This window comes from Mycobacterium sp. ACS4054 (assembly GCF_001667275.1).
In the GTDB taxonomy this organism is placed as follows: domain Bacteria; phylum Actinomycetota; class Actinomycetes; order Mycobacteriales; family Mycobacteriaceae; genus Mycobacterium.
Genome location: NZ_LZHV01000041.1, coordinates 346027 through 460072, shown reverse-complemented (window position 1 = coordinate 460072; position 114046 = coordinate 346027). Strand labels below are relative to the sequence as shown.

The window sequence follows — 114046 nt, the reverse complement described above, 5'->3', positions numbered from 1 at the left end:
GCGATCTCGCTGTTGCTGCGTCGCCCGCCGGGCCGCGAGGCCTACCCCGGTGACGTGTTCTACCTGCACTCGCGGCTGCTGGAGCGCTGCGCGAAGCTCTCCGACGAGCTCGGGGGTGGCTCGCTGACCGGCCTGCCGATCATCGAGACGAAGGCCAACGACATCTCGGCCTACATCCCCACCAACGTCATCTCGATCACCGACGGGCAGTGCTTCCTGGAGTCCGATTTGTTCAACCAGGGTGTGCGCCCGGCCATCAACGTCGGTGTGTCGGTGTCCCGCGTGGGTGGTGCGGCGCAGATCAAGGCCATGAAAGAGGTGGCCGGCTCGCTGCGTCTGGACCTCTCGCAGTACCGCGAATTGGAATCGTTCGCGGCGTTCGCATCGGACCTGGATGCGACGTCGAAGGCGCAGCTGGAGCGCGGCGAGCGGCTGGTCGAACTGCTCAAACAACCGCAGTACCAGCCCATGCCCGTTGAGGAGCAGGTGGTTTCGATCTTCCTGGGCACCGGCGGTCACCTGGACTCCGTGCCCGTCGAGGACGTCCGGCGCTTCGAAACCGAACTGCTGGACCACATGCGGGCCTCGGAGGAGAGCTTCCTGTCCGGCGTGCGCGACAGCGGCAAGCTCTCGGAAGAGGGTGAGAACCAGCTGACCGAGATCATCAAGAACTTCAAGAAGGGCTTCGCGGCCACCGGCGGCGGCTCGGTGGTGCCCGACGAGCACGTCGAGCCCCTGGATGAAGAAGACCTCGAAAAGGAGTCGGTGCAGGTCAAGAAGGAGAAGCCGAAGGACAAGAAGGAAACCAAGAGCGACTCCGGCAAGGACAAGAAGTAGCTAAGTATGGCTGCCACACTTCGCGAACTACGCGGCCGGATCCGCTCCGCAGGGTCGATCAAAAAGATCACCAAGGCCCAGGAGATGATCGCGACGTCGCGCATCGGCAAGGCGCAGGCCCGGCTGGAAGCCGCCCGGCCCTACGCCTTCCAGATCACCTCCATGCTCACCACGCTGTCTTCCGAGGCCGCGCTGGATCACCCGTTGCTGGTCGAACGGGAAGAACCCAGGCGGGCCGGTGTGCTGGTGGTGTCCTCCGATCGGGGCCTGTGCGGCGCCTACAACTCCAGCATCTTCCGTCGGGCAGAAGAGCTGTTCTCGCTGCTGAGGGAGGAAGGCAAGACGCCGGTCGTGTACACGGTCGGCCGAAAGGCGCAGAACTACTTCAAGTTCCGCAATTGGGACATCACCGAGTCGTGGACGGGCTTCTCCGAGCAACCCAAGTACGAGAACGCCGCGGAGATCGCCGAGACCCTGGTCGAGACGTTCATGAAGGGCGCCGGCGACGACGAGTCATCGGACGACCAGGGCGTCGACGAACTGCACATCGTCTACTCGGAGTTCAAGTCGATGATGTCGCAGGCCGCGGCGGCCCACCGCATCGCTCCGCTGGTCGTGGAGTACGTCGAGGACACCGACGAACTCCACACGCTGTACTCGTTCGAGCCGGACGCGACAACGCTTTTCGAGTCGCTCTTGCCGCGGTACGTGACCACCCGCGTCTACGCCGCACTGCTCGAATCGGCGGCATCGGAGCTCGCGTCGCGCCAACGAGCGATGAAGTCCGCGACGGACAACGCGGACGACCTGATCAAGGAGCTGACGCTGATGGCGAACCGCGAGCGGCAGGCCCAGATCACCCAAGAGATCAGCGAAATCGTCGGCGGCGCAAACGCGCTCGCCGACGCTCAGTAGCACACGAGGAAGAGAAGAAGAATATGGCTGCTACTTCTGGAACCGCAGAGAAGACCGACAAGTCCACCAAATCCGAGACCAGCGGCCGCGTGGTGCGGATCACCGGCCCGGTGGTTGACGTCGAGTTCCCGCGCGGGTCCGTACCGGAACTGTTCAACGCGCTCAACGCCGAGATCACGTTCGAGGAACTCAAGAAGACCCTCACGCTCGAGGTCGCACAGCACCTCGGCGACAACCTGGTCCGCACGATTTCGTTGCAGCCCACCGACGGTCTGGTGCGCGGGGTCGAGGTCACCGACTCCGGCAAGTCGATCTCGGTGCCGGTCGGCCAGGAAGTCAAGGGCCACGTCTTCAACGCGCTGGGCGACTGCCTGGACAAGCCCGGATACGGCGAGGACTTCGAGCACTGGTCCATCCACCGCAAGCCGCCGCCCTTCGAGGAACTCGAGCCCCGCACCGAGATGCTCGAGACCGGGCTGAAGGTGGTCGACCTGCTCACCCCGTACGTGCGAGGCGGCAAGATCGCGCTGTTCGGCGGTGCCGGCGTGGGCAAAACGGTGCTGATCCAGGAGATGATCAACCGTATCGCCCGAAACTTCGGTGGTACTTCGGTTTTCGCCGGCGTAGGGGAGCGCACCCGCGAGGGCAACGACCTGTGGGTCGAGCTCAAAGAGGCCGACGTGCTCAAGGACACCGCGCTGGTGTTCGGTCAGATGGACGAGCCGCCCGGCACCCGTATGCGGGTGGCGCTGTCGGCGCTGACGATGGCCGAGTGGTTCCGCGACGAGGCCGGCCAGGACGTGCTGCTGTTCATCGACAACATCTTCCGGTTCACGCAGGCCGGATCCGAGGTGTCCACGCTGCTCGGCCGCATGCCGTCCGCGGTGGGTTACCAGCCCACGCTGGCCGACGAGATGGGTGAGCTGCAGGAGCGCATCACCTCGACCCGCGGCCGTTCGATCACGTCCATGCAGGCGGTCTACGTGCCCGCCGATGACTACACCGACCCCGCGCCGGCGACGACGTTCGCCCACCTGGACGCGACCACCGAGCTGTCGCGTTCGGTGTTCTCCAAGGGCATCTTCCCGGCGGTGGACCCGCTGGCGTCGAGCTCGACCATCCTCGACCCGAGTGTCGTCGGTGACGAGCACTACCGCGTCGCGCAGGAAGTCATCCGAATCCTGCAGCGGTACAAGGACCTCCAGGACATCATCGCCATCCTTGGTATCGATGAGCTGTCCGAAGAGGACAAGCAGCTGGTGCAGCGCGCGCGGCGCATCGAGCGGTTCCTGTCGCAGAACATGATGGCGGCCGAGCAGTTCACCGGCCAACCGGGTTCCACGGTTCCGCTGAAGGAGACCATCGAGGCTTTCGACCGCCTGTCCAAGGGCGACTTCGACCACATCCCCGAGCAGGCCTTCTTCCTGATCGGCGGCCTCGACGACCTGGCCAAGAAAGCCGAAAGCTTCGGCGCCAAGTTGGATTCCTGAGGACTGAGCGCTGAGGCTCTGAAAGGCTCTGTGGCATGGCCGAATTGAACGTCGAGATAGTCGCCGTCGACCGGAAGATCTGGTCGGGTGAAGCAACGTTTTTGTTCACCCGCACCACCGTCGGCGAGATCGGCATCCTGCCCCGGCACATCCCGGTGGTCGCCCAGCTGGTCGACGACGCGATGGTGCGCGTCGAACGCGAAGGCGAAGACGACCTGCGGGTCGCCATCGAAGGCGGGTTCCTCTCGGTCACCGAGGAGACGGTGACCGTCCTGGCGGAGTCGGCCGCGTTCGAGTCCGAGATCGACGAAAGCGCCGCCAGGGAGGATTCGGAGTCCGACGATCCCCGCATCGCGGCGCGCGGACGCGGCAGATTGCGCGCCGTCGGCGCGATCGACTAGCCGGCCTCGGAGAAGGCCATGAGCGCGCCCATGATCGGCATGGTCGTGCTCGTCGTCGTCCTAGCGGGCGCGGTCGTCGCGCTCAGCTATCGACTCTGGAAGCTGCGCCAGGGCGGCACCGCGGGGATCATGCGAGACATCCCCGCGGTCGGCGGCCACGGCTGGCGGCACGGCGTGATCCGTTACCGCGGCGGTGAGGCCGCGTTTTACCGGCTCTCCAGCCTGCGGCTGTGGCCGGACCGTCGGCTCAGCCGCAGGGGGGTGGAGATCGTGGCCCGGCGTGCGCCGCGCGGCGACGAATTCGACATCATGACCGACGAGATCGTGGTGGTGGAGCTGCGCGACACGACGCAGGACCGCAGGACCGGCTACGAGATCGCCCTGGACAAGGGCGCATTGACGGCGTTCCTGTCCTGGCTGGAGTCCCGTCCCTCGCCGCGCGCGCGTCGTCGCAGCGTTTAGGTCTTGCGCCGCAAGTCAACTCGCGCCTGGCGCCCCGCCGCCCGGTTTCCAGAGCACGTCGCCCTCGGGATTGGCCGCGCGCGCCAGGATGAAAAGCAGGTCCGACAGGCGGTTCAAGTATTTTGCCGGCAGGACGTTGACCTGCTGGGGCGCCGCGTCGATGGCCGCCCACGCCGACCGTTCCGCTCGACGCGCGACCGTGCGGGCAACGTGCAGCAGCGCCGACAACGGCGAACCACCCGGCAGCACAAAGGAATTCAGCGCCGGCAGGTTCTCGTTATATTTGTCACACCAACCCTCGAGCCGGTCGATGTAGGGCTGGGTGACCCGCAGCGGGGGATGCTCGGGGTTTTCCACCACCGGGGTGGACAGGTCAGCACCGGCGTCGAACAGGTCGTTCTGGATCTGACGCAGCACGCCGGCGATTTCCTCGTCGGGCTGACCCAGGGCGACCGCCACGCCGATCGCCGAGTTCGCCTCGTCACAATCCGCGTAGGCGACCAGGCGCGGATCGTTCTTGGAGACCCGCGAGAAGTCGCTCAATCCCGTCGTGCCGTCGTCACCGGTCCGGGTATAGATGCGGGTCAGGTGTATCGCCATGAGCAGAACGGTACTGCGGCCCGCGACGAGCCGGCGCCTTGGCTCGGCTGACTGCTTGACTGACAACCCGAAACCGCTTCACTAGACTGACGCGGGTGGCTGAGCGATTCGTGGTGACCGGCGGCAACCGGTTGTCCGGCGAAGTCGCGGTGGGGGGCGCCAAGAACAGCGTGCTCAAGCTGATGGCCGCGGCGCTGCTGGCCGAAGGCACCAGCACCATCACCAACTGCCCCGACATCCTCGACGTGCCGTTGATGGCGGAAGTGCTGCGCGGGCTGGGCGCCACCGTCGAGCTCGACGGCGACGTCGCCCGCATCACCTCGCCGGACGAACCGAAGTACGACGCCGACTTCGCGGCGGTCCGGCAGTTCCGGGCTTCGGTGTGCGTGCTCGGGCCGCTGGTCGGCCGGTGCAAGCGCGCCAGGGTCGCGCTGCCGGGCGGTGACGCGATCGGGTCGCGCCCGCTGGACATGCATCAGGCGGGCCTGCGCCAGCTCGGCGCGCAATGCAACATCGAGCACGGCTGCGTCGTCGCCCAGGCCGACACGTTGCGCGGCGCCGAGATCCAACTGGAATTTCCGTCGGTGGGCGCCACCGAGAACATCCTGATGGCCGCCGTGCTGGCCGAGGGTGTCACCACCATCCACAACGCGGCGCGCGAACCCGATGTCGTCGACCTGTGCACCATGCTGAACCAGATGGGTGCGCGGGTCGAAGGCGCCGGATCGCCGACCATGACCATCACCGGCGTCCCGCGGCTACACCCGACCGAGCACCGGGTGATCGGGGACCGCATCGTCGCCGCCACCTGGGGCATCGCCGCCGCGATGACGCGGGGTGACATCTCGGTCACCGGCGTCGACCCCGCCCACCTGCAGGTGGTCCTGCACAAGCTGCACGACGCCGGCGCCACCGTCACCCAGACGGACAACAGCTTTCGGATCACCCAGTACGAGCGCCCGAAGGCGGTCAACGTCGCCACGCTGCCGTTTCCCGGATTCCCCACGGATTTGCAGCCGATGGCCATCGCGCTGGCGTCCATCGCCGACGGCACATCGATGATCACGGAGAACGTGTTCGAGGCGCGCTTTCGCTTTGTCGAAGAGATGATCCGGTTGGGCGCCGACGCCCGCACCGACGGCCACCACGCGGTCGTCCGCGGCCTGCCGCAATTGTCGAGCGCACCCGTGTGGTGTTCCGACATTCGGGCCGGCGCCGGCCTGGTGTTGGCGGGCCTGGTGGCCGACGGTGACACCGAGGTTCACGACGTCTTCCACATCGATCGCGGCTACCCGTTGTTCGTGGAGAACCTGTCGATTTTGGGAGCGGAGATCGAGCGGGTAGAGTAGCCAAAGTCAGTGCCCCACAGGGGCGGTCGCCACACCAGGCGGCCGACAACCCGGGCCCTTGACTCCCTCGCTGGATTGGTACTAGCCTGGCACGGCTGCTCCCGAGACGGTCTGCAGAAGACCAAAACTGGGAGTTGACTCCTCTGCCGGACCTGTATTAAGCTGGCAGGGTTGCCCCAAAACGGGCGAAACAAGTGTTGTTTGAGAACTCAATAGTGTGTTTGGTCTTTTTATTTGTTGTTGTTTTTTTGGCCATACCTAGCACTCCCCGTGTGTGGGTATGGCAATTTTTGATGCCAGTTAAATGGCGTCTTGTCAGGTATCTCTGATTTGAATTCACCTCGTTCTGCGAGGAGATTTTGTTTGGAGAGTTTGATCCTGGCTCAGGACGAACGCTGGCGGCGTGCTTAACACATGCAAGTCGAACGGAAAGGCCCCTTCGGGGGTACTCGAGTGGCGAACGGGTGAGTAACACGTGGGCAATCTGCCCTGCACTTCGGGATAAGCCTGGGAAACTGGGTCTAATACCGGATAGGACCACTTGGCGCATGCCTTGTGGTGGAAAGCTTTTGCGGTGTGGGATGGGCCCGCGGCCTATCAGCTTGTTGGTGGGGTGATGGCCTACCAAGGCGACGACGGGTAGCCGGCCTGAGAGGGTGTCCGGCCACACTGGGACTGAGATACGGCCCAGACTCCTACGGGAGGCAGCAGTGGGGAATATTGCACAATGGGCGCAAGCCTGATGCAGCGACGCCGCGTGGGGGATGACGGCCTTCGGGTTGTAAACCTCTTTCACCATCGACGAAGGTCCGGGTTTTCTCGGATTGACGGTAGGTGGAGAAGAAGCACCGGCCAACTACGTGCCAGCAGCCGCGGTAATACGTAGGGTGCGAGCGTTGTCCGGAATTACTGGGCGTAAAGAGCTCGTAGGTGGTTTGTCGCGTTGTTCGTGAAATCTCACGGCTTAACTGTGAGCGTGCGGGCGATACGGGCAGACTAGAGTACTGCAGGGGAGACTGGAATTCCTGGTGTAGCGGTGGAATGCGCAGATATCAGGAGGAACACCGGTGGCGAAGGCGGGTCTCTGGGCAGTAACTGACGCTGAGGAGCGAAAGCGTGGGGAGCGAACAGGATTAGATACCCTGGTAGTCCACGCCGTAAACGGTGGGTACTAGGTGTGGGTTTCCTTCCTTGGGATCCGTGCCGTAGCTAACGCATTAAGTACCCCGCCTGGGGAGTACGGCCGCAAGGCTAAAACTCAAAGGAATTGACGGGGGCCCGCACAAGCGGCGGAGCATGTGGATTAATTCGATGCAACGCGAAGAACCTTACCTGGGTTTGACATGCACAGGACGCGTCTAGAGATAGGCGTTCCCTTGTGGCCTGTGTGCAGGTGGTGCATGGCTGTCGTCAGCTCGTGTCGTGAGATGTTGGGTTAAGTCCCGCAACGAGCGCAACCCTTGTCTCATGTTGCCAGCGGGTAATGCCGGGGACTCGTGAGAGACTGCCGGGGTCAACTCGGAGGAAGGTGGGGATGACGTCAAGTCATCATGCCCCTTATGTCCAGGGCTTCACACATGCTACAATGGCCGGTACAAAGGGCTGCGATGCCGCAAGGTTAAGCGAATCCTTTTAAAGCCGGTCTCAGTTCGGATCGGGGTCTGCAACTCGACCCCGTGAAGTCGGAGTCGCTAGTAATCGCAGATCAGCAACGCTGCGGTGAATACGTTCCCGGGCCTTGTACACACCGCCCGTCACGTCATGAAAGTCGGTAACACCCGAAGCCAGTGGCCTAACCCTTGGGAGGGAGCTGTCGAAGGTGGGATCGGCGATTGGGACGAAGTCGTAACAAGGTAGCCGTACCGGAAGGTGCGGCTGGATCACCTCCTTTCTAAGGAGCACCACGAAAAGCACCCCAATTGGTGGGGTGCGAGCCGTGAGGGGTTCTCACCTGTAGTGGGCGAGAGCCGGGTGCACAACAGCAAATGATTGCCAGACACACTATTGGGCCCTGAGACAACACTCGGCCAGTCCGTGTGGTGTCCCTCCATCTTGGTGGTGGGGTGTGGTGTTTGAGTATTGGATAGTGGTTGCGAGCATCTAGACGGATGCGTTGCCGGCAACGGTGGTGCGTTCGTCGAAATGTGTAATTTCTTTTGAAAACTCTTGTGTGTAAGTAAGTGTCTAAGGGCGCATGGTGGATGCCTTGGCATCGAGAGCCGATGAAGGACGTGGGAGGCTGCGATATGCCTCGGGGAGCTGTCAACCGAGCATTGATCCGAGGATTTCCGAATGGGGAAACCCAGCACGAGTGATGTCGTGTTACCCGTATCTGAATATATAGGGTGCGGGAGGTAACGCGGGGAAGTGAAACATCTCAGTACCCGTAGGAGAAGAAAACAATTGTGATTCCGTCAGTAGTGGCGAGCGAACGCGGAACAGGCTAAACCGCATGCATGGATAACCGGGTAGGGGTTGTGTGTGCGGGGTTGTGGGATTGATACATCTCAGCTCTACCTGGCTGAGGGGTAGTCAGAAAGTGTCGTGGTTAGCGGAAGTGGCCTGGGACGGTCCGCCGCAGACGGTGAAAGCCCGGTACGCGAAAACCCGGCACCTACCTTGTATCAACACCCGAGTAGCAGCGGGCCCGTGGAATCTGCTGTGAATCTGCCGGGACCACCCGGTAAGCCTAAATACTTCTCGATGACCGATAGCGGATTAGTACCGTGAGGGAATGGTGAAAAGTACCCCGGGAGGGGAGTGAAAGAGTACCTGAAACCGTGTGCCTACAATCCGTCAGAGCCTCCTTGTGGGGTGATGGCGTGCCTTTTGAAGAATGAGCCTGCGAGTCAGGGACACGTCGCGAGGTTAACCCGTGCGGGGTAGCCGCAGCGAAAGCGAGTCTGAATAGGGCGCATCCCCTTTGGGGTGTAGTGGCGTGTTCTGGACCCGAAGCGGAGTGATCTACCCATGGCCAGGGTGAAGCGCGGGTAAGACCGCGTGGAGGCCCGAACCCACTTAGGTTGAAGACTGAGGGGATGAGCTGTGGGTAGGGGTGAAAGGCCAATCAAACTCCGTGATAGCTGGTTCTCCCCGAAATGCATTTAGGTGCAGCGTTACGTGTTTCACCACGGAGGTAGAGCTACTGGATGGCCGATGGGCCCTACTAGGTTACTGACGTCAGCCAAACTCCGAATGCCGTGGTGTATAGCGTGGCAGTGAGACGGCGGGGGATAAGCTCCGTACGTCGAGAGGGAAACAGCCCAGATCGCCGGCTAAGGCCCCTAAGCGTGTGCTAAGTGGAAAAGGATGTGCAGTCGCAGAGACAACCAGGAGGTTGGCTTAGAAGCAGCCACCCTTGAAAGAGTGCGTAATAGCTCACTGGTCAAGTGATTGTGCGCCGATAATGTAGCGGGGCTCAAGCACACCGCCGAAGCCGCGGCAACCGCAAGGTTGGGTAGGGGAGCGTCCCCCATGCAGCGAAGCTACCGGGTAACCGGTGGTGGAGTTTGGGGGAGTGAGAATGCAGGCATGAGTAGCGATAAGGCAAGTGAGAACCTTGCCCGCCGTAAGACCAAGGGTTCCTGGGCCAGGCCAGTCCGCCCAGGGTGAGTCGGGACCTAAGGCGAGGCCGACAGGCGTAGTCGATGGACAACGGGTTGATATTCCCGTACCCGTGTGTGGGCGTCCCTGACGAATCAGCGGTACTAACCACCCAAAACCGGATCGACCATTCCCCTTCGGGGGCATGGAGTTTCGGGGCTGCGTGGGACCTTCGCTGGTAGTAGTCAAGCAATGGGGTGACGCAGGAAGGTAGCCGTACCAGTCAGTGGTAATACTGGGGCAAGCCTGTAGGGAGAGCGATAGGCAAATCCGTCGCTCATTAATCCTGAGAGGTGATGCATAGCCGATTGAGGTGAATTCGGTGATCCTCTGCTGCCAAGAAAAGCCTCTAGCGAGCACACACACGGCCCGTACCCCAAACCAACACAGGTGGTCAGGTAGAGCATACCAAGGCGTACGAGATAACTATGGTTAAGGAACTCGGCAAAATGCCCCCGTAACTTCGGGAGAAGGGGGGCCGGAATACCGTGAACACCCTTGCGGTGGGAGCGGGATTCGGCCGCAGAAACCAGTGGGTAGCGACTGTTTACTAAAAACACAGGTCCGTGCGAAGTCGCAAGACGATGTATACGGACTGACGCCTGCCCGGTGCTGGAAGGTTAAGAGGACCCGTTAACCGTAAGGTGAAGCGGAGAATTTAAGCCCCAGTAAACGGCGGTGGTAACTATAACCATCCTAAGGTAGCGAAATTCCTTGTCGGGTAAGTTCCGACCTGCACGAATGGCGTAACGACTTCCCAACTGTCTCAACCATAGACTCGGCGAAATTGCACTACGAGTAAAGATGCTCGTTACGCGCGGCAGGACGAAAAGACCCCGGGACCTTCACTACAACTTGGTATTGGTGTTCGGTACGGTTTGTGTAGGATAGGTGGGAGACTTTGAAGCAGTTACGCCAGTAATTGTGGAGTCGTTGTTGAAATACCACTCTGATCGTATTGGACACCTAACGTCGAACCCTTATCGGGTTCACGGACAGTGCCTGGCGGGTAGTTTAACTGGGGCGGTTGCCTCCTAAAATGTAACGGAGGCGCCCAAAGGTTCCCTCAACCTGGACGGCAATCAGGTGTTGAGTGTAAGTGCACAAGGGAGCTTGACTGCGAGACTTACAAGTCAAGCAGGGACGAAAGTCGGGACTAGTGATCCGGCACCCCCGAGTGGAAGGGGTGTCGCTCAACGGATAAAAGGTACCCCGGGGATAACAGGCTGATCTTCCCCAAGAGTCCATATCGACGGGATGGTTTGGCACCTCGATGTCGGCTCGTCGCATCCTGGGGCTGGAGCAGGTCCCAAGGGTTGGGCTGTTCGCCCATTAAAGCGGCACGCGAGCTGGGTTTAGAACGTCGTGAGACAGTTCGGTCTCTATCCGCCGCGCGCGTCAGAAACTTGAGGAAACCTGTCCCTAGTACGAGAGGACCGGGACGGACGAACCTCTGGTATACCAGTTGTCCCACCAGGGGCACGGCTGGATAGCCACGTTCGGACAGGATAACCGCTGAAAGCATCTAAGCGGGAAACCTTCTCCAAGATCAGGTTTCTCACCCTTTTAGAGGGATAAGGCCCCCCGCAGACCACGGGATCGATAGGCCAGACCTGGAAGCTCAGCAATGAGTGCAGGGAACTGGCACTAACCGGCCGAAAACTTACCAACACACAATCGCAACCACTTTCCAGTTCCGCCGACATTTGTCGCGGACGCTTGAATGCCACACCCCCCACCGAAACAAATTTAAATAGAGTTACGGCGGCCACAGCGACAGGGAAACGCCCGGTCCCATTCCGAACCCGGAAGCTAAGCCTGTCAGCGCCGATGATACTGCCCATACGGGTGGAAAAGTAGGACACCGCCGAACATACACAAAAACACCCCCGGCAACGGGGGTGTTTTTGCATTCCCTGACGCCGGCGCATTCCTAGTCGAATAGCGTCAATGCGACGGAGGTGCGCTTCTTTTCCAATGCGAGCAGCTTTTGTTTGCGGTCGAGGCCCCCGCCATAACCGGTCAGGCTTCCGTTGGCCCCGATGACGCGGTGGCAGGGCACGACGATCGCGATGGGGTTGTGGCCGTTGGCCAATCCGACGGCGCGTGCCGAACCGGGCGCGCCGATCTGGGCCGCGATTTTTCCGTAGGACCGCGTCTCGCCGTACGGAATGGTCAGCAGGGCCGCCCACACGCGCCGCTGAAAGTCGGAGCCGCGCAGCTCGAACTCGAAATCGAATTCGGTAAGCTCGCCCGCGAAATAGGCGTCGAGTTGCTCGGCGGCCTCGCAGAATGCCGCGGGGTTGGGTGTCCAGCCGGACCGGCTCGGCTCGTACGTCTGGTCGACCATCCGAAGCATGGTCAACACCGAATCCTGGCCGGCCAGGGTCAGCGGTCCGATGGGGCTGTCAATCGTGCGGTACTCGATCATGCGACCTCCTGTGGTGGCCATTGGTTAACCGGGTGCTCGAGGGTGGTCCATAGGTATTGGGTGGCATAGGAGCGCCAGGGCCGCCACCCTCCGCTGCGCTCGACAAGCGAGCGTTCGTCGGAGGGCAGGCCCAGGTGTCCGGCGGCCAGGCGCACCCCTAAATCGCTGGCGGGGAACGCATCCGGGTCGCCGAGGCCGCGCATCGCTATCACCTCGGCGGTCCAGGGGCCTATCCCGGGAACCGCCAGCAGTTGCCTGCGCGCGGCCTCCCAGTCGCATCCGCTGTCCAGGACGATACTGCCGTCGGCGAGGCCGGCGATCAGCGCGCTGAGAGTCCGCTGCCGGGACTTGGGCACCGCCAAGTGGACGGGATCGATCTGGGCGAGCTGCGCCACCGACGGGAAGGTATGGGTCAACCCGCCACCGGGGTCGGCGACCGGCTGCCCGTAGGCCGCCACCAGGCGACCGGCGTGGGTGCTGGCCGCCTTGGTCGACACCTGTTGGCCCAGGACGGCGCGCACGGCGAGCTCGGCCTCGTCCACGGTGCGCGGAATGCGTTGTCCGGGCGCCTTTCTCACAGCCGGGTGCAGATGCGGGTCGGCGACCAGCGCGTCGTCCACCGCTTCGGGATCGGCATCGAGGTCCAGCAGCCGACGACAGCGCGCGATCACCGTCGTCAGGTCACGGAAGTCGTCGAGGACGAGCAGGCAGCGGACGTGATCGACGGCCGGTGTCAGGCTGACGACGGCGGTGCCGAACGGAAGGCGCAGGCTGCGCCGGTACGCGCCCTCGCGGACCTCTTCACACCCGGGCACGGTACCGGCGCCCAGATGGCCGAACACGCCCTCGTACGCGAACGGCGTGCGCACGGGCAACCGGAGGAAGACCGTCCCCGCGGCCGAGGAACTCGAGGATCCGGACCGGGCCGCCGCCCGCCGGCGCAGCTCCGTCGGGGTGTTCTCGAAGACCAGGCGCACGGTGTCGTTGAACTGCCGGATGCTGGAAAACCCTGCGGCGAAGGCGATGTCCCCGAACGGCAGGTCCGTGGTCTCGATGAGCAGGCGGGCCGTCTGCGCCCGTTGGGCGCGGGCCAGCGCGAGGGGACCGGCCCCGACCTCGGCCTGCAGCAGCCGCTCCAATTGGCGGGTGGTGTAGCCGAGGTGCGCCGACAGCCCGCCGACGCCTTCCCGGTCGACGGTGCCGTCGGCGATCAGGCGCATCGTGCGGGCGACGACGTCACCGCGCACGTTCCATTCCGGCGACCCGGGCGAGGCGTCGGGACGGCACCGCTTGCACGCCCGGAATCCCGCGCGCTGAGCGGCGGCGGCCGTCGGGTAGAACCGCACGTTGCGCGCGAACGGCGGCCGCACCGGGCAGCTGGGCCGGCAGTAGATGCGGGTGGTCAGCACCGCCGTGACGAACCAGCCGTCAAACCGAGCGTCCTTGGACTGGACGGCGCGGTAGCAGCGTTCGAAGTCGTCGTGCACGCTTTCCAGACTTACACCCACCGGGTGACAAAACTGGCGGAAAAGCGACATCGCAGTGAGACGTCGCCTCAGGGTCCGTCCTGCCGCACGGCCGCGGCGGCCGCAATGAAATCGCGGCCCGCACGGGACAGCGGGCGGCCCGAGTCCCAGATCATGCCCACATCGCGGTACGCGTCGGCGTCGGCCAGCGGCACCACGCTCAACCCCGGTGCGTAGTCGCTGCCGTCGATGGGCATCAGGCTGACGCCCAGTCCGGCGGCCACCAGGCCGGCCGTCGTTGTGAGGTTCGCCGCCTCCAGCACGATCCGGGGCTGAAAGTGTGCCGCGGCGCAAAGCTCGTCGAGCAGCCGTCGCATGCCGAAGCCGGGCTGCATGGCCACGACGGGCTCGTCGGCCAGTTCGCTCATGGACACCGCGGCGCTGCCCTCGAATCGGTGAGCGCGCGGCACTGCGACACCGAGCCGCTGTCGAAACAGGCTGCGCCAGGCCAGAGTTGGCCGGCGCGGCCGCGGTGAAACCACCCCGACATCGACACCTCCGGCCAGCACCAGGTCGCCGATCGATTCGGCGGCGCCCTCCTCGAGCGCGAAGGCCACGCGCGGTGAGGATTCCTTGAACCGCGCGATCAAGCGCGGTACCACCGTCGCCCCGAACGAGCCGAGGAAGCCCACCCGGATCTCGCTGACGGCCGGGTTCGCCAGATCGTCAATCGCCCGCCTGGCCGAGTCGAGTTCCAGCTGTGCCCGCCGGGCGTGCTCGTAGAAGATCCGGCCATAGGTGTTGAGCGACAGGCGCTTACCCCGCCGATCGAACAGTGCCACGCCCAGTCGCCGCTCCAGGCGCGCGAGCATTCGGGTCAGTGTCGGCTGGGCCACGCGAAGCTGTTCGGCGGCCGCCGTGACGTGTTCCAGCTCCGCGAGTGTGACGAACCACTCGTAGTCGTCGCCTGTCACGCGCACCACCTCGGCTTATGCCCAAAAAGCATATTAAACCAACGAATAATTCATTTCCGTGGATTACCGGCGGAGCGCAGGATGAACGGCATGTCCCGGTGCCTGTCGACCCCCGTCGCGCACCGCGCCGGCAGTCGTGGCTACCGGCGACTGACCGCGGCGCTCTGTGGCGCCGGGGTCGCCAGCTTCGCCGCGATGTACTGCACCCAGGCACTGCTACCGGCCCTGTCGGCGTCCTACCGGATCGGCCCGGCCACCGCGGCGCTCACGGTCTCGCTCACCACGGGGATGCTGGCCGTCTGCATCATTCCCGCCAGCGTCCTTTCCGAGCGCTACGGCCGCATCACGGTGATGCTGACCTCGGGGGTGGCGTCCAGCGTGATCGGGCTGTTGTTGCCGTTCAGCCCGAACCTCGGCGTCTTGCTCGTCGGCCGGGCGGTGCAGGGCGTCGCGCTCGCGGGGATACCGGCGGTCGCGATGGCGTTCCTGGCCGAGGAGGTGCACGCCTCGTCGCTCGGGTCGGCGATGGGACGCTACATCGCCGGCACGACGGTCGGCGGGCTGGCCGGGCGACTGGTTCCGTCGTTGGTCATCGAGATCAGCGATTGGCGGGTGGCGCTGCTGGTGTGCTCCCTGACGACGCTGGTCGGCACAGTGGTTTTCGCCGCCCTGGTGCCGCGATCTCAGTTCTTCAACCCGAGGGAGGCGAGCGTGCGGGCCGGCGTGCGCAACCTTGCCGCGCATCTGCGAAACCCGTTGCTGCTGAAGCTCTTCGCCGTGGGGTTCGTGCTGATGGGTGGGTTCGTGACCGTGTACAACTACCTCGGCTACCGGCTGACCGCCCGGCCATTCGGCCTGGCGCCGTCGGAAATCGGCCTGCTGTTCCTGCTGTACCTGGTCGGCACCTGGACATCGGTGGTGGCCGGGCGGCTCGCCGACAGTAGGGGACGCCCACTCGTGCTGGGCGTTGCCATGCCGGTTGCGGTGACCGGCCTGTTGCTCACCGTGCCGCACGCCCTGGTCGCCGTCATCGTGGGCGTCGGCGCCTTCACCGGTGGCTTCTTCGCCGCGCACACCGTGGCCAGCGGATGGGTGGGCGCGGTCGCGCAGCGCGACCGCGCGGAGGCGGCGGCGCTGTATCTGTTCAGCTACTACCTGGGCGGATCAGTGGCCGGCGCGTTCGGCGGCCTGGTGTACGGCGTCGGCGGCTGGCCGGCGACCGTCGGTTTCGTCGGGGCGCTGCTGGTGGCCGGCGCAGGACTGGTGGCGTTGTTGGTGCGGGAGAGCGGCCCCCGCACCAACAACCACGTCGTTGCGGCCTCTGTCACCGTGGAGTGATCCCGGCCGGTGCCCGTAGGCGATTACGGGCTGGGAGGGGTGCCCACGCAGACGCCGCCGGCGCAGGCGCCCGCGCCGCCGGGTCCGGCGGAAGCCCCGGCACCCGGCACGCCCGCGCTCGCCCCACCGGGCCCGGCGCCGGCGCCGGAACCACCCGGTCCGGCGGTCGTGGCGCCACCGGGTCCGGTTTCCGGACCGCCGCCGCCCGGTGCGGCAGGACTGGTTGCCGCCGGGGCCGTCGTCGTGACGCTGGCCGGGGTGGTGACGGAGGTGGTGACGGTCGAGGTCGAAGTCGTCGGGTTCTTGTTGTCTTTGCCCGAGCCGCAGCCCGCGGTCAGCGAACTCAAGGCAATCACCGCGGCAATTCCCGCGGCGACAGAAACACGGCGGGCGGTTCCGCTACCGGTCATGTCAACACCAATCTGTAAGGGGCGATGTCTTCAATTCCCTTACCCACTCGGCTCGAAAATCAATCAACCCGACCGGTCGGTGGGTGAGGCCAGTTGAGTGGGGCGCTCGTGCCCGCGAAGGGTCACCGTCTCGCCCAAAGACCAACGCGCGCGTTCGTTCTCGCTCGCGCCCTGCAGCGCGTCGGCGGTCGCGAGCAGCCGGCCGGGGTGCGACTTGGCGAGCTCGCACAGGCGGGCCGCCTCGTTGACCGGCCCGCCGATCACGGTGTATTCGAAGCGTTCCCTGGCGCCGACGTTGCCGGCGACGACCTGCCCAGCCGCGACGCCGATACCGGCCTCGCACTCCGACATTTCGTTGTCCAGCCGCTCGGCCATGGCTCGCGCGGCGGCCAGCGCCTCGTCTTCCGGACGCTCAAGATGATTGGGGGCCCCGAAGATGGCCAGCGTCGCGTCGCCCTCGAACTTGTTGACCAGCCCGCAGTGTCGGTCGACCTCTTCGACGACTATCCCGAAGAATCGGTTGAGCAATTGAACGGTCTCGGCGGGGGGTCGGCTGGTTACCAGCTGCGTGGACCCGACGATGTCGATGAATAGGACTGCCACATGGCGTTCTTCGCCGCCCAGCTTCGGCCGCTCGCGCTCCGCGGCCAGGGCGACCTCGCGTCCGACGTGCCGGCCGAACAGGTCACGGACGCGTTCCCGCTCACGCAGCCCGTCGACCATGGCGTTGAAACCCCGTTGCAGCTCACCGAGTTCGGTGCCGTCGAAAACGACGAGATCACCCCGCAGGTCGCCGCGCTCGACGCGCCTCAGCGCGGCGCGGACCACGCGCACGGGAGTTGCGGTGAGCCAGGCCAGAATCCACATCAAGAGGCAACCGAAGATCACCGTGGCCATCGAGACGATCAACACGCCGACCGCGAACTCGGTCTCGGTCAGGTTCCGCAGCAGGGCCTGGAAGCCCGCGAGAAAAGCGATGCCGAGCACGGGCAGTCCCGAACCGAGAAACCAGACCACCATCGTCCGGCCCATGATCCCGGCCGAGAAACGCCGTGGAGGTGGCCCCGCCTCCAGGGCCTGCGCCGCGACGGGACGCAGGGCGAACTCGGCGATCAGATAGCTGGCGGTGGCCACCAGGACGCCGCAGATGCTCACCGCCACCAGGAATCGCGGGATGAACAGCGTGTTGATCAGGCCGTAGAGCGTCGTGTAAACCACCGCCCCGACACCCCACAGGATGAGGTCGAAGCGGGCGATCCGCCACGGGGCCAGGAAGGTGTTGCGCTCGTCATCCGCGTTCGGCGAGCGCTCCTCGATCGCCCAGCGCAACGAGATCACGGTCCGGCGGGTGATCCAATACGTGCCCACCGCCAGGGCCAACGCGATGTAGGCCGGTGAGACCCCGAACGTGATCCAGGCCGGTGCGTCGTGGAAGATGCTCGGCTGCGGAACGGCGACGATCACCAACAGCAGCGCGACCACGATGCCGATCAGGTTGGCGCCCAGAACCAGCACGGTGAGGATGACCTGGATGCGGATGCGGCGACGGCGCTGACTCTCGGAGACCCGGCCCAGCAGCAGGGAGCCGTACGCCGGGGTCTCCGGTAGCCGGCCGCTCTGACGGGTGACCGTCTCGAGCACCCGCCCGATGCGTCTCGCCAAGCTCTGGGTGGCCGACATGGTGGCGTCAGCCTAATTTGTCGGCCACGCTCTAAGGTGAGTCGGGTGCGTCTAGTGATCGCCCAATGCACCGTGGACTACGTCGGCCGGCTCACCGCGCATCTTCCGTCCGCCCGGCGGCTGCTGCTGTTCAAGGCCGACGGATCGGTCAGCGTGCACGCCGACGACCGGGCCTACAAGCCGCTGAATTGGATGAGCCCGCCCTGCTGGCTGACCGAGGAGCCCGGCGACGACGCGCCCGTGTGGGTGGTGCAGAACAAGGCCGGCGAGCAGCTGCGCATCACCGTCGAGGACGTCGAGCACGACTCCAGCCACGACCTCGGGGTGGACCCCGGACTGGTCAAGGACGGGGTCGAGGCTCACCTGCAGGCGTTGCTCGCCGAGCACGTGCAGCTGCTCGGCGAGGGGTACACGCTGGTTCGTCGCGAGTACATGACCGCCATCGGGCCCGTCGACCTGCTCTGCCGCGACGAGCGAGGCGGCTCGGTCGCGGTGGAGATCAAGCGGCGCGGCGAGATCGACGGCGTCGAGCAGCTGACCCGTTACCTCGAGCTGCTCAACCGGGACAGCGTGCTCGCGCCGGTGAAGGGGGTGTTCGCCGCCCAGCAGATCAAGCCGCAGGCGCGCACCCTGGCCACCGACCGCGGGATCCGTTGCATCACACTGGATTACGACAAGATGCGGGGGATGGACAGCGACGAATACCGGCTGTTCTGAGCCCGGCGGCTAGGCTGGCGGCATGGCACGGCGCCGCACACCGCCCCGCCGGCACCGGCCGTCGTCGCCGCCCCCGGAGTTGCGCCGGGTGGAGATCGGGCCCGACGGCCACGAATACGAGGTCCGCCCCGTCGCGGCGGCCCGCGCGGTCAAGACCTACCGCTGTCCCGGATGTGATCACGAAATACGCTCGGGCACCGCACATCTGGTGGTGTGGCCGACCGATCCAACCATCGGGGGACCCGACGATCGGCGCCATTGGCACGCCCCGTGCTGGAGCCACCGCGCCACGCGGGGCCCGACCAGGAAGTGGTCGTGATCAGGCGGCCGGTTCGACCAGCTCGATGAGCACGCCGCCGGCGTCCTTGGGGTGGATGAAGTTGATCCGCGAGTTTGCCGTGCCACGACGCGGCGTCTCGTAGACGAGCCGGATGCCCTGCGAACGCAGGTGCTCGACCAGGCTGTCGAGGTCGGTCACCCGGACCGCCATCTGCTGGATGCCCGGCCCCCGCTTGTCGAGGAACTTGGCGATGGTCGAGGAGTCGTCGATCGGGGCCATCAGCTGGATCTGCGCGGTACCCGCCGCGGCGCCGCGCACGGCCAGCATGGCCTCGCGGATTCCCTGGTCGGAGTTCACTTCCTCGTGCACCAGGATCATGCCGAGGTGGTCGTGGTACCACGCGATTGCGGTGTCCAGGTCGGCGACTGCGATGCCGACGTGATCGATCGCCGTCACCAGCTCGGTGGCCAGGACCTGACGGGCGTCAACTTGATCGGTCGTCATCACATAAAGGTAACCTGGCGGCAAAGATTGCGCTTCTCCGGGAGGCCGAATCGGCCGTCCGCGGACCCTTGGGAGGTTGTTATGACGACGTCGGTGATCGTTGCTGGAGCGCGCACGCCGATCGGCAAGTTGATGGGTTCGCTGAAGGATTTCTCGGCGAGCGACTTGGGTGCGATCGCGATCGCCGGCGCGTTGGAGAAGGCCAACGTCCCCGCCTCGGCGGTCGAGTACGTGATCATGGGCCAGGTGTTGACCGCCGGGGCCGGCCAGATGCCCGCGCGCCAGGCGGCGGTAGCGGCCGGCATCGGCTGGGACGTTCCCGCGCTGACGATCAACAAGATGTGCCTGTCCGGTATCGACGCCATCGCGCTGGCTGACCAGCTGATCCGCGCCGGCGAATTCGACGTGGTGGTGGCCGGCGGCCAGGAGTCGATGACCAGGGCGCCACATTTGCTGATGGACAGCCGGGCGGGCTACAAGTACGGCGACGTCACGGTCCTGGACCACATGGCCTACGACGGCCTGCACGACGTCTTCACCGACCAGCCGATGGGCGCGCTGACCGAGCAGCGCAACGACCTCGACAAGTTCACCCGCGCCGAACAGGACGAGTTCGCTGCGCGGTCGCACCAGAAGGCCGCCGCGGCGTGGAAGGACGGCGTCTTCGCCGACGAGGTCGTTCCGGTCAACATCCCGCAGCGCAAGGGTGATCCGCTGCAGTTCACCGAGGACGAGGGGATTCGCGCCAACACCACCGCCGAGTCCCTGGCCGGCCTCAAACCGGCCTTCCGCAAGGACGGCACCATCACCGCCGGTTCGGCGTCGCAGATCTCCGACGGCGCGGCGGCCGTGGTGGTGATGAACAAGGCCAAGGCGGAGGAGCTGGGGCTGACCTGGCTGGTCGAGATCGGTGCGCACGGCGTCGTCGCCGGACCGGACTCCACGCTGCAGTCGCAGCCGGCCAACGCGATCAAGAAAGCGCTCAGCCGCGAGGGCATCACCGTCGACCAGCTCGACGTCGTCGAGATCAATGAGGCGTTCTCGGCGGTCGCGCTGGCCTCGACCCGCGAACTCGGTGTGGACCCCGAGCTCGTCAACGTCAACGGCGGCGCGATCGCCGTGGGCCACCCGATCGGCATGTCGGGCGCCCGGATCACCCTGCATGTGGCCCTGGAGCTGGCCCGCCGCGGCTCCGGCTACGGCGTCGCGGCGCTGTGCGGAGCGGGCGGCCAGGGCGACGCGCTGATCCTGCGGGCAAACTAAGCGGCATCCGGATCACGCTCATCGACGTTGCTGGCGTGACGCGTGCGGGAACTTTTGTGATCTTCGTCATACCCCCGCTCGCGGGGCCCTCCGGCCCGCCCGAGCGGCGCGCCACCGGGTGGAGGGGTCGGCGATTCGCATGACAAACTTGACGGCGTGACGCGTCCGCGACCCTCAATCGGCCCCGCGCTGGCCGGTGCCGTCGACTTGTCCGGTCTCAAGCAGCGGGCCCAGCAGCAACCGCCGGCCGGCGGGACCGGCGGCGCCGCACCGCCGGCCGCCGAGGGTGGCCCCGGCGTCTCGGCCATCACCGAGGCGAATTTCGAGAGCGACGTCCTGCTGCGGTCGGAGGAAGTGCCCGTCGTGGTGCTGCTGTGGTCGCCGCGCAGCGACGCGTGTGTCCAGCTGCTGGACACGCTGTCCGGCATGGCGGCGCAGGACAACGGCCAGTGGTCGCTGGCAACGGTCAACGTCGACGTGGCACCCAGGGTCGCCCAGATATTCGGCGTCGACGCCGTCCCGACCGTCGTGGCGTTGGCCGCCGGGCAGCCCATCTCGAGTTTCCAGGGCATGCAGCCGCCCGACCAATTGCGGGGCTGGCTGGATCAGATCCTATCGGCGACGGCCGGAAAGCTAAGGGGCCCAGCCGGTTCCGTGGGTGACGAGGTGGTGGACCCCGAGCTGGCGGCCGCGCGCGAACAGCTCGAGGCGGGCAACTTCGCGGGCGCCAGAGACGCCTACCAGGCGATTCTGGACGCCAACCCGGGCAGCGTCGAAGCGAAGGGCGCGATCCGGCAGATCGACTTCCTCATGCGCGCGACCGCCCATCCGCCCGACGCCCCCGCGGCGGCCGATGCGGCCCCGGGCGACATCGACGCGGCCTTGGCGGCCGCGGACGTGCAAATCCTCAATCAGGACGTGAGCGCGGCGTTCGAGCGCCTGATCACGTTGGTACGCAGCACATCCGGCGACGACCGCACGCGGGTGCGCACCCGGCTGATCGAGCTTTTCGAGCTCTTCGATCCGGCCGACCCCGAGGTCGTCGCCGGACGGCGCAACCTCGCCAACGCGCTCTACTGAGGGCCTACTCCGGTTCGAGCCACAGGGCCGAGTTGGGCGGCAACACCAGCACCGCGGACGCCGGCCGGCCGTGCCACGGGTCCTCGGTGGCGTCGACGCCGCCCATGTTGCCGATGCCCGAGCCGTTGTAGTCGGTGGCGTCGGTGTTGAGCACCTCGCGCCAGCGGCCCGCGGACGGCAGGCCGAGCCGGTAACCGCTGTGCTCGCTGCCGGCGAAGTTGAACACGCAAGCCATGACCGAGCCGTCGCTGCCATACCGCAAAAAGCTCAGCACGTTGTTGGCCGAGTCATTCGCGTCGATCCAGGAGTAGCCGTCGGGAATGGTGTCCTGGCTCCACAGCGCCGGGCGGATGCGGTAGATGGCGTTGATGTCGCGCACCATACGTAGCACACCGTTGGAGAAGCCCTGCTCGTCGAGTTGCCACCAGTCCAGGCCGCGTTCCTCGGACCATTCGGCGCGCTGGGCGAATTCCTGCCCCATGAACAGCAATTGCTTACCGGGATGCGCCCACTGGTAGGCCAGCAGGCTGCGCAGCCCGGCGGCCTTGACGTGATTGTTGCCCGGCATCCGCCCCCACAGCGTGCCCTTGCCGTGCACCACCTCGTCGTGGCTGATCGGCAGCACGTAGTTCTCGCTGAACGCGTAGAGCATCGAGAACGTCATCTCGTGGTGGTGGTAGTTGCGGTAGATCGGGTCGCGGCTGATGTAGTCGAGGGTGTCGTGCATCCAGCCCATGTTCCACTTCATCGAAAAACCCAGGCCGCCAAGGTTTGTCGGGCGTGTCACGCCCGGCCACGACGTCGACTCCTCGGCGATGGTGACGATGCCGGGGGCCGACTTGTGCACCGTGGCGTTCATCTCCTGTAGGAACTGCACGGCCTCCAGGTTTTCCCGGCCGCCGTAGATGTTGGGGGTCCAGCCGCCTTCCGGGCGCGAGTAGTCCAGGTACAGCATGGACGCCACCGCGTCCACGCGCAGGCCGTCGACGTGGTACTCCTCGAGCCAATACAGCGCGTTGGCCACCAGGAAGTTGCGCACCTCGTTGCGGCCGAAGTCGAATACGTAGGTGCCCCAATCCAATTGCTCGCCACGCTTGGGGTCGGAGTGCTCGTAGAGGGGGGTGCCGTCGAACCGGCCCAGCGCCCAGGCGTCTTTGGGGAAATGCGCCGGCACCCAGTCCACGATGACGCCGATGCCGGCGCGGTGCAGCGCGTCGACCAGCGCCCGGAACTCGTCGGGTGTGCCGAACCGCGACGTCGGCGCGAAGTACGACGTCACCTGGTAACCCCACGATCCGGCGAAGGGATGCTCGGCGACGGGAAGCAGCTCGACGTGGGTGAACCCGTGCTCCACAACGTAATTGGTCAGCTCCTCGGCCAGCTGCCGATAGTTCAGGCCGGGGCGCCACGATCCGAGGTGCACCTCGTAGGTGCTCATCGGCTCGAAGACCGGGTTGCGCTGGGCGCGCTGCTCCATCCAGTCGGCGTCCTGCCAGGTGTACTTGCTGCGCGTCACCCGCGAGGCGGTATGCGGCGGCACCTCGGTGGCGAAGGCCATCGGGTCGGCCCGATCGGTCACCACGCCGTCGGCGCCGTGCACGCGGAACTTGTACAGGCCGTCGGCGGGGAAGTCGGGCCAGAACAGCTCCCACACCCCGGAGGACCCCAGCGAGCGCATCGGGGCGTCGTTGCCCGTCCATCCGTTGAACTCACCGATCAGGCTGACGCCCTTGGCGTTCGGTGCCCACACCGCGAACGACACCCCGTTGACGACCCCGTCGGCCGTGGTGAACGAGCGGGGGTGCGCGCCAAGGACTTCCCAGAGTCGCTCATGACGGCCCTCGTTGAACAGGAAGAGGTCGACCTCGCCCAGGGTGGGCAGAAAGCGGTAGGCGTCGGCGACGACGTAGGGGTCGGAACCCTCGTATTTCACCTGCAGCCGATAGTCGATCAGGTTGGTGAACGGCAACGCCGTGGCGAACAGGCCGGATTCGATGTGCTGCAGCGGGAATTTGTCCTCGCCGACGAGCGCGACCACCTCGGCGGCGTGCGGGCGGAACGCGCGGATGACGGTGTGGTCGGCGTACTCGTGGGCGCCCAGGACGCCGTGCGGGTTGTGATGCGTGCCCGCCAGCAGGCGCGACAGGTCGGCCGGGTCCGGCGCCAGGTGCGTCTTGGCGAGTTGATCGGCTTGGCTCATGTCACAATCCCTCCGGTCCGTGTGGCGGCCTCCGGAGCAGCTTCATTCGCGACTCCTGTGGGATGAGCGGCATGTTGATCACATGCGCGACGGCCCGCGCAGGGTCGATGCGAACGTAGTTTGCTTGCCCCCATTGGAATTCTTGGCCGGTGATTTCATCGCGCACCCAAAATCGTTCGTAGGGCTCCATACCCAATGCCGCCATGTCCAAAAACAGGGTGGCTTCCTCGGCGCCATACGCGTTGAGCGTCACCACCACCAACACGCAGTCGCCCGTGGCCGGGTCGAACTTGCTGTAGGCCAGTAGCGCATCGTTGTCGACGCTGTGGAAATGGATGGTGCGTAGCTGCTGCAGCGCTGGGTGCAGCCGCCGAATCGAGTTGAGCAGCGTGATGAACGGCTCGAGCGAGCGACCCTCGGCCAGAGCGCCCGCGAAGTCACGCGGCCGCAGCTCGTACTTCTCCGAGTCCAGGTACTCCTCGCTGCCCTCACGCACCGCGCGGTGTTCGAACAGCTCGTAGCCCGAATACACGCCCCACGCCGGACCCATGGTCGCCGCCAGCACGGCGCGGATGGCGAACATTCCCGGGCCGTTGTGCTGCAGGATGGCGTGCAGGATGTCGGGGGTGTTCACGAACAGGTTCGGCCGCCGGAAATCCGCGGCGGCGGCGATGGCGTCGCCGAACTCGGTGAGTTCCTGCTTGGCCGTGCGCCAGGTGAAGTAGCTGTAGGACTGGGTGAAGCCGAGCTTGGCCAGCCCGTACTGCCGGGCCGGCGGGGTGAAGGCCTCGGAGAGGAACAGCACGTCGGGGTCGATGCCCTTGGCCTGGGCGATCAGCCACGCCCAGAAGTTCGGCGGCTTGGTGTGCGGGTTGTCCACCCGAAAGAACTTGACGCCGTGGTCCATCCAGTGCCGCACGACGCGCAGCACCTCGTCGTACAGGCCGGCCGGGTCGTTGTCGAAGTTGAGCGGGTAGATGTCCTGGTATTTCTTGGGCGGGTTTTCCGCGTAGGCGATGGTGCCGTCGGGCAATTCGGTGAACCACTCGCGATGCTCGCGCGCCCACGGATGGTCGGGCGCGCACTGCAACGCCAGATCCAGCGCCACCTCCATGCCCAGTTCGCCCGCCGCGGCCACGAACGCGTCGAAGTCCTCGATGGTGCCCAGCTCGGGATGGATGGCGTCGTGGCCGCCCTCGTCACTGCCAATTGCCCAGGGGGAGCCCACATCTGAAGGGGCGGCGGTCGGAGAGTTGTTGCGCCCCTTGCGGTGGATCTTGCCGATCGGGTGAATCGGCGGCAGGTACACGACGTCGAATCCCATTGCCGCGATGCGGGGAAGCTGGGCGGCCGCCGTGGCGAACGTGCCGTGCACGGGCTTGCCGTCCGCGTCCCACCCGCCGGTCGAGCGGGGGAACATCTCGTACCACGAGCCGAAGCGCGCCAGCGGCCGATCCACCCAGACCCCGTATTGATCGCCGCGCGTGACCAAATCGCGCAACGGATACTCGCCGAGGATGTCGTCGATCTCCGGCGCCAGGGCCAGCGCGGTGCGGGTGGTCGGGTCCCCGGGGCTTCGCAACGCCGTGGCGGCCGCCAGCAGCGGGTCGCGCCGCGCGCGCGGCACCGCGGTGGCGGCGCGCTCGAACAGCGCGGCCCCTACCAGTAGGTCGTTGGACAGTTCCGTCTCGCCCTGACCGGCTTCCAGTTTGGCGACCAGGCCGTGCCGCCAGGAGTCGATGGGGTCACCCCAGCCGTCGACCCTGAAGGTCCACAGGCCGACCCGGTCGGGCGTGAATTGCCCGTGGAAAACGTAGGGCTCGACGCCCAATGTCATCGGCAGCAGCAGCGGCTTGATCCGTTGCTGGTCCACGCCGCCGTCGACCTCGGATGCGACCTTGACGGGAGCCTGCACCGCCTTGAGTCGGCGCGTCTCGGTCACTTGCGGATAGCGCGGCCCGAGGTAGCGCACCACCAGCGTCGCCGCGACGGCCTCGTGGCCTTCCCGCCACACCGCCGCGCTGACCGGGACGGTCTCGCCGACCACCGCCTTGGCGGGATACGCGCCGCAGGAGACGACGGGTTGGACGTTATCGATCTCGACCCGACCAGGCACAACACTCCATTTCCGAATCGTCGTCGGCTGGTTCCGATTGTGTGCGGCCAAACCGCGGTGTACTCCGTCGCGGAATGCCTCTCGTCTGGCGAAACTTCCTGTCGTGGGGAACTTCCTCTGCGGGGAAGCGCCGTTGCGGCCCCAATAACTAACCGATACCCACCCTAGTGTCCGGTCACACCCTTGGCGCGAAAAGCGCTCTCCGCCGCCGTGCACCGAGCGAAATCCTCAGTAAGGTAAGGACGCGTGAAAGCCCTCCGCCGCTTTACCGTCCGAGCTCACCTTCCCGAGCGGCTGGCCGCGCTGGACCAGCTGTCGATCAACTTGCGATGGTCATGGGACAGGCCCACCCAGGACTTGTTCGCGACGGTGGACGCGGGGTTGTGGCAGCGGTGCGGCGCCGACCCGGTCGCGTTGCTGGGCGCGGTCAATCCGGCCCGCCTCGACGAGCTGGCGCTCGACGAGGCGTTCCTCGGCCGGCTCGACCAACTGGCCGCCGACCTGAACGATTACCTGAGCCGTCCGCTCTGGTATCAGCAGCAGCAGGCCGAAGGTCGGGCGATGCCGGCGGCCATCGCCTACTTCTCGATGGAGTTCGGCGTCGCCGAGGTGCTGCCCAATTACTCGGGCGGTTTGGGCATCCTCGCCGGGGACCACCTGAAGGCGGCGTCGGATTTGGGCGCGCCGCTGGTGGCGGTCGGCCTCTACTACCGGTCCGGGTATTTCCGCCAGTCGCTGACCGCGGACGGCTGGCAGAACGAGACCTACCCGTCGCTGGACCCCCAGGGGCTGCCGTTGCGGCTGCTCACCGATGCCGCCGGCGACCCCGTCCTGGTCGAACTGACGCTGCCCGACGCCGCCCAGCTGCACGCGCGGATCTGGGTGGCGCAGGTGGGACGGGTGCCGCTGCTGCTGCTCGATTCCGACGTCCCCGAGAACGAGCACGAGCTGCGCGGCATCACCGACCGGCTGTACGGCGGCGACCAAGAGCACCGGATGCGTCAGGAGCTGCTGGCCGGCATCGGCGGGGTGCGCGCGATCCGCGCGTTCACCGCCATCGAGGGCCTGCCCGCCCCCGAGGTGTTCCACATGAACGAGGGGCACGCCGGGTTCCTCGGAGCCGAACGCATCCGCGAGCTGATGACCGATGCGGGGCTCGACTTCGACACCGCGCTGGCCGTCGTGCGCTCCAGCACGGTCTTCACCACCCACACCCCGGTGCCCGCCGGCATCGACCGGTTTCCGATCGACATGGTGCGGCTCTACTTCGACGGGCATGTCGAGGAGGACGCCGGTAAGAAGACCGAGAAGGCCGGCGGGAAGAGCGCGCCCGTGTTGTTGCCGGGCGTGCCGACCGCCCGCGTTCTCGCGCTCGGCGCCGAGGACGATCCGACCAAATTCAACATGGCGCACATGGGTCTGCGGCTGGCGCAGCGGGCCAACGGCGTATCGCTGCTGCACGGCGAGGTGAGCCGGGCCATGTTCAGCGAGCTGTGGTCGGGCTTCGACGCCGACGAGGTGCCGATCGGGTCGATCACCAACGGAGTGCACGCGCGCACCTGGGCGGCTCCGCAATGGTTGCAGTTGGGGCACGAGCTGGCGGGCTCGGACTCGTTCGCCGACCCGGGTGTCTGGCTGCGCCTGAACCAGGTTGATTCGGGCCATCTTTGGTGGATCCGGTCCCAACTGCGCTCGCTGTTGGTCGAGGACGTGCGGCGGCGGCTGCGCAAATCGTGGCTGGAACGCGGCGCGTCCGACGCCGAATTGGGTTGGATCGCAAAGGCGTTCGACTCCGACGTGCTCACTATCGGCTTCGCGCGGCGGGTGCCCACGTACAAGCGGTTGACGCTGATGCTGCGCGACCCGGAGCGGCTCGAACGCCTGCTGGTCGACGAGCAGAGGCCGATTCAGCTGATCGTCGCGGGGAAGTCGCACCCGGCCGACGATGGCGGCAAGGCGTTGATCCAGCAGGTGGTGCGCTTCGCCGACCGGCCGGAGGTGCGTCATCGCATCGCGTTTCTGCCCGACTACGACATGTCAATGGCGCGGCTCCTGTACTGGGGTTGCGATGTCTGGTTGAACAACCCGCTACGGCCGCTGGAGGCGTGCGGCACGTCCGGCATGAAGAGCGCGCTCAACGGCGGGTTGAACCTGTCCATCCGCGACGGCTGGTGGGACGAGTGGTACGACGGCGAAAACGGTTGGGAGATACCGTCTGCCGACGGTGTGACGGACGAAACCCGTCGCGACGACCTGGAGGCCAGCGCCCTCTACGACCTCCTGGAACAGGCCGTGGCGCCCAAGTTCTACGAACGCGACGAACACGGGGTGCCGCCGCGCTGGATCGAGATGGTGCGGCACACCTTGCAGACGCTCGGGCCGAAGGTGCTGGCGTCGCGGATGGTGCTCGATTACGTGCAGCAGTACTACATGCCCGCGGCGCAGTCGCTGCGCAGGACCGTGGGGCCCGCCGAGGACGGCGAGGACGGCAATGAGTTCGGCGCGGCGCGCGAGGTGGCGGCCTACCGTCGGCGCGCGGAGGAGGCCTGGCCCAAGATCACCATCACCGACGTCGACAGCACCGGATTGCCGGACACCCCCGTGCTCGGCTCCAAGTTGACCCTGACGGCCACCGTCGCGCTGGACGGGCTGGCGCCCGACGAGGTCACGGTCCAGGGCCTGGTGGGTCGGGTGGACTCCAGCGACGCGCTGCTGGATCCGGTCACCGTCGAGATGTCGTACACCGGCACCGCCGAAGGGGGCAACCAGGTGTTCTCGACGACGCTGTCGTTACCGCTGGCGGGTGCGGTCGGGTACACGGTGCGCGTGCTGCCCCGTCACCCGATGCTGGCCTCCAGCGCCGAGTTGGGCCTGGTCACCCTGGCCCGCTGACCTTCGGCGGCCCCTCCGACGCGGCGCGCAGTCGCTCCAGCGCCGCGCGCACCTGCGCGGGGTCGGTGGTCTGCCAGAACGGCGGCAGCGAGGCGCACAGGTAGGCGCCGTAGCCGGCGGTGACCATCCGCGAGTCCAGCACCGCGACCACTCCGCGGTCGGTGACGCGACGCAACAGCCGGCCCGCGCCCTGGGCCAACAACAAGGCGGCGTGGCTGGCGGCGACGGCCATGAAACCGTTGCCGCCGCGCGCGGCGACCGCGCGCTGCCGGGCGCCCAGCAGCGGGTCGTCCGGCCGCGGAAACGGGATGCGATCGATGAGCACCAGGGACAGCGACGGCCCGGGAACGTCGACACCCTGCCACAGCGACAGCGTGCCGAACAGCGAGGTTTGGGGGTCGGCGCTGAACTGCTCGACCAGCGCGGAGGTGCTGTCGTCACCCTGACACAGCACCGGCGTCGACAGTCGCTGGCGCATGGCCTCGGCGGCGGCCCGCGCGGCGCGCATCGACGAGAACAGGCCCAGGGTCCGCCCGCCCGCCGCGGTGATGAGCTCGGCGATCTCGGTCAGCTGCTCGGCCGAGCCGGTGCCGTCCCGGCCCGGCGGCGGCAGGTGGGCCGCGACGTACAGGATGCCGGCCTTGGCGTGGTGGAACGGCGAACCGACGTCGACACCGCGCCAGCGCGCAGCCGGGGTGTCGGGAGCGGTCAGGCCCCACGCCGCGGCCATCGCGTCGAAGGTTCCGCCGATGGCCAGGGTCGCCGACGTCAGCACCGCGGTGGATCGGGAGAACACCCGCTCGCGCAGCAGGCCCGCGACCGACAGCGGCGCCACCCGCAGGACCGGGCGCATCGCGCCCCGGTTGTCCTCGTGATCCAGCCACACCACATCGGTGCGATCGGGGATCGCCGGGGCGAAGGAGGTGAGGACCCGCGAGGCGGTATCCGATATCTCGGCGAGCGCCGCGATCGCCTCGGCGCGTGCCGCGGCCGCTTTCGCGTCGCTGGTGGTGTCGATCGCCGAGCGCGCCGCGCCGGCGGCGTCGCGCAGCGCGGTCAGGTAGGTCGCCAGCTCGTCGTCGAGGCGGTCGATGCGGCCCGGGGTGGCGTCATGGATGGCCGCGGCGAAGTTGGCCGTCGCGACCTCCAAGCGTTGGGACAGTTCGGGATTGACCAACCGGGCGATCCGCCGCGCCGCGACGCCCAGGGCGGCCGGCGTCAATTCCGCGGTGGCCACCGACGTGACCCGGTCAACCAGCTCGTGGGCCTCGTCCACCACCAGCAGCGCGTGTTCGGGCAGCACGGCCGACTCGGAGACGGCGTCGATGGCAAGCAGCGCGTGGTTGGTCACCACGATGTCGGCCGCGCCGGCCCGGCCGCGCGCCCGTTCCGAGAAGCACTCGGTGCCGAACGGGCAGCGGGCCACGCCCAGGCATTCCCGCGCCGAAACGCTGACCTGCGACCAGGATCGATCCGGCACACCGGGTTTCAGGTCGTCGCGGTCGCCGGATTCAGTCGTCGACGCCCAGGCGGTGAGCCGTTGGACGTCGCGGCCCAGCGCGGTGGCCGCCATCGGATCGAAGAGTTCCTCCTGCGGCCGGTCGCCGGCGTCTTCCTCGGCCTCGGCGCCACCGTTGTGAATCTTGTTCAGGCACAGATAGTTTCGCCGGCCCTTGAGTAGTGCGAACTGCGGGCGGCGCGGCAGCGCGGCGGCGATCGAGTCGATCAGCCTGGGCAGGTCGCGATCGACGAGCTGGCGCTGCAGCGCGATGGTCGCCGTGGACACGACGACCGGCGAGTCGTCGTCGATGGCGCGAACGATCGCGGGCACCAGGTACGCCAGCGACTTTCCCGTGCCGGTGCCTGCCTGCACGACCAGGTGCTCACTGGTCGCGAACGCCCGCGCGACGGCGTTGGCCATCTCGAGTTGACCGCCGCGCTCACTGCCGCCCAGCCCGGCCACGGCGGCGGCCAGCAACTCGGGCACGGACACTTCGGACGTGGCTACCCTCTCTGGTGCTACCGGTGACCGGCGGGAATCTGCGTCGTCGGGATCGCGGGCTCGCCGTGCGACAGGTTCAGGCCCTCCCACGGCAGGCTGCGCAGTCCGGAAGCTACCAGCTCGCGCGCCTGCGCCACATTCGGTTTGGCGACGACGTCGCCCCCGCGGACCAGCGGGACGGTCAGCACCCGGGCCGGTTCGCCCGCGGCGGGCCGGCGGCCCGCCGGGTACACCACCTCCTCGGTGACGGTGCCCGACGGTCGCGTCAGGCGCAGCGCCTCCTTGCGGCCGCCGTGGGATTCCTTGCGGCTGCTGCGCTTTTGCACCGGTATCCCGTCCACTTCGACCAGTTTGTAGACCATGTTCGCGGTCGGCGCGCCCGAACCCGTCACGAGCGACGTGCCGACGCCGTAACTGTCCACCGGTTCGGCGCCCAGGGCCGCGATGGAGAACTCGTCGAGGTCACCGGAGACCACGATGCGGGTGCCGGTGGCGCCCAACCGGTCGAGCTGGTCGCGGACCTGGCGCGCGAGCACGCCCAGCTCACCGGAGTCGATCCGCACCGCGCCCAGCGACGTTCCGGCGGCGGCGACGGCGTTGGCCACGCCGGTCGTCACGTCGTAGGTGTCGACCAGCAACGTGGTGTCGACGCCCAGCGCGTCGACCTGGGCCCGGAACGCGGCCAGTTCGGTCTCTTCGGCCGTTTGGTCGCTCGCGTGCAGCATGGTGAACGCGTGCGCCGAGGTGCCCTGCGCGGGTATGCCGTAGCGGCGCTGGGCCTCGAGGTTGGAGGAGGCGGCGAAGCCGGCGATGTAGGCGGCACGCGCGGCGGCGACCGCGGCGTATTCGTGGGTTCGGCGCGATCCCATCTCGATCAACGGTCGGTCCCTGGCCGCACTGACCATCCGCGCCGCCGCGGAGGCCACCGCGGTGTCGTGATTGAAGATCGACAACGCGAGCGTCTCCAGCACGACGCATTCGGCGAAAGTGCCGGTCACCGACAGGACGGGGGAGCCGGGAAAGTACAGCTCGCCTTCGGCGTAACCGTCCATGTCACCGCCGAATCGGAAATCGCGTAAGTAGCGCAACGTATCTGGATCGAGGAACTGCGCCAGCACGTCGCACGCCTCCTCGTCGAACCCGAACTGCGGCAACGCCTCGAGCAACCGGCCGGTCCCGCAGACCACGCCGTAACGGCGGCCCTCGGGCAGTCGGCGGGCGAACAGTTCGAAGGTCGTCGGGCGATCGGCGGTGCCGTCTTGCAGCGCGGCCGCCAACATCGTCAACTCGTACTTGTCGGTAAGCAGCCCAGTTACGACCGCGTCGTTCATTCCATAACGGTATCGGCTGCCGTCGGGGGCTCGGAAACCTCACCTATCGCTCGGTATCGTGTAGACCATGGTTGTTATGTCAGCGCCCACTAAGCCGGGCACTACAGGACAACGCGAGTCCGCGCCGGTAGAGGTCACGGCGAGTCCGTGGGTCACCATCGTGTGGGATGACCCGGTCAACCTGATGACCTATGTGACGTACGTGTTCCAGAAGCTGTTCGGCTACAGCGAGCCGCACGCCACCAAGCTGATGCTGCAGGTGCACAACGAAGGCAAGGCGGTGGTGTCGGCCGGCAGCCGGGAGTCCATGGAAGTCGACGTGTCCAAGCTGCATGCCGCCGGATTGTGGGCGACCCTGCAGCAGGACCGGTGATCTTCGAGGGCTCCGGCGATTACCTGTGCGCAAGTGGAAGCGCGTCGAGACCGCGGACGGTCCCCGGTTCCGGTCCGCCCTGGCGTCTCACGAAGCCGCACTGCTGAAGAACCTGGCCACCGCTATGGTCGGGTTGCTCGATGAACGCGAATCCTCCTCGCCCGCAGACGAACTCGAGGAGATCACCGGCATACGGACCGGAAACAGCGACCCGCCGAAGGACCCGACCCTGCGCCGGCTGCTGCCCGATTTCTTCCATCCCGACCACGACGACCCGTCGGACCCCGAGGCCGCGAACGGCCTCAACGCCGTGCTGCGCAGCCTGCACGAGCCCGAGATCATCGAGGCCAAACGCGTTGCCGCACAACGCTTGTTGGAATCCATTCCGAACGACGGCGGCCGCTTCGAGCTGACCGAGGAGGACGCCAACGCGTGGATCGCGGCCGTCAACGACATCCGGCTGACGTTGGGCGTGATGCTCGAGGTCGGCCCGCAGGGGCCGGAGCGCCTGCCCGCCGACCACCCGCTGGCGGTGCACTTCGATGTCTATCAATGGCTGACCGTGTTGCAGGAGTACTTGGTCCTGGTGCTGATGGGCAGACCGGCCGGATGAACGCCATCACCGATGTCGGCGGCATCCGCGTCGGTCACCATCACCGACTCGACCCCGACGCGACTATGGGCGCCGGGTGGGCCTGCGGCGTCACCGTCGTGCTGACCCCGCCCGGGACCATCGGTGCCGTCGATTGCCGCGGCGGCGCCCCCGGCACCCGCGAGACCGACCTGCTCGACCCCGCCAACACCGTCCGGTACGTCGACGCGGTGCTGCTCGCCGGCGGCAGCGCCTACGGCCTGGCGGCAGCCGACGGGGTGATGCGCTGGCTGGAGGAACGCGAACGTGGCGTGGCGATGACCGGCGGGGTGGTGCCCATCGTGCCCGGCGCGGTGATCTTCGACCTGCCCGTGGGCGGCTGGGACTGTCGCCCGACGGCGGAGTTCGGGTACCGGGCCTGCGAAGCCGCCGAAGCGGCGGGCGCGCCGGACGTCGGGAGCGTCGGCGCTGGGGTGGGGGCGCGGGCCGGGGTGTTCAAGGGCGGCGTCGGGACCGCCTCGACGGCGTTGCCGTGCGGGGTGACCGTGGGCGCGCTGGTGGTGGTGAACTCCGCCGGTGACGTCGCCGACCGGGCCACCGGCCTGCCATGGATGGCGGACCTGGTGCAGGAGTTCGGGCTGCGACCGCCGCCGGCGGAGCAGATCGACGCCTTCGCGCAGTTGCCCACCGCGGCGGGCCCGCTGCAGAACCCGCTCAACACCGTGATCGCCGTGGTGGCCACCGACGCGGCGCTCAGCGCGGCCGCGTGCCGGCGCGTCGCCGTCGCCGCCCAGGACGGGCTGGCCCGCGCCGTCCGCCCGGCGCACACCCCGTTTGACGGCGACACGGTGTTCGCGTTGGCGACCGGGGCGGTGGAGGTCCCGCCGCCGCCCGATGCGCCCGCCTCGTTCTCGCCGGAGATGCGGCTGGCCGCGGAGGTGGGCGCCGCCGCGGCCGACTGCCTGGCGCGTGCGGTGCTGGTCGGCGTGCTCGCCGCGGAGTCGGTGGCGGGGATACCCACCTACCGCGACGTGCTGCCCGGGGCGTTTTCCCGATGATGAGTTCGCCGGCGCCGGTAACCTGCAGCTATGGCTAAGACCACCCCGACGGGACGATCGGGCCCATCCGGGGCGCGGGCGAAGCGGCCCCCGTGGATGGTGGGCGGGGCCACGATCCTCACCTTCGTCGCGCTGCTCTACCTCATCGAGCTGATCGACCAGCTGACCCGGCATTCGCTGGACGCGAACGGCATCAGGCCGCTCGAGGCCGACGGGCTGTGGGGGATCGTCTTCGCCCCGGTGTTGCACGCCAATTGGCAGCACCTGATCGCCAATACGATTCCGCTGCTGGTGCTGGGTTTTCTGATGACGCTGGCCGGGCTGAGCCGGTTCGTCTGGGCCACCGCGATCGTGTGGATCCTGGGCGGCTTCGGCACATGGCTGATCGGCGACGTCGGCAGCTCCTGCGGGCCCACCGATCACATCGGCGCCTCCGGCCTGATCTTCGGCTGGCTGGCCTTCTTGCTGGTGTTCGGGATCTTCGTCCGGCGGTTCACCGACATCGTGATCGGGCTGGTGGTGCTGTTCGCTTACGGCGGCGTGCTGCTGGGCGCCATGCCGGTGCTGGGCAGGTGCGGGGGCGTGTCGTGGCAGGGGCACCTGTGCGGCGCGATCGCCGGCGTCATCGCCGCCTACTGGTTGTCCGCGCCGGAACGCAAGGCGCGTGCGAAGAGAAAGGGCGGCGCCGCCACGCCGCGCCCCAGCGCATGAGCTCGCCGTTGGCGCCCGTCGGGATCTTCGACTCCGGCGTCGGGGGACTGACCGTCGCGCGGGCGATCATCGACCAACTCCCCGACGAGGACATCGTCTACGTCGGTGACACCGGCAACGGCCCGTACGGTCCGCTCACCATTCCGGAGGTGCGCGCGCACGCGCTGGCCATCGGCGACGACCTGGTCGGGCGCGGCGTCAAGGCGTTGGTGATCGCGTGCAACACGGCGTCGGCCGCCTGCCTGCGCGACGCCCGCGAGCGTTACGACGTACCCGTCGTCGAGGTGATCCTGCCGGCCGTGCGCCGCGCGGTCGCCACGACGCGCAACGGCCGGATCGGGGTCATCGGCACGCAGGCGACCATCAACTCGCACGCGTATCAGGACGCGTTCGCGGCGGCCCGCGATACCGAGATCACCGCCGTGGCCTGCCCGCGCTTCGTCGACTTCGTCGAGCGGGGCGTGACGAGCGGCCGTCAGGTGCTCGGGCTGGCCGAGGGATACCTCGAACCGCTGCAGCGCGCCCAGGTCGACACGCTGGTGCTCGGGTGCACGCACTACCCGCTGCTGTCGGGGCTGATCCAACTGGCGATGGGGGAGCACGTGACCCTCGTGTCGAGCGCCGAGGAAACCGCCAAGGAGGTGCTGCGGGTGCTCACCGAGCGCGACCTGCTGCGACCGCATGACGCGCCGCCCGCGACCCGGGTCTTCGAGGCGACTGGCGACCCCGACGCATTCACCCGATTGGCGGCCCGATTTCTGGGTCCCGCGGTCACCGGCGTGCAACCCGTTCACCACGTGCGGATCGACTAGCGCTGATGGTGCCGACCCGCTTCACCCGGCTTCGCCGCGCTTGCGATCGCCGCGCGCTGATGGTGCCGACCCGCTTCACCCGGCTTCGCCGCGCTTGCGATCGCCACGCGCCGATGGCGAGATTCTCATCACATGAATGCGGCGATGTTTTCGTCACGGTCCCATCGGGCATGGCACAGTAGTGTCCGTGCGAATAACCGTGCTCGGCTGCTCGGGCAGCGTGGTGGGGCCGGATTCGCCCGCGTCGGGATATCTGCTCCGGGCACCGGACACTCCGCCGATGGTCATCGACTTCGGCGGCGGTGTGCTCGGCGCGCTCCAGCGCTATGCCGATCCCGCCTCCGTGCACGTGCTGTTGTCACATCTGCATGCCGACCACTGTCTGGATCTTCCCGGTTTGTTCGTGTGGCGCCGGTACCACCCGTCGCGCCCGGACGGCAAGGCGTTGTTGTACGGCCCCGGCGACACCTGGTCCCGCCTGGGCGCGGCGTCGTCGCCCTACGGCGGTGAAATCGACGACTGCTCAGACATTTTCGACGTTCGGCATTGGGTCGACGGCGAGCCGGTCACGTTCGGGTCGCTCACCGTGACGCCGCGGGTGGTGGCCCACCCGACGGAGTCCTACGGCATGCGGATCACCGATGCCACCGGCGCCTCGTTCGTCTACAGCGGCGACACCGGCGTCTGCGACCAGCTCGTCGAGCTGGCCCGCGACGCCGACGTCTTCCTCTGCGAAGCCTCCTGGACCCACTCGCCGGACCGCCCGCCCGCCCTGCACCTGTCGGGTACCGAGGCCGGGAGGATCGCGACGCAGGCCGGCGTCCGCGAGCTGCTGCTGACGCACATCCCGCCGTGGACCTCGCGCGAGGACGTGATCACCGAGGCCAAGGCGGAGTTCGACGGACCCGTGCATGCGGTGGTGTGCGGCGAAACGTTCGATATCCGCCGCTCTGAAAGGGTCTGAGCGTCCCGCGTTAGGGTTGCGTCGTGACCAGACGAGAAGACGGCCGCCTTGACGACGAGCTTCGCCCGGTAGTCATCACCCGCGGTTTCACCGACCATCCGGCGGGATCGGTGCTGATCGAATTCGGCCACACCAAGGTCATGTGCACCGCCAGCGTCACCGAGGGGGTGCCGCGCTGGCGCAAGGGATCCGGTCTGGGTTGGCTGACCGCGGAGTACGCGATGCTGCCATCGGCCACCCACTCGCGCTCCGACCGCGAATCCGTGAAGGGGCGGTTGTCCGGGCGCACCCAGGAGATCAGCCGGCTGATCGGCCGGTCGCTGCGGGCCTGCATCGACCTTAGGGCGTTGGGGGAAAACACGATCGCCGTCGACTGCGACGTGTTGCAGGCGGACGGCGGCACCCGCACCGCCGCCATCACCGGCGCCTTCGTGGCGCTGTCCGACGCCGTGACCTACCTGGCCGCGGCGGGCAAGCTGTCCGACCCGCGGCCGTTGTCGTGCGCCATCGCGGCGGTCAGCGTCGGGGTGGTCGACGGCAGGATCCGGGTGGACCTGCCCTACGAGGAAGACGCGCGCGCCGAGGTCGACATGAACGTCGTCGCCACCGACACCGGGACCCTTGTCGAGGTTCAGGGCACCGGTGAGGGGGCGACGTTCCCGCGGTCGACGCTGGACAAGCTGCTCGACGTGGCGCTGGCCGCCTGCGACAAGTTGTTCGCCGCCCAGCGTGAGGCGCTGGCCCAGCCGTATCCGGGCGAGCTGCCCGAGGGGGCGCCGCCGCCGAAGGCGTTCGGCAGCTGACGCGCGTATTGGTCGCCAGCCGCAACCCCAAGAAGCTGGCCGAATTGCGCCGGGTGCTCGACGCCGCCGGCCTGACGGGGCTGACGTTGCTGTCCTTGCGGGACGTGCCCCCCTTCGACGAGGCGCCTGAAACGGGCGCGACCTTCGAGGACAACGCGCTGGCCAAGGCGCGGGACGCGTTCGCCGCGACCGGGCTTGCCGCGGTGGCCGACGATTCCGGTCTTCAGGTGGCCGCGTTGAACGGGATGCCCGGCGTGCTCTCGGCGCGCTGGTCGGGCAACCACGGCGACGACGCCGCCAACACCGCGCTGCTGCTGGCGCAGTTGCGCGACGTCCCCGACGAACGGCGCGGCGCCGCGTTCGTGTCCGCCTGCGCCCTGGCCGGGCCGACCGGCGAGGTCGTCGTCCGCGGCGAGTGGCCCGGCAGCATCGCGCGGGCACCGCGCGGCGACGGCGGCTTCGGTTATGACCCGGTCTTCGTCCCGGACGGGTCCGCGCGCACCGCCGCGGAACTCAGCCCCGAGGAGAAGGACGCGGTCTCCCATCGCGGGCGCGCCCTCGCGCTGTTGGTGCCGGCGCTGCGCGAGTTGGGTTAGGGCGAGTGTGAAGCCAGCCGCACGTTCGGCCCCGAGTTTGCAGCTAGCCTCACGCTCGAGCCTTAAAGCCCGAAGCGGGTCTTGACGTCCCGGGTCTGGAGTTGCTCGACGATGATGCCGACCAGCGGGATGGTCCCGGCGAGCAGCACACCGATCGTCTTGGCAATCGGCCACCGCACCTTGACCGCCAGATTGAACGCGGCCAACACGTAGATGAAGTAGACCCAGCCGTGCACCACCTCGATCCAGCGGATCTCGTGGTGCATGACGATGTGCGAGACGATCTCGTAGCACAGCGCGATCAGCCAGAGGCCCGTCGTCCACGCCATGATTCGGTAGGCGAGCAGGGCCGTGCGAATCTTCTCGACGGGGAATGCGGACGCCGGCGCTCCGGGCGGCTCGGGTGTGGTCATGCGGTGGTCCTGTTCTGTTTTTCGGTGTCGTGTTTGGCCAGCTCGGCCAGGTAGGCGTTGTACTCCGCGAGCGCCGGGTCGTCGGGCGGCTGCGGCGTCGGCTTGGGGCGCTCGGGAAGCAAACCGGCGGGTAGCTCGGTTTGAGCTTCCCGGCGGGGCTCGGGCGGCATCTCTTCGTAGCGGACGTATTTGCGGTACGCGTACACGCAGAACCACGCGAACAGCGGCCATTGCAACGCGTAGCCGAGGTTCTGGAACGTGCCCGAGACCGACTGGAACCTGGTCCACTGCCACCAGCCCAGCGCCAGGCATCCGCACGCCGCGACGATCACCAAGGCGATCAGCGCGGGCCTGCGACGGCGGGTGGTGGACACCCCATGAACGTACCGCTCACGACTTGGGGCCGACGAATTCGTCGAGGCGCGCCGCGGACGGGTCCGGTCGCGAACTGAGCGGTACGATCGGCACGCTGCGGGCGTGATGAAATTGGCAAACATGCCGGCTTTAGGTGCCGGTGCTCGTGAGAGCTTGAGGGTTCGAGTCCCTCCGCCCGCACCACCAGTTCCGCAATGACATTTTTGGCGAATCTCACGCGCGCGACCGCGGCTCTGCTTACGCTCCCATCGAAGAATTGGGCCGCGTCACCAAATCACGAACTTCATCCGAACACGGGCTTTGGCGACATGTTTCCGCCCAACGTGCATTGTGGCGGCATCGCCATAAGCACGTCGGTGTGGCATCACCGGACCAGTGGTCACCCTCAGGGAGACGACATATGACAACAGAAGTCAAGGTCGGCGATTCTCCGGACAGCGACAAACAGCCGCCTGAGCCCGCGGGGACCCGGATGCCAAGCCTTAGCCTCGACAACATATTGAAGTTGACCGCTCTCGCGGGTGCCGTCGTATACGGCGCCCTTTTCACGGGGTATCGAGCGTTCTACAGAGCGGTCGGTTTGAACCCGGAAGAAGTGGGGATAAACAACACTTTCATTCTGGTTCGTAGCGTTGGATTTTCGATTATCACCGCGCTGGTGGCGATAGCCTGGTTCGGCGCCACGAAAATGGTTCGCGAATTCAGGGCCAGGCACTCGGAGTCCAGGCTAGCCCGTTGGGCCACCTCCTACGGATGGAACATTGCGGCCGGATTCGTCTTCAGCTTTTTCGTCACATCCCTGGCATCGCCGGCGTGGTCTGGGAGCGTGATAATCGCCGTATGGGTATCGGTGTTCATCCTTTCCGTTGTTCTGGGATTCATCGCCCAGCGGTCGTCAGAAGATCAGCGCACGATCGTTGGAGCCATTCTCGCGGTCACGGTCGCGATCATGTTGCCCACGACTGCGATATACAACAAAGCCGTGCGTTCGGCCAACAGCATTCTTGCCGGGCATAAAGTCAAACCCCTGACGGTTTTCAACATCCCTATCCTCGATGTGTCGAGCGATGCTGTGCATGCGACCTGGATCTGTCCCGAAGCGCAGAAGCCGCCCTTATTCAAGGAGGCCAAGGATTCCACAATTACCGGAATGCTGATCGGCGAAAGCGGAACCAGTTACATCATTCGGGTTTGGAAACATCCCGTAACAGGACCTGGCATCGTGAGAATGCCGCAGAATTGTGCGATGGTGACCCGACTCGGCAACTAACCGGCCCCGCTTGAGGGCGTGTCAGCAGGTGCTACAGGCGCGCGATCGCAAGCCGGGGTCACACCACCAGTTCTCCTTCGCCAGGCGTTAAACCCTCGCTGCGGGGTACCTGCATCTGCACGGGACACAAGGAGACGCCATGGACACCAGAGACCAGCCGGGCGAGAAAGCCTTCAGCGCAAAAGACGTGGAGCGCGCCGAACACAGGGTCACGGAGGCTCGCGCACGCGCCGCGCACGCGGGGCTGGCGGCGGCCCGCAGCTTGGAGGAGTCGGCCCGTAAGCACGACCAAATGGCACGGATGCAGGACCGGACCGTCGAGCTCGGTGTTTCCCACGTGGGCGCCCACCGCGAGTCGGCGGTCAAGCATCGGGAAGCGGCGGTCGAGGACCGCAAGCTGGCCCAACTGAAGCGCGAGGAGTCCGAGGCCGAGTTGGCCCTCGGGGCCGAGGGCTAGGCGTCCAGGAAGCGGGCGCGAACGTGCGGCGGCGGCAACGGACACGTGTCGTACTTGCCGAAGACGCGATAGCGGATGCCGGCGAACTTGTCGTAGAGCCAGTCGCGCACCGGAGCCGGAATGATGCGGGCCGTTCCGAACAGCTTCCACGGCCCGCCGAGGTAATCCACCACGCGCAATGCGGCGGCGGATCGGACGGCTAGCCGTTCGCCGGGCTGGCCCGGCTCATCGACGAACACCACGGAGTCGACGCCGTCCATGGCCGGGTGCCGAGCGAAGACCGCGCGGGCGTAGTCGCTGTCCAGGGCCGCGAAGCGCAGGGTGCCAGCGCGGTCGAACCGAAGTACCGTGCGCACCGCCGCGTTGCACACGCCGCAGACGCCGTCGTAGAGCAACACCGGCGGAGCCGATTCACCGCTCACACCACCAGGCTACCGAGCCGGCTCCGACAACCCGGGTTTGACCTTTGGTAAGGCAACCCTTAGTTTGTGGCGGTAGCGTATTCGGCGAGGGGGTCCGCCCGCCCGTTCGCTGACGCCGCGGAGCTGAGCGCCGCGAGAAAGGACCGGTGATGGCACGCGGACTCTCCGGCGTGATGTTGCGAAGCTTCGGCGCCCGCGACCACACCGCAACCGTGATTGAAACCGTCCAGATCGCACCGCATTTCGTGCGGGTGCGGATGACGTCGCCGACTTTGTTCGAAGACGTGGACGCCGAACCCGCGGCGTGGCTGCGGTTCTGGTTCCCGGACCCGGACGGATCCAACACCGAATTCCAGCGCGCCTACACGATTTCCGAGGCCGACGTCCCCGAGGGGCGCTTCGCCGTCGACATCGTGCTGCACGAACCCGCGGGCCCGGCGTCGAAATGGGCGCGCACCGCGCAACCCGGCGCCAACATCGCCGTCATGGCGCTGATGGGCTCGTCGCGCTTCGACGCGCCCGACGAACAACCGGCCGGCTACCTGCTGATCGGGGACTCCGCGTCGATCCCGGGCATGAACGGCATCATCGGGGTCGTCCCCGACGACGTGCCGATCGAGATGTATCTCGAGCAACACGACGACCATGACGTCCTGATACCAATCACCCAGCACCCCCGGCTGCGCGTGCACTGGGTGGCCCGCCATGACGAGAAATCCCTTGCCGCGGCGATCGATAGCCGGGACTGGTCCAACTGGTACGCGTGGGCAACGCCCGAGGCCACCGTGCTCAAGCACGTGCGAACGCGGCTGCGCGACGAATTCGGCTTCCCCAAGTCCGAGGTACACGCCCAGGCCTATTGGAGCGCCGGACGGGCGATGGGCACCCGCCGCGGCGACGAGCCCGAACCCAATCATATTGCACCCGAACGCGTTTCATCACCGGCGGTGCCCGGCCCGGCGCCCGCCCCCGCGGCGCGCGGCAGCTGGCGAGCCCAGGGTGCCGGCCGATTGCTCGCGCCGCTGCGCTCGGCGCTGATCCTGTCCGGGGTCCTGCAGGCCGTCATAACGCTGGTGCAGCTCGCGCCGTTCGTGCTCCTGGTCGAGTTGGCCCGCCTGCTGGTTTCCGGGGCGCCGGCCCCACGACTTTGGGACGTCGGGATTGCGGCGGTCGCGCTGCTGGGAACCGGCACCGTGCTCGGGGCGGCGCTCACGCTGTGGCTGCACGTCGTCGACGCGCGGTTCGCCGCAGACCTGCGTTCCCGCTTGCTGCGCAAGCTATCTCGGCTGCCGCTGGGCTGGTTCACCGCGCGCGGGTCCGGTTCGATCAAGCAGTTGTTGCACGACGACACGCTGTCGCTGCACTATCTGGTCACCCACGCGATCCCCGACGCGGTCGCGGCGATCATCGCGCCGGTGGCCGTGCTGGCCTACCTGTTCGCCGTCGACTGGCGGGTGGCGCTCGTGTTGTTCCTGCCCGTCCTGGTGTACCTGGTGCTGACGTCTTCGCTCACCATCCAGTCCGGCCCGCGCATCCCGCAATCGCAGCGCTGGGCGGAAAAGATGAACGGCGAGGCCGGCGCCTACCTGGAGGGCCAACCGGTGATCCGCGTCTTCGGCGGCGCGGCCGCATCCAGCTTCCGGCGCCAACTGGACTCCTACATCGAATTCCTCGTCTCCTGGCAGCGGCCGCTGGCGGGCAAGAAGACGCTGATGGATTTGGTCACCCGGCCCTCGACCTTCCTGTGGCTGATCGTGCTCACCGGCACCCTGCTGACCGTGAGCGGCCGAATGGATCCGGTCAACCTTTTGCCATTCCTGTTGCTGGGCACCACTTTCGGGGCCCGGCTGCTGGGGATCGCCTACGGGGTGGGTGGCATCAGCGCCGGCATGCTGGCCGCGCGGCGCCTGCAGAACGCCCTCGACGAGCCCGAACTCGCCGTCTCGGGGAGCGACCAGTCCGGCGATCCGTCGGCGACCGTGGAGTTCGACGACGTCAGCTTCGGCTACCGCCCGGGCGTCCCGGTGATCCAGAACGTGTCGTTGGCGCTGCGGCCCGGCACCGTCACCGCCCTCGTCGGCCCGTCGGGCTCCGGGAAGTCGACACTGGCCGCCCTGCTGGCCCGGTTCCACGACGTCGAGCGGGGCTCGATACGCGTTGGGGGCCGCGACATCCGGTCGATGACCGCCGACGAGCTCTACGCGAACGTCGGGTTCGTCCTGCAGGAGACGCAACTGGTGCACGGCACCGTCGCCGACAACATCGCGCTGGCCGTGCCCGATGCCAGCGCTACCCAGATTCAGGAGGCGGCGCGCCAAGCGCAAATCCACGACCGCATCATGCGACTGCCGGACGGCTACGACACCGTGCTGGGCGCGGGGAGCGGCTTGTCCGGTGGGGAACGGCAACGGCTTACGATCGCCCGTGCGATCCTGGCGGACACGCCGGTGCTCATTCTCGACGAGGCCACCGCGTTCGCCGACCCGGAATCGGAATACCTTGTGCAGCAGGCGCTCAACCGGCTGACGCGGGATCGCACCGTGCTGGTGATCGCCCACCGATTGCACACCATCACCGGCGCCGACCAGATCGTCGTGCTCGACCACGGCCGGATCGCCGAACGCGGCACGCACGAGGAGTTGTTGGCCGCCGACGGCCGCTACCGACGGCTCTGGGAGGGCGGCCGACGAGACCCGGTCGCGGCCAGCCCGGCTCGGGAGGGGGCACGATGATCCGCACGTGGCTGGGCCTGGTGCCGGCGGATCGCCGCGCCAAGGTCAGCGCCTACACCGTGCTCGCGCTGCTCTCCGTGGTGGTCCGCGCGGCGGCCGCGGTGCTGCTGGTGCCATTGGTGGGGGCGCTGTTCGGCGACGCCCCGCACCGCGCGCTGGGGTGGCTGGGCTGGCTCACCGCCGCCACCGTGCTCGGATGGGTGATCGACACCGCGACGGCGCGCATCGGCTTCGACCTCGGGTTCGCCGTGCTCGATCACAGCCAGCACGACGTGGCGGACCGGTTGCCTTCGGTGCGGCTGGACTGGTTCACCGCCGAGCACACCGCGACGGCACGCCAGGCGATCGCCGCGACCGGTCCCGAACTGGTCGGCCTCGTCGTCAACCTGCTGACGCCGCTGACCTCCGCCGTCCTGCTGCCCGCCGCCATCGGGCTGGCGTTGCTTCCAATCTCGTGGCAGCTCGGCTTGGCCGCGCTAGGCGGGGTGCCGCTGCTGCTGGGTGCGTTGTGGGCGTCGGCGCGACTGGCGCGGGGCGCCGCCGCCGCGGCCGACGAAGCCAACAGCGCGCTCACCGAACGGATCATCGAATTCGCGCGCACCCAGCAGGCGTTGCGGGCCGCCCGGCGGGTCGAGCCGGCGCGCAGCCTGGTCGGCGACGCGCTGGCCGCGCAGCGCGGGGCGACCATGCGGTTGCTGTCCATGCAGGTTCCGGGCCAGCTGTTGTTCAGCCTGGCCAGCCAGCTGTCGCTCATCCTGCTGGCGGGGGCGACCGCGGCGCTGACCATCGACAAGACGGTCACCGTGCCCGAGGCCATCGCCTTGATCGTCGTCATCGTGCGCTACCTGGAGCCGTTCACCACGATCAGCGAGCTGGCGCCGGCCCTGGAGAGCACCCGCGCCACGCTCGGCCAAATCCGGTCGGTTCTCGCGGCGCCGGTGCTGAACGCCGGGTCCGCCGGGCTGCCCGCCGCGACGGCGCCAAGGATCGAATTCGACGACGTCACGTTCGGCTACGACGGCGCGACCGCCCCGGTGCTGGACGGGGTGAGTTTCACGTTGGCGCCGGGCAGCACGACGGCGATCGTCGGACCGTCCGGATCGGGCAAGAGCACCATCCTGGCGCTGATCGCCGGGCTGCACGAGCCGACCCGCGGCCGGGTCCTGATCGACGGTGTCGACGGGGCGACGCTGGACGCCGAATCGCGGCGGGCGGCCAGCAGCGTGGTGTTCCAGCACCCGTATCTGTTCCACGGGTCGATCCGGGACAACGTGTTCGCCGGGCACCCCGGCGCCGGCGAAGAGCAGTTCACGCGGGCCATGGCGCTGGCCCGCGTCGACGAACTCATCGGCCGGCTGCCCGACGGCGCCGACACGATCGTCGGCGAAGCGGGCTCCGCGCTGTCGGGCGGCGAACGCCAACGGGTCAGCATCGCCCGGGCGCTGCTCAAACCGGCGCCGACGCTGTTGGTCGACGAGGCCACCAGCGCCCTGGACACCGAAAACGAGGCGGCGGTGGTCGACGCGCTCACGCTCGACCCGCGGTCGCGCACCCAGGTGATCGTCGCGCACCGGTTGGCCAGCATCAGCCACGCCGACCGGGTCCTGTTCCTCGATGGCGGTCGAGTGGTCGAGGACGGAACGGTCGACGAATTGCTTGCGGCGGGTGGGCGTTTCGACGAGTTCTGGCGGCAGCAGCACGAGGCCGCCGAATGGCGGATCCTTTCCGACTAGGTCGCCGTATTGACCGCGGCGCTTGCGGTATGCCTTACAGTTTGTCAGTCAGGCAAGGCGGTCCGGGTACAGGAGGCGTGCTGTTCATGAGTGCTGTGGTGTCGATTCCGCGGTATCCGGGCGACGTCACCCCGCAGTGGTTGTCGAACGCGCTCAGTGGGGGCGGCGCACCCGTCGAGGTTGTCGACGTCGACGTGGTCGCGATCGGCACCGGGCAGACGGGCGCGACCTACCGGGTGACCGCCCGCTACGCGGGGAGCCCCGGTGACCTGCCCCAGACCTTCGTCATCAAATTGCCCGCCCAGGACGACACCGTCCGCGATCGGGTGGTCATCGGATATCGCAGCGAGTGCGCGTTCTACTCGTCCGTGGCCGACCGGGTGCAGGTGCCGACGCCGCGGTGCTACTACTCGGAGATCTCCGAGGATGCAATGGATTTCGCCTTGCTCCTCGCCGATCAAGCGCCCGCCGTGCAGGGCGACCAGCTCGCCGGTTGCGGGGAGCGGGAAGCGCGGCTCGCGGTCACCGCGCTGGCCGGCCTGCACGCGCCCAGCTGGTGTGATCCGTTCTGGCTCGATTTCCCGGGCATCGCGTTCGGCCGGCCCGACGAGGCGGGCGCCGGGGGCATGGGCGAGGTGGCGAAGATGAGCGCCGACATCATCCTCGACAAGCTGGGCGATCGGATGAGCGCCGAAGACCGCGATACCTTCAGCGCGGCAATGGGATTGGTCACCCCGTGGCTGATGACCGAGTATGACCGGTTCGCCCTGCTGCACGGTGACTACCGCCTGGACAACCTGCTGTTCGACCCGGACCGAACCCGGGTCAGCGTGGTCGACTGGCAGACGCTCGGGGTGGGTCTGCCGGCCAGGGACCTCGCCTACTTCACCGCCACCAGCCTCGATTCGGCACTGCGCGCGAGCATCGAAGGGGGTCTGGTCACCGACTACCATCGCGCCTTGACGACGTCCGGGGTCGCCGACTATGACCGCGAAACGTGTTGGCGCGATTACTGTCTCGGAGTGTTGCAGGCACCCCTGATCTCGGCGCTGGGGTTCGCGTTCGCCGCCGCGACCGACCGTGGTGACGACATGGTGCTGACCATGCTCACCCGCGGCTGCCAAGCGATCCGTGACCTCGGGACGCTGGACCTGATCGGCTGAGACCTCTACAGGTCGCCGGTGAAGTCCGCGCTCAGCCAGCGGTCGGGGCGGATGGTGTACATCACCTCCTCCACCCCCTCCATGCTGCGGATGAACGCCCGCCCGCCCTCCTCGCCGAGGTAGCGGATGGCGATCGCCTCCTGCACGTCGTGGGGAGCCGGATTGGTGGTCTCGACGATCGAGCCCTCGACCACCACGTATTGGTACGGCGGCTCCTCGCGCTGGACGACGAGCGTCACCGCCCCGGCCCGCTCGATGAGCCGCGTCTTGCGACTCGACGCCCCGGTCATGATTCGGATGTCCCCACCCGGCGTGTAGTCGTACCAGATCGGGACGCTGGCCGGCGGCCGGCCGTCGGCCGCGACGGACAACACGGCGACGTGCTTGCCGGCCAGAAACTCCTGACGTTCGCTCTCGGTGAAGGCTTTCATGTCGCCTGCAATCGCCGCTCGCGGGAATCTATTCCCAAGCCGGTCAGTACTGCGTGGAGCCCTGATCGACCGGGATCCGCGCGGCGGTGATCTTGCGGGACTCGTCGCTGGCCAGCCAGCACACCGTGTCGGCGATCTCCTCCGGCTCGGCGACCCAGTCGGGCAGGAACGGCGTGAGCACGCTGGACAGCTGCGGGTTGGTCTCCATGGCCTTGCCCACCGCCGCGACCATGTCGCCCGTGCCCATCGGCGTGTTCACCGGCCCGGGATGAACGCTGTTGACCCGGATCGAATGCTTGCCCAGCTCGGCGGCGAAAGCGCGCGCCATCCCGGTGACGGCGTGCTTGCTGGCGGTGTAGTGCACCATGAACGGCTGCATCTTCATCCCGGCCGCGGAACTGATCAGGATGATCGAGCCGCCGCGGCCCCCTTCGATGATCTTGTCCGCACCGGCCATCACTGTGTTCCACGTGCCGGTCACGTTGATGTCCATCACGTCGCGGAAGTCCTGCGGCGTGATGTCGTTCCAGGCCTGCGGGGCGGCGACGCCGGCATTGGCGACGATGATGTCCAACCGCCCGAGCGCGTCGACACCGTCGTCGACGGCCTGGCGAAGCGCCTCGAAGTCGCGGGTGTCCACGACCGAGGCGACGATCCGGCGGCCCGTTTCCTCAACCAGCCGAACGGTCTCGGCCAGGTCGTCGGGGGTCGCCGGGTCGTACGGGACACAGGACGGAAGCTTGCCGGCGATGTCGACGGCGATGATGTCGGCGCCCTCCCGCGCCAGCCGAACCGCGTGCGCCCGGCCCTGGCCGCGGGCCGCCCCGGTGATGAATGCCACTCGGCCTGCGAGCTTGCCGCCCATAGTTGCTCCTTATCGCTGCGCCGCTTTGACGAGGTTGGACCCGATGATCAGGCGCTGAATCTCGCTCGTGCCCTCATACAGTCGTAGCAGCCGCACGTCGCGGTAGATGCGCTCGACCGGGACCCCGCGGATGTAACCGCTGCCGCCGTGGATCTGCACCGCGAGATCTGCCACGTTGCCGGCCATTTCGGTGCAGAACAGCTTGGCCGCGGACGGCGCGACCCGGCGGTCCTCGCCGGTCACCCACTGCCGCGCGGCGTCGCGCACCAGCGCCCGGCCGGCCAGCACGCCGGTCTGCTGGTCGGCGAGCATCGCCTGAACCAACTGGAAGCTTCCGATCGGCGTCCCGCCCTGCGTCGCGGTGGCCGCGTAGCCGATCGATTCGTCGAGCGCGCGTTGGGCGGCGCCGACGGCGATGGCGGCGATGTGCACCCGCCCGCGTGCCAGCGACGTCATCGCCGCTCGATACCCGATGTCCTCGCTACCGCCGACCAGCGCGCCGCCACCGACCCGGACGTCGTCGAAACTGACGTCGGCGGTCCACGCGCCCTCCTGGCCCATCTTGGCGTCTTTGGCGCCGACTTCGACGCCGTCGGCGTGGGCGGGAACCAGGAACACGGCAATCCCGGGGCCCTGGTCGTCGGCCGGCCGGGTGCGCGCGAACACCACGAACAGGTCGGCGACGGGCGCGTTGGTGATGAACCGCTTCTGCCCGGAGATCACCCAATCGTCCCCGTCGCGAACGGCTTTGGTGCGCAGGCCGGCCGGGTTGGAGCCGGCGCCGGGCTCGGTCAGCGCGAACGAGGCGACGACGTCGCCGGTCGCGATCGCCTCCAGCCAGCGGGACTTCTGTTCGTCGGTGCCGAAGCCGACCAGCACCTGTCCGGCGATGCCGTTGTTGGTGCCGAACATCGACCGCAGCGCCAGCGAGGTGTAGCCGAGCTCCATCGCCAGCTCGACGTCCTGCATGAGGTTGAGGCCGAGGCCGCCCCACTCCTGGGGAATCGCGTAACCGAACAGCCCCATCTTCTTCGCCTCGTCGCGGAGGTCGTCCGGAACGCGATCCCCGTCGAGGATCTCCTGCTCGCGGGGAACGACGGCGCTTCGGACGAATTGCCGTGTCTGGGCAAGGATCTCGCGAAAGTCATCGTCGCTGACTTCCGCGGATTCGGCGGTGGCCATTGGCTGCACGCTCCTCTCCTGGTCGGGGAGACCCCGGTTCAGGGCAGGATCCTATATCAAATATGATATTTGCCTTGCGGGTGTCCGGCGGTGGCTACGACAGTGAAGGATGTGTGACCCACGTGGGGTTGTTGGCAGGTCAGACGGCGGTAATCACGGGCGGAGCGCAAGGGCTGGGGCTGGCCATCGCGGAGCGCTTCGTCGCCGAGGGCGCGCGGGTTGTGCTCGGCGACGTCAATCTCGAAGCGACGCAAGCGGTGGCCAAACAGCTCGGCGGTGATGACGTCGCCGTCGCGGTCCAATGCGATGTCACGCAGGCATCCGATGTCGAAAAACTGATCCAAACCGCGGTCGAGCGTTTCGGCGGGCTGGACATCATGGTCAACAATGCGGGCATCACCCGGGACGCGACGATGCGCAAGATGACCGAGGAGCAGTTCGATCAGGTCATCGCCGTGCATTTGAAGGGAACCTGGAACGGCACCCGATTGGCGGCCGCGGTCATGCGGGAAAACAAGCGGGGCGCGATCATCAACATGTCGTCGGTGTCGGGCAAGGTCGGCATGGTCGGGCAGACCAACTACTCGGCGGCCAAGGCCGGCATCGTCGGCATGACCAAGGCGGCCGCCAAGGAACTGGCCTACTTGGGCGTCCGGGTGAACGCGATCGCCCCCGGCTTGATCCGCTCGGCGATGACCGAGGCTATGCCGCAACGTATTTGGGATTCGAAGGTCGCCGAGGTGCCGATGGGCCGGGCCGGTGAGCCCAGCGAAGTCGCCAGCGTGGCGCTGTTCCTGGCCTCCGACCTGTCGTCCTACATGACCGGCACCGTCATGGAGATCACCGGCGGCCGACACCTATGAGCGCGCTCCGCGAAGCCGTCATCTGCGAACCGGTCCGGACGCCGATCGGCCGTTACGGCGGCATGTTCTCCTCGCTGACGGCCGTCGACCTGGGCGTTACCGCCCTGCAGGGGTTGCTCGAGCGGACCGGACTGGCGCCCGACGCGGTGCAGGACGTGATCCTCGGTCACTGCTATCCCAACAGCGATGCCCCGGCGATCGGGCGCGTCGTTGCGCTGGATGCCGGCCTGCCGGTGACGGTGCCCGGCATGCAAGTCGACCGGCGTTGCGGGTCGGGCCTGCAGGCGGTGATCCAGGCGTGGCTGCAGGTGGGCAGCGGCGATCAGGATCTGGTGGTCGCCGGCGGCTGCGAGAGCATGAGCAACGTCGCCTTCTATTCCACCGACATGCGTTGGGGCGGCGCGCGAAGCGGCGTCCAGGTGCACGACGGGCTGGCCCGGGGACGCACCACCGCCGGTGGCCGGCACCACCCGGTCCCCGGCGGCATGCTGGAGACGGCGGAGAATCTGCGCCGCCAGTACGGCATTGCGCGGCTGGAGCAGGACGAACTCGCCGTGCGGTCGCACCAGCGGGCCGTGGCCGCGCAGAAGGACGGGGTTCTCGCCGAGGAGATCATCCCGGTCACCGTCCGCACGCGCCACGGCGAGGAACTGATCGACACCGACGAACACCCGCGCGCCGACACCTCGGTCGAGTCGCTGGGCAAGCTCAAACCCGTTCTGCTCAGCGAGGATTCGGCAGCCACCGTCACCGCCGGCAACGCCAGCGGCCAAAACGACGCGGCGTCGGTGTGCGTGGTGACCACGCCCGAGAAGGCCGCCGAATACGGTCTGACCCCGCTGGTCCGCCTGGTGTCATGGGGGCTGGCGGGGGTGGCGCCCCACGTCATGGGCATCGGGCCGGTACCGGCGACCGAGGCGGCGCTGCGCAAGGCCGGCCTGCGGCTGTCCGACATCGACCTGATCGAACTCAACGAAGCCTTTGCCGCGCAAGCGCTTGCGGTGATGCGGGAGTGGAATTTCGGCGCGGCCGACCACGAGCGGACGAACGTGCACGGATCCGGCATCTCGTTGGGCCATCCCGTCGGCGCGACGGGTGGGCGGATGCTGGCCTCACTGGCCCGCGAGCTCAACCGCCGCGAGGCGCGCTACGGGCTGGAGACCATGTGCATCGGCGGCGGCCAGGGCCTGGCCGCGGTGTTCGAGCGGGTGACGTGACCGGTCCCCTGAGCGGGCTCACCGTCGTCGAGGTGTCCAGCTTCGTCGCCGCCCCGCTGTGTGGCATGACGTTGAGTCAGCTTGGCGCGGAGGTGATCCGGATCGATCCGATCGGCGGCGCCTCCGACGTCCAGCGGTGGCCGCTGGCGGCCGACGGCACATCCATCTACTGGACCGGGCTGAACAAGGGCAAGCGTTCGGCCACCATCGATTTGCGCTCCCCCGACGGGCAGGAACTGGTCGTGCGGCTCATCGTCGAGGGCGACGGCGTGGTGGTGACCAACGCCGCCGGCCTGTCCTGGCTCAGCCACGAGGCGTTGGCCGACAAGCGTTCCGACGTCATCCACGTGCAGCTGCTCGGGCGTGGCGACGGTTCCACCGGGGTGGATTACACGGTCAACGCCGGGATCGGATTCCCGCTCGTCACCGGTCCCGCCGGGCACGCCGGCCCGATCAACCACGTGTTGCCGGCCTGGGACGTGTGCTGCGGCCTGTACGCCGCCCTGGCCGTCGTCACCGCCGTCCGCCGCCGAGACGAATCCGGTGCCGGTGCGCGGATCAGCCTGGCGCTCGAGGACGTCGCGTTGGCCACCGCCGGAAACCTGGGGCTGTTGACTGAGCCGCAGATCACCGGCACGCAACGCGAGCGCCTGGGCAACGCCATCTATGGCCAGTACGGGCAGGACTTCGTCGCCGGTGACGGCGCCCGGTTCATGGTTGTCACCTTGACCCGCAGGCACTTTCGCGACCTGGTCGACGTGACCGGCACCGGTGTCGCGGTGGCGGCGCTCGCCGACGCGCTGGGTGTCGACTTCGGTTCGGAGGGCGACCGCTACAGATACCGCGACGTGCTGTCCGGGCTGTTCGCCACCTGGTTCGCCGACCACTCGGCCGACGAGGTCACCGCCGCGCTCTCGGGCACGACGGTGCTGTTCGAGCGGTACCGCACCTTCGCCGAAGTCGCGGCGGGCCCGAAGGTGACCGACAACCCGCTGTTTTCCCCACTGCGGCAGCAAGGCCTGGGTGAGTACCTGGCCCCCGGGCTGCCGGTCGCGTTCGACGGCGCGCATCCCGCCGGCGCGCCCGCGCCCGCGTTGGGGCAGGACACGGCCGAGGTTCTCGAGCAGCGGTTGGGATTGACCACCGCCGACATCGAACGCCTGGCGAAGGCGAAGACCATCGCTTGCTGAGCAAGCCCGGACCGAAAGACAACGCATGACCAAGCTCGCCCAGACGCTCGGGCTGACCGAATTCCAAACCGAAATCATCGCCACGGTACGGCAATTCGTCGAGAAGGAGGTGATCCCCAACGCCGCGGAGCTCGAACGCGGCGACACCTATCCGCAGGACATTGTCGACCGGATGCGCGACATGGGCCTGTTCGGCCTGATGATTCCGCAGGAGTACGGCGGGCTGGGCGAGTCGCTGCTCACCTATGCGCTGTGTGTGGAAGAGCTCGCGCGCGGCTGGATGAGCGTGTCCGGCGTGCTCAACACCCACTTCATCGTGGCCTACATGCTGCGCCAGCACGGCACCGAAGCGCAGAAGCAGCGGTTCCTGCCGCGGATGGCGACCGGCGAAGCGCGGGGCGCTTTTTCGATGTCGGAGCCGGAACTCGGGTCCGACGTCGCCGCGATCCGGACCCGGGCGGTGCGGGGCCCGGACGGCGACTACACCATCAACGGCCAGAAGATGTGGCTGACCAACGGCGGAAGCTCCACGCTCATCGCGGTGCTGGTGCGCACCGACGAGGGCGCCGACAAGCCGCACCGAAACCTGACCGCCTTCCTCGTCGAGAAGCCAACGGGATTCGGTGAAGTCGCGCCGGGCTTGGTCATCCCCGGCAAGATCGACAAGCTGGGCTACAAGGGCATCGACACCACCGAGCTGATCTTCGACGGCTACCGGGCCGGCGCCGACGACGTTTTGGGTGGCACCCCGGGGCAGGGCTTCTTCCAGATGATGGACGGCATCGAGGTCGGCCGGGTCAACGTGTCGGCGCGGGCGTGCGGTGTCGGCATCCGCGCCTTCGAGCTCGCGGTCCGCTATGCGCAACAACGGCACACCTTCGGCAAGCCCATTGCCGAGCACCAGGCCATCGCCTTCCAGCTCGCCGAGATGGCCACCAAAGTCGAAGCCGCACACCTGATGATGGTGAACGCGGCGCGGCTGAAGGACTCGGGGGAGCGCAACGACGTCGCCGCCGGGATGGCCAAGTACCTGTGCAGCGAGTATTGCACCGAGGTCACCCAGCAGAGCTTCCGGATCCACGGCGGCTACGGCTATTCCAAGGAATACGAGATCGAGCGCCTGATGCGCGACGCGCCGTTCCTCCTGATCGGCGAGGGAACCAGCGAAATCCAGAAGTCGATCATCAGCAAGCGCCTCCTCGCCGAGTACCAGGTGTAGCGATGAGCGTTCCGGATTTCGCCGCGCGACCACAACTTTCCGACGACGTCGCGCGCCTCATCCGCCGTCGGATCTTCGACGGCACCTACCTCGCGGGGTCCTACGTCCGGCTGGACCAGTTGGCCGCCGAGTTGGGAATCAGCGTCACGCCGGTGCGGGAAGCGCTGTTCGCCCTGCGGGCGGAAGGCCTGATCGCCCAGCAACCCCGGCGGGGTTTCATGGTGTTGCCGGTGACCGGCCGCGACGTCACCGACGTCGCCAACGTGCAGGCCCATGTCGGTGGCGAACTCGCGGCGCGGGCCGCGATCAACATCACCGACGATCAACTGCGCGAGCTCAAACAGATCCAGGCGGAACTCGAAGACGCCTACGCCGGCGACGACGAGGAGCGGACGGTGCGCCTAAACCACCAATTCCACCGCGCCATCAACGTCGCCGCGGACTCGCCGAAACTCGCCCAGCTGATGCTGCAAATCACCCGCTACGCACCGGAATCGGTGTTCCCGGCCATCGAGGGCTGGCCGGAGCAGTCGATGCGGGACCACCGTCGCATCCTGTCCGCACTGAAGAAGCGCGACGAGGGGCTCGCGCGCGCGGCCATGTCGCAGCATCTCGCCGCGGGCGCCGTGCCGTTGATCGATCATCTCACCGCGCGAGGCGTGGTCGTCGACGGTGACTGATGGTTGTTCCCCAGCGCGCCTCGGCATAGGCTGCGTGACAGGGGGCAACAACATAAAGCGAGGGAAAGTGCCCCGAACGGTTACCGCATCGGCCCTGTTCGTTTCGGTGATGACGGCCGTCGCCCTGGCACCGCCGGCGCTGGCCGACCCGCTCGACCCGATCCCCGGCAACGGTGTCTTCATCGTGGGCCCGGACATCGCTCCGGGCCTCTACCACACCGGCGGTTCCGGGTCGGCCTTCGGTGTCTGGATCAACGACGTGCCGACCCAGGGCTCGATGTGCTCCTGGTTCACCTATAGCACGCCCGACGCGAACAAGGACCATGTGCTGCAGACGAATACGTCGATCGGCCCGATGTACGCGAACATCAACACCTCGGTCAAGGCCTTCGAGTCACAGAACTGCCAGCCCTGGACCCGGGTGCCCTAGGGCTGGTCGGCGCCGGTCAGGGGCGCTGGTCGCGAAAAGCGTTGCGGTAGCTCTGCGGCGCCACTCCAACCAGTCGGCGGAACTGCTCGCGAAAATTCGTGGCCGACGCGAATCCGACCAGCCGCGAGATGGTTTCGACACCGGCGGAGCTCGTCTCCAGCAACTCCTCTGCGTGCCGGATCCGAATGCCGTTCAGCCACTGCATCGGTGTTTGGCCCGTCTCGCTCTTGAACCGCCGATTCAGGGTTCGTTCGCTGGTGGCGGCCTGACGGGCGATTTCACCGAGGGTCAACGGGAGATGCGCGTTGCTTTCCAGCCAGACCAGCAAGCCGTCGAGTTCGGTGAGCGACTTTCCGCGATTGCGGATGACGAATTGGGCTTGATCACCGGTGCGGTGCAGGGGCGTGACCGCTAGCCGGGCGGCGTCGGCGGCCACCGCCGAGCCGTAATCGCGCGCGACCATGTACAGGCACAAGTCGAGACCCGCGGAAGCCCCGGCCGAGGTGAGTACCTGGCCCTCGTCCACGTACAGCGCGGCGGCATCGAGCCGGACGTTGGGATAGCGGGCCGAGAACGAGTCGGCGGCGGCCCAGTGGGTGGTCGCGCGTTTGCCGTCCAGGATGCCCGCCGCGGCGACGGTAAAGGTGCCGCTGCAGATGGAGGCGATGCGGACTCCCTTGCGGTGCGCCGACTTCAGAGCCGCCACGACGTCCTCGCGCACACCCACCGCGACGTCGTTGCGTCCGGGCACCACGATGGTGTCCGCACCGTCGAGTCCTTCCAGGCCGTGATCGGTGGCGACCCGGATCGGTCCGGCCGGCACGACGGGGTCGCAGCCACACACGCGCACGCGATACCCGGGCGCGCCGGTGGCGAGGGCGACCCGTCCGAAAACCTCGATCGCAATGGCGAGGTCGAACGCGATGACGTCCGGCTCGGCCAGAATCGCGACGGAATGCATGGCTTGGCAATATACCGGTGCATAGTGGCAATCCAGCCACTGGTGCGGCCGGCGCAAGCCGGTGACCATGACGGGATGCATGCGCAAGTCGTGTTGTACGACGGATTTGACCCGCTCGACGTGATCGCCCCGTTCGAAGTGCTGGCGGCGGGCAGCGAGTGCGTGGGCGGTGACCTGACGGTGACGCTGGTGTCGGCGGAGGGTCCGCGCAGCGTCACCAGTGGCACACGTGGTTTGGCGCTGACCGCCACCGCCGCACTCGATCCGTCCGTGCCCGGCTGCGTGATGGTGCCGGGCGCCAGTGGTCCGATAGCCGGCGACCCGGACGACGGCGTCGAGACCATCCCGGTGCTGTTGGCCCGGGCGGCGCAGACGGAGCTGACACCGTTGTTGCGGAAGGCCTTTGACAATCCGGAGATCACGGTGGCCGGGGTTTGTGGCGGATCGGTGGTGATGGCCATGTCGGGCCTGATCGAGGGGCGCCACGCGGTGACCCACCACTTGGGGCTGGAGCTGTTAGAGGCGGCCGGCGTGCATGCGGTGGCCGCCCGGGTGGTTGACGACGGGGACGTGGTCACCGCCGGCGGGGTGACCTCGGGGCTGGATCTGGCGCTGTACCTGCTGGATCGGTGGTACGGGCCACGGGTCGCACACGCCGTCGAGAAGCTATTCGAGTACGAGCGTCGGGGCACCGTGTGGCGCCCGGCGGGACGAGAACCGATGGAGGCATAGGTTGGGCATCGAGGGTGTGTGGGACGTGACGATCAAGACGCCGATCGGCACGCTCGCGGTGCGGTACGTGTTCACCGAACTGGGTGACGGGCTGGCCGGTACGGCCACCTACAAGAACGAATCAGTTCCGTTGCGGGACTTGACGTCCAGCGCGGCCGCGGGAGGTACCCGGCTGACCTGGCGGCAATCAGTGACCAAGCCCATGCGGCTCAATCTGGACTTCGACGTCGTGGTCGACGGGGAGTCCATGAGTGGACATTCGCGCGCCGGTCGGCTGCCGCGCTCGCCGGTCTCCGGCGTCCGGCACTGACGGTCGCCGACGGTCAACCCGCCGACGTCAGCATCTCGCGCAGCCGGCCGGTGTCGACCTTGCCGGTCCCGCCGCGCGGGACGTGGTCGTCCGACCCCAACAGCAGCCACACCGTCGGTACTTTAAACGTACTCAGCAGCTTTCGCGTGCACCGGCTCAGCTCATCGATGGACATCGCGCCGTCGCACACCACGGCCGCGCCCACCCGTTGGCCAGCCGGCCCGGGGACGTTGGTGACGAAGGCGCCGCGAACGCCGTCGATGGTGCGCAGCGCGCGTTCGACCTCGCCGGGATATACGGTGGCGCCGCTGACCTTGAACATGTCGTCGCAGCGTCCGTGGTAGAACAGGAACCCCTGCTCGTCCAGGCGGCCCAGGTCGCCGGTGGGGTAAAACCCGTCGGCGGTGAACAACTCTTCTCGGCTGCGACCACAGATGCCGCGCAGCGTGTGCGGGCCCCGGATCTGGATCACGCCGACGGTGCCTGCCGCGGCAGGCTCGCCGGTGCCGACGTCGACGATGCGAACTTCCATGCCGCCGAACGGTTTTCCGCAACTGCCCCACGCCGCCGGGGGCAGGTCGGTGTCGGCGGGGTAGCCGCAGTATGGGCCGAACGCCTCGGTCATGCCGAACAGCACGGCCCGGGCGCCGGGTTGCGCACGCCGCTCCGGCGGCAGCAGGGCCTGCAGGCTGCCCGCGCCCAGCGCCGACAGGTCGGCGCCGACCGCGGCGGCGTGCCGCGCCAGGGTCTCGGCCTGGTCGGGCCAGCCGCGAAACAGGTTCACCCGCTCGGCCTCCAGCAGCCGCAGCGTGGTCTCCGGCCGCGGTATCTCCTCGGTCACCAGGGTGGCGCCGGCCAGCAGCGCCGACAGGATTCCGCCGCCGAAGCCGCCGACCCAGAAGAACGGCATCGGCAGATACAGCCGGGTGTCGGCGGTGATGCAGCGCGCGGCCAGGCCCGAGTTCACGGCGCCCAGCGCGCTGCCGTGCGAATGCATGACCCCCTTGGGCGCCCCGCTGCTGCCGGAGGTGAACATGATGGCCAAAAGGTCGGCGGCCGCGACCGTCTGCGTCATGGCGTCGACGAGTACACGGGCCCGGTCGCCGGCGGTGGCGGCGGCGAGTCGGTCGGCCGTCCAGACTTGGCGCAGGGCGGGCAGCCGGGTGCGCGGTGGGAGGTCGTCGAGGTAACGATGCCCGCGGAATTCCTCGACGCTGATCAGGATTTGCACCGCCGCGGCACGCAGCTGCGCGGTCAGTTCGGTCGCCGTCAACAGCGTGCTCAGCGGAACCAGCACGCCTCCGATGCGGGTCACCGCGAGTGCCACCTCGACCCAGCGGGTGCCGTTGGGCATGATCAGCCCGACCCGGGTGCCCTTGCCGACGCCGGCCTCGACGAAGACCGCGGCGAGATGCCTTGTGGTCGCGTCGAGTTGGCGGTAGCTGGTGCGCGACCCCGGGTCGATCACCATCGGCTTGTCGCCGTAAAGCTCGGCGCGAGAACGCACCAGCTCGTCGATGGTTGTCGAGTCAGGCATCGAGGAGCTTCCTCAGCTCTGCCCGGTCGACCTTGCCGCTGGAGAGCAGCGGCAGCTGCGAGCGCGACACGGCGAGCAACATGCGGGGAATCTTGTATGCCGACAGTTCCGTCTTCAGCCGGTCGCGCAGGGCGTCCTCGTCGAAGGCGGCGCCGTCGGCGACCACCACGGCCGCCGCGACCAATTGTCCCCGTTTGGCGTCGGGCACGCCGGTGACGTGGGCGGCCAGCCCGCCGGTGACCTTGGTGATGGCCCGTTCGACCTCTTCCGCCGAGACGTTGGCACCCGCGGTCTTGATCATCGTGCCGAGGCGGCCGACGTAGTAGAAGAATCCCTCTGCGTCGTACCGCACCAAATCGCCGGTGCGGAACCAGCCGTCGGCGTCGAAGCATTCCTCGCGACTGCGCTTGTAATAACCCTGCATCACATACGGCCCGCGGATGCACAGTTCACCGACCCCCGAGGGATCCGGGTCCAGGATCATGGTCTCGAATCCGGGCGCGGGCTTGCCGAAGGATCCGCGGCGGCTTTCCGGCTGGTCGGACTCGTCGTCGCTGATCAGCACGACGCTGCCGGCTTCGGTCATGCCGAGCATGTTGTGCCGCAGTTCCGGGTCCGCCGGTCGAACGTCGGGCGCCATGATCGGGTACAGGTTGCCGCGGTGCATCGACGACAGGTCGCGCCGGGAAAAGCTCGGGTGATCCGCCAGGTGAGCGATCCCGGCGGCGAAACCGTTGGTGATGGTGGGTCTTTCGGCCTCCAGCAGGTCGAGCGTCGCGCCGGGATCGTCGGCATTCGAGCACACCAGCGTCGACCCGGCGACCAACGTCGCGAGCAGCCCGAACGCGAATCCGCCGATCCAGAAGAAGGGCGAATTGCAGAACAGCTTGTCGTCGGCGGTCAATCCGCGGATCTCGTTGAGGTTCCGCTGATGCGCAAGCAGCGCGGCGTGCGTGTGCACCACCCCCTTGGGGGCGCTGGTGGAGCCCGACGTGTACACGATGGCCAACGGATCGCAGCCGTCGACGTCGTCCTCCATGGCCGCCAACAGGGCGGGATCGACGGTCCGCGCGCGCAGGCATGCCCGTTCGATATCGACCATGATGTGGCGCAGCTGCGGCGCGGCCATGACGAAGAGCCGGTCGTCGGCGACCAGCTCGGCATCCGGCAGCGCCTCGGCCAGCCGCCGCACGTAATCGTGGGAGCGAAAGGACTTGGCGGCCAATAGGATTTCGGTGTCGCTGTGAACCAGCTGTTCGCGTAGTTCGCGAGCTGTGACGAACGTGGAGAACGGGACCACCACGGCTCCGATCCGCGCCGCCGCCAGCATCGCGACGACGAAGCCCACGCCATTGGGATAGAGCAGGCCCACGTGGGTGCCCTTGCCCGCGCCGACCGCGATCAGTCCGCGGGCCAGCTCCGCCGATCGCTCCTCGGCTTCCCGGTAACCGATCCGGCCGCCGTCGCAGACGAGCAGCGGGCGGTCTCCGCGCGAGCGGGCCTGGTGCGCCAGTAGCTCGGCGACGGTCGGAGCGTCACCGCGCATGGTCGGTGTGGGCGGCGGGCGCGCTGAAGAAGCGCTGGACCGCGCCCAGATCGGGTTTGCCCGACGGGGTCCGCGGGATGGCGTCGACGATCGCGATTTCGGTGGGAATCTCGTAGCGCGCCAGCTTGTTTCGGAGGTGATCCGCCAGCGCTTCGGGTTCGACGGACGCGGGTTCGCGCAATTCCACCATGGCGACCGGCGTCGCACCCAGGCGCTGATCGGGGCGTCCGATCACCGCCGCGCCGGCGACGCCGGGGTGGCTCTCCAGGGCGGTGCGCACGTCGTCGGGCATCACCTTGAACCCCCCGCGGATGATCGCCTGATCGGCCCGCCCGACGATCCAGACGAAGCCGTCCGCGTCGATGTGGGCCATGTCCGTGGTTCGCATCCACGCCGCCGACGGGCCAAGCTGGCCCGGCTTGACTTCGAGCAGGCCGACCTGGTCGGCGCCGAGCGGCGTGCCGTCGTCCCCGACCACCCTGAGCTGCGCGCCGGGGTTGGCGCGGCCGACGCTGCCGCGCTTGGCGGCCCAATGCCGTTCGTAGTCGGGCAGGGTCCAGCCCGCCACGCCGCCGCCGAACTCCGTTGCGGCGTAAGAGGTCAGGACCGGGATGCCGTACTTGGCGGTGAAGGCGTCGGCGTCGTCGGCCGTCAGGGGGGCCGTGCCGCAGGTGACGGCCCGGATGCTCGCAAGGTCGGCCCTCGGCACGTCGGAGTGCAGCACCGTACGCAGGGCCGCGGGTACCAGCGATACGGTGCGCGGCCGGTGCCTGCGGACAGCCTCGGTCCAGGCGTCGAGTTCGAACCGCTCGAGGAGTGCGAACGGCCTGGCCTCGACGACGCACTGCAGCACGCGGAACACGCCGCCGATGTGCACCAGCGGGGAGTTGACGATCGCCACACCCCGCCGTAGCTCCGTGGGCGCCACGGCGCTGTCGGGGTCGGCGCCCAACACGCTGCGCGCCAGCATGTCGTAGCCGAGGTCGATGCGTTTGGGCGGGCCCGTCGTACCACTGGTCAGCATCCGGACCGCGACGCCGGCCCGAGCGATGGGAACTCCGCCATGGCGCACGGGGCCGCCCTCCAGGCAAGCCGAGATCGCCAGCATCCGGGTCCCCGGCGGGACGTGCGCGGCCAGGTCGTCGGCCTCGCCGATGATCAACGGCAACTCCAGCGCGGCGACGTCGGCGCGCGTGCGCTCGTCCCCGCGCAAGGGGTTGATGGTGACCACCGTTCCGCCGCCCAGCAGCACCCCGAGGAAGGCCGCCACGTGGCCGGGCCGGTTGCGCAGCAGCATCCCGACTTCCGGGCCCGGGCCGGCCTGCGAGGCGGTGCGCCGCGCCGCATCGCCCACCTGCCGCCACGAGTGCCATTGGCCCGCAAACTCAATCGCGTGCGCGTCCGGTTGCAGATCCAGCACGTGGGCGATGCGCTGACTGAGCGGGTGACGCACCATCAGCGGATCTTCGGTTCGCCCGCACCGGCCTTGCCCCGCTGGGCGGCGAGTTCGGCCGTACCGAGCGGATTGCCCAGCCGGGTGTAGATCAGGCCCTGCTCCATGGCCGCGCGATAAGGCTTGTCGAGCGACTCCCAGATCGCCTTCACCGTGCCCTGGGTCGCGGTCGGTGGCTTGGCGGCGATGGTCGCGGCGATCTCGTGCGCGCGGTCCCAGAGCCGGTCGGCGGCGACCACCTCCGATACCAATCCGATTCGCAACGCGGTGTCGGAGCTGACCCGTTCGTCGTTGCCCATCAGCGCGATGCGCAAGGTCTCGCCCAGGCCGATGCGCCGCATCAGGCCGATCGGCTCCAGCGCGCAGACCAGGCCGGCCGACACGTGCGAGTCGAAAAAAGTCGCGTCCTCCGAGCAGATGACGACGTCGGATTCGTTGATGAAGTAGAAGGCGCCCGCGGTGCAGATGCCCTGGACGGCGCACACGACCGGCTTCCACATCTTTTGCCACTTCGGGCTGAGGGCCTCGCCGGGATCCTCGTGGTTCCAGATGTTTTCGGGCTGCCCGTACGGTGTTTTGATGTCGAGCCCGGCGCTGAACGCGCGGTCACCGGACGCCCGCAGCACCACGGCGTTCACCGACTCGTCGAGCTTGACCGTGCGCCAGGCGTGGGCCATCTCCTCACACATGGTGCGGTTGAACGCGTTCAACTGGTTGGGCCGGTTCAGCGTGATGGTCGCGACCCGGTCGGTCGCGTCGATTTCGAGCAGGATCGTCTCGAACGTCATCGACACTGCCAATCCGGCGCCCGCTTCTCGACGAAGGCCTTGGGGCCCTCGAGCGCGTCCTCGGTCCGCAGCACGCGCTCGCGGAACGCTTCGGCGAGCATCTCGGCTTCGTGCAGCGGCAGATCGAGGCCCTTGAGGATCGCCAGCCGGGTTCCGCGCACGGCCAGCGGCGCATTGGAGTTGACGATCCCGGCGAGTTCGTGGGCGCGTTCGAGAAGCCGTTCGTGCTCGACGATTTCGCTGACCAATCCCAACTCGAAGGCCCGCTGGACACCCATCCGCTCGTGCTTGCCCAGTAACGCCATCCGCAAGGCGACCGAACGGGGGAGCACCCGGGCCAGCCGCACCAGCTCGCGCCCGGCCACCAGGCCGATGCTGACGTGGGGATCGAAGAACGTCGCTCGGTCGGACGCGATGACGATGTCCGACGTGGTGACCCAGTCGAGGCCCGCACCGCAGCACAACCCGTTGACGGCGGTCAGCACCGGTTTGGCCATCTGGCGGAATGGCGGTGTGCCCTCCTGGGGGGCCTCCCACTGTTCGTACGTCGACAGGTACGGCCGCTCGTAGACGACCTTGCCGTCGCCGGGAATGGCCTTGACGTCGGCCCCGGTGCAAAAGGCGCGTCCGGTGCCGGTGACGACGAGGACCCATACCTTGTCGTCGTTTTCGGCCTCGTCGTAGGCGGCCCGTAGTTCGGTGATCATGTGCGGGCTGAGCGCGTTGAGGGCATCCGGACGGTTCAGCGTGATGGTGGCGGTATGCCCGTCGACCTCGTAATTGATGGTGTCGAACGAGTCAGTAGGCATCCTGCTCCCTCATCGGCCGTGAAACTTCGGTGGTCGCCGCTCCCGAAAGGCCGCCAGGCCCTCCTTGAAATCGGCTGTCCGGCAGGATAGTTCGAGGTTGAACAGCTCCTGGGTCATGGATTGGGTCAGGGTCGCGTGCTGACCGAAGCCGAGCGCCTGCTTGGCCAGCCCGATCGCGGTCGTCGGCCCCGCGGCCAGCCGTTCCAGCAACTTTTCGGCGGTGTCATCGAGTTCGGCGGGGCTGACCGCTTCGTGGATCAATCCCCAATCGGCCGCGTCAACCCCGCTGACCTGCTCGCCCAGCAGCAGCATGCGCCTGGCCCGCGCCAGGCCCACCAGCCGGGGCAGCAGCCAGGTGGCGCCCGAATCGGGGCTGAATCCGCGGTCCACGAAGGGTTCCCAGAACACGGCGTCGGCGGCGGCGACGGTGAAGTCGGCGGCCAGCGCGAGATTGCAGCCCAACCCCGCCGCCCAGCCCCGCACGCTGCAAAGCACCGGTAGCTGGATGCTCGTGACGAGCTCGATGACGCGGTGAGCTTGGTGGGGGATGCGCCGCACCAGATCCCCGGTGCGCGGGCGCTGCCGGTCGTTGCCGGCGACCCAGTCCACCCCGGCGCAGAAGTCCTCGCCGCCCCGGATGTGAACGACGCGCAGCGCATCGTCGGCGGCGGCATCGGTCAGTGCCGCTACCAAGGCTTCGATCATGTTCTGGTTCAACGAGTTACGCCGGGAGGGGCGATCGAGTGTCACCCGCAACACCGCGCCCTCCCGGCGCAGTGTCACCGAGCCGTCGGCACCGGCCGCCTCGGCCTCCTGACTCACCGTCGAATCCGGCCTTTCTGCCGATACGGTTACCCATACAGTAGGCAATACGATTGATACGCTGTATAAGTTAGCAGGGTACGCTGCCGCCGGAAATAGCCGGGCCGGAACCCGAGCGAAAAGAGAGAAGCATGGCCTTGCAGGAGGGGCGAGCCGACGGGCAGGCCGCGCCCGAATCGACCAGCGCAGGCGACGCCCGATTCGGCGAGCAGCCCCTTGCCCAGACCGTGGCCGCCGCCGGCGCCATGCGGCGCCTGACCGCACTGCTGCTTTCGCTCGAACACCCGCATCCGACGGTGGATGCCATGGTGGCGAAGTTCGCCGAGTGGGAGCGCGAGCTGAGCGTCGCGGCGCCGGCCGACAACGCGCCGCGCATCGGTGACGTCCCCGACGATCCCCGACGTGTCTACCTCAACCACGCGACCGACATCGGCGCCTACAACCCCTGTTTTCCCCGGTATCGGTTCGACCACCTCGACGCCGAAAAAGCGGCCGGGCGAGTGAATTTCCCGCTGGCCTACGAGGGCCCCCCGGGATTGGTGCACGGCGGCTTCCTGGGTGTCTTCTTCGATTGCGCGATCCAACACCACAATTGCGTCACGGGTCTTTCGGGCAAGACGCGGTCGCTGGTCGTGACATTCCGCCGGCCGACGCCGGTGTTGACCGAGCTGCGGTTCGACATCGCCCGCTCGCAGATCGAACGCGGCATCGCCTCGACGGCACGGCTGCTGCTGGACGACGAAGTGCTCTGCACCGGCGAGGTGAACACGCTGGCTTCACCGCCGGAAAAGCTGACCGGATTTCGATTCGGCAGGCGGCGAAAGGAGTCCGACACATGACCGCCCCGGACGATCGCGTGCTGTTCGAAGTCGACCGCGATCGCCGGATCGCGACGATCACGCTGAACAATCCGGCGCAGCGCAACTCCTACGACGCCGCGATGCGCGAGGCGCTGGCCCGCTGCCTGGACCGGGTGGCCGAGGACGATGACCTGACGGTGGTGTTGTTGCGCGGCGCCGGTGGTGTCTTCTCCACCGGGGCCGACATGAACAACGCTTATGGCTGGTACGGCGAGCGGGGAGAAAAGGGCGAGGACGCGGCGGCAAAGCGCCGGCCCAGCCAGCGCCGACGACTCACGGTGGACCGCAAGTCATTTGGCTTCTACCACAACTTCATGGGCTTCCCCAAGGTCACGGTGGGCGAGATCGCCGGCTACGCGCTCGGCGGCGGCTTCGAGATGGCGCTGATGACCGACATCTCCGTGATCGCGCGCGATACGAAGATCGGGATGCCGGCGACCCGCTTCCTCGGCCCCGCGCTCGGCAGCCTGCACATGTTCTTCCACCGGCTGGGACCGGTGCTGGCGCGGCGCCTGCTGCTGACCGGCGACATCATCGAGGCGGGTGAGCTCGAACACCTCGGAATCTTCACCGACACCTGCGATTCCGCCGCCGTACCCGCGCGGGCGCGGTACTGGGCCGAGAAGGCGGCGAAGATGCCCGCCGACGGGGTGGTCATCGCCAAGGAGGCCTTCCGGCTCGTCGAACAGAGTCAGGCTTACCAGGGTGAGGAAGTCGCCAGCTATCTGTTTCACGCCTTCGGCACCAACCTGCAATTCGGGCCGGGCGAGTTCAACTTCGTCAAAACCCGCGCACAGCACGGAACCAAGGAGGCGTTCCGGCTTCGAGATGAGCACTTCGACGTGCCGGAACCCGAAGCGTGATAAGCGGATTGGCCGGCTAGCGCGCCGGGGCCTTAGTGCCCGCCCGCGACCCGGGTGACTTGGCGGCCTTGCGCTGCCGGGACGGCGCCGCCTTGCCGGCTTTCGCCCCCTTGCCCTCCTCGATCAGGCGGCTGGCGTGGTCGAGGATGCAGCCCAGGCCGTATTCGAAGTTGGTCTCATCGGGAGCGCCGATCCGATGACCGATCCGGCTCACCTGGGCCAGCAGCGGGGTCTTCTCGGGATCGATGGCAACCGCATCCTCGATCGCGCGCGCGCCATCGTCGGTGGATTGGTTCTTCTCGTACAACCGCTGCAGCACCACCGACCCGCGCACGTGCACCGAAACCGCCGAATACGTGTCGAAGGCGTCCTCCGGCGACAACCCGGCCTCGACCAGGTTGGCGATCGCCTTCTCCATCTCCTCGGCACCCAGCCGCGCGGCCTTCGGGCTGAGCGCGGCGCGAATCAGAATCAGGTCGCACAGAATTGGGTTGCCCATGAACGTCTTACGCATCAGGCGCGCGTGGTTGCGCAACGTCTCGCGCCAGTCACTGGCTTCGACGTAGGGGGTCGCGAACACATACTTGCTCAACGCGCGATCGGTCATCGCGTTGAGCAGGTCGTCCTTCTTGCGGAAGTACCAGTAGATGCTGGTGACGCCGACGCCCAGATGTTTGCCCAGCAGCGGCATGCTCAAGTTGTCAATCGACACTTGTTCCGCGAGTTCGAATGCGCCACTGATGATGTCATCGGGATTGATGGATCCGCGTTCGCGTCGTTGACGCTTATCGGCGGTAGCTTGCTTTGCCACTACGGGCACCTCCATCACGATGTATCCTGGGCATGCGGTCGGCGAGCCCTGCCGACTCACCTGCGCATACGTAGGCGTATCGCCGCTCGACGATGACCGTCAACCGGCCTTCCGTGCGTTTTTCCATCTGCTACTGTAATACCTATCGTAGGCTTTTTGGTAACGAAGGCTGGACGGGCGAAGATGACCGGGCACAAGCCATTGAACGAGTCACCCGATAAGCCACGGGAATTGCCATGGATTTAGGCCTGGCGGATGCCGCAACGGCGGTCGTCGGCGGCAGCCGCGGGATGGGTTTGGCGGCCGCCCGTTGCCTCGCCGACGAGGGCGCCAGGGTCGCGGTCATCGGCCGTAGTCGTGACGCGCTCGACTCGGCGGTGGCCGATCTGCAGGCGCGCGGAAGCGCCGATGCGCTCGGGCTCGTCGCCGACATCGCCGACGCCGGCCAGGTCGACGCGGCGTTCGCCGAGCTCGACCGCCGCTGGGGCGGCGAACTCAACGTGCTCGTCAACACGGTAGGCCCGGGCGCGGCCGGCACATTCGACGATCTGACCGACGAGCAATGGCGCGAGGCCGTCGAAGACGGCGTGCTCGGGATGGTGCGCTGCGTCCGCGCGGCACTTCCGTTGCTGCGCAAGGCGCCATGGGCGCGGATAGTCAACTTCTCGGCGCACTCGACCCAGCGGCAGAGCGTCATGCTGCCCGCGTACACGGCGGCCAAATCGATGCTGACGAGCGTCTCGAAGAACCTCTCGCTGTTGTTGGCCAAGGACGAGATTCTGGTCAACGTGGTGTCGCCCGGCAGCATCGCTTCGGAGTCACTCGTCGGCTGGGCGAAGTCGGTGGGCGTGGACGGCGACGACCCCTACGCGCTGATGGACGCCATTGCCAAGCACTTTGGCCATCCCGCCCACCTGCCCCGGGCCGGCCTGCCGGAGGAGATCGGGCCGGTGGTCGCCTTCCTCGCGTCGCGGCGCAACTCCTACATGACCGGGGCCAACATCAACGTCGACGGTGGTTCGGACTTCACCTGAGGGTCCGGACCGGAGAAATTTCGGCTGAGGAGAAGGAGTCGACTGTGGCGACGGCACGTGAGGCGCGCGCTTGGGCGCGCGGGGCATTGCGGGGAATCGGTGACTCGCTCTACACCCCGTTCTGCGGCCAGGACGGCGACGACATCGACTGGGAGGCCTACCGGACGCTGGTTCGCTATTGCGTCGGCGACCTCGGGCACCCGATGCTGTGGTGCACCAGCGGCCTCGCCGAATTCTGGGCGTTGACCATGGATGAGCGAAAACGCTTGCTGGAGGTCGCAATCGAGGAGGGCCGGGCCGTCAACCCCGACCTCGTCGTGCAGGCGTGCACGGCGGCGATCACAGCGAAGGACTGCCTGGACCTGACGCTGCACGCCCAGGAGGCGGGCGCCGACATCGCCTACATCCAAACGCCGATGATGGAGGCGCACGGCGGGGAGGGCGTGCTGCGGTTCTTCAAATACATCGCCGCCCGCACCGACATCGCCCTGGGCATGTTCAACTCGCCGTCGTCCGGCTACGTGCTGACCGCCGCGGAAAGCGCGCGGATCTACGACGAGGTGCCCGCGGTGTGCGCCACCAAGGAGGGCGCCTTCCGGCCGGCGAGTAGCCGGCTGCTGCACCAACTGGCCCCCGGCTTGGTGCTCTGGGAGTGCGACAAGACGGTGTATCGCGCGGGATGGCTGCGCGACGGGATCGTCTGCCCGGCGCAGCTGGGCACGGCGGGCTATCTGTTCGAGACGCCGCAGCGGCGATTGTTCTCCCACTATTGGGATTTGGTGCAAAACGACAAGCTGCTCGAGGCCATGGACTTCGGCCGCGAGTCGGGACTGGACCAGTTCGATCTCGACATCGGGTCCTGGTGGACCTGCTATCCCGGGCGGCCGGATTACTTCACCCACTGGGGCGGCGCCTTCAAGTACGCCGCCTCGCTGCTGGGCCTGCCGATCGGTTCGTATCCGCATTCGCGGCCCCCGCAGGCGGAATTGCCGCCGGAAGCCAAGTCGCAGATCGAGCAGGCCTACCGCCGCCTGGGACTCATCGGCGCGTAGGGCCGCCAAACCGATTGGTCCACAGGGAAATAACGAGAAGCCCGGCCACCTTCGGTGACCGGGCTTCTCGTCAACCGTTACTGTTCGGCCTTCTCGCGCGCCTCGGCGGCCTTGGCCTTGGCGCGGGCCTTCTCCGCCGCGGCTTCCTTCTTCGCCGCGCTGCGCTGCGCGTCGGCCTTGTCCTGCTGGGCCTGACCCTCGTTGACCAGGTCGTTGCGGCCGATGATGGTGCCGACGATCTCCTTGGCCTTACCGAACACGGCCTCGACGATGCCCTGGATGGCCTCGATCGGACCACTCTTGGCGTCAACCATTGCGTTCCCCTCCGTATTTATTGGGTATCCCCGTTTGCTTTCCCGATTGCCCGCCGTGGGCAAACGTGGATGGGACGTGGCGCTCGCCACACCCGCCGGCGCGAACCGATCCGGGGTGTCGGTGGCGGCGGTCGGACTCGCGGTTCAGTGACGCGAAAGCCGCAGTTCGGCCGGGGTTCTCACGCGCGTAGCGGCGGTTGTGGAAAACGGTACCGATAGGTATACAGTATGCGTACAAAATATCGCGCAATCCGGTACGCGATCGTGAGGAGGTATCGGGGGAGATGTCCGGCAGCGACGGCGCTTCCGAAGGCGCAGTGCTCTACGAGGCCACCGGCAGCGGCGTCGCGATCCTGACCTTCAACCGTCCGGACCGGCTCAACGCCTGGGGCCCGGACATCGCAGCCGGGTTCTACTCCGCCATCGACCGCGCCGAACGCGACCCGGCCATCCGAGCGATCGTGCTCACCGGCCGGGGCAAGGGATTTTGTGCGGGCGCGTATCTGGGCACGCCGAGCTCCGCGCCGACCTACGGGGACACGATGGAACGGGCGAGTCAGACCAACCTGGCCGAACTGGTCGGGGAGCGCCCGCCGCATTTCGTGACCACGCTGCGCAAGCCCGTCATAGCGGCGATCAACGGCGCCTGCGTCGGCATCGGATTGACCCAGGCGCTGATGTGTGACGTCCGGTTCGCGGCCGCCGGTGCGAAGTTCGCCGCCGTGTTCGCCCGGCGCGGGCTGATCGCGGAGTTCGGCATCTCTTGGATACTGCCGCGCCTCACCACCTGGGGTGTCGCCCTGGATCTGCTGTTGAGTGGGCGCACCTTCCTCGCCGAGGAGGCGGCCGAGCTCGGCCTCGTCAAAGAAGTGGTGGCGTCCGAGGACCTGATGAAGCGCGCGCTGGACTACGCGGAGGACATCGCCCGCAATTGCTCGCCGGCTTCCATGGCAGTGATCAAGCGGCAGGTGTACGGCGACGCCACCCGCGATGTCGTCGATGCGACGTCGCGCGCCGAGGTGTTACTGCACGAGGCGATGCCGCGGCCAGACGTCATCGAAGGCATCACCAGCTTCCTCGAGAAGCGGCCCCCGCAATTTCCCTCGCTCAACTCGACCGACGCTTAGTGTCGCGTTAAGGCCGGAAAGGATGATCATGGCCACCTTGGGTTATCAAGCGATTGACGTCGACAACCATTACTACGAGCCGCTGGACGCCTTCACCCGCCATCTCGACAAGGCGTTCAAGAGCCGCGGCGTCCAGATGGTCACTCAGGGCAAACGCACTCTGGCCGTGATCGGCGGTCGCGTCAACCACTTCGTGCCGAACCCCACCTTCGATCCGATTATCGTGCCGGGTTGCCTGGATCTGCTGTTCCGCGGGGAGATCCCCGAAGGTGTGGACCCGGCGTCGCTGATGAAGGTCGAGCGGCTCGCCGAGCACCCGGAGTATCAGAATCGCGACGCGCGGATCGCGGTGATGGACACCCAGGACATCGAAAGTGTGTTCATGCTGCCGACTTTCGCGTGCGGGGTCGAGGAGGCGCTCAAGCACGACATCGAGGCGACGATGGCGTCGGTGCACGCGTTCAACCTGTGGCTCGACGAAGACTGGGGCTTCGACCGGCAGGATCACCGCATCATTGCCGCGCCGATCATCTCGCTGGCCGATCCGGAGAAGGCGCTCGTAGAGGTGGAGTTCGTGTTGGGGCGCGGCGCCAAGCTGGTGCTGGTGCGCCCGGCGCCGGTGCCCGGCTTGGTCAAGCCGCGCTCGCTGGGGCATCCCAGCCATGACCCGGTGTGGGCCCGGCTGGCCGAGGCGGGAGTGCCGGTCGGATTCCACCTCAGCGACAGCGGCTATCTGCACATCGCGGCGGCGTGGGGTGGCAAGGCAACGTTCGAGGGCTTCGGCGCGAAGGATCCACTGGACAACGTGCTCCTCGATGACCGTGCCATCCACGACACGATGGCCTCGATGATCGTGCACGGCGTGTTCACCCGCCATCCAAAGCTCAAGGCGGTCAGCATCGAGAACGGCTCGTACTTCGTCCACCGGCTGATCAAGCGATTGAAGAAGGCGGCCAACACCCAGCCCCGTGACTTCCCCGAGGATCCGGTGGAGCAGCTGCGCAACAACGTGTGGATCGCGCCCTACTATGAGGACGATCTGACCGAGCTGGCCGACGTCATCGGCATCGACAAGATCCTGTTCGGTTCCGACTGGCCGCACGGCGAGGGCCTCGAAACTCCGGTCTCCTTCGCCGAGGAGCTCACCGGCTTCAGCGAAGCCGATGTCCGTAAAGTTATGCGCGACAACGCCCTTGACCTGCTCGGCGTTCCGGTCGCCTCGGCCGTCTAGCCGCCCACTATGAGCGAATGGACCGTGGGCGCCGTTCTCGACGCCATCGCCGACGTCGTGCCCGACCGCCTGATGACCGTGTGTGGCGACCGCAAGAGCACGTTCGCCGAATCCGCGCGGCGCACCAACCGATTGGCGAACTATCTGGGCGGCAAGGGTTTCGGTGTCTACGCGGCGCGTGAGGGCCTAGAGCGCTGGGAGTGTGGCCAGGACCGCATCGCGCTGCTGATGTACAACGACCTCTACCCGGACATGCTGATCGGGTGCCTCAAGGCCCGCACCGTCCCGGTGAACGTCAACCACCACTACTCGCCGCGGGAAATCCGCGACCTGCTCGACTACGTCAAGCCCCGCGGCATCATCTATCACCGCTCGCTCGGCGCCCGGTTCGCCGACGTGTTGCCGCCGGCCGGCACCGAATTGCTGATCTCCATCGACGACGGCAGCGGGGTTCCCCAGCTGCCGAGGGCGATTCCGCTCGACGACGCCCTGGCGGGCGCCAGCCCCGAGCGCGGGGACGAGGGGTCCCCGGACGACCTGATCATGATGTGCACCGGCGGAACGACGGGCCGTCCGAAGGGCGTGCTGTGGCGTCAGAGCGACATGTACGTGTCGTCGATGGTGGGCGCCGACCATGCCAGCGTCACCGAGATCCACGACAAGGTCGCCGGTGGCGGACAACCGTGGTTCGCGGTGTCTCCGCTCATGCACGCCGCCGGCATGTGGACCGCCTTCGCCGCGCTGTGCGCCGGCCTGCCCGTGGTGCTCTACGACGACCGCAACAAGCTGGACGTGCGGTCGGTGTGGGAGACCGCCGAGCGCGAGAAGGTGGGCATGATGACGATGGTGGGCGACGCGTACGCCGGGCCACTGATCGCCGAGCTGCGCGCGCGCAACTACGACCTGTCCGCGCTGCAGGCGATCGGCACCGGGGGAGCCGCGACCAACGCGAGACACAAACGCGCACTGATGGAATGCCTGCCCCACATCACCATCATCGAGGGCTACGGGTCGTCCGAGAGCGGCAACATGGCGTTCGGGCACAGCCGCGAGGGGACCGCCAGCGAAACGTTTCAGCCCAGGGAGGGGGCCACCGTGGTGTCGGCCGACCGCACCCGGTTCCTGCGTCCCGGTGAGCGGGAGATCGGCTGGGCCGCCCGGACCGGCCGCATTCCGCTCGGTTACTTCGGCGACGCGGAGGCCACCCAGCGGACGTTCCCGCAAATCGAGGGTCAGCGGGTGGTGATACCGGGCGACCGGGCATCGCTCGAACCCGACGGCACCATCCGCCTGTTCGGCCGCGACTCGCTGGTCGTGAACACCGGTGGGGAAAAGGTTTTCGTCGAAGAGGTCGAGGAAGTGCTGCGCGCGCAGCCGGGCGTAGTCGACGCCCTGGTCGTCGGGCGTCCGAGCGAGCGGTGGGGGCAAGAAGTAGTCGCCCTCGTCGCGGCGCACCCGGATGCGCGCCTGCGCCCAGACGCCCTGCACGACGCGTGCACGGCGCAACTGGCGCATTTCAAGGCGCCCAAGGCCGTCATCTTCGTCGAGCAGATCGAACGCCTCGGCAACGGCAAGCCCAACTACCGGTGGGCCAGAGAGCAAGCCACCCAACACATGCCGGTGACCGCGCTGGTTCCGTCCGACCCCGAAGGAAGTCATGAACACCAAAGCGATTGACTGCCTGGTGAACGTCCACTTCGGGGAGGCCGAATCCCAGCCGACGTGGATGCTCAAGGTCAGGGACGACTATTTCAAGGGCCCCGAATCGATGTTCGCACCGGTCGACCTCTCCGAATTGCTCGCCGAGATGGACGAACAGGGTGTGCGCAAGGCGATCCTGATGGACTCGCTCGCGAACCCGTCCACGACCGCGCGCAAGTTCGTCGAAGCGAGGCCCGACCGGTTCGCGCTGGCCATGGGTGGGGTGAACCTGCTGCGCCCGGTGCGGTCACTGCGCGAGCTGACGGCCGTCGCGGGGGAGCTGCCCGTCGCGTATGCCGTAGTGGGGCCGAGCTTTTGGGGTGACGGCCAGTACCCGCCCAGCGACGCGGTCTACTACCCGCTCTACGCCAAGTGCGCCGAGCTCGATCTCCCGCTGTGCATCAACACGGGCATCCCGGGACCGCCCATACCCGGCGAGGTCCAGCACCCCATGCACCTCGACCGGGTATGCGTGCGCTTTCCCGAACTGCGGCTGTGCATGATCCACGGCGCCGACCCGTGGTGGGACGTCGCTATCCGATTGCTGCTCAAGTACGCCAACCTGCGGCTCATGACCTCGGCGTGGTCGCCCAAGCGGCTGCCGGAGAGCCTGCTGCACTACATGCGCACGCGCGGTCCGAACAAGGTGATCTACGCGTCGGACTGGCCGGTGTTGCCCATGCGGCGGGTCATACCGGAAGCCCGTGCGCTGGATCTACCCGCCGAGGTGCTCGACAACTACCTTTACAACAACGCGCAGGACTTCTTCTTCGGGAAGGACGAGTAACGATGGACCGCTTCGAACTACGCAGACTGGACTACAGTCTGTCCCCCGACCATGTGGCCCTGCAGGATGCGTACAAGCAGTTCTTCAAGACCCACTGTTCGATCGAAACCGTCCGCGCCGCAGAGCCATCGGGTTTCGATAAGAACCTGTGGGAGAGGCTGTGCGGGATGGGCGCGACCACGATGGCGCTGCCCGAGGCGTGCGGCGGGGACGGCGCCACCCTGGTCGACCTCACCCTGGTGGCCGAGGAACTCGGCCGGTCGTTGGCGCCGGTGCCGTGGATCGACCACGTCTGCGCCGCACGGCTGCTGGGGCGTCTGGGCGCCGATATCGCCGGGGTCGCCGAGGGAGACCGGCTGGTCGCGCTCGACCCGCGCATCGATGCCGGCCGCGGCCCGCGGCTGATTCCCTCCGGGTCGATCGCGGATGAGATCATCGTCCGCGATGGCGACGAAGTCGTGTGCCTGACCTTCGCCACCCGCCCGGCGAAGGTCGACAACATCGGCCGCCTGCCGATGGCCTGGGTGGACCCGGCCGCGGCGGATACGCGTGAGACCCTCGCCGACGGGCCCGAGGCGACGGCGACTTACCAACTGGCGCTGGACGAATGGCGGCTGTTGACCGCGGCGGCGCTGGTCGGGCTGGTGGAGGAGACCATGACCATCGCCGCCGAGTTCGCCAAGACCCGGTACACGCTGGGCGTGCCCATCTCGACGCTGCAGGCGATCTCGCATCCGCTGGCGAACATGGCCATCACCGTCCAGGGCGGGCGCAACCTGGCCCGGCGCGCCGCCTGGTTCCTGGACAACGAGCCCGGCGAGCGACCCGAATTGGCGCCATCCGCATTCGTTTTCATGGCCGAGGAGGCCGCCAGGGCGGCGACCATGGCCGTGCACATCCAAGGCGGACTTGGGGTCTCGTCCGAAGCCGCCGCGACGGCGTACCTCGTGCGCGCCCGGGGATGGCCACTTGCGGGCGGCGATCCGGGCACCGCGGCCCGGCGCGTCGCCGAGATCGTGACCGCCCGCGAGGCCCAGCCGGCCTAGGAAGGAGCGCATCATGGATTTCTCCCGCGTCGAGCTCTCCGACGAGGACAAGGCATTCCGCGACGAGGCGCGCAGCTTTCTGGCCACGCACATGACCGAAGAGGTCAGGCGTCGGGACCGGGAGACGGGCGATAATTTCGACGAGGGCCTGCACCTGAAGCTCGGCGCCGCAGGGTATTTGGCCGCCGAGTGGAAGCCGGAATCCGATGGCGGCTTCAGCCGCGTGCGGCGCCGCGTCTGGGAATTGGAGAAGCGGCGGGTGCACGTGCCGTGGGTGACGTGGGGCACCACCGCGATGGTGGCCCGTTCGGTGGACAAGTTCGGGTCGCCGCAACTGCGCGAGGAGGTGCTGCCGAAGGTCTTCAGCGGCGAGGTGCGGTTGTGCCTCGGCTACACCGAGCCCGAAGGCGGCTCCGATGTGGCCACCTGTAAGACGCGCGCGGTACGCGACGGGGACGAGTGGATCATCAACGGCTCCAAGATGTTCACCACCGGCGCCCACAACTGCCAATACGTTTTCCTGATCACCAACACCGCCCCCGACGCGCCGAAGCACAAGAGCCTGACCATGTTCCTGGTCCCGCTGGATTCGCCCGGCATCGAGATCCAGGGCATCCGCACGGTGGACGGCGACCGGACCAACATCGTCTATTACAGCGACGTCCGGGTGGACGACAAGTACCGGCTGGGCGAGGTTAACGGCGGCTGGACGGTGCTGCGCGAACCGCTCAACGTCGAGCACGGCGCCGTCGCCGCCGCGCCGGACGGGCTGCAGGACACGTCAATCATGATGCACCAGGCGGGATTTCTGTCTCAGGCGGTGGACCGGGCCGCGGCGGCCGTGACACGGTCCGACGGGGACGGGCGCCGGCTCATCGACGACAGGTCCGTCGCGTATCGGCTGGGTCGCTGCGTCGCGCGGCTGGAGACGGCGCTGGCCACCCCGAGCATCTTCGGTCGGGTCGCCATCGCGCAGACGATGCGCGACATCTCCCCGGAACTCATGGACATCCTCGGGGCGGCGTCCATGCTGTCGTTCGGTACGGAAGGCGCCGCCGACGACGGCAGCGCCGAATACGCGTACCGGTTCGCCCCGCTGGTGGGCATCTATGGCGGCACGCTGGAGGTGTTCCGCAACATGATCGCCCAGTACATGCTCGGTCTGGGCAAGCCCAATTACTCGCCGCCGGTCAAGCAGGTATCGTGATAGCGCTCGGCGAGGCGCTCAGGTCGTCAGGATGCTCGCCGCGGCGGTGCCCGGCGCGCCGTAAAGCTGAGCGAACCCGACGCGCGGCCCGCCCGGCACCTGGCGATCGCCGGCCTGGCCGCGGAGCTGCAGCACCAGTTCATGGATTTGGCGCAGCCCCGACGCCCCGATCGGCTCGCCGTTCGCGATGAGCCCGCCGTCGGTGTTGATCGGCATCGATCCGCCGATCTCGGTGGCACCTTCGGCCAGTAGCTTTTCCTGCTCCCCGTCGGCGCAGAACCCGCACTCGGCCATGTGGATGATCTCCGCGCCGGCGTCGGTGTCCTGCAGCTGGATGACGTCGACGTCCTCCGGTGCCACGCCGGCCATCTCGAACGCTGCGCTTGACGCGTAGACGGTCGGTGAGACGTCCTCGTCGACCGGGGCGAAGGTGGTGTTGACCTCGTAGGCGCCGTAGCGACGGGTGCGCACCTGAACCGCCCGCAAGAAGATCGGCGTGCCGGTGTAGCGGTGGGCGATGTCCGCGCGGCACATCACGACGGCGGCGGCGCCCTCGTCGGGCGCGCAGAACATGTACTGGGTGAGCGGGTAGTTCAGCATCGCCGAGCTGAGGATGTCCTCTTCGGAGATCGGCTTGCGGCGAAAGGCGCATGCGTTCAACGCCCCGTTGCGGAAGTTCTTGGCGGCCACCCGCGCCAGCGTCCGCTGCGAGACGCCGTGCTCGTGCAGGTAGCGGTTGGCCTTCATGCCGAAGAACTTGGTGGTCAGGTACTGCCCGTTCTCGGCGTACCAGCGCGGCATCCCCACCAGGGCCGGGTCCTCGGTGAACGCGCCGCGCGGGTGCTTGTCCATGCCGATGGCGATGCCGATGTCGTAGTCGCCCAACCGGATGCCGTCCGCGCACGCCTTGGCGGCGCTGGCCGCCGTCGCGCACGCGTTGAACACGTTGGTGAAGGGGATGCCCGACAAGCCCACCATGGCGACGATCGCGTCCGGGTTGGCCACCGTCCAGCTTCCCCCCGTGGCGGCTTGAATGTCCTTCCACTCGATGCCGGCGTCGGCGACCGCGAGTTGGATTGCGTCCGCGGCCATTTCCATGGCGGTCTTGCCCTCGAAGCGGCCGAACGGGTGCAGCCCCACACCGATGATGGCCACGTCATTCGTCACGCAATGGCTCCCGATTCCTTCAGCTCTTCGATGCGGTCCCAATCCATGCCCAGTTCCATCAACACGATCTCGGTGTGCTCGGAGGCCTGTGGCGCCCGTGTGGTCACCAGCGGCTCGTGATTGAACTGCACGGGTCCGCGCACGACGCGGAAAGGCTTTCCGCCGCTGGCCAGTTCGACCTCGCTGACCATGTCGTTGGCAAGGGCCTGCTCGTCGTTGGCCAGGTCGAGCAGGCTCTGGAATGGCGCCCACTGACCCTTCATCGTCTTCAAATGCGTCCGCCAGTAGTCGAAGGGCTTGGCGGCGAAGGCCTTCGCGATCAGCTCGGCGGCCGCCGCGGCGTTCTGTATCAGCGGGAGCACCTCGGAGAAGCGCGGATCGTCCGCGGCCTCGGGGATGCCGAGGTGGGAGAAGGTGTCGCGGATCAAGCCGGTCGGGCTGATGATGCACAAGTTGATCGTGCCGCCGTCGGAGGTCAGGTAGTTGCCCATGAAGGGGTTCACCGACATCGCGGCCGCGGAGCCCGGCATGAACGTGCGCATCACTTCACCGGTCTCCATGCCTTGCGTCATGCTCGCGCCCGCCGCCCACCAGGCGGTGCTCAACAACGACACGTCGAGCTCGAGGGCCTCGCCGGTGCGCTCGCGATGCAGCAATGCGGCCGAGATGCCGCCGGCGATGAACATGCCGCCGATGGAGTCGCCGAACGCGGGAATGCCTTGTCCCAGTGCGCCGCCCAGCTCCTCGGGCGTCAACGCGTAGCCGATGCCGCTGCGCGTCCAGAACGCCGTCCCGTCATAACCGCCCACGTCTCGTTCGGCGCCCTTGTCGCCGTACGCCGAGCCGCGGGCGTAGACGATGTTGGGGTTCACCGCGCGGATGTGTTCCACGTCGAACTTGTGCTTTTGGCGTTGCGCCGGCATGTAGTTGGTGAGAAACACATCGGAGGTCTTCGCCAGTTCGTAGATCACTTCCTGGCCGCCCGGCGTGGAGACGTCGATCCCGACGCTGCGCTTGCCCCGGTTGGGATGCTCCATCAGCGGATGGCGCTCCGGGTCGACCTGGATGCCGCCCATGTTGAGGAAGCCCCGCTGGGTGTCGCCGCGCAGCGGGTGTTCGACCTTGATGACGTCCGCGCCCCAATCGGCCAGGATGGCGCCCGCGGCCGGGACGAAGGTGAATTGCGCAAGTTCGAGGACCCGGAAGCCCGACATCACTTTGACCATTTTCGGACCCTACTTCGCGTCGAACGTCACGGGAAGCGCTGTCGGGGAACGGAACGGCTGACCGTGGATGTGTGGATCGTCGTCGGTGAGCAGCGCGACGTTGGTCACCCGATCCAGCAGGCACTCGACCGCCACGCGGGTTTCCAACCGCGCCAAGTGCAATCCCAGACAGGTGTGCTCGCCGGCGGCGAAGGAGATGTGTGGTAGGTGCTTGCGGAAGATGTCGAATTCTTCGGCGCGATCCCAGCGCCGCTCGTCGCGGTTCGCCGCCCCGATGCAGACCCCGACCACCGAGCGCGCCGGAATCTGAACGCCTTCCAGCTCCGTGTCCTCGGTGGCGAATCGCTGCACGGTGGTCAGCGGCGTCTCGAAGCGCAGCCCTTCCTCGATCGCCTGCGGCAAGAGCCCGCGGTCGGCCTGCACCGCGGCGAACTGGTCCGGATGAGTGAGCAGCAGGTATAGCAGGTTGCCCGAGGACCGGTAGGTGGTCTCCAACCCCGCGGGCAACAACAACCGCAGGAAGGAGTAAATGGCTTCGTCGCTGAGCTTTTCGCCGTCGATCTCCGCGGTGACCAGATCGCCGATGATGTCCTCGGTGGGAGCGGACTTGCGCTGTTCGATCTGCCCGACGAAGTAGTCCTTGAGCGCCGCCGACGCCTCGAAGGCGCGCTCATAGTCGACGTGGTAGCTGATCAATTGCACCGCGCGCTTGCGGAACTCCGGCAGGTCGTCGGCGGGCAGGCCCAAAAGTTGGGCGATGACGCGGGTGGGGAATTCGAAGGTGAAATTCCGGACCAGGTCGGCGTGGCCGCCGTCGATGAACTCGTCGATCAGCGCGTTGCAGATCGGCCGCACGATCGTGTCCTCCCAGCGGGCCAGCGCCTTGGACTTGAACGCCGCGGACACGAGGTTGCGGTGGTCGCGGTGCTTCTTTCCCTCCATCGCCAGGATGGTCGGCCCGATGAAGAGGCCGATCGTCTTGTCGTAGGGCGCCGAGCTGAACACCCGGCCGTCGCGGAACACCCTGTTCACCGCGTCGAACGAGACCGCGGAGTACTCGCGCTTGGGCATCAGCGCCTCGGGCGTCTTGGAGTAGTCCATCACCGTCCCCCGAAATACCCCGGCCTCGCGGCGCTTGCGGGCGAAGAAGGGGTACGGATCGCGCAGGCTGACGGTCTGGCCGTCGGCGTGAACGTCAGTCGTCACATCGAGGTCTCCAGATCTTGGGAACGGCAAGCCTTCGCGTAAGATCGTACTGTAATTCTTACAGTAGACAATATGGGCTGACCGTCGGAAGTCGCTCGCGTGGGTCGATCCGCCGGGCCGGAGTCCGCGAAGCCGCCTAGCCGTTCGCCGCCTGCTCGCGTGCCCAGCGGTAGTCGGCCTTGCCCGACGGGCTGCGCTCGATCGCCGGGCGGAACACGATCGCTTTGGGAAGTTTGTAGCGGGCCAACGATTGCGCGGCGTGCGCGATCAACTCGTCGGCGTCGGCCCGGGCGCCTGGCGTCACGGCGACGACGGCGACCACCTCTTGGCCCCACCGCTCGCTGGGGCGCCCCGCCACCAGCACGTCGGCCACGGACGGATGCGAGGCGATCGCGGTCTCGACCTCCTCGGCGAAGATCTTCTCGCCGCCCGAGTTGATCGTCACCGAATCGCGGCCGAGCAGTTCGACGCTGCCGTCGGCGCGGTGCCGCGCCCGATCTCCGGGAATCGCGTAGCGCACGCCGTCGATGACGGGAAATGTCTTGGCGGTCTTGGCCGCGTCGCCCTTGTAGCCGAGCGGCACGTAACCGCGCTGGGCCAGCCAGCCGATACCGTCGTGACCCGGATCCAGGATGGCGCCCAGGTCCTCGGCGGCCACGAAGGTGTCCGGCCCGGCGTTGAAGGTGCCCGTCGACACGGCCCCGGACGTCGACATGTGGTGCATCTGCGCGCCGGTCTCCGAGGAACCGACGCCGTCGACCACCACGGCGTTCGGCAGGACCTCGATCAACCGCTGCTTGACGAACGGGGTGAGCAGCGCGCCGCCGTTGGCCACCACGGCCAACGACGACACGTCCGCGATCCCCTTCTCGATCGCGGCAACCAGCGGGCGCGCCATCGCATCACCGACCACCGTCACCACGGTCACCCGCTCACGCTCGATGGTGCGGACGACCTCCTCTGCGTCCAGGTGATCGACCACAGCGGGGAAGACGACGGACTGCCCGGTGGTGATGGCCGTCATCACGCTCCACTGGGCCGCGCCGTGCATCAGCGGCGGCAGGATCATCAACTTGGTCCCGGGCCCGGCGACCACCCCGGCCGCGATCTCCTCGACCGAGCCGAAGGGCTCACCCGTCATCAGATTGCGCCCGCCGAAGGACGTCATGAAGATGTCGTGCTGGCGCCACAGCACGCCTTTGGGCATCCCGGTCGTGCCGCCCGTGTACAGGACGTACAGGTCGTCTGGGGAATGCTGCACCGGCGGTGGCTCCGGTGCGCAAGACGCGATGGCCGACTCGTAATCCACTGCACCGTAAAGCAATTCGTTGCCCGAGTCGTCGGCGATTTGGATCAGCACCCGCAGCTGGGGGAGATCGGGCAGGATCTCGGCCACCCGCGGCGCGAAGGCCGCGTGATAGACCAAGGCGGTCGCCCCGGCGTCGGCCAGCAGATAATGCAGCTCGCTCTTGACGTAGCGGAAATTCACGTTGAACGGGGCGACTCGGGCTCCGAACGCGCCGAGCAGCGCCTCGACGAATTCGTTCCCGTTGTACGCGTAGACGCCCAGCAGGTCCTGGCCGACCTCATGGCCGGCGAGCGCCGAGCGTTCGGTGCGGCACCCCAGCCCGCGGGAGTGCAGGTACGCGGCGAGGCGGTGTGAGCGTTCGATCACCTGTTGGTAGCTGTATCGCCGTGCGCCTTGAATCAGCAATTCCCGATCGGGTATTGCGGCCGCATCACCGGCATCGACGGCAGGAAGATCTTCATCTCCGCTACGCGGCCGGCCGCCGTCAGCGGCTCGTCGATCGGGGTGATGTTCCGGTAGTCGACGTGCAGGTACGCCGTTCGGGTGGGCGGCGTGCCGGCGGTGGAGACCACCATGCCGAGCAGCCAGTCGTAGAAGAGCGGGATCATGCCGCCGTGCACGGCGTTGTTCCCGCCCACGTGCGACCGGGTGAAATGCCCCGACATGGTGACGCCGCTCGGCCCGGACCCGGTGATGGTCCACGGCGGCATCAGGGGATGACCCAGGCCGGGTAGCTCGAGGACGCGGCCGGCCGGCGCCATGCCTTCGGGCACCTGATGGCCGTCGAGTAACGCACACGCGTTCTCGATGTGCCGGGCGGCGGCGGTCCACGCCGAACTGCCCGGGTTGCTGGCTACGGTCAGATCCTGCAGCCGGCGCAGCGCTGCGACGAATCGGCCCAGGCCGGGCGGCGCGTGGTCGGCGGGCCTGATGTCGGGGAATCCGCCGCGGACTCCGGGCTCGGTGTCGGTCATTTCCGGGCCCATGTTCGGAGCAACTCGTCGGTGGTGGTGATGGTCGCGAGCAGTGACAGGGTGTTGGCGATGATGGCCTCTCCGTATTCGGTGGGTATGCCGGCGACCGCATCGCGGGGCACGACGACGCGGTAGGCGGCGTTGACGGCGTCCATGACGACGTTGGGGATCGCGATGTTCAGGGACACGCCGACGACGACGATGGTGGACACCCCGAGGTTGCGCAGTACGGCGTCCAAGTCGGTGCCGCCCATCGGTCCGACGCCGTGCCAGCGGCTGAGCACCAGATCGCTTGGCTCCGGTCCCAATTCGGGCAGCAGGGTGGCCCCCGGGGTGCCGGGGGTGATGTCGACCTGCCCCTGGCCCATGGCGAAGATCCTCGCGTTGTGATTGGAACCGAGGCCGTCGGGCCGCCGCCGCACCAGGCAGTGCACGACGCGGACGCCGGCGGCGCGGGCCACGGGCAGCAGCCGCACGATGTTGGGCAGCGCGACCCGGCGCGCTTCCTCGGCCAGCATGGCCAGGCCGGCGTCGGGCCCGACGACCGCCCCCTGGCACTCCTGGGTGACGATCGCGGTGTGCTCGGGCGCCGCGATTTCGGCCAGTTCGCCTGTCATGCCGGCGCGCTCACCCCCGGCCCGACGTCATAGAACTGTGTCGCCCACTTACGCAGTGCCATATACCCTTTCGCGTCCACCTTGGAAAGCGCCGGATGCTCCACGTACTTCTGGTAGCGCCAGATTCGCAGGTCGTCGAAGACGGTGGACAGGAACTGCTTTTCGATCACTTCGCGCAGCTTGCCCTCCGGTACGTCGGAATCATCGCCGGGAACCCGCGGCCACCAGATCGAGTAGAACAGGTCCGAACACTCGTCGTCGACCGGTGTGCAGGTGAAGATCAGCCGGTGGTTCTGCGCCCCCTCGAAGACGCTGATCGCCCCGCCGAGGCCGAACAGGTGGCTGTGGAACCGCAACGCGAGGTCCTCGGGGTCGTCGCTGCGCGCGTCCGGCCAGCCGGCGACAAACTGCCATTCGTGGTCGACGATCTTGTAGTCCAGGACTCGCGGTGTCACCGTGGCGTGGTGCACGTATTCGAAATGGGCGCTGTCGGGGGCGTTTTCGGCCACGATCTGGGGATGCACCGGCTCGCGTTCCGCGCGCCGGGAGAATTCCGGGTACGCGCGGTAGTAGGCCGCCGGGTCGGTCTCGAATTGCGGGAATTTCAAGAAGATGTCGGGCATTTCCCACTGCGGCTCTTTGCCGTCCGGGTGATGCCAGATGAACACGCAGTCGTACTGTTCGCGCACCGGGTACACCCGCAGCCGCAGCGCACGGTTGGGGCGGTCGGGTTGGTAGGGGATGTACCGGTTGGTGCCGTCGGGGCCCCACCGCCAGCCGTGGAACGGGCATTCGACGCAGTCGCCCAGCACCTTGCCGCCGTGGCCGATGTGCGCGCCGAGGTGTTTGCAGTGCGCCTCCAGGACGTGCAGCTCACCGGATTCGGCGCGGTAGGCGACCAGGTCCTCGCCGAAGTAGTGCAGCGGGCGCACCTCGCCGACCGGGAATTCGGGCGACCACCCGACCATGAACCACCCGGTGACCTTCCAGGTGAAGGGCACTTCCACGCCGATGCCTCCGATTGCCTGATACTAAGTCCGTTACAGTATAGATTTCAGCAGTCCGGTCCGCGCACGGCAAGGAGCGAAATGACACAGGCGGCTGCCGTCACCCTCGACGTGGCGGTTTCCGCGGCGGGTGCCGACCCGAAGACGGCCCCACCGCTGGAGGGCGTCGACGACTTCGCGCCGATGGTCCTGGGTGGGGCGGCGGCATGTCGAAGGTAACGCAGGGCTTTGAACTCGCCAGGGACGCGACCCGTGAGCTCGGCATGTTGCTGCCCCGCACGGTGGCCGGGCTGAGCGCATCGACCGGCTGGGCGCCCGTGTCGCCACGCGGTGTGCGCCAGTTCGGCGAGGTCCTGCTGGATGAGCTTGTGCTGAGCGGCTTTTCACTGATTGGCGGGCAGCCGGCGGCGATGCGGCCGCTGGAGGGCTGCGCGGCCGCCGCAGAGGAGTTGTCCGCCCTGGGCATCGACCGCGCGCACGCGGACCCGCCGCCGTTGCGCCCGAGCTCGGTGCGGCGCCGCCGCATCGGAAATCTCGCGTACGAGCGGATGAAGTTCGAGCACGACCCGGGGTTGCCGACAACGCTGGCGGCCGAGGGCCTGAGCGGACCCGCGCGGGCGGTCGTGCACCTGTGCCGGCATACCGACGGCCCGAGGCCGTGGCTGATCTGGGTGCACGGCGCCGGCCAGGGCGGCACGGAAGACCTCTTGCTGAGCCGCATCGGCCGCATACATCACCAGCTCGGCTTCAACGTCGCCATGCCGGTGCAGCCCGGCCACGGCTGCCGGCGCGGCGAATGGCCGGCCTACCCCGACATGGACCCCCTGGGCAACGTCGCCGGGATGATGCGCGCGGTCTCGGAGATCCGGGCGGTGGTGCGCTGGGCGCAGCCGCAGGCGACCGCCGTTGTGGTGGCCGGGATTTCGATGGGAACCCCAATCGCCGCGCTGGTCTCACACCTGGAGCGGCAGATCGATGCCGTCGCGCTGTACACGCCGATCCTCGGCCTCAACGCGATGATCGCCCGGCACCTGGGCCGCTGGGGATCGTCGCGGGACGGGTTCCGGGAGCTGTTGGCGTCCCCGGAGGTGGCGAAGCTGACCTCGGTGATCGATCCGCTGCAGGTCGACCCGGCGCCGGCGCCGGACCGGCGGCTCATCGTCGGCGCCTGGCACGACCGGATGGCGATGCGCGAACCCGCGGTCGCGTTGCAGCAGCGCTGGGGCGGCGAGCTGTACTGGTATGACGGCAGCCACGTCGGACACATCTTCTCCCGGCGGGTGCAGCGGGTGACCGACCGATTCCTGCGCCGCGTGGCCGGCTGATGGCGGCCACGCGCACGGCCCGCGAGGTGGTGGAGCTCTACAACTTGGTCGCCTGGAACGAACGCGATCTGGCGCTCGCCGAGGAGCTGTTCGCCGACAACGTGATCCGGCACGAGGTGGGCGAGGCGCACACGCTCACCCGTGAGCAGGCGGTCGCCCGGATCAAGGACGTCTGGGCGATGTTCGACCAGCTGCGTTTCGACCTGAACGTCGTCGCGGCGGGCGATGACGGCGAGCACGTCGCGATCGTCTACGACTCGTCGATGACCACCAAGGACGGCGCCCAAACCAACGTCGGCAGCATCGAGGTGTTCCGCGTCGTCGACGGGCAAATCACCGAAGTCTGGAATTGCGGCTACCGGCAAGGAGTTTGGAGTTGAGCGAGCGCACCCTGGATGAATTGGGCTACTACCTGCTGGCGGGTGCGGGCGGGGAGGGGCCGGCGACGCTGGTCGACGAGGCCCGCCGCGGCGAGGAATTGGGCATAAGCACCGCGTTCATCTCCGAGCGTTGGAACGTCAAGGAAGCCTCATCCCTGGTCGGGGCGGCGTGTGCCGTGACGACCAGGATGCAGATCGCCACCGCGGCAACCAATCACAACACCCGCCACCCGTTGATCACCGGCTCGTGGGCCACCACCATGCACCGGCTCTCCGGCGGCCGTTTCACGCTGGGCATCGGCCGCGGCATCGCGGCGATCTACGGGGCGTTCGGCATTCCGGCGGTCACCACCGCGCAGATGGAGGACTGGGCCCAGGTGATGCGCCGCCTGTGGCACGGCGAGCTGATCTTCAACCACGAGGGGCCGATGGGCAAGTACCCGATCCTGTTCCTCGATCCGGACTTCAACGAGGACATTCGATTGGCGCTGGTGGCTTTCGGGCCGAACACGCTGGCGCTGGGCGGCCGGGTGTTCGACGACGTCATCTTGCACACTTACTTCACCCCGGAGACGCTGCAGCGCTGCGTCAAGACCGTCAAGTCCGCCGCCGAAAAGGCCGGCCGCGACCCGGACAGCGTGCGGGTCTGGTCCTGTTTCGCTACGGTCGGTGACCACCTTCCCGAGGAGCTGCGGCTGAAGAAGACGGTCGCGCGCCTCGCCACCTACCTGCAGGGCTACGGCGACCTGATGGTGCGCACCAACGACTGGGATCCCGCTGTGCTGCAACGCTTCCGGGAAGACCCCGTGGTGACGTCGATCGCCGGTGGGATCGACCACAAGGCCACCGCGGAGCAAATCGAGCACATCGCGACGTTGATCCCCGACGAGTGGCTCGAGCCGTCGGCCACCGGGTCGGCCGGCCAATGCGCGGAACGCGTCCGCAAGGAGTTCGACTACGGCGCCGACGCGGTGATCATGCACGGCGCCACGCCGGACGAACTGGAGCCGGTGATCGCGGCGTACCGGGCGGGGGAGTAACGCCGGTCAGGGCATGATGACGGTCCGGCTGACCGGCTCCGCGGCGGCCTGCCGGCTGGACAGTCCACGAAGCAGCGCACCCAGTAAGGCATCCCGGGTCTCCCGGGGATCGATGAGTTCGTCGAATCCCAGATGCTCGGCCGAGCGATAGGACGCCTGCAGCTCGGCGTCACGCAGCTTCGCGGTGATGTCCTCACCGGCATGCGTCGCCCGGCCCAGCGCCGCCGCGCTCATGGCGCCCATGGTCGCGCCCGGGTAGGCGAAGGTCGCGCTCTGGTGATCGAAACCCAACAGCGACATGACCATGGAGCCGAATCCGTAGGCCTTGCGCAAGGTGAGATGCAGCTTGACCGTGGTGGCCGCGGTCTGGGCGGCGAACATCCGCGCGCCCGCGCGCAGCACCCCGCTGCGTTCGGAGCGGCTGCCGGGCAGCATGCCCGGGTTGTCGGCAAGGAAGACGATGGGTAGGTGGAACGAGTCGGCCACCATGATGAAATGCGCCGCCTTGTCCGCGGCGTCGGCGTCGATCGAGCCGGCGATCACCTGGGGCTGATTGGCCACCACCGCGACCGGATGCCCGCCGAGATGCGCCAGCGCGCACATGATCGCCTTGCCGTACTGTGGCTGCACCTCGAACCAGTCGGGCCGGTCGAAGATCACGTCGAGGACGGCGCGCATGTCGTACACGCGGCGGTTGTCGCGCGAGACGATGTCGAGGAGTTCGGGCGTCGCGCGTGGCTCGCTGTCCTCGTCCGGCGGTAGCGGCGCAGGGTACGACCACGCGCTGCGCGGGAAATACGACAGGTACCGCCGGATGTCGGCGATCACCGCCTCGTCGTCGTCGGCGACGTTGTGGATCACCCCGCTCGGCAAGGCGGTGACGGGCCCGCCGAGGTCCTCCTTCGAGATCTCTTCTCCGGTGGACTCTTTGACGACCGGCGGTCCGGCGGTGAAGATCGCGCCCTGGGCGCTCATGATCCGGAAGTCGCAGACCGGGGCGACGAGCGCGCCATGCCCGGCAGACGGGCCGAGCACGGCGGCGACGGTTGGCACCCGGCCCGAGCACTGCGCCTGGGCGAGCAGATCGGTCGGGGTGCGGCCGTAGTGTCCGCCGCCGGGGCGGAAGCCGGCGCCTTCCAGCAGCATCACCAACGGAATCCTGTCGCGCAGTGCGAGTTCGGCGATGCGGTAGCGCTTGGAGTTGCCACCGGGCCCGATGCTGCCGGCCATCGTGGTGAAGTCCTCGGCGCCCAGCATCACCGGCGAGCCGTCGATCAAGCCGGAACCGACGACGATCCCGTCCGCGGCCACCTGGCCCCCGACCAGGGTGCCGATCTCGCGGAAGGTCCCCGGGTCGAGGAGGCGCTCGATGCGCGCGCGGGCGTCGAGCTTGCCCTTGCCGCGGTGCTTGTCGAGCCGCTCCGGCCCGCCCATGTCCCGTGCGTGCTGACGGCGCCGCCCGAGGTCGTCGAGCGTTTCTCCCCAGTCCTGGGTGTTCGGCATGCCTATGTCCTACCTCATGCAGGTTCCGTCGCGCGACTAGATACGTGTGGTCACATACTGGATTGCTTACTGTAAAGTTACCCGCATGGCCGACGCTGCCCGCCTCAAGGTCGACGGGGGCATCCCCAATCAGCTGGCACGCGTGACCGACGCGGCCGTCGCCCTGGAACGAGAGGGCTACGACGGCGGCTGGACCGCCGAAACCAGTCACGACCCGTTTCTGCCGCTGCTGCTGGCCGCCGAGCACACGTCGCGGCTCGAACTCGGTACCAACATCGCGGTGGCGTTCGCCCGCAATCCGATGATCGTCGCGAACATCGGTTGGGATCTGCAGGCCTACTCGAAGGGCCGGTTCATCCTCGGCCTGGGCACCCAGATCCAACCGCACATCGAGAAGCGGTTCAGCATGCCGTGGAGTCACCCCGCGCGCCGGATGCGCGAGTTCGTCGCCGCCCTCCACGCGATCTGGTCGGCGTGGCAGGACGGCGGCAAGCTGCGCTTCGAGGGCGACTTCTACACGCACAAGATCATGACGCCGATGTTCACGCCGGAGCCGCACCCGTATTCCGCGCCCAGGGTTTTCGTCGCGGCGGTGGGCGAAGCGATGACCGAGATGTGCGGGGAGGCCGCCGACGGTCACCTGGGGCATCCGATGGTTTCCAAGCGGTACCTCGACGAGGTCACCATGCCGGCGCTGCTGCGTGGCATGCAGCGAGCCGGCCGGCGCCGCAACGACTTCGAAGTTTCGAGCGAGGTGCTCGTCGCGACCGGAGAGAACGAGGACGAACTGGCCGCCGCCACCGCCGCCGTGCGCAAGCAGATCGCCTTCTACGGGTCGACGCCCGCGTACCGCAAGGTCTTGGAGTTGCACGGTTGGGGCGAGGCGCAGACCGAACTGCACCGGCTGTCGCTCGCGGGCGAGTGGGACACGATGGGCTCGCTGGTCGACGACGAGATGCTGGCGGCCTTCGCGGTGGTCGGCCCGGTGGAAGACGTCGGCGCCGCCCTCAAGAAACGTTGCCGCGGCGTGGTCGACCGGGTGCTGCCGATCTTCTACAACGCCTCCGCGTCGTGTATCAGGTCCGCAATGAAGGAGTTTCGCGAGTGAGCACAACCACGGTAGACGAGTCCGCCAAGCTGTTGGCCGACCCCTTGGCCTACACCGACGAGCGGCGACTACACGCGGCGCTGACTCACCTGCGCGCCAGCGCACCGGTGTCCTGGGTTGAGGTGCCCAACTACCGTCCGTTCTGGGCGATCACCAAGCACGCCGACATCATGGACATCGAGCGCGAGAACATGCTCTTCACCAACTGGCCACGGCCCGTCCTGACGACCGCCGAGGGCGACGAGATGCAGGCCGCCGCGGGCGTGCGCACCCTGATCCACCTCGACGATCCGCAGCATCGGGTGGTGCGTGCGATCGGCTCCGACTGGTTTCGCCCAAAGGCAATGCGGGCGTTGAAGGTTCGCGTCGACGAGCTGGCCAAGATCTACGTCGACAAGATGATGGCGGCGAGCCCGGAATGCGATTTCGTCCAGGAGGTGGCGGTCAACTACCCGCTCTTCGTGATCATGTCGCTGCTGGGACTGCCCGAGGCCGACTTTCCCAGGATGCTCAAGCTGACCCAGGAGTTGTTCGGCAGCGACGACTCCGAGTTCAAGCGGGGCACCACCAACGAGGACCAGCTGCCCGCGTTGTTCGACATGTTCCAGTACTTCAACGGGGTGACCGCCGCGCGCCGCGAGCACCCGACCGAGGACTTGGCGTCCGCCATCGCCAACGCCCGCGTCGACGGCGAGCCGCTGTCCGACATCGACACGGTGTCCTACTACCTCATCGTCGCCACGGCCGGCCACGACACCACCAGCGCCACCATCTCCGGTGGGCTGCAGGCGCTCATCGAGAACCCCGACCAGCTCGAGCGGCTGCGCGACAACCTCGACCTGATGCCGCTGGCCACCGAGGAGATGATCCGCTGGGTCACCCCGGTCAAGGAATTCATGCGTACCGCCACCGCGGACACCACCGTGCGCGGGGTGCCCATCGCGGCGGGTGATTCGGTGCTGCTGTCCTACGTCTCGGCCAACCGTGACGAGGATGTCTTCGTCGACCCGTTCCGATTCGACGTCGGGCGCGACCCCAACAAGCACTTGGCGTTCGGATACGGCGTGCACTTCTGCATGGGCGCGGCGTTGGCCCGCATGGAGGTCAACAGCTTCTTCACCGAGTTGCTGCCCAGGCTCAAATCCATTGAGCTGACCGGTGATCCGGAGTTGGTCGCTACCACGTTCGTCGGCGGCCTCAAGCATCTGCCGGTGCGCTACGCGCTGGCCTGAGCGGCCCGCTTAGCGCGTGATCGCTACACTCCCCCGGGAGGTCTCGCAATGACGCGCAGGACGATCGTCATCACGGGCGCCAGCGACGGCATCGGCGCGGCCGCGGCCCGTCGCCTCAGCCGCACCGGCGACCGGATCGTCGTGGTGGGCCGCTCCCACACCAAGACCGCCGCGGTGGCCGCCGAATTGGACGCCGACTACTTTGTCGTCGACTACGCCGACCTATCCCAGGTGCGGGCGCTGGCGGACAAATTGCGTTCGCAATACCCGCGCATCGACGTTTTGCTCAACAATGCGGGCAGGATGGCCAGCAAGATCGAGCTGACGCCCGACGGCTATGAACGCACCTATCAGGTCAACTACCTGGCGCCGTTCCTGTTGACCACCCAATTGCTGGATGTGCTGCTGGAGTCCCGCGCGACGATCGTCAACACGACCAGCTCGTCGCACAAGCTGATCTTCCGTGCCACCGTCGACGACCTGGAGAACACCGCCAGCCGGCGGCCCGCCGCGGCCTACGCGTTGTCGAAGCTCGCAATCGTGTTGTTCACCAAGGAGTTACACCGGCGCTACCATTCCGGCGGCCTTTCCGTCGCGTCGGTGCATCCCGGCAATGTCAACTCCAACATCGGCATTGCCTCGGGTTCGCGATTTCTGGTGTTCATGCAGCGGTACACCCCGGCGGTGCTGTTCATTTCGAGCCCGGACCAGGGCGCCGAGCAGTTGGTGCGGCTGGCGTCGGGCACGCCCGTTGTCCAGTGGACGCCCGGCGCGTACTACGCCAAGCGCAAGATCGCCAAGACCAGCCGCCTGGCGGACGACCCGCGATTGGCCGCCGAACTGTGGGGGCGCACCGCGTCAAGGCTGGGCTGACGCACCCGCCAGGGTGATCTTCGATACCCGCTAGTATCTAACCGATACTGAAGGGTATGCTGCTGCACATGTCGCCTGTCAAACCGCATCGCACCCGCCCCACCCGGGGCGAGGTCCGCGACCGAATCCTGGATGCGGCGTCGAAGGTGTTCGCGGCCGAGGGTTTCGCCGGCGCCACCATCGACGCGATCGGGCAGGCCGCGGGCTTCACCAAGGGCGCGGTCTATTCCAACTTCGAGTCGAAGGACGAGCTGTTCCTGGCCCTGCTTGACCGCGAGTTCGAGCTGCGCGGCGAGCAGATCGCGATAGCGCTGGACCGCAGCGACGGCGACACCGCCGCGGCCGCGGGCGAGGTGAGCCGGTCGGTGCTCGACTCGGTCCGCGACCATTCCGACTATTACGTGCTGCTGGTCGAGTACTGGCTGCGCGCCCAGCGCGACCCGCAGCTTCGGGAACGCCTGATCGAGCGCCGCCGCGCCGCGGCCGACCAGGCGCTGCACATCGTCGAATCGACCGACACCGTGCCGGGCGACCGGCGGCTGACCGACATCGCGCAGCTCGTCGTCACCCTCAACCTGGGCGTCGCGATGGAAGAGGTGCTGCGTCCGGGAACCATCAACCCCGATCTGCTCGCGCAACTGATCACCGCACTGCTGGAATCGATTCCGGGTTGAAGGCGATGAGGGAAAGCCACACCATGGATGCCAACGACGAGCCGGACGACATCGCACCGGTGATCACCGCCGCCGGACTGGGGGTCGACGGTGAGCACGGGCCGCTGTTCTCGGGGGTCGACCTCGCCCTGACGCCGGGGTTTCACGCCATTCAGATGCCCGGGGGTCCCGGTCAGACAACCCTGTTGTTGACGCTCGCGGGCCGATTCAAGGCGACTCACGGCTCGTTGACCGTGCTCGGCGAGACGACGCCGCGCGCGATCCGCCGCCTGTGCGCGATCGCGGCCTTCGACGACATCGACGAACTCGAAGAGTCGGTGACCGTGGCGACCGTACTCGCCGAGCAACGCCGGTGGCTGGCGCCGTGGTATTCGCTGGTGCCGCTGCAAGCAGGCCAGGCCGAGCTGACGGAGGTCTTCGGCGACATACCGACACCGTCCTCGGACACCTACATCGTCGAATTGTCCGACCTGGAACTGTTTTTGCTGCGCATCACGCTCGCGCTGCTGTCGAATCGCCCGATTCTGGTGGTCGGCGATCTCGAGCAGGTGCGCGACAACTCCCGGCGAGCGATCGCGGTGGATCGGCTGGGTGTGATCGCGAGAGAGCGCACCGTCGTCGTCGGAGTCACCAACCCGCTCGGCACCGACGCACCCGAGCACGAGCTTCACGATCGCCGCGTTTTGACCGGAGGAGATTGACGATGTTGGCTGGACTCGCATTCGGGTCGGAGATCAAGCGTTTCGGTCGCAGCCGGTTGACGCGCGTGGCGATCGTCGTGCTGATGTTGCTGCCGCTGGTGTACGGGGCGCTGTACCTGTGGGCGTTCTGGGATCCCTTCGGCCACACCAACAAAATGCCGGTGGCGCTGGTCAATTCCGACCGCGGCGCCGTCGTCTCCGGTGAGCAGTTCAACGCCGGCGACGAGATCGCCAAGAGCCTCACCGCGGACGGCGGGTTGGACTGGCACGTCGTGAACCTGGCCGAAGCGCGCAACGGAGTCGACCACGGCAAGTACTACTTCATGGTCGAGTTGCCCCCGGACTTCAGCGCGGCGATCGCGTCGCCGGTGACGGGGCAGCCGAAGAAGGCCAACCTGATCGCCGTCTACAACGACGCCAACAACTACATCTCCACCAGCATCGGCCGCACCGCCATCACTCAGGTGCTCAACGCGGTGTCCAGCCGGATCTCCGGCCAGGCCGTCAATCACATGCTGTCGGTGGTGGTTTCGTCGGGCGCGGGCATCAAGCAGGCCGCCGACGGCGCGGCCCGACTCGACGACGGCGCCGGGCAGCTGGCCGCCGGCCTCGACACGGCCCGGTCCGGCTCGGCGCGCCTCGCCGCCGGGGCCCAGGAATTGTCCGACGGAATCAACCAGGCCACCGACCCGCTGCTCACGGTGACCCGGGCCCTGTCACAGATCGGCGGCGACACGCAGCAATTGCAGCAGGGCGCGGCCGCGCTGCAGCAGGCCAACGACCAGATCGGCACCATCGCCACGGCGCAGGACGGCGCCGCGGATGCGTTGTCGCCGGTGATCGATCAGCTCGCCGCGCGCCAGGATCCGTTGGCGAACAACCTGCGCGGCATCCAGGATCAGCTGAGGGGACATCAGTTCACGCCGCAGATCCGCCAGCGTCTCACCGACGCGCAAAACGCCGCGATCGCGATGACCTCCGCCATGCGCACGCCCGGCAGCCCGCTGGGCTCGGCCCTCGACCAGGTCGGCAACAAGGGGCAGGAGCTGACGAACAAGCTCACCCAGCTCCGTGACGGCGCCCAGCAGCTGGCGGCCGGCAACGCCGAGTTGGCAAGCGGCATGGTCAAACTCGACGACGGGGCACACCAACTCAAGGCGGGATCGGCCGAGCTGGCCAGCAAGCTCGGCGAGGGGGCCAACCAGCTGCCCAACTGGACGACTCAGCAAAAGGACGCGGTCGCCGACACCATCGGCGGGCCGGTGCAGCTCGCAGCCTCGCACGAGAACGCCGCGCCCAACTTCGGCACCGGCATGGCCCCGTTCTTTCTGACGCTGGCGCTGTTCTTCGGCGCATTGGTGCTGTGGATGATTTTGCGGCCCTTGCAGAGTCGTGCGATCGCCGCGGAGGTACTGGAAATCCGGGTGGTGCTCGCCAGCTATTTGCCCGCGGCCGCGATCGCGTTGTTCCAGGCGATCATCCTCTACTGCGTGGTCCGGTTCGCCCTCGGCATGCACGCCGTGCATCCGGTCGCGATGCTGGGGTTCATGATCCTCATCTCCGCGGCGTTCGTGGCCGCCACACAGGCGATCAACGCGCTCGTCGGCCCGGCGGTGGGACGCGTGCTGATCATGGCCCTGCTGATGCTGCAGCTGGTCAGCGCCGGCGGCATGTACCCCGTGGAGACCACCTCGCGGCCCTTCCAGGTGCTGCACCGCTTCGACCCGATGACCTACGGCGTCAACGGGCTGCGCCAGCTCATCCTCGGCGGCATCGACGGCCGGCTCTGGCAGGCGATCACCGTGCTGGTTGCGATAACGGCTGTCGCGCTGGCAATCTCATCGCTGTCGGCACGACGAGATCGCCTGTGGAACCTCAGCAGGTTGATCCCGGCGATCAAGATGTAGGCAGACGTTCCGCGTCGACCATCGACGTTGCATGATGGTGGCCAACTGCGGCGATCGAGAGGAAGCCCATGTTAGGTGTGCATCATTCGGCGATTTGCACCTCCGATGTCGAACGCTCCCTTCGATTCTGGTGCGAAGGCCTGGGCCTGAGCCAGTTGATGGATTACGATTTCGTCGGCGATTGGCCAACACTGTTCGGCGCCGGGAGCGATCGGCTGCGATCGGTATTTCTCGGCGATCCGCAGGCATCGGGCAGCGGGTTTGTCGAACTGGTGGAGGTGGCGGGTGCCCTCGAGGCACTGCCGGATTCGACCGCGTTGCGGCACGGGTTCATGTTGCTCTCGCTGCAGCGTGAAGTCGACGAGACGCTCGCCGCTTTGGCCGCATTGGGTTTCACCGACGGCGTGCGGCGCATCGACGTCGTGGCGCCGGACGGAAGGACCGTCGCGATGGCGGCGATCGAAGCGCCGGACGGCGTACTCGTCGAGCTGATCGGGCGCGCGAAGTGAGCACCGCGTTGGTGACGGGCGGAGCGTCGGGCATCGGGGCCGAAGTGGCCGGCCGGTTGCGCGCCGCGGGGCACGGCGTCGTGGTGTGGGACCTGTCCAACGCCGACATCGCCTGCGACGTCAGCGATCCCGACGCGGTGTCGGCCGCGATGGACCAAACCGTCCGCGAGCACGGCGCGCCCATCCGGGTCGTCACGTGCGCGGGAGTCGGCGCCTCCGGGCTGCTGCTCGACCAGTCGCCCGCGGAATGGAATCGGGTGTTGGCCGTCAATCTGACCGGCACGTGGCTGACGATCCGGGCGGCGGCGCGCGCGATGATCGACGCGGGGGCGGGCGGCTCGATCGTCGCCGTCTCCAGCATCAGCGGCACCCTGGCCGACCGCGACATGGGAGCCTACTGCGTGTCCAAGGCGGGGGTGGACATGCTGGTGAAGGTCGCCGCCGCGGAGTGGGGCGCGCACGGCATCCGGGTCAACGCCGTCGGCCCGGGCGTCACGCGCACGCCCATGCTGGCCAAACCCGAGCAGCTGCCCGGCTGGGTGGAAGCCCTGTCCGAACGCACGGCCCTGGGCGGCCTGGGAGCCGCGACCGACGTGGCCGCGGCCATCGTCGGTGTCCTCGAATTGCCTTGGGTGACGGGTCAAGTCGTGCATGCCGACGGCGGGCTGGCGTTGCACAGCCCCATCGACGCGTACGGCCAGCTGCAGCGGGTGATGGGCCGAAAAGGCCTCAGCTGATCCCGTAATCGATGATGCCGCGGATGATCTTGCCGTTGCGCAGGTCGTCGTACGCGTCGTTGATCTCGTCGAGGCGATAGCGGCGGGTGATCATCTCGTCGAGCTGAAGCTGCCCGGTCTGATAGAGCCTGGCCAGCCGGGCGATGTCCGCCTTGGGATTGCACGAGCCGAATATCGTCCCGGCCAGCGTCTTGTTCATCAGGATGAAGTCCTGCAGATCGATCTTCACCGACCGGGTCAGCTGCGAGGTCATGCCGGTCAGCACGCACGTGCCGCCCTTGCGCGTCAGTTGCAGGGCGTCGCGGACGTCGGCGGGCGTGATCAGCGACGGCGAAACCACCACCGCGTCGGCCATGACCCCATACGTCAAGTCCCGCACCATCTCCTGCGCCTCGGCGATCGTGGCCGCGCTGTGGGTGGCGCCGAACTGCAACGCCGATTTCTGTTTGAAGTCCACCGGGTCGACGGCGACGATCTGCGCGGCGCCGCTGATCCGCGCGCCCTGGATCGCGCCCGTCCCGATCCCGCCGACGCCGACGACGGATCCGGTGTCACCGCCGCGCACGCCGGCGCGGTTGGCCGCCGAACCGTAACCGGTGGGAATGGCGCACGACAGCAGCGCGCTCGGCGCGAGCGGCAGGTGCGGCTCGATCTTCACCAGCGACCGGGTCGACACCACGGTGTGTTCGGCGAACGCCCCCACCTTGGCCAGATGGCCCAGGGGCCGGCCGTCGGCGGTGTGATGGCGGAAGGTGCCGTCGGTGGGCATCCCCGGGGTCAGCGTGAAAGCGCCGACGTCGCAGATGTATTCCATGCCCGACGCGCACCAGCGGCACTGTCCGCACACCGCGACGAACGACATCACCACGTGGTCACCGGGGGCGAAATCCGTTACGCCGTCGCCGACGTCGCGCACGATGCCGGAGCCCTCGTGGCCCCCGATCGTCGGGAACATGGTCGGCAGGCCGAGGGATCGCATCACCTCGTTGGGCGCCGACATGTCGCCGTTGAGGATGTGGTCGTCGGAGTGGCACAGCCCGGCCGCCGCCATCTCGACGAGGACTTCGCCGGCGCGGGGCGGGTCGAGTTCGAATTCCTCGACGGACCAGGGCCCGCCGACGTCGTGCAGAATCGCTCCCGTGGTTTTCAAGCGGATTCCCTATGCGGCCGGGGCGAACGTGACCGGAAGCTTGTTGGGGGAGCGGAAGGTCAGCCCCACGATCTTGGACTCCTGGCCGGTTCCGTCGTCGGCCACGAAGGCCAGATCCTTGACGCGGTCGAACAGGCTGTTCAGCATGACCCGGGTCTCGAGGCGGGCCAGATGCATGCCGAGGCACATGTGGATGCCGCCGGCGAACGCGATGTGCGCCTGGCGCGGCCGGTGGATGTCGAAGGCGTTGGCGTTGGTCCAGCGGCTCTCGTCGCGGTTGGCCGAGCCCATGCACATGTCGATCTGCGCGTCGGGTGGGATTGTCTTGCCGCCGATTTCGACCTCCTGGGTGGTGGTCCGCATGACCATCGTCAGCGGCGTTTCGAAGCGCAGCCCCTCCTCGATCGCCATCGGTATCAGCGAGCGGTCGTGATAGACCTGCGCCAGCTGCTCGGGATGGGTCAGCAGCAGGTACAGCAGGTTGCCCGACGATCGGTAGGTGGTTTCCAGTCCGGCGGGCAGCAGCAGCCGCAAAAACGCGATGATGGCCTCGTCGGAAAGCTTTTCGCCGTCGATCTCCGCGGCCACCAGGTCGCCGATGATGTCATCGGTGAGTTTGCGCCGGCGCTGCTCGACCTGCTCGAGGAAGTAGCCGTGCAACTCCGCCGCCGCGTTCAGCCCGGCGACGATGTCGGTCGGGATGGAGATGAGGTCCAGGGACAACCGCCGGAAGAAGTCGAGGTCCTCGGGCGGCAGGCCGAGCAGCGTGGAGATGATCCGGGTGGGGAACTCGAACGTCACCGCCTTGACCAGGTCGGCGTGCCCGTCGTTCTTGATCTCGTCGACCAGCCGGTCGCACACCGGTCCGATGACCGAGGGCTCCCAGCGTTCCAGCGCGGTGGCGCGGAATGCCTTGGCCACCAGGTTGCGGTGGTCGTGGTGTTCCCGGCCGCCCATCGCCAGGATGGTGTGGCCCATCACCAACCCGATGGTCTCGTCGTATTTGTGGGAGCTGAAGATGCGGTCGTCGCGGAACGCCTGGAACAACGGGTCGTAACCGAACAGCACCCACTCGTCCTTCGGCCGCATCTCTTCGGGCATCTGCGAGTGGTCCGCCAGCGCGCCGTGCCAAACCGGGTCCGTGCGCCGCATGTATTCGAAGAACGGATACGGGCTGGTTTCGCCGGTGAAGTCGAGGGTGACGGGCTGGTTGGCGGGGTCGGTGCTGAGCGTCATCAGCGCTCCTCCTGAACAGCCGCTGAGCGGATCGGTACGCGGGGAATATCGCTATCATAGTATAGATAGCAACTAAGCCCAACGGGCTTGTCGTGGTTACCGTAACGGGCACAGTATTGATGCTGCGTGGCGTCGGAGGCGGTGATGCAAATGCCGGAGCGGCGATTTGTGTGCGCACAGGACGAGCTGCCGCCTGGCGGAATGAAGCTCGTCGACGTCGGGAAGTTCGGCGTCGGCGTGTACAACGTACGGGGCGAGTTCTACGCGATCGTGAATTACTGCTCGCACGAGGGTGCCCCGCTGTGCCTCGGCCTGATCGGCGGCACCAACGAGTTCGACCCGGACGAACCCGGTGGACTGCGGCGCGTCCGCGATGGGCAGATCGTCCGATGCCCTTGGCACAACTGGGAATTCGACATCACCACCGGGCAAAACCTGGCCGATCCGACGCGGCGCATCCGTACCTACCGCGTCGACGTCACCGACGGGGAGGTGTACCTCACCGCATGATCATTGACGCAAACGTGCAACCGCACTTCCGCTCCAACGCCGAGATCCGGCGTTACCTGCCCGCCGCGCACCAGCTGCGGGCGATCCCCGACGTCGAACAACAGTGGTACTCCGCGCCGGGCGGCGACTATCGGCAGGACCTCTACGGCGAGCACTACCCGGGATCGGACCCCGAGACCGTCAGCCGGCACCTCTTCGACGACGCCGGTGTCGACTACGCCATCCTCAACCCGCTGACCCGCGGGAACATCGCCGACTACCTGCTGAACAGCCGGATCTGCGCGGCGGTCAACGACTGGCTGCTCGACCGCTGGCTCGAGCCCGACCCCGCCGATCGGTTCCGGGGCACCATCCGCGTCAATCCCGAGGACCCCAGGGGCGCCGTCGCGGAGATCGAGCGGCTGGCCGACCACCCGAAGCTGGTGCAGGTCGGCGTCCCGATGCAGTCACGCGAGCCGTACGGCAAACCGATGTTCGAGCCGATCTGGGAGGCCGCCGCCGCCCACGGGCTGCCGGTGGCGGTGCACATCAACGGCGGCAATGGCGTCGACTATCCGCCCACCTTCGCCGGGCACGCCCACACCTATCCGGGATACGCGGCGTTCATGCCGCTGAATTACTTCGTGCACCTGGCCACCCTGATCATCGAGGGCGTGTTCGGTAGGCACCCCGGCCTCAAATTCGTCTTCGCCGACGGCGGATACGACATCCTCACCCCGTTCATCTGGCGACTGGACACCTTCTGGGTGTCGATGCGCGATCAGACGCCCTGGGTGGACCGCTACCCGAGCGAATACCTGCCCGACCACGTCAGGTTCTGCTCGTCGGCGTTCGACGGGCCGACGGATGCCGGCGACGTGCGGGGCTGGATGGACTTCACCGACAAGGCCGACCTGCTGATGTACGGGTCGGCGTATCCCCATTGGTCCACCTCGCCCCCGGGAAGCGTCGCCGAGGGCCTCGATGCCACCCAGCGCGACAAGGTGTTGTGGCGAAACGCCAGCGAGCTGTACGGACTGAAGGAGCGTGTCCGATGACCACGATCGAACAAGTCGAGTCACCGACGGGCCAACACGACGAGATAGCGGTCAGCATCGTCGACACCGACGTGCACCCCTTGCCCGTCTCGACCGACGTGCTCAAGTCGTACGCGGCGCCCGAATGGGTGGACAAGATCTGGCCGACCGGCAACGCGGTCACCCCGGTGCCCCATTTCTACGACACACCGGATTCGTACAAGACGTCGTCGCTGCGGATGGACGCGTGGCCGCCCAACGGCGGGGTCGCGGGCAGCGACCCGGACTTCGCCGCCAAGCAATTGCTGATCGACGCCGGCGTCAGCATCGCGACGCTCGAGCCGATGTGCGACGCCCAACTGCCGCAAGCCGAACACGCGCTGAAGTCGGCCTACAACGATTGGCTTGCCGACGTGTGGCTCGACACCAACAACGCGCACGGCCGCTGGCGCGGATCGATCAGCGTCAGCGCGCAGACGCCCGAGCAGGCGGCGCGCGAAGTCGAGCGCTGGGCGGGGCATCCGTACATGGCGCAGGTCCTGATGACGCCGCAGACCCGCGGAATCCCTTTCGGCAACCCGCATTTCGACCCGCTCTATGAAGCCGCGTCGCGCAACGGTTTCCCGGTGGCCACGCACCTGATGGGGCAGACGCCGTTCGAGCTGATCCCGATTTACCCGGTCGGCAATCCGGCGCACTGGCACGACTTCTTCGCCGCCTGGCCGCTGCTTTACGTCTCGCACCTGATGAGCCTGGTGTTCGACGGCGCGTTCGACCGCCACCCCGACCTGCGGATCGTGTTCGTCGAGGGCGGCTTCACGTGGGCGATGCCGGTGATGTCGAGGATGGACCGGATCTGGGAGGCCCGCCGCGGCGACCTGCCGCACGTGCGGCGCCGCCCGTCGGACTACGTGCGCGAACACGTCCGGTTCACCACCCAGCCGCTGGAAGACACGGACACCGTGCAGTTTCGGCAATACCTGGAAATGATGGACCTGGGCGACAACCTGATGTTCTCGACGGACTACCCGCATTGGAGCTACGACTCGCCGGACTACGCGATCAACCGATTCCCGGCCGACCAGCGCGAGCGGATCATGCGCGGCAACGCGACCGCTCTCTACGGGCTACCGCCCACGGTCAAGGCGCTCCCCGGAGAACGCTGAGAGCGGAACCTCGTCATTCGCGGCACGCGATCGCAGGTCTACCTTGAAGAGGGCCCGCGCCGCGACCGGCCGAGCACGCATGACCAGCCCGGAAGATGAGAGGGTATGACACAAACGAATCTGACGCGGCCGCAGGGCCTTACCCGCATCGACCCGGTGCTCCGGGAGGCCGCCGCCGCACTGGGCATCGCCGAATTCCGCGCCGAGACCCTGCCCGCCGAACGGGAACACGCCAACCGGCTCGCCGCCGAGCGCGCCGCGGAGGTCGACACCGCCGGCGTCTCGGTCGAAACGCGCACCATCACCGGACCGGGCGGGCACCAGCTGAGTCTGCGCATCTACCGGGGTCCCGACGTTGACGGGGCCGCGTCGGGTTCGCCCCTGGTCTTGTACGCACACGGCGGTGGCTTCGTGACCGGGAACCTGGACACCGACCACGCGCGCTGCGTGGAGCTGGCCAGGGAAGCGGGTTGCCTGCTGGTCTCGGTCGACTACCGGCTCGCGCCGGAGCACCCGTGCCCGGCGGCCCTGGACGACGTCGAGGCCGGCTTCTACTACGCCATCCGCAATTGCGCCGAGCTGAACGTGGACGTGAACCGCATCGCGGTGATGGGCCGCGACGCGGGTGCGGCGCTGGTCGCGGGCCTGAGTCAGCGCATGTTCGACGACGAGGGCCCGCAGATCCTGGTGCAGATCCTGCACCAGCCGATGCTCGACTCCGACGCCACCCAATCGCGGCGCGAGTTCCAGCGCACCCCGGGCCTCAACGGGCCGGCGGTGAGCCGAGCGTGGGGTCATTACCTCGGGCACGCCAGCGCCAGCGGTCAACACGTCCCCGCGCACCGGGCGAACCTCGAGGGCCTGCCGCCCACCTTCATCAGCTGTGCGGAGATCGACCCGTGCCGCGACGAAGCCATCGACTACGCGAACAGGCTGTTGCACGCCTACGTGCACACCGAATTGCACGTCATCGCAGCGGCATTCAACGGGTTCGACTCGGTGGTCCCGGATTGGGTTGTTTCTCAGGAGAACCGGGCCCTGCACGCGCGTTCGCTGCGCCGCGTGTTCGCCATGTAGCGGCGCGCTCCGCTATCGACACAACTCCGGTATCTCTTACCGTAGTGCCCGTTGCTACCATCGAAAACGCCGGTGAACTCTCCCCGAGAGGCAGCATGACCACACTCGACTCTCCCGAAAAGACGCTGTTCACCTCCACGACCAAAGCCTTTCTGGAGAAGGAAGCGCCGCTGCGCCGGGTGCGGGAGTTGCACGCCGCCGGGGTGTCATTCGACCCGGCCTGGTGGCGGCGCGCCGCGGAGCTCGGCTGGACGGGCCTGTTGGTGCCCGAGGAGTTGGGTGGCGGCAGCGTCTCCGACAGCGGCTTGCTGGACCTGGCCATGGTCGCCGAGCAGCTCGGCAAGACGGTGGCGCCCGGGCCGTTGTATCCCGTCAGCGTGGTGCTGACCGCGCTCGTCGAATGCTCGGACCGCGAGCCGCACGCGGACACCATCGAGGCGCTGATGTCCGGCGAAGCGGTGGCGTCGTGGGCGGTCTCGGAGCCGGGCCAGGGCTGGGCGCCGCTGAATGCGTCGGTGACGGCCACCCCGACCGATTCGGGATACCGGATCGACGGCACCAAGGACCGGGTCGAGGCGGGCGCGCAGAGCGCGGTGCTGCTCGTGGTGGCGCGCTGCGGCGACGAGCTCCGGCAGTTCCTGGTTCCCACGGATGCGCCGGGCGTGACGATCGTGCCGCAGCAGTCGGTCGATTTGGTCAAGCAGTACGCCCGGGTCCGTTTCGACGGTGCGGTGGTGCAGCGATCGGCGGCCGTCGGCACCGCCGCCGAGACGCCCGCGCTGATCGAACGCCAGAGCCAAATCGCCCAGATCCTGCAGTGCGCCGAGGTGGTCGGCGTTCTGCAGACGGTGTTCGATCTGACCGTCCAGTGGGCCCTGGACCGGCACACATTCGGGCGGCCGCTGGCGTCCTATCAGGCCCTCAAGCACAAGTTCGCCGACATGAAGCTGTGGCTGGAGGCCTGCCGCGCCACCACGGCCGCGGCGGTCGCCGACGTCGCCGCCCACGCGCCCGGTGCCGGCCTGTCGGCCAGCGTCGCCAAGTCCTACGTGGGCGAGATGGCCGGCCAGATCGTGCAGGCCTGCGTGCAGATGCACGGGGGCATCGGCGTCACCTGGGAACACGACCTGCACCTCTACCTGCGCCGGGTTACGTTGTACCGCTCCATGTTCGGGACACCGGAGGAGCACAACCTGCGCGTGTACGAACACGAGAAGGCGGGTCGCTCGAACCGATGACCCCCACCGAATCCGTTGCCGACTTCGCGGCCCGGGCCAGGGCCTGGCTGGCCGACAACATGCCGCCCGTCGACCCCGAGTCACCACCGCCGGCCCCACGCGACGACGAACGATCCTGGGTGCGGGCCCGAGAACTCCAAAAGCGTTTGTACGAAGGCGGATTCGCCGGCATCTGCTTCCCCCGCGAGTACGGCGGTCTCGGGCTGGACTACGAGTATCAGAAGGCCTTCGACGCCGAATCGCTGACCTACGAGATGCCGCTGATCCTCAACACCCCCACTTTCACCATCTGCTGCGCCACCCTGCTCGACACCGGCAGCGAGGAGCAAAAGAAGCGCCACATCGCCGCGGCGCTGCGCGGTGACGAGGTGCTGGTGCAGTTGTTGTCCGAGCCCAGCGGCGGTTCCGACCTGGCCGGCGTCCTCACCCGAGCCGAACGTCAGGGCGACCGCTGGATACTCAACGGCGCCAAGACTTGGAGCACCAGCGCGTTCGCCGCCGACTACGGGCTGTGCCTGGCCCGCACCAATTGGGACGTGCCCAAGCACGAGGGCCTGACTATGTTCCTGGTTCCGATCGCCCACCCGGGAATCACGTTGCGCCGCATCACGATGCTGAGCGGTTCCACCGAGTTCTGCGAGGAGTTTCTCGACGGGGTGGACGTCGCCGACGACGCCGTCGTCGGGGAGGTCGACGGCGGTTGGGCGGTGGCGTCGCGGCAGCTGTATCACGAGCGCCGGGCGGTGGGGCAGGGATCCGAGTTCGCCAGCGGCAGCGGCAGCGAGGGCGGCAACACGATTCCCGTTGACTACGTGAGCCTTATCGAGAAGACGGGCCAGGCCGGTAACGAACGGGTGGAGCAGCTGGCCGGCCGCGCATTGGTGCAGCGCGCGGTGGCCGAGCAGCTGATCGGCCACGTGTACCGCAGCGTCCGAGACGGCGCGCTGCCGCCGGCCGGCGGCACACTCATCAGGCTGTTCCACGCCGAGACCGTGTTCGTGAATGTCGACACCGCCATGGCGATCGCCGGTAGCGCCGGCGTTGTCGGGGAACCCGGCGAGGGCCTGGAAACCGGGCTGCGCTACCTGTCCCGCCAGACCGTCGCGATGGGTGGCGGGACCACGGAGATGGCGCGCAACGTCATCGGTGAGCGGGTGCTGGGCTTCCCGCGGGAATTCGCGGCCGACCGCGGCGTGCCGTTCAAACAGGTGAAGCACGGCCTGCGGCCCGACCGCCCCTAGCCCTCCGTGACGAGGTTCTCCGTGAGGCCGCCGCCGGCGACCGGGATCTGGACCAGCGACAGCACATGATGCGCCGGGGTCCCCGGCGGGGCCACCAGCACATACTCGCTGCCCTGTCGTTGTGCCCGGTCGCCGGCGGCGGCCAGCGCGCTGACCCCGGCCGAGCCGAGTTGGGTCACGCCGCTGAGATCGATCGTCAACGGTGCGACGCCGGAACGGCTTTCGACCGCGATCTTTCGATCCAGGGTGGAGGCCGTGCCGGAATCGACGTCGCCGCTGACGACGATGCGGCCGGGTTCGGTGACCACGCAGGTAAATTCGAAGTTGATCGACCGCCGGCGATCAGCGTGACTGACCAGCGTGTCGGTGACGAAGTTGGCCGGCCGCGACAGGCGGTGCGTCAGGCTGGCGGTCGTCCCCCCAGGCCCATGACTGACGTGCGCACTGGACACCAGGGCTTCGGCCATGGCAAGGCCGCGTCCGCGGCCCTGCTCGCCTTCACGGTGATCCTTCCACTGCCCGTGGTCGATGACCGACGCATACAGCTTGCCGTCGCCGGACAGCGAAGCCTCGAGGACGATCCCGTCGGAAACCTCTGTGCCGTAACCGTGTTCGACCGCGTTCTCGACGAATTCCGAGACCGCGTGCACGATGTCGGAAATGTCGTCGGGGGAGGCGCCGACGTCGGAGAGCCATTGGCGCAGGCGGCCGCGGACCGCACGGGCAGCCTGAATCGTCGCGTCCACCGTCATCTGCAACGGTGGCGGCGCCGTCCGCCGTTGCGCGGCAAGCAGTGTGATGTCGTCGTTGTAGCCGGTCGGACGCAGCAGCAATTCCAAAGTCTCCGAACAGATTCGGTCGATGCGCCGCCGCGAGGAGTCGATCACGAAGCCGCCCTGGCCGCCCGCGATGTTGCCCGCCAATTCGGCGAATTCGGCGGTGCTGGCCATCAGCGGCCGGCCCGGGCGTTCGATCAAGCCGTCGGTGTAGAGCATGACGGAGTCACCGACATCCAATATTTCCGTGCGCACCGGAAAACCTGTGCCGCTGCCCAGCGGGCCGGCACCGGACGGCTCGAGATAGCGCGATTCGGCGTCCGCCTGAACGAGCAGCGGCGGTGGGTGTCCGGCGGTGCAGTATTGGAACTCGCCCGTGGTGAAGTCGAGCGATCCCACGCACATGGTGGCGGACCTCGAGCCCGGAACATGTTCGTGGAAGCGGTCGAGGGCCGCCAGCGCCTCGGCGACCGGATAGCCGGCCAAGATCTGCATCCGCAGCGCGGTGCGCAATTGCGACATCACCGCGGCCGCTTCGACGCCGTGGCCGACGACGTCGCCGACGACGAGAACCAGTCGATCCCCGAGGGGTATCGCATCGAACCAGTCGCCACCGGCCGCGGTGTCCTGCGCGGCGACCAGGTACTCGGCCGCGACGTCGGCGCCGGGAACGACGGGCACCGACGGTGCCAGCAACGCCTGCTGCATGACGGTCGCCGAATCGCGGACATTGCGGTACCGCTCGGACAACTCCTCCATGCGGGACTCGGCGGCCAGCCGCGCCCGCACCCGGTCGGTCACGTCGACGAAGGCGAGCTGCACGCCCTCGATCGAGCCGTCGTCGTCGCGCCGCGCGGTGACGATGAAGTCAAAGAAGTGTTCCTGTGCGGTCCCCGAGCCCTCGAAGTCGGCCTGCACCCGCCACTCGGTGCCCGACTGCGGCTCGCCGGTTTCGTACACCCGGTCGAACATCTGGAAGATCTGCTGGCTCTCCAGCTCGGGGTAGACCTCCCGCGCAAGCAGGCCGATGGTGTCGATCGGCGGACTGAGCGTCCGGTAGGCGGCGTTGACCGCGACGAAGCGGTGGTCGGGCCCGTCCAGGCCAACCAACAGCGCGGGGACATTCTCGAAGATGCGGCGGACGTCGTCGGCCGCACCCACGGTCTTGTCCCAGTTCCTCTCGGCGGCCATTGACCGTCCCTCCTACGGACCCTTCCTCGGACCGAGTCCCGCAAGCTGGTCAAAAATCGCTGAGCACTCGCCAGGCACAGACATCAAGCGTATCAACGGCGGACTCGTGCTCGGCGCATCAATTTCCCTCGCGTGGCGTGCGGCTACGCCGAGTTCAGCCTCGGCGCCGGCAATTAAACCAGGACCGTTTGTAATTACTCAGCGCGGGTATCACGCGGCCATGGTCAATGTCGTCCCCGGGCGGTTGATCTCGCTGTGGCGAACCGTCTGGTCCGCACCGGTGCTCACCCTAAATGGCTGGGTCGCCTTCAACCTGCCGCGCACGGTAACCGCGTTGGGCGCTTCGCTGCTGGTGGGTCTGCTGGCGGTGCACGCCTACGTCTTCGCCACGGAACCCGGGACGCCCGGGTACTTCGCCGTCTACGCGGCGCTGCTGGCGATCTGTTGCCTGACGGCCGTCGCCGCGATGGCGTTCACCCTCAAACCGCATGTGCCGCAGGCGGGCTGGTACCTCGGCAGCCTGACCTGCCTTGCCTTCCTTGCCATCTACCTGGTCAGCCGGTGGTTCCGCCTGCCGGGGCTGGAGGCGTTGACGGGCCGCTGGGACCTGGCGCCGGGGACGTTGGCGATGGTGTGCGCCGCCGGCTTCATCGCGGTGCACACGACGGTGCTGTCCGGCATCAACGTGGCCTACCCGCAACGCCAACAGTGATACGACTGAGGAGAGCCCAGGCATGACGACGCTCGACTACCCGGCGTGGCTGCGAGTGGACCATTGGCTCAACGTCCTGTTCGTCACGCTGATCATCCGCAGCGGCATCGAGATCCTCGCCACCCACCCCAAGTTGTACTGGCACGACGACAGCAAACCCGGCAGCGAATGGGCGCGCTTCACCCGCAAGGTCATGCCGCGCGACCGGCTGTACGACACCCTCGACGAGGAAGAGTCCTACAGCTCCCTGGTCGCGCTGCCCGGTCACAAGAAATTGGGGATGGGCCGCCACTGGCACTTCTTCACGGTGATCTGCTGGATTCTGCTCGGGTTGTCTTACTACGTGCTGCTTTTCGCGACCGGGCAGTGGCACCGTTACTGGCCGTATTCGTGGTCGATCTTTCCCGAGGCCGCCAACGACATCGTCACGTACCTCTCGTTCAACCTGCCGCCACTGCTGCCCGGTGAGCCCCTGGACGCCATTCAGAAACTGACCTACGCCGGCGTCGTCTTCGTCCTCGCGCCATTCCAGATCTTGACAGGCGCCGCGCAATCCCCGGCGATCGAGGCGCGCTTCCCGTGGTACGTGCGGATGTGGGGCGGTCGGCAATGGGCCAGAAGCCTGCATTTCCTGGGGTTGCTGGCCTTCGTCATCTTCATCTTGATTCATCTGTCGATGATCTTCTTCTGGGGCTGGGGTCAACTGACGGCGTCGATGATCTTCGGCTCGGTCCGCAACATCAATTGGGCGACGGCACTGTCTTTCGTGATCATCGGAGCGATCGTCGCCATCCACATCGCGGCCACCAAGTGGAGCCTTCGGCGCCCCGTTCAAGTCCGTCGCCTGCTCGGCGCCGTGGTCACCCGCGTCCGGCTGCTCCTGCTGCGCCCGCTGAACTCCCGGCAGGACTATCCGGTCCGCAAGTTGACCGAAGATCACCGGGTGAACGGAAAGCCGCCCGCCAGCACCGAATACAAGGTGATGGCGGTCCATAGCTTCGTCGACTGGCGGCTACCGGTCGGCGGACTCGTGGAAAACCCGGTGACACTGGACCTCGCCGCGCTGCGCGCGCTCGCCGAACGGCACACGCAGCGCACGATGCACAACTGCGTGCAGGGCTGGACCAGCATCGGCGAATGGAGCGGGATCCTGCTCGCCCAACTGGCCGACGTCGTGCGGCCGTTGCCGCAAGCCAAATACATCTGCTTCCTGAGCATGCAGGACACCGGCCGTGACGAACCCGCGGCAGAGACGCCGGGGGGCCAGTTCTACGAGGTGATGGACCTCGAACTCGCCTACAAGCCGCAGACGCTGCTGGCGTACGAGATGAACGGCCGGCCGCTACCCATCAAACATGGTGCGCCGCTGCGGTTGCGGGTGGAAACCCAGGTCGGCTTCAAGATGGTCAAATGGATAAACGGGATCGAGTTCATCAACGACTATTCCGGCATCGGCAAAGGGCTGGGCGGCTGGCGTGAGGACCATGTCCACTACGACAAGGACGTGGAGATTTGACATGACCGAGCACAACCCGGCCGTGCGCCCGGAGCTCATCGACCTGAATTCCGCTGCGCGGCACCGGGTGCTGGAAAACATCAGCGCCAAGGGCGGCCACTGCGAGCAGTGTGGCGGAACCGACTTCGACGTCGGCCACGCCCTGCACCTCGGGTTCCTGTTCCTCAACGAGGACAATGACGCGTACATGGTGGCCCTGACTTGCCGCAATCCGGAATGCCCGAAGCCGCGCACGGGGATCGTGTTGCCGCAGAACGACTTCCTCAGCTACGACGCGTCGGGAAACGCGACGGCATCCTGAATCCGCGGTGTCGCTTGGCCGTCGCGGCCTCTCCGGCGGACAGAGCCGGGCGCGGCAGCCCCAAGCTCTCGGCGAGATCGGAAACCCTGCGCAGGTCGGCGCACAGCGAGGAGAAGCGCCGCTGGTCGGCGTCGTCAAGCAGACCGAGGGAGCTGTAGTGCACCAGCCGGGGAAGCCGGCCCGCAAGTGCCGCACCCCAGCGGACGCTGAAGTCGTAGACCTCGCCCTCGCCGACCGAATCGTTTCGGCCCAAAGCTTCCAGGGCCTCGACTTGCTCGGCGAGGAACTCGACGTCGGCGTCGATAGCCACCGACGCCCGGCCTTCCGATGCCGTCTCCACCCGTCCTCCTTCTGGCCGCGGACCAAGTCGTCACCGGGGCGTATACCCCGCGACGGCGGTCTATACGCCGGGCCGTCCGGCACCGACGACCGATCAGGCCGAGACGGGTTTCTTCGAATCCGCAGAGACCTTCATCAGCTTCATCAGGTTGCCGCCCATGATCTTGGCGACGTCCGCCTCGTCGAAGTCGGTGAGCTCGTCGACGAAGGAGATCGGGTCCTTGAGGCCTTCGGGATGCGGCCAGTCGGATCCGAAGAGGACCCGGTCGGTGCCGACCATCTTGACGATCTCGGCGAACCGGTCCTCCCAGAACGGGGTGATGTAGACACAGCGCTTGAACGCCTCGATGGGGTCCTCGCTGAACGCCTGCGGCATCTTCTTGTAGACGCCCTTGAGTCCCTTGAACAGGTCCGGCACCCAGTCGGCGCCGTTCTCGATCGACAGGATCCGCAGCTCCGGGTTGCGGGACAGCGCGCCGTGGCACACCAGCGCACCCATCGCGTCGATGATCGGCCGGTGGCCCATCACCAGGCTGCGGAACGGGGTCGGCTTGAACGGCAGGAACTCGTCGCCGGGCTCCCACACGTTGGCGAATTCGGAATAGCCGCTGTCCGAGGCGTGCATCGAGACGGGAAGCTCGGCCTTGATGCAGGCCTGCCAGAACGGGTCGAACTCCTCGAGGCCGAACGACCGGCTGCCCTTGTAACCGGGCACCGGCGCCGGGCGCACCAGGACGGTGCGTGCGCCGCGCTCGAGAACCCATTCGAGTTCTTCGAGCGCCCGCTCGACGATCGGCAGGGTGATGACCGGGGTGGCGAAGATGCGGTCCTGGTAATTGAACGACCACTGCTCGTACATCCACTGGTTCAGCGCGTGGATGACGTCGTGGGTCATCTCCGGGTCGTCCTTCATGCGCTCCTCGACCAGGCTGGCCAGCGTCGGGAACATCAGGGCGTAGTCGATGCCCAGCTCGTCCATGACCTCGAGCCGCGCGCCGGGTTCGCGGAAGGCGGGGATGGCCTTCATCGGCTCCCCGAGGATCTCGCGGTAGCTCTTGCCCTGCGCGCCGTTGCGGAAGTAGTCCTCCTGCGCCCCGGGGCGCGCCACCACCTCGAACGTCGGGTTCGGGATGTACTCGCTGATGTGGCCGCGCACCACGATCTTGGTGCGGCCGCGGACCTCGACATAGTCGATGACGCGCTTGCGGTTCTCGGGCAGGAACTTGGTCAGCGCCTCCTGCGGCTCGTACATGTGGTTGTCCGCGTCGAATACGGGGAAGGAAAGTTCGCGGGACGGCATGGCGATCTCCTTGGGCGGAAGTTTCGAATTCTCGGTAAGTGGTAATGACGTTACCACTCATGTGACGCCGCGTGTAGCGCTGCCCGCCGGCCCGGTTGGTCACGCTGGCGTGACGCGCGGGACTAGGTGCCCGGCCAGTTGGGCAGCTCCGGCGTCTTCCCGTTGATCACGGCGAAGTTCACGGTCGCGGTCGCCAGCAGCTCGTCGTCGTCGCCGTAGATGTCCACCTGCATCACCATCGCCCGCCGCCCGGAGCGCAGCATCCGGGGCACCGCGAAGGCGGAGCCCTGCCGGATCGGGCGCAGGTAACGAACGAAGAGGTCCGCCGTCGTCATCGTGGTGCCCGGCGCCAGGTAGTCCAGGCCGAACTGCCCGGCGGCGACGTCGACGAGCGTCGCGACCAAGCCGCCCTGCAACGCGCCGGAGGTGTTGACGACGGCCGGGCTGACCGGCATCGTCATCGCGAATTCGCCCTCGCGGGTGCCCGGCCGCATGCCGATCTGGGCGAACAGCTCCGACAGCGACGGCGGGCTCGACTCCTCAGCGTCGCGGATGCCCAGGGCGCGACTGCAGAATTCGTAGAGGTGCCCGACGTCGACCGGGGCCCCGTTCAATTCCGCACCCAGCCAATGCAACCGCTGCGCGCCCATCACGGTCTGCATGACGATGGCGGCCGCCGCCGCGACGTCCAGCCCCGGGTTGAACACCCCCTCGGTGATGCCCTGCCCCACGATGTCGCGGATCAGTCGATGCAGCGGCGAGAGCACCCGCGCGTAATCGCGGGGGCGCGTCTCCGCCAAGTGCTGGTTGTAGAGGGTCAGCGCGCGGTTGAGGCTGTCTTGGGTGCTGGATTCCGGTTGCTGGCTGATGCGGTCGATCACCAGCTTGAGCGCGGCGGTGCTGGCCAGGCCCTCGGTCTCGGCGCGCCAGGTCTGGACCGAGTGCGCGATGGTCCGGTCGAACAGTGCCAGCAGCAGTTCGTCCTTGCTGCTGAAATGCTGGTAAAACGCGCGCAGCGAGGTTTTGGAGCGGGCCACGACCTCTTGCACCGTGAAGTCGGTGCGTCCGGTCTCGCCCAGGATCTCGACGGCCGTTCGGATGAAGCGGTCGCCCCGCGTCACTTCGACGTAGTCGCCAAGGTCGGCCATGAGCGCTTCGTCCCCTTCCTCGGCGCGGTGCTCGCGCTATGAGAATGAGGTTACCGCGCATGCCGGCCGGTGGCGCCTATGCCCGCGGGCAGAAAATTCCGAGGATCTGCTGGCAGTTGTCTTTGTTGATGAGGGCGGGCGGGGGCGGCGGCTTGGGCGGTGGGTTGTCGCCGTCCCAGATCATGTTGGAGACGTTGCCCATCCCGGGCCACAGGTAGTAATAGGTGTGGCACACGTTCATGTCCCAGCCCCGGAAGGGATCGGTGACGTGGTTGCCGGTGGCGGGCAGGGGTTGCCCGGGGCACCACTGGTGCGCCGGACCCCAGTCGGGGTTGTCGGCGTGGGCCGTGGTCGCGGTGAGCCCGGCGCCGGCGACGGCCAGGCCGCCCGACAGCAACGCGCCGGCAATGACGTTCCTCAGGGTGCGGATGGTGTCCACAACGTTCCTTTCGCTTGACTGGCGAAAGTCTCGCGCCCGCTTCCCGTTACCGATCCCAATTGTCAGGGCGCGACCGCGATGGATTTGGTTTCCAGGTAGCTGTCGATGCCCTCGGGGCCCAGTTCGCGTCCGTAACCGCTACCCTTCACGCCGCCGAAGGGGGCGAACGGATCCATGGTGTAGCCCTGGTTGACGCCGAGGGTGCCGCTGCGCACCCGCGCCGCGATCGACAAGGCGCGCTCCGTGTCGGCGGTCCACACCGATCCGGCCAGGCCGTACTCGGAGTCGTTGGCGATCGCGACCGCGTCGTCCTCGTCGCGATAGGGGATGACGGTGATCACCGGCCCGAAGATCTCCTCGCGGGCGATGCGCATCGTGTTTTCGGCGGAGGCGAACAGGGTGGGTTTGACGTACCAGCCCCGGTCCAGCCCGTCGGGCATCTCGGTCCCGCCGATGACGAGGCGGGCGCCCTCGTCCTGGCCGACCCGGATGTAATCGCAGACGCGTTCCTGTTGCCGGCGCGAGACCAGCGGCCCCAGCTGCGTGCCGGCATCGTTGGGATCGCCCACCCGCAGGGCGGTCATCTCGGCGGCGAGCGCGTCGACGTACTCGTCCTCCCGATGGCCGGGGACCAACACGCGGGTCAGGGCGTTGCAGATCTGGCCGCTGTTCGACAGGCTGGCCGACCGCACGCCTGTCGCGACCGCCTCGGGAGCGGCGTCGTCGAGGATGACGGCGGCCGACTTGCCGCCGAGTTCGAGACTGACCTTCGTGAGGTTGGGCGCGCAGGCGGCAGCCACGGCCCGGCCCGCCGCCGTCGATCCCGTGAACGACACCTTGTCCACGCCGGGGTGGGACACCAGGACCTGACCCACCGCACTGTCGCCGGGCAGCACGCTGACCACGCCAGGGGGCAGGTCGAGTTCTTCCAGCATCTCCGCCAAAAGCAAAGCGTCCAAGGGTGATTCGGGCGCGGGTTTGAGCACAACCGCGCAGCCGGCGAGCAGCGCGGGCACCAGTTTGGTGGTGATGAGGAATTGGGGCATGTTCCACGGCACGATCGCGGCGACGACGCCAACGGGTTGCTTGTGCACGTGCACGTCGGCGCCGAAGAAGCCCCGGCGGGTCTCCTTCCAGGCGTGCCGCTCGGCCAGGTCACAGAACGCTCGCATCATCATCGCGGGCAGGCCGACCTGCGCGCGCTGGGAGAAGGTGATGGGAGCGCCGATCTCGGCGGTGAGGACGCCGGCCATCTCGGCGCGGCGTTGATCGTAGATCTCGGTGAGGCGCCGGATCGCCGCGATCCGTTCGGCCGGCTCCGTCCGCCCCCAGGGCCCCTCGACCGCCGAGCGGGCGGCGGTGACCGCCGCGTCGACGTCGGCCGCCCCGGCGGCGGCCACCTCGGCGATGGGTTGCTCGGTGTGCGGGGAGATGACCTCGAATGCGTCGGCGTGCGCCCGCACCGGGCTGCCGGGAGCGATCCTCAACCCAAGGTCATGCTCCATCGAGGACTCCCGTCAGCAATATCAACTACTTGCGATTCCTCGGTCGAGCATATACCGTCGGCCCCGAGGAATCACTGAAACCGGTGGCGGCGCGGCTATTCGAAGCGAACCGGGCCCCCCGGAGATCGGATAGGAGCGATCATGGCTCGATTCCCCAAGCCGCCGGAGGGCAGCTGGACGCAGCATTACCCCGAGCTGGGAACCGGACCGGTCTCGTACGAGGATTCCATCAACCCGGAGATCCACGAGTTGGAGCGCGAAGCCATCTTCAAGCGTGCGTGGCTCAATGTTGGCCGGGTTGAGCAACTTTCGCGTACCGGAAGTTACTTCACCAAAGAGCTCAAAGCCGTCAACACCTCGATCATCGTGGTGCGCACCAAGTCCGGGGAGATCAAGGCGTATCACAACGTGTGTCGCCACCGCGGCAACAAGCTGGTGTGGAACGACATGCCGCTCGAGGAGACCAGCGGCGTGTGCCGCCAGTTCACCTGCAAGTACCACGCCTGGCGGTACGACCTCGACGGCAACCTGACGTTCGTGCAGCAGGAGGAGGAGTTCTTCGACCTCGACAAGAGTCGCTACGGGTTGGTGCCGGTGCACTGCGAGGTGTGGGAGGGCTTCGTCTTCGTCAACTTCGCCAAGAAGCCCGAACAGTCGTTGCGCGAATTCCTCGGGCCGATGGTCACCGGGCTGGAGGGCTATCCGTTCGACAAGATGACCTCGCGCTGGTACTACCGCTCGGAGGTCAAGGCGAACTGGAAGCTCTACATGGACGCGTTCCAGGAGTTCTATCACGCGCCCGTGCTG

Annotated in this window: 107 protein-coding genes, 1 tRNA gene and 3 rRNA genes (2 of these 111 running past the window's edge); 69 read left to right on the top strand and 42 right to left on the bottom strand. The window is 67.5% G+C overall.

Features of this window, described 5'->3' with window-relative positions; all coding sequences use genetic code 11:
- The 5 genes in view from atpA to A5730_RS10975 are tightly spaced (at most 35 nt apart) and all read left to right on the top strand, a layout consistent with a single transcriptional unit that may run on beyond the window.
- Positions 1 to 837 carry the 3' end of a F0F1 ATP synthase subunit alpha gene (gene atpA, locus A5730_RS10995; protein WP_067899452.1) on the top strand. The gene continues 846 nt to the left of window position 1, outside the view, so 837 of the gene's 1683 nt are visible here — the last part of the coding sequence; its start codon lies beyond the left edge, outside the window; the stop codon is at positions 835 to 837.
- Between the two features lie 6 nt (positions 838 to 843).
- Positions 844 to 1752: a F0F1 ATP synthase subunit gamma gene (locus tag A5730_RS10990; RefSeq protein WP_067899450.1), complete on the top strand. Its 909-nt coding sequence runs from the start codon at positions 844 to 846 to the stop codon at positions 1750 to 1752.
- A 23-nt stretch (positions 1753 to 1775) separates the two neighbouring features.
- Positions 1776 to 3242 (top strand): F0F1 ATP synthase subunit beta, encoded by a 1467-nt coding sequence (gene atpD / locus A5730_RS10985; protein ID WP_067899449.1) that lies wholly within the window; start codon positions 1776 to 1778, stop codon positions 3240 to 3242.
- A gap of 35 nt (positions 3243 to 3277) precedes the next feature.
- Complete coding sequence (locus A5730_RS10980) at positions 3278 to 3643, top strand: F0F1 ATP synthase subunit epsilon (RefSeq protein WP_067747732.1); 366 nt, start codon at positions 3278 to 3280, stop codon at positions 3641 to 3643.
- A gap of 18 nt (positions 3644 to 3661) precedes the next feature.
- Positions 3662 to 4105 carry a DUF2550 domain-containing protein gene (locus A5730_RS10975; protein ID WP_055405686.1) on the top strand — a complete coding sequence of 148 codons (444 nt, stop codon included), beginning with the start codon at positions 3662 to 3664 and terminating at the stop codon, positions 4103 to 4105.
- A gap of 15 nt (positions 4106 to 4120) precedes the next feature.
- Here A5730_RS10975 and A5730_RS10970 read toward each other — a convergent pair whose 3' ends face one another.
- Positions 4121 to 4705, bottom strand: a complete 585-nt coding sequence (locus tag A5730_RS10970) for a cob(I)yrinic acid a,c-diamide adenosyltransferase (protein ID WP_067899432.1) — start codon at positions 4703 to 4705, stop codon at positions 4121 to 4123.
- 95 nt (positions 4706 to 4800) lie between these two features.
- Between A5730_RS10970 and murA the strand changes: the two genes are divergently transcribed.
- The 4 genes from murA to rrf all read left to right on the top strand — a co-directional run bounded on the left by murA (position 4801) and on the right by rrf (position 11530).
- Complete coding sequence (gene murA, locus A5730_RS10965) at positions 4801 to 6054, top strand: UDP-N-acetylglucosamine 1-carboxyvinyltransferase (RefSeq protein ID WP_067899412.1); 1254 nt, start codon at positions 4801 to 4803, stop codon at positions 6052 to 6054.
- 360 nt (positions 6055 to 6414) lie between these two features.
- Positions 6415 to 7945, top strand: a 16S ribosomal RNA gene (locus A5730_RS10960).
- Between the two features lie 283 nt (positions 7946 to 8228).
- Positions 8229 to 11328 (top strand): 23S ribosomal RNA (locus tag A5730_RS10955).
- 89 nt (positions 11329 to 11417) lie between these two features.
- Positions 11418 to 11530, top strand: a 5S ribosomal RNA gene (rrf, locus tag A5730_RS10950).
- Together the 16S, 23S and 5S rRNA genes form the textbook arrangement of a ribosomal RNA operon.
- A gap of 60 nt (positions 11531 to 11590) precedes the next feature.
- On the opposite strand, the gene A5730_RS10945 is transcribed toward rrf, so the two are convergent.
- The 3 genes from A5730_RS10945 to A5730_RS10935 form a co-directional block, all read right to left on the bottom strand.
- Complete coding sequence (locus tag A5730_RS10945) at positions 11591 to 12088, bottom strand: methylated-DNA--[protein]-cysteine S-methyltransferase (RefSeq protein ID WP_067899409.1); 498 nt, start codon at positions 12086 to 12088, stop codon at positions 11591 to 11593.
- Positions 12085 to 13575, bottom strand: a complete 1491-nt coding sequence (locus A5730_RS10940) for a DNA-3-methyladenine glycosylase 2 family protein (RefSeq protein ID WP_067899404.1) — start codon at positions 13573 to 13575, stop codon at positions 12085 to 12087. Before A5730_RS10940 ends, A5730_RS10945 begins: the two co-directional genes overlap by 4 nt.
- Positions 13576 to 13643: 68 nt before the next feature.
- Positions 13644 to 14528, bottom strand: coding sequence for a LysR family transcriptional regulator (locus A5730_RS10935; protein WP_067899689.1), 885 nt, complete (start codon positions 14526 to 14528; stop codon positions 13644 to 13646).
- A gap of 90 nt (positions 14529 to 14618) precedes the next feature.
- Between A5730_RS10935 and A5730_RS10930 the strand changes: the two genes are divergently transcribed.
- Entirely contained in the window at positions 14619 to 15866 is a 1248-nt protein-coding gene (locus A5730_RS10930; RefSeq protein WP_067899687.1) for an MFS transporter, read from the top strand.
- Positions 15867 to 15889: 23 nt separating this feature from the next.
- On the opposite strand, the gene A5730_RS10925 is transcribed toward A5730_RS10930, so the two are convergent.
- Positions 15890 to 16213, bottom strand: a complete 324-nt coding sequence (locus A5730_RS10925; RefSeq protein ID WP_156745758.1) for a hypothetical protein — start codon at positions 16211 to 16213, stop codon at positions 15890 to 15892.
- A gap of 126 nt (positions 16214 to 16339) precedes the next feature.
- A complete protein-coding gene (locus tag A5730_RS10920) occupies positions 16340 to 17956 on the bottom strand; it encodes an adenylate/guanylate cyclase domain-containing protein (protein ID WP_067899401.1) in 1617 nt (538 codons plus the stop codon).
- A gap of 45 nt (positions 17957 to 18001) precedes the next feature.
- Between A5730_RS10920 and nucS the strand changes: the two genes are divergently transcribed.
- Together nucS and A5730_RS10910 are read left to right on the top strand one after the other, a co-directional pair.
- A complete protein-coding gene (gene nucS, locus A5730_RS10915; RefSeq protein ID WP_055404485.1) occupies positions 18002 to 18673 on the top strand; it encodes an endonuclease NucS in 672 nt (223 codons plus the stop codon).
- Positions 18674 to 18695: 22 nt separating this feature from the next.
- Positions 18696 to 18992 (top strand): hypothetical protein, encoded by a 297-nt coding sequence (locus A5730_RS10910; protein ID WP_067899398.1) that lies wholly within the window; start codon positions 18696 to 18698, stop codon positions 18990 to 18992.
- Here the strand turns inward: A5730_RS10910 and mce are convergent, their stop codons facing one another.
- Complete coding sequence (gene mce, locus A5730_RS10905; protein ID WP_082946792.1) at positions 18993 to 19460, bottom strand: methylmalonyl-CoA epimerase; 468 nt, start codon at positions 19458 to 19460, stop codon at positions 18993 to 18995.
- Positions 19461 to 19538: 78 nt separating this feature from the next.
- Between mce and A5730_RS10900 the strand changes: the two genes are divergently transcribed.
- Positions 19539 to 20720, top strand: coding sequence for an acetyl-CoA C-acetyltransferase (locus A5730_RS10900; protein WP_067899392.1), 1182 nt, complete (start codon positions 19539 to 19541; stop codon positions 20718 to 20720).
- A 156-nt stretch (positions 20721 to 20876) separates the two neighbouring features.
- Complete coding sequence (locus A5730_RS10895) at positions 20877 to 21800, top strand: tetratricopeptide repeat protein (RefSeq protein WP_067899388.1); 924 nt, start codon at positions 20877 to 20879, stop codon at positions 21798 to 21800.
- A 4-nt stretch (positions 21801 to 21804) separates the two neighbouring features.
- Here the strand turns inward: A5730_RS10895 and glgB are convergent, their stop codons facing one another.
- Both glgB and A5730_RS10885 read right to left on the bottom strand, forming a co-directional pair.
- Positions 21805 to 24000, bottom strand: a complete 2196-nt coding sequence (glgB, locus tag A5730_RS10890) for a 1,4-alpha-glucan branching protein GlgB (protein ID WP_067899385.1) — start codon at positions 23998 to 24000, stop codon at positions 21805 to 21807.
- A 1-nt stretch (position 24001) separates the two neighbouring features.
- Positions 24002 to 26116, bottom strand: coding sequence for an alpha-1,4-glucan--maltose-1-phosphate maltosyltransferase (locus A5730_RS10885; RefSeq protein WP_067899382.1), 2115 nt, complete (start codon positions 26114 to 26116; stop codon positions 24002 to 24004).
- 246 nt (positions 26117 to 26362) lie between these two features.
- Between A5730_RS10885 and glgP the strand changes: the two genes are divergently transcribed.
- On the top strand, positions 26363 to 29008 hold the full coding sequence (gene glgP, locus A5730_RS10880; protein ID WP_067899381.1) for an alpha-glucan family phosphorylase: 2646 nt from the start codon (positions 26363 to 26365) through the stop codon (positions 29006 to 29008).
- Here the strand turns inward: glgP and A5730_RS10875 are convergent.
- On the bottom strand, positions 28992 to 31001 hold the full coding sequence (locus A5730_RS10875) for an ATP-dependent DNA helicase (protein WP_156745757.1): 2010 nt from the start codon (positions 30999 to 31001) through the stop codon (positions 28992 to 28994). The two genes, glgP and A5730_RS10875, sit on opposite strands and share 17 nt — an antisense overlap.
- 26 nt (positions 31002 to 31027) lie before the next feature.
- A complete protein-coding gene (locus A5730_RS10870; protein WP_067899378.1) occupies positions 31028 to 32341 on the bottom strand; it encodes a nicotinate phosphoribosyltransferase in 1314 nt (437 codons plus the stop codon).
- Positions 32342 to 32408: 67 nt separating this feature from the next.
- Here A5730_RS10870 and clpS point away from each other — a divergent pair, with 67 nt between their 5' ends.
- The 8 genes from clpS to rdgB all read left to right on the top strand — a co-directional run bounded on the left by clpS (position 32409) and on the right by rdgB (position 38250).
- Positions 32409 to 32714 (top strand): ATP-dependent Clp protease adapter ClpS, encoded by a 306-nt coding sequence (clpS, locus tag A5730_RS10865; protein WP_055404466.1) that lies wholly within the window; start codon positions 32409 to 32411, stop codon positions 32712 to 32714.
- A gap of 25 nt (positions 32715 to 32739) precedes the next feature.
- Positions 32740 to 33327 (top strand): DUF2017 domain-containing protein, encoded by a 588-nt coding sequence (locus tag A5730_RS10860; protein ID WP_067899375.1) that lies wholly within the window; start codon positions 32740 to 32742, stop codon positions 33325 to 33327.
- Positions 33324 to 34364, top strand: coding sequence for a P1 family peptidase (locus A5730_RS10855; RefSeq protein ID WP_067899372.1), 1041 nt, complete (start codon positions 33324 to 33326; stop codon positions 34362 to 34364). The genes A5730_RS10860 and A5730_RS10855 overlap by 4 nt, the downstream gene beginning before the upstream one ends.
- 30 nt (positions 34365 to 34394) lie before the next feature.
- Positions 34395 to 35075: a rhomboid family intramembrane serine protease gene (locus tag A5730_RS10850; RefSeq protein ID WP_067899369.1), complete on the top strand. Its 681-nt coding sequence runs from the start codon at positions 34395 to 34397 to the stop codon at positions 35073 to 35075.
- Positions 35072 to 35887: a glutamate racemase gene (murI, locus tag A5730_RS10845; RefSeq protein WP_067899367.1), complete on the top strand. Its 816-nt coding sequence runs from the start codon at positions 35072 to 35074 to the stop codon at positions 35885 to 35887. Before A5730_RS10850 ends, murI begins: the two co-directional genes overlap by 4 nt.
- A gap of 181 nt (positions 35888 to 36068) precedes the next feature.
- The gene (locus A5730_RS10840; protein ID WP_067899365.1) at positions 36069 to 36851 is read left to right on the top strand and encodes a cyclic nucleotide-degrading phosphodiesterase; all 783 of its coding nucleotides are present in this window, start codon (positions 36069 to 36071) and stop codon (positions 36849 to 36851) included.
- 23 nt (positions 36852 to 36874) lie between these two features.
- A complete protein-coding gene (gene rph, locus A5730_RS10835) occupies positions 36875 to 37654 on the top strand; it encodes a ribonuclease PH (protein ID WP_067899362.1) in 780 nt (259 codons plus the stop codon).
- Entirely contained in the window at positions 37651 to 38250 is a 600-nt protein-coding gene (gene rdgB, locus A5730_RS10830) for an RdgB/HAM1 family non-canonical purine NTP pyrophosphatase (protein ID WP_067899358.1), read from the top strand. The genes rph and rdgB overlap by 4 nt, the downstream gene beginning before the upstream one ends.
- 62 nt (positions 38251 to 38312) lie before the next feature.
- Here the strand turns inward: rdgB and A5730_RS10825 are convergent, their stop codons facing one another.
- The gene (locus tag A5730_RS10825; protein WP_067899354.1) at positions 38313 to 38663 is read right to left on the bottom strand and encodes a DUF3817 domain-containing protein; all 351 of its coding nucleotides are present in this window, start codon (positions 38661 to 38663) and stop codon (positions 38313 to 38315) included.
- Complete coding sequence (locus A5730_RS10820; protein ID WP_067824011.1) at positions 38660 to 39037, bottom strand: hypothetical protein; 378 nt, start codon at positions 39035 to 39037, stop codon at positions 38660 to 38662. The genes A5730_RS10825 and A5730_RS10820 overlap by 4 nt, the downstream gene beginning before the upstream one ends.
- A gap of 97 nt (positions 39038 to 39134) precedes the next feature.
- On the opposite strand from A5730_RS10820, the gene A5730_RS10815 reads away from it, so the two are divergent.
- From A5730_RS10815 to A5730_RS10805, 3 genes are all read left to right on the top strand, one after another.
- Positions 39135 to 39221: transfer RNA gene (locus tag A5730_RS10815), tRNA-Leu, on the top strand.
- Between the two features lie 217 nt (positions 39222 to 39438).
- Positions 39439 to 40308 carry a hypothetical protein gene (locus A5730_RS10810; protein WP_067899353.1) on the top strand — a complete coding sequence of 290 codons (870 nt, stop codon included), beginning with the start codon at positions 39439 to 39441 and terminating at the stop codon, positions 40306 to 40308.
- 139 nt (positions 40309 to 40447) lie between these two features.
- On the top strand, positions 40448 to 40765 hold the full coding sequence (locus A5730_RS10805) for a hypothetical protein (RefSeq protein ID WP_067899351.1): 318 nt from the start codon (positions 40448 to 40450) through the stop codon (positions 40763 to 40765).
- On the opposite strand, the gene A5730_RS10800 is transcribed toward A5730_RS10805, so the two are convergent.
- Entirely contained in the window at positions 40762 to 41187 is a 426-nt protein-coding gene (locus tag A5730_RS10800; protein WP_067899348.1) for a thiol-disulfide oxidoreductase DCC family protein, read from the bottom strand. The two genes, A5730_RS10805 and A5730_RS10800, sit on opposite strands and share 4 nt — an antisense overlap.
- A gap of 149 nt (positions 41188 to 41336) precedes the next feature.
- Here A5730_RS10800 and A5730_RS10795 point away from each other — a divergent pair, with 149 nt between their 5' ends.
- The 3 genes from A5730_RS10795 to A5730_RS10785 all read left to right on the top strand — a co-directional run bounded on the left by A5730_RS10795 (position 41337) and on the right by A5730_RS10785 (position 46815).
- Complete coding sequence (locus A5730_RS10795) at positions 41337 to 43919, top strand: ABC transporter ATP-binding protein/permease (RefSeq protein WP_067899345.1); 2583 nt, start codon at positions 41337 to 41339, stop codon at positions 43917 to 43919.
- Positions 43916 to 45652, top strand: coding sequence for an ABC transporter ATP-binding protein (locus tag A5730_RS10790; protein WP_067899342.1), 1737 nt, complete (start codon positions 43916 to 43918; stop codon positions 45650 to 45652). The genes A5730_RS10795 and A5730_RS10790 overlap by 4 nt, the downstream gene beginning before the upstream one ends.
- Before the next feature lie 86 nt (positions 45653 to 45738).
- On the top strand, positions 45739 to 46815 hold the full coding sequence (locus tag A5730_RS10785) for a phosphotransferase family protein (protein WP_067899685.1): 1077 nt from the start codon (positions 45739 to 45741) through the stop codon (positions 46813 to 46815).
- A gap of 5 nt (positions 46816 to 46820) precedes the next feature.
- Here A5730_RS10785 and A5730_RS10780 read toward each other — a convergent pair whose 3' ends face one another.
- The 3 genes from A5730_RS10780 to A5730_RS10770 are packed head-to-tail and all read right to left on the bottom strand — an operon-like array spanning position 46821 to position 49293.
- The gene (locus A5730_RS10780) at positions 46821 to 47246 is read right to left on the bottom strand and encodes a pyridoxamine 5'-phosphate oxidase family protein (protein WP_067899339.1); all 426 of its coding nucleotides are present in this window, start codon (positions 47244 to 47246) and stop codon (positions 46821 to 46823) included.
- Between the two features lie 43 nt (positions 47247 to 47289).
- Positions 47290 to 48111 (bottom strand): mycofactocin-coupled SDR family oxidoreductase, encoded by an 822-nt coding sequence (locus A5730_RS10775; RefSeq protein WP_067899335.1) that lies wholly within the window; start codon positions 48109 to 48111, stop codon positions 47290 to 47292.
- A gap of 9 nt (positions 48112 to 48120) precedes the next feature.
- Positions 48121 to 49293, bottom strand: a complete 1173-nt coding sequence (locus A5730_RS10770; protein ID WP_067899333.1) for an acyl-CoA dehydrogenase family protein — start codon at positions 49291 to 49293, stop codon at positions 48121 to 48123.
- Positions 49294 to 49406: 113 nt separating this feature from the next.
- On the opposite strand from A5730_RS10770, the gene fabG reads away from it, so the two are divergent.
- The 6 genes from fabG (at position 49407) to A5730_RS10740 (ending at position 54892) form a co-directional block, all read left to right on the top strand.
- A complete protein-coding gene (gene fabG / locus A5730_RS10765) occupies positions 49407 to 50156 on the top strand; it encodes a 3-oxoacyl-ACP reductase FabG (protein WP_156745766.1) in 750 nt (249 codons plus the stop codon).
- The gene (locus A5730_RS10760) at positions 50153 to 51373 is read left to right on the top strand and encodes an acetyl-CoA C-acetyltransferase (protein WP_067899327.1); all 1221 of its coding nucleotides are present in this window, start codon (positions 50153 to 50155) and stop codon (positions 51371 to 51373) included. Before fabG ends, A5730_RS10760 begins: the two co-directional genes overlap by 4 nt.
- Positions 51370 to 52563: a CoA transferase gene (locus A5730_RS10755; RefSeq protein ID WP_067899324.1), complete on the top strand. Its 1194-nt coding sequence runs from the start codon at positions 51370 to 51372 to the stop codon at positions 52561 to 52563. The genes A5730_RS10760 and A5730_RS10755 overlap by 4 nt, the downstream gene beginning before the upstream one ends.
- Before the next feature lie 25 nt (positions 52564 to 52588).
- Positions 52589 to 53782, top strand: coding sequence for an acyl-CoA dehydrogenase family protein (locus tag A5730_RS10750; protein ID WP_067899322.1), 1194 nt, complete (start codon positions 52589 to 52591; stop codon positions 53780 to 53782).
- 2 nt (positions 53783 to 53784) lie between these two features.
- The gene (locus A5730_RS10745; RefSeq protein ID WP_067899319.1) at positions 53785 to 54462 is read left to right on the top strand and encodes a GntR family transcriptional regulator; all 678 of its coding nucleotides are present in this window, start codon (positions 53785 to 53787) and stop codon (positions 54460 to 54462) included.
- Between the two features lie 109 nt (positions 54463 to 54571).
- Positions 54572 to 54892, top strand: coding sequence for a hypothetical protein (locus A5730_RS10740; RefSeq protein WP_067899316.1), 321 nt, complete (start codon positions 54572 to 54574; stop codon positions 54890 to 54892).
- Positions 54893 to 54908: 16 nt separating this feature from the next.
- On the opposite strand, the gene A5730_RS10735 is transcribed toward A5730_RS10740, so the two are convergent.
- Positions 54909 to 55853: a GlxA family transcriptional regulator gene (locus A5730_RS10735; RefSeq protein ID WP_067899679.1), complete on the bottom strand. Its 945-nt coding sequence runs from the start codon at positions 55851 to 55853 to the stop codon at positions 54909 to 54911.
- Positions 55854 to 55928: 75 nt separating this feature from the next.
- Between A5730_RS10735 and A5730_RS10730 the strand changes: the two genes are divergently transcribed.
- Both A5730_RS10730 and A5730_RS10725 read left to right on the top strand, forming a co-directional pair.
- Positions 55929 to 56585, top strand: a complete 657-nt coding sequence (locus A5730_RS10730) for a DJ-1/PfpI family protein (RefSeq protein WP_067899682.1) — start codon at positions 55929 to 55931, stop codon at positions 56583 to 56585.
- 1 nt (position 56586) lies between these two features.
- Positions 56587 to 56895 (top strand): hypothetical protein, encoded by a 309-nt coding sequence (locus tag A5730_RS10725; RefSeq protein WP_067899309.1) that lies wholly within the window; start codon positions 56587 to 56589, stop codon positions 56893 to 56895.
- 13 nt (positions 56896 to 56908) lie between these two features.
- Here the strand turns inward: A5730_RS10725 and A5730_RS10720 are convergent, their stop codons facing one another.
- The 6 genes from A5730_RS10720 to A5730_RS10695 are packed head-to-tail and all read right to left on the bottom strand — an operon-like array spanning position 56909 to position 63850.
- The gene (locus tag A5730_RS10720) at positions 56909 to 58432 is read right to left on the bottom strand and encodes a class I adenylate-forming enzyme family protein (RefSeq protein WP_067899306.1); all 1524 of its coding nucleotides are present in this window, start codon (positions 58430 to 58432) and stop codon (positions 56909 to 56911) included.
- Entirely contained in the window at positions 58425 to 59978 is a 1554-nt protein-coding gene (locus tag A5730_RS10715; RefSeq protein ID WP_067899303.1) for a class I adenylate-forming enzyme family protein, read from the bottom strand. The genes A5730_RS10720 and A5730_RS10715 overlap by 8 nt, the downstream gene beginning before the upstream one ends.
- Positions 59968 to 61434 (bottom strand): class I adenylate-forming enzyme family protein, encoded by a 1467-nt coding sequence (locus tag A5730_RS10710; RefSeq protein ID WP_067899300.1) that lies wholly within the window; start codon positions 61432 to 61434, stop codon positions 59968 to 59970. The genes A5730_RS10715 and A5730_RS10710 overlap by 11 nt, the downstream gene beginning before the upstream one ends.
- The gene (locus A5730_RS10705; RefSeq protein ID WP_067899298.1) at positions 61434 to 62219 is read right to left on the bottom strand and encodes an enoyl-CoA hydratase/isomerase family protein; all 786 of its coding nucleotides are present in this window, start codon (positions 62217 to 62219) and stop codon (positions 61434 to 61436) included. The genes A5730_RS10710 and A5730_RS10705 overlap by 1 nt, the downstream gene beginning before the upstream one ends.
- Complete coding sequence (locus A5730_RS10700; protein WP_067899296.1) at positions 62216 to 63028, bottom strand: enoyl-CoA hydratase/isomerase family protein; 813 nt, start codon at positions 63026 to 63028, stop codon at positions 62216 to 62218. The genes A5730_RS10705 and A5730_RS10700 overlap by 4 nt, the downstream gene beginning before the upstream one ends.
- Before the next feature lie 9 nt (positions 63029 to 63037).
- Entirely contained in the window at positions 63038 to 63850 is an 813-nt protein-coding gene (locus A5730_RS10695) for an enoyl-CoA hydratase/isomerase family protein (protein WP_067899293.1), read from the bottom strand.
- 131 nt (positions 63851 to 63981) lie between these two features.
- On the opposite strand from A5730_RS10695, the gene A5730_RS10690 reads away from it, so the two are divergent.
- On the top strand, positions 63982 to 64689 hold the full coding sequence (locus tag A5730_RS10690) for a hypothetical protein (protein ID WP_067899289.1): 708 nt from the start codon (positions 63982 to 63984) through the stop codon (positions 64687 to 64689).
- On the top strand, positions 64686 to 65573 hold the full coding sequence (locus A5730_RS10685) for an enoyl-CoA hydratase/isomerase family protein (protein ID WP_067899287.1): 888 nt from the start codon (positions 64686 to 64688) through the stop codon (positions 65571 to 65573). Before A5730_RS10690 ends, A5730_RS10685 begins: the two co-directional genes overlap by 4 nt.
- Before the next feature lie 16 nt (positions 65574 to 65589).
- On the opposite strand, the gene A5730_RS10680 is transcribed toward A5730_RS10685, so the two are convergent.
- Positions 65590 to 66399: a TetR/AcrR family transcriptional regulator gene (locus A5730_RS10680; protein ID WP_067899285.1), complete on the bottom strand. Its 810-nt coding sequence runs from the start codon at positions 66397 to 66399 to the stop codon at positions 65590 to 65592.
- Positions 66400 to 66620: 221 nt separating this feature from the next.
- On the opposite strand from A5730_RS10680, the gene A5730_RS10675 reads away from it, so the two are divergent.
- Positions 66621 to 67418: an SDR family NAD(P)-dependent oxidoreductase gene (locus A5730_RS10675; protein WP_067899281.1), complete on the top strand. Its 798-nt coding sequence runs from the start codon at positions 66621 to 66623 to the stop codon at positions 67416 to 67418.
- A 44-nt stretch (positions 67419 to 67462) separates the two neighbouring features.
- Positions 67463 to 68470 (top strand): dihydrodipicolinate synthase family protein, encoded by a 1008-nt coding sequence (locus tag A5730_RS10670; RefSeq protein ID WP_067899278.1) that lies wholly within the window; start codon positions 67463 to 67465, stop codon positions 68468 to 68470.
- A 77-nt stretch (positions 68471 to 68547) separates the two neighbouring features.
- On the opposite strand, the gene A5730_RS10665 is transcribed toward A5730_RS10670, so the two are convergent.
- Complete coding sequence (locus tag A5730_RS10665) at positions 68548 to 68784, bottom strand: general stress protein CsbD (protein WP_067899276.1); 237 nt, start codon at positions 68782 to 68784, stop codon at positions 68548 to 68550.
- Between the two features lie 284 nt (positions 68785 to 69068).
- Here A5730_RS10665 and A5730_RS10660 point away from each other — a divergent pair, with 284 nt between their 5' ends.
- Genes A5730_RS10660 through A5730_RS10635 form a run of 6 tightly spaced genes read left to right on the top strand, consistent with a single transcriptional unit; the run spans position 69069 to position 75883 of the window.
- Positions 69069 to 69911 carry an enoyl-CoA hydratase gene (locus tag A5730_RS10660; protein WP_067899272.1) on the top strand — a complete coding sequence of 281 codons (843 nt, stop codon included), beginning with the start codon at positions 69069 to 69071 and terminating at the stop codon, positions 69909 to 69911.
- A 28-nt stretch (positions 69912 to 69939) separates the two neighbouring features.
- Positions 69940 to 71142, top strand: coding sequence for an amidohydrolase family protein (locus A5730_RS10655; protein WP_067899673.1), 1203 nt, complete (start codon positions 69940 to 69942; stop codon positions 71140 to 71142).
- 9 nt (positions 71143 to 71151) lie between these two features.
- Entirely contained in the window at positions 71152 to 72819 is a 1668-nt protein-coding gene (locus tag A5730_RS10650) for an acyl-CoA synthetase (protein ID WP_067899269.1), read from the top strand.
- On the top strand, positions 72800 to 73630 hold the full coding sequence (locus tag A5730_RS10645) for an amidohydrolase family protein (protein ID WP_067899266.1): 831 nt from the start codon (positions 72800 to 72802) through the stop codon (positions 73628 to 73630). Before A5730_RS10650 ends, A5730_RS10645 begins: the two co-directional genes overlap by 20 nt.
- A 2-nt stretch (positions 73631 to 73632) precedes the next feature.
- Positions 73633 to 74676 carry an acyl-CoA dehydrogenase family protein gene (locus A5730_RS10640; RefSeq protein WP_067899263.1) on the top strand — a complete coding sequence of 348 codons (1044 nt, stop codon included), beginning with the start codon at positions 73633 to 73635 and terminating at the stop codon, positions 74674 to 74676.
- A 13-nt stretch (positions 74677 to 74689) separates the two neighbouring features.
- Positions 74690 to 75883, top strand: coding sequence for an acyl-CoA dehydrogenase family protein (locus tag A5730_RS10635; protein WP_067899260.1), 1194 nt, complete (start codon positions 74690 to 74692; stop codon positions 75881 to 75883).
- An 18-nt stretch (positions 75884 to 75901) separates the two neighbouring features.
- Here the strand turns inward: A5730_RS10635 and A5730_RS10630 are convergent, their stop codons facing one another.
- The 7 genes from A5730_RS10630 to A5730_RS10600 all read right to left on the bottom strand — a co-directional run bounded on the left by A5730_RS10630 (position 75902) and on the right by A5730_RS10600 (position 83389).
- Positions 75902 to 77050, bottom strand: coding sequence for a thiolase family protein (locus A5730_RS10630; protein WP_067899256.1), 1149 nt, complete (start codon positions 77048 to 77050; stop codon positions 75902 to 75904).
- Positions 77047 to 78264: a CaiB/BaiF CoA-transferase family protein gene (locus tag A5730_RS10625; protein ID WP_067899670.1), complete on the bottom strand. Its 1218-nt coding sequence runs from the start codon at positions 78262 to 78264 to the stop codon at positions 77047 to 77049. Before A5730_RS10625 ends, A5730_RS10630 begins: the two co-directional genes overlap by 4 nt.
- Positions 78265 to 78285: 21 nt before the next feature.
- Positions 78286 to 79482 carry a cytochrome P450 gene (locus A5730_RS10620; RefSeq protein WP_067899252.1) on the bottom strand — a complete coding sequence of 399 codons (1197 nt, stop codon included), beginning with the start codon at positions 79480 to 79482 and terminating at the stop codon, positions 78286 to 78288.
- A 136-nt stretch (positions 79483 to 79618) separates the two neighbouring features.
- Positions 79619 to 81211, bottom strand: coding sequence for an acyl-CoA synthetase (locus tag A5730_RS10615; RefSeq protein WP_067899667.1), 1593 nt, complete (start codon positions 81209 to 81211; stop codon positions 79619 to 79621).
- Positions 81190 to 81765 carry a thioesterase gene (locus A5730_RS10610; RefSeq protein ID WP_067899248.1) on the bottom strand — a complete coding sequence of 192 codons (576 nt, stop codon included), beginning with the start codon at positions 81763 to 81765 and terminating at the stop codon, positions 81190 to 81192. The genes A5730_RS10615 and A5730_RS10610 overlap by 22 nt, the downstream gene beginning before the upstream one ends.
- Positions 81762 to 82382, bottom strand: coding sequence for a cysteine hydrolase (locus A5730_RS10605; protein ID WP_067899245.1), 621 nt, complete (start codon positions 82380 to 82382; stop codon positions 81762 to 81764). The genes A5730_RS10610 and A5730_RS10605 overlap by 4 nt, the downstream gene beginning before the upstream one ends.
- Positions 82379 to 83389: a Rieske 2Fe-2S domain-containing protein gene (locus A5730_RS10600; RefSeq protein ID WP_067899244.1), complete on the bottom strand. Its 1011-nt coding sequence runs from the start codon at positions 83387 to 83389 to the stop codon at positions 82379 to 82381. The genes A5730_RS10605 and A5730_RS10600 overlap by 4 nt, the downstream gene beginning before the upstream one ends.
- 81 nt (positions 83390 to 83470) lie before the next feature.
- Between A5730_RS10600 and A5730_RS24260 the strand changes: the two genes are divergently transcribed.
- Genes A5730_RS24260 through A5730_RS10585 form a run of 4 tightly spaced genes read left to right on the top strand, consistent with a single transcriptional unit; the run spans position 83471 to position 86134 of the window.
- On the top strand, positions 83471 to 83608 hold the full coding sequence (locus A5730_RS24260) for a hypothetical protein (protein WP_231994663.1): 138 nt from the start codon (positions 83471 to 83473) through the stop codon (positions 83606 to 83608).
- Complete coding sequence (locus A5730_RS10595; RefSeq protein ID WP_067899239.1) at positions 83596 to 84714, top strand: alpha/beta hydrolase; 1119 nt, start codon at positions 83596 to 83598, stop codon at positions 84712 to 84714. Before A5730_RS24260 ends, A5730_RS10595 begins: the two co-directional genes overlap by 13 nt.
- Positions 84714 to 85094, top strand: a complete 381-nt coding sequence (locus A5730_RS10590; RefSeq protein ID WP_067899236.1) for a nuclear transport factor 2 family protein — start codon at positions 84714 to 84716, stop codon at positions 85092 to 85094. The genes A5730_RS10595 and A5730_RS10590 overlap by 1 nt, the downstream gene beginning before the upstream one ends.
- Positions 85091 to 86134 (top strand): TIGR03857 family LLM class F420-dependent oxidoreductase, encoded by a 1044-nt coding sequence (locus A5730_RS10585; RefSeq protein WP_067899658.1) that lies wholly within the window; start codon positions 85091 to 85093, stop codon positions 86132 to 86134. The genes A5730_RS10590 and A5730_RS10585 overlap by 4 nt, the downstream gene beginning before the upstream one ends.
- Before the next feature lie 6 nt (positions 86135 to 86140).
- On the opposite strand, the gene A5730_RS10580 is transcribed toward A5730_RS10585, so the two are convergent.
- Positions 86141 to 87637, bottom strand: a complete 1497-nt coding sequence (locus A5730_RS10580) for an acyl-CoA carboxylase subunit beta (RefSeq protein WP_067899233.1) — start codon at positions 87635 to 87637, stop codon at positions 86141 to 86143.
- Positions 87638 to 87722: 85 nt separating this feature from the next.
- Here A5730_RS10580 and A5730_RS10575 point away from each other — a divergent pair, with 85 nt between their 5' ends.
- From A5730_RS10575 to A5730_RS10540, 8 genes are all read left to right on the top strand, one after another.
- Positions 87723 to 88745 (top strand): LLM class F420-dependent oxidoreductase, encoded by a 1023-nt coding sequence (locus A5730_RS10575; RefSeq protein ID WP_067899230.1) that lies wholly within the window; start codon positions 87723 to 87725, stop codon positions 88743 to 88745.
- On the top strand, positions 88742 to 89977 hold the full coding sequence (locus tag A5730_RS10570) for a cytochrome P450 (RefSeq protein ID WP_067899227.1): 1236 nt from the start codon (positions 88742 to 88744) through the stop codon (positions 89975 to 89977). Before A5730_RS10575 ends, A5730_RS10570 begins: the two co-directional genes overlap by 4 nt.
- A 48-nt stretch (positions 89978 to 90025) precedes the next feature.
- Positions 90026 to 90850, top strand: coding sequence for an SDR family NAD(P)-dependent oxidoreductase (locus A5730_RS10565; RefSeq protein ID WP_067899223.1), 825 nt, complete (start codon positions 90026 to 90028; stop codon positions 90848 to 90850).
- Positions 90851 to 90906: 56 nt separating this feature from the next.
- Positions 90907 to 91524, top strand: a complete 618-nt coding sequence (locus tag A5730_RS10560) for a TetR/AcrR family transcriptional regulator (RefSeq protein ID WP_067899221.1) — start codon at positions 90907 to 90909, stop codon at positions 91522 to 91524.
- A 5-nt stretch (positions 91525 to 91529) separates the two neighbouring features.
- A complete protein-coding gene (locus A5730_RS10555) occupies positions 91530 to 92225 on the top strand; it encodes a hypothetical protein (RefSeq protein WP_369829871.1) in 696 nt (231 codons plus the stop codon).
- Positions 92226 to 92227: 2 nt separating this feature from the next.
- Positions 92228 to 94132 carry a YhgE/Pip domain-containing protein gene (locus A5730_RS10550; RefSeq protein ID WP_067899216.1) on the top strand — a complete coding sequence of 635 codons (1905 nt, stop codon included), beginning with the start codon at positions 92228 to 92230 and terminating at the stop codon, positions 94130 to 94132.
- A 77-nt stretch (positions 94133 to 94209) separates the two neighbouring features.
- Complete coding sequence (locus A5730_RS10545) at positions 94210 to 94641, top strand: VOC family protein (RefSeq protein WP_197506225.1); 432 nt, start codon at positions 94210 to 94212, stop codon at positions 94639 to 94641.
- Complete coding sequence (locus A5730_RS10540; RefSeq protein ID WP_067899211.1) at positions 94638 to 95378, top strand: SDR family NAD(P)-dependent oxidoreductase; 741 nt, start codon at positions 94638 to 94640, stop codon at positions 95376 to 95378. The genes A5730_RS10545 and A5730_RS10540 overlap by 4 nt, the downstream gene beginning before the upstream one ends.
- Here the strand turns inward: A5730_RS10540 and A5730_RS10535 are convergent.
- Both A5730_RS10535 and A5730_RS10530 read right to left on the bottom strand, forming a co-directional pair.
- Positions 95371 to 96528 (bottom strand): Zn-dependent alcohol dehydrogenase, encoded by a 1158-nt coding sequence (locus tag A5730_RS10535; protein ID WP_067899208.1) that lies wholly within the window; start codon positions 96526 to 96528, stop codon positions 95371 to 95373. The genes A5730_RS10540 and A5730_RS10535 overlap by 8 nt on opposite strands.
- A gap of 9 nt (positions 96529 to 96537) precedes the next feature.
- Complete coding sequence (locus A5730_RS10530; protein ID WP_067899205.1) at positions 96538 to 97764, bottom strand: cytochrome P450; 1227 nt, start codon at positions 97762 to 97764, stop codon at positions 96538 to 96540.
- 126 nt (positions 97765 to 97890) lie between these two features.
- Between A5730_RS10530 and A5730_RS10525 the strand changes: the two genes are divergently transcribed.
- The 6 genes from A5730_RS10525 (at position 97891) to A5730_RS10500 (ending at position 104012) form a co-directional block, all read left to right on the top strand.
- Complete coding sequence (locus A5730_RS10525) at positions 97891 to 98274, top strand: Rieske (2Fe-2S) protein (RefSeq protein ID WP_231994662.1); 384 nt, start codon at positions 97891 to 97893, stop codon at positions 98272 to 98274.
- Complete coding sequence (locus A5730_RS10520) at positions 98271 to 99311, top strand: amidohydrolase family protein (RefSeq protein ID WP_067899202.1); 1041 nt, start codon at positions 98271 to 98273, stop codon at positions 99309 to 99311. The genes A5730_RS10525 and A5730_RS10520 overlap by 4 nt, the downstream gene beginning before the upstream one ends.
- Positions 99308 to 100456 carry an amidohydrolase family protein gene (locus tag A5730_RS10515; protein WP_067899199.1) on the top strand — a complete coding sequence of 383 codons (1149 nt, stop codon included), beginning with the start codon at positions 99308 to 99310 and terminating at the stop codon, positions 100454 to 100456. The genes A5730_RS10520 and A5730_RS10515 overlap by 4 nt, the downstream gene beginning before the upstream one ends.
- Positions 100457 to 100561: 105 nt before the next feature.
- On the top strand, positions 100562 to 101533 hold the full coding sequence (locus A5730_RS10510; RefSeq protein WP_067899197.1) for an alpha/beta hydrolase: 972 nt from the start codon (positions 100562 to 100564) through the stop codon (positions 101531 to 101533).
- 95 nt (positions 101534 to 101628) lie between these two features.
- Complete coding sequence (locus tag A5730_RS10505; RefSeq protein WP_067899195.1) at positions 101629 to 102771, top strand: acyl-CoA dehydrogenase family protein; 1143 nt, start codon at positions 101629 to 101631, stop codon at positions 102769 to 102771.
- Positions 102768 to 104012, top strand: a complete 1245-nt coding sequence (locus tag A5730_RS10500; protein ID WP_067899191.1) for an acyl-CoA dehydrogenase family protein — start codon at positions 102768 to 102770, stop codon at positions 104010 to 104012. The genes A5730_RS10505 and A5730_RS10500 overlap by 4 nt, the downstream gene beginning before the upstream one ends.
- Here the strand turns inward: A5730_RS10500 and A5730_RS10495 are convergent.
- On the bottom strand, positions 104009 to 105979 hold the full coding sequence (locus A5730_RS10495) for a SpoIIE family protein phosphatase (RefSeq protein ID WP_067899189.1): 1971 nt from the start codon (positions 105977 to 105979) through the stop codon (positions 104009 to 104011). The genes A5730_RS10500 and A5730_RS10495 overlap by 4 nt on opposite strands.
- Positions 105980 to 106199: 220 nt before the next feature.
- Between A5730_RS10495 and A5730_RS10490 the strand changes: the two genes are divergently transcribed.
- From A5730_RS10490 to A5730_RS10480, 3 genes are read left to right on the top strand one after another with little or no spacing between them, the layout of a single operon-like run.
- Positions 106200 to 106691 (top strand): oxidoreductase, encoded by a 492-nt coding sequence (locus A5730_RS10490; RefSeq protein WP_067899186.1) that lies wholly within the window; start codon positions 106200 to 106202, stop codon positions 106689 to 106691.
- Positions 106692 to 106713: 22 nt separating this feature from the next.
- Positions 106714 to 108207, top strand: a complete 1494-nt coding sequence (locus tag A5730_RS10485; protein ID WP_067899183.1) for a molybdopterin-dependent oxidoreductase — start codon at positions 106714 to 106716, stop codon at positions 108205 to 108207.
- A gap of 1 nt (position 108208) precedes the next feature.
- Entirely contained in the window at positions 108209 to 108508 is a 300-nt protein-coding gene (locus A5730_RS10480; RefSeq protein WP_067899179.1) for a hypothetical protein, read from the top strand.
- On the opposite strand, the gene A5730_RS10475 is transcribed toward A5730_RS10480, so the two are convergent.
- The 5 genes from A5730_RS10475 to A5730_RS10455 all read right to left on the bottom strand — a co-directional run bounded on the left by A5730_RS10475 (position 108471) and on the right by A5730_RS10455 (position 113239).
- A complete protein-coding gene (locus tag A5730_RS10475) occupies positions 108471 to 108848 on the bottom strand; it encodes a hypothetical protein (RefSeq protein WP_067899177.1) in 378 nt (125 codons plus the stop codon). The two genes, A5730_RS10480 and A5730_RS10475, sit on opposite strands and share 38 nt — an antisense overlap.
- 93 nt (positions 108849 to 108941) lie before the next feature.
- The gene (locus tag A5730_RS10470; RefSeq protein ID WP_067899175.1) at positions 108942 to 110147 is read right to left on the bottom strand and encodes an amidohydrolase family protein; all 1206 of its coding nucleotides are present in this window, start codon (positions 110145 to 110147) and stop codon (positions 108942 to 108944) included.
- 122 nt (positions 110148 to 110269) lie between these two features.
- Positions 110270 to 111295: a hotdog fold thioesterase gene (locus A5730_RS10465; protein WP_067899171.1), complete on the bottom strand. Its 1026-nt coding sequence runs from the start codon at positions 111293 to 111295 to the stop codon at positions 110270 to 110272.
- Between the two features lie 76 nt (positions 111296 to 111371).
- Positions 111372 to 111734, bottom strand: a complete 363-nt coding sequence (locus A5730_RS10460; RefSeq protein WP_067899169.1) for a hypothetical protein — start codon at positions 111732 to 111734, stop codon at positions 111372 to 111374.
- A gap of 62 nt (positions 111735 to 111796) precedes the next feature.
- On the bottom strand, positions 111797 to 113239 hold the full coding sequence (locus tag A5730_RS10455; protein ID WP_082946790.1) for an aldehyde dehydrogenase: 1443 nt from the start codon (positions 113237 to 113239) through the stop codon (positions 111797 to 111799).
- Positions 113240 to 113380: 141 nt separating this feature from the next.
- On the opposite strand from A5730_RS10455, the gene A5730_RS10450 reads away from it, so the two are divergent.
- Positions 113381 to 114046, top strand: partial view of an aromatic ring-hydroxylating dioxygenase subunit alpha gene (locus A5730_RS10450; protein WP_067899163.1) — the 5' portion only. Its footprint extends 603 nt past the window's final position; 666 of the gene's 1269 nt are visible here — the first part of the coding sequence; the start codon lies at positions 113381 to 113383; its stop codon lies off the right edge, out of view.

Coding starts and splice junctions, on each gene's coding strand:
- A5730_RS10990 (WP_067899450.1), top strand. CDS start 844: ATGGCTGCCACACTTCGCGAACTACGCGGCCGGATCCGCTCCGCAGGG.
- atpD (WP_067899449.1), top strand. CDS start 1,776: ATGGCTGCTACTTCTGGAACCGCAGAGAAGACCGACAAGTCCACCAAA.
- A5730_RS10980 (WP_067747732.1), top strand. CDS start 3,278: ATGGCCGAATTGAACGTCGAGATAGTCGCCGTCGACCGGAAGATCTGG.
- A5730_RS10975 (WP_055405686.1), top strand. CDS start 3,662: ATGAGCGCGCCCATGATCGGCATGGTCGTGCTCGTCGTCGTCCTAGCG.
- A5730_RS10970 (WP_067899432.1), bottom strand. CDS start 4,705: ATGGCGATACACCTGACCCGCATCTATACCCGGACCGGTGACGACGGC.
- A5730_RS10945 (WP_067899409.1), bottom strand. CDS start 12,088: ATGATCGAGTACCGCACGATTGACAGCCCCATCGGACCGCTGACCCTG.
- A5730_RS10930 (WP_067899687.1), top strand. CDS start 14,619: ATGTCCCGGTGCCTGTCGACCCCCGTCGCGCACCGCGCCGGCAGTCGT.
- A5730_RS10920 (WP_067899401.1), bottom strand. CDS start 17,956: ATGTCGGCCACCCAGAGCTTGGCGAGACGCATCGGGCGGGTGCTCGAG.
- A5730_RS10910 (WP_067899398.1), top strand. CDS start 18,696: ATGGCACGGCGCCGCACACCGCCCCGCCGGCACCGGCCGTCGTCGCCG.
- A5730_RS10900 (WP_067899392.1), top strand. CDS start 19,539: ATGACGACGTCGGTGATCGTTGCTGGAGCGCGCACGCCGATCGGCAAG.
- glgB (WP_067899385.1), bottom strand. CDS start 24,000: ATGAGCCAAGCCGATCAACTCGCCAAGACGCACCTGGCGCCGGACCCG.
- A5730_RS10870 (WP_067899378.1), bottom strand. CDS start 32,341: ATGAACGACGCGGTCGTAACTGGGCTGCTTACCGACAAGTACGAGTTG.
- clpS (WP_055404466.1), top strand. CDS start 32,409: ATGGTTGTTATGTCAGCGCCCACTAAGCCGGGCACTACAGGACAACGC.
- A5730_RS10855 (WP_067899372.1), top strand. CDS start 33,324: ATGAACGCCATCACCGATGTCGGCGGCATCCGCGTCGGTCACCATCAC.
- A5730_RS10850 (WP_067899369.1), top strand. CDS start 34,395: ATGGCTAAGACCACCCCGACGGGACGATCGGGCCCATCCGGGGCGCGG.
- murI (WP_067899367.1), top strand. CDS start 35,072: ATGAGCTCGCCGTTGGCGCCCGTCGGGATCTTCGACTCCGGCGTCGGG.
- A5730_RS10825 (WP_067899354.1), bottom strand. CDS start 38,663: ATGACCACACCCGAGCCGCCCGGAGCGCCGGCGTCCGCATTCCCCGTC.
- A5730_RS10810 (WP_067899353.1), top strand. CDS start 39,439: ATGACAACAGAAGTCAAGGTCGGCGATTCTCCGGACAGCGACAAACAG.
- A5730_RS10805 (WP_067899351.1), top strand. CDS start 40,448: ATGGACACCAGAGACCAGCCGGGCGAGAAAGCCTTCAGCGCAAAAGAC.
- A5730_RS10795 (WP_067899345.1), top strand. CDS start 41,337: ATGGCACGCGGACTCTCCGGCGTGATGTTGCGAAGCTTCGGCGCCCGC.
- A5730_RS10790 (WP_067899342.1), top strand. CDS start 43,916: ATGATCCGCACGTGGCTGGGCCTGGTGCCGGCGGATCGCCGCGCCAAG.
- A5730_RS10785 (WP_067899685.1), top strand. CDS start 45,739: ATGAGTGCTGTGGTGTCGATTCCGCGGTATCCGGGCGACGTCACCCCG.
- A5730_RS10780 (WP_067899339.1), bottom strand. CDS start 47,246: ATGAAAGCCTTCACCGAGAGCGAACGTCAGGAGTTTCTGGCCGGCAAG.
- A5730_RS10775 (WP_067899335.1), bottom strand. CDS start 48,111: ATGGGCGGCAAGCTCGCAGGCCGAGTGGCATTCATCACCGGGGCGGCC.
- A5730_RS10770 (WP_067899333.1), bottom strand. CDS start 49,293: ATGGCCACCGCCGAATCCGCGGAAGTCAGCGACGATGACTTTCGCGAG.
- A5730_RS10760 (WP_067899327.1), top strand. CDS start 50,153: ATGAGCGCGCTCCGCGAAGCCGTCATCTGCGAACCGGTCCGGACGCCG.
- A5730_RS10750 (WP_067899322.1), top strand. CDS start 52,589: ATGACCAAGCTCGCCCAGACGCTCGGGCTGACCGAATTCCAAACCGAA.
- A5730_RS10745 (WP_067899319.1), top strand. CDS start 53,785: ATGAGCGTTCCGGATTTCGCCGCGCGACCACAACTTTCCGACGACGTC.
- A5730_RS10740 (WP_067899316.1), top strand. CDS start 54,572: ATGACGGCCGTCGCCCTGGCACCGCCGGCGCTGGCCGACCCGCTCGAC.
- A5730_RS10735 (WP_067899679.1), bottom strand. CDS start 55,853: ATGCATTCCGTCGCGATTCTGGCCGAGCCGGACGTCATCGCGTTCGAC.
- A5730_RS10730 (WP_067899682.1), top strand. CDS start 55,929: ATGCATGCGCAAGTCGTGTTGTACGACGGATTTGACCCGCTCGACGTG.
- A5730_RS10720 (WP_067899306.1), bottom strand. CDS start 58,432: ATGCCTGACTCGACAACCATCGACGAGCTGGTGCGTTCTCGCGCCGAG.
- A5730_RS10715 (WP_067899303.1), bottom strand. CDS start 59,978: ATGCGCGGTGACGCTCCGACCGTCGCCGAGCTACTGGCGCACCAGGCC.
- A5730_RS10710 (WP_067899300.1), bottom strand. CDS start 61,434: ATGGTGCGTCACCCGCTCAGTCAGCGCATCGCCCACGTGCTGGATCTG.
- A5730_RS10705 (WP_067899298.1), bottom strand. CDS start 62,219: ATGACGTTCGAGACGATCCTGCTCGAAATCGACGCGACCGACCGGGTC.
- A5730_RS10700 (WP_067899296.1), bottom strand. CDS start 63,028: ATGCCTACTGACTCGTTCGACACCATCAATTACGAGGTCGACGGGCAT.
- A5730_RS10690 (WP_067899289.1), top strand. CDS start 63,982: ATGGCCTTGCAGGAGGGGCGAGCCGACGGGCAGGCCGCGCCCGAATCG.
- A5730_RS10685 (WP_067899287.1), top strand. CDS start 64,686: ATGACCGCCCCGGACGATCGCGTGCTGTTCGAAGTCGACCGCGATCGC.
- A5730_RS10680 (WP_067899285.1), bottom strand. CDS start 66,399: ATGGAGGTGCCCGTAGTGGCAAAGCAAGCTACCGCCGATAAGCGTCAA.
- A5730_RS10675 (WP_067899281.1), top strand. CDS start 66,621: ATGGATTTAGGCCTGGCGGATGCCGCAACGGCGGTCGTCGGCGGCAGC.
- A5730_RS10665 (WP_067899276.1), bottom strand. CDS start 68,784: ATGGTTGACGCCAAGAGTGGTCCGATCGAGGCCATCCAGGGCATCGTC.
- A5730_RS10660 (WP_067899272.1), top strand. CDS start 69,069: ATGTCCGGCAGCGACGGCGCTTCCGAAGGCGCAGTGCTCTACGAGGCC.
- A5730_RS10655 (WP_067899673.1), top strand. CDS start 69,940: ATGGCCACCTTGGGTTATCAAGCGATTGACGTCGACAACCATTACTAC.
- A5730_RS10650 (WP_067899269.1), top strand. CDS start 71,152: ATGAGCGAATGGACCGTGGGCGCCGTTCTCGACGCCATCGCCGACGTC.
- A5730_RS10645 (WP_067899266.1), top strand. CDS start 72,800: ATGAACACCAAAGCGATTGACTGCCTGGTGAACGTCCACTTCGGGGAG.
- A5730_RS10640 (WP_067899263.1), top strand. CDS start 73,633: ATGGACCGCTTCGAACTACGCAGACTGGACTACAGTCTGTCCCCCGAC.
- A5730_RS10635 (WP_067899260.1), top strand. CDS start 74,690: ATGGATTTCTCCCGCGTCGAGCTCTCCGACGAGGACAAGGCATTCCGC.
- A5730_RS10625 (WP_067899670.1), bottom strand. CDS start 78,264: ATGTCGGGCTTCCGGGTCCTCGAACTTGCGCAATTCACCTTCGTCCCG.
- A5730_RS10610 (WP_067899248.1), bottom strand. CDS start 81,765: ATGACCGACACCGAGCCCGGAGTCCGCGGCGGATTCCCCGACATCAGG.
- A5730_RS10605 (WP_067899245.1), bottom strand. CDS start 82,382: ATGACAGGCGAACTGGCCGAAATCGCGGCGCCCGAGCACACCGCGATC.
- A5730_RS24260 (WP_231994663.1), top strand. CDS start 83,471: ATGACACAGGCGGCTGCCGTCACCCTCGACGTGGCGGTTTCCGCGGCG.
- A5730_RS10595 (WP_067899239.1), top strand. CDS start 83,596: ATGTCGAAGGTAACGCAGGGCTTTGAACTCGCCAGGGACGCGACCCGT.
- A5730_RS10590 (WP_067899236.1), top strand. CDS start 84,714: ATGGCGGCCACGCGCACGGCCCGCGAGGTGGTGGAGCTCTACAACTTG.
- A5730_RS10580 (WP_067899233.1), bottom strand. CDS start 87,637: ATGCCGAACACCCAGGACTGGGGAGAAACGCTCGACGACCTCGGGCGG.
- A5730_RS10575 (WP_067899230.1), top strand. CDS start 87,723: ATGGCCGACGCTGCCCGCCTCAAGGTCGACGGGGGCATCCCCAATCAG.
- A5730_RS10565 (WP_067899223.1), top strand. CDS start 90,026: ATGACGCGCAGGACGATCGTCATCACGGGCGCCAGCGACGGCATCGGC.
- A5730_RS10560 (WP_067899221.1), top strand. CDS start 90,907: ATGCTGCTGCACATGTCGCCTGTCAAACCGCATCGCACCCGCCCCACC.
- A5730_RS10555 (WP_369829871.1), top strand. CDS start 91,530: ATGAGGGAAAGCCACACCATGGATGCCAACGACGAGCCGGACGACATC.
- A5730_RS10550 (WP_067899216.1), top strand. CDS start 92,228: ATGTTGGCTGGACTCGCATTCGGGTCGGAGATCAAGCGTTTCGGTCGC.
- A5730_RS10530 (WP_067899205.1), bottom strand. CDS start 97,764: ATGACGCTCAGCACCGACCCCGCCAACCAGCCCGTCACCCTCGACTTC.
- A5730_RS10520 (WP_067899202.1), top strand. CDS start 98,271: ATGATCATTGACGCAAACGTGCAACCGCACTTCCGCTCCAACGCCGAG.
- A5730_RS10515 (WP_067899199.1), top strand. CDS start 99,308: ATGACCACGATCGAACAAGTCGAGTCACCGACGGGCCAACACGACGAG.
- A5730_RS10510 (WP_067899197.1), top strand. CDS start 100,562: ATGACACAAACGAATCTGACGCGGCCGCAGGGCCTTACCCGCATCGAC.
- A5730_RS10505 (WP_067899195.1), top strand. CDS start 101,629: ATGACCACACTCGACTCTCCCGAAAAGACGCTGTTCACCTCCACGACC.
- A5730_RS10500 (WP_067899191.1), top strand. CDS start 102,768: ATGACCCCCACCGAATCCGTTGCCGACTTCGCGGCCCGGGCCAGGGCC.
- A5730_RS10495 (WP_067899189.1), bottom strand. CDS start 105,979: ATGGCCGCCGAGAGGAACTGGGACAAGACCGTGGGTGCGGCCGACGAC.
- A5730_RS10490 (WP_067899186.1), top strand. CDS start 106,200: ATGGTCAATGTCGTCCCCGGGCGGTTGATCTCGCTGTGGCGAACCGTC.
- A5730_RS10485 (WP_067899183.1), top strand. CDS start 106,714: ATGACGACGCTCGACTACCCGGCGTGGCTGCGAGTGGACCATTGGCTC.
- A5730_RS10480 (WP_067899179.1), top strand. CDS start 108,209: ATGACCGAGCACAACCCGGCCGTGCGCCCGGAGCTCATCGACCTGAAT.
- A5730_RS10470 (WP_067899175.1), bottom strand. CDS start 110,147: ATGCCGTCCCGCGAACTTTCCTTCCCCGTATTCGACGCGGACAACCAC.
- A5730_RS10465 (WP_067899171.1), bottom strand. CDS start 111,295: ATGGCCGACCTTGGCGACTACGTCGAAGTGACGCGGGGCGACCGCTTC.
- A5730_RS10455 (WP_082946790.1), bottom strand. CDS start 113,239: ATGGAGCATGACCTTGGGTTGAGGATCGCTCCCGGCAGCCCGGTGCGG.